At 39.2% G+C, this 115343-nt stretch carries 107 protein-coding genes (1 of these 107 running past the window's edge); 103 read left to right on the top strand and 4 right to left on the bottom strand.

Annotated features, from left to right (window positions below):
• The 14 genes from LKD20_RS04315 to ftsH all read left to right on the top strand — a co-directional run.
• Positions 1-1252: the 3' portion of an ABC-F family ATP-binding cassette domain-containing protein gene (locus LKD20_RS04315; RefSeq protein WP_105086147.1), read on the top strand. Its footprint begins 305 nt before the window's first position; the window shows 1252 of its 1557 coding nt (coding positions 306-1557); its start codon lies off the left edge, out of view; its stop codon occupies positions 1250-1252.
• Between the two features lie 8 nt (positions 1253-1260).
• A complete protein-coding gene (folE, locus tag LKD20_RS04310; RefSeq protein ID WP_005387220.1) occupies positions 1261-1830 on the top strand; it encodes a GTP cyclohydrolase I in 570 nt (189 codons plus the stop codon).
• Positions 1823-2659 carry a dihydropteroate synthase gene (gene folP / locus LKD20_RS04305; protein ID WP_105086148.1) on the top strand — a complete coding sequence of 279 codons (837 nt, stop codon included), beginning with the start codon at positions 1823-1825 and terminating at the stop codon, positions 2657-2659. Before folE ends, folP begins: the two co-directional genes overlap by 8 nt.
• Positions 2659-3021: a dihydroneopterin aldolase gene (gene folB, locus LKD20_RS04300; RefSeq protein ID WP_005387223.1), complete on the top strand. Its 363-nt coding sequence runs from the start codon at positions 2659-2661 to the stop codon at positions 3019-3021. The genes folP and folB overlap by 1 nt, the downstream gene beginning before the upstream one ends.
• The gene (gene folK / locus LKD20_RS04295; RefSeq protein WP_227721009.1) at positions 3021-3494 is read left to right on the top strand and encodes a 2-amino-4-hydroxy-6-hydroxymethyldihydropteridine diphosphokinase; all 474 of its coding nucleotides are present in this window, start codon (positions 3021-3023) and stop codon (positions 3492-3494) included. The genes folB and folK overlap by 1 nt, the downstream gene beginning before the upstream one ends.
• 126 nt (positions 3495-3620) lie before the next feature.
• Positions 3621-4427 (top strand): hypothetical protein, encoded by an 807-nt coding sequence (locus LKD20_RS04290; protein ID WP_024066856.1) that lies wholly within the window; start codon positions 3621-3623, stop codon positions 4425-4427.
• A gap of 10 nt (positions 4428-4437) precedes the next feature.
• A complete protein-coding gene (locus LKD20_RS04285) occupies positions 4438-4674 on the top strand; it encodes a GlsB/YeaQ/YmgE family stress response membrane protein (protein ID WP_005387228.1) in 237 nt (78 codons plus the stop codon).
• A 232-nt stretch (positions 4675-4906) separates the two neighbouring features.
• Positions 4907-5854, top strand: coding sequence for an L-lactate dehydrogenase (locus LKD20_RS04280; RefSeq protein WP_227721008.1), 948 nt, complete (start codon positions 4907-4909; stop codon positions 5852-5854).
• 164 nt (positions 5855-6018) lie between these two features.
• Complete coding sequence (locus LKD20_RS04275) at positions 6019-6351, top strand: FtsB family cell division protein (RefSeq protein WP_227721007.1); 333 nt, start codon at positions 6019-6021, stop codon at positions 6349-6351.
• Between the two features lie 69 nt (positions 6352-6420).
• Positions 6421-6822: a S1 RNA-binding domain-containing protein gene (locus LKD20_RS04270; protein WP_105090280.1), complete on the top strand. Its 402-nt coding sequence runs from the start codon at positions 6421-6423 to the stop codon at positions 6820-6822.
• A gap of 94 nt (positions 6823-6916) precedes the next feature.
• Entirely contained in the window at positions 6917-7813 is an 897-nt protein-coding gene (locus LKD20_RS04265) for a Ppx/GppA phosphatase family protein (RefSeq protein WP_227721006.1), read from the top strand.
• On the top strand, positions 7782-8780 hold the full coding sequence (gene tilS / locus LKD20_RS04260; protein WP_105094748.1) for a tRNA lysidine(34) synthetase TilS: 999 nt from the start codon (positions 7782-7784) through the stop codon (positions 8778-8780). The genes LKD20_RS04265 and tilS overlap by 32 nt, the downstream gene beginning before the upstream one ends.
• A gap of 23 nt (positions 8781-8803) precedes the next feature.
• Positions 8804-9349 carry a hypoxanthine phosphoribosyltransferase gene (hpt, locus tag LKD20_RS04255; RefSeq protein ID WP_005387234.1) on the top strand — a complete coding sequence of 182 codons (546 nt, stop codon included), beginning with the start codon at positions 8804-8806 and terminating at the stop codon, positions 9347-9349.
• Between the two features lie 88 nt (positions 9350-9437).
• Positions 9438-11366 (top strand): ATP-dependent zinc metalloprotease FtsH, encoded by a 1929-nt coding sequence (gene ftsH, locus LKD20_RS04250; RefSeq protein WP_227721005.1) that lies wholly within the window; start codon positions 9438-9440, stop codon positions 11364-11366.
• Positions 11367-11417: 51 nt separating this feature from the next.
• On the opposite strand, the gene LKD20_RS04245 is transcribed toward ftsH, so the two are convergent.
• Positions 11418-12761, bottom strand: a complete 1344-nt coding sequence (locus LKD20_RS04245; RefSeq protein ID WP_227721004.1) for a threonine/serine exporter family protein — start codon at positions 12759-12761, stop codon at positions 11418-11420.
• Positions 12762-12932: 171 nt separating this feature from the next.
• Here LKD20_RS04245 and LKD20_RS04240 point away from each other — a divergent pair, with 171 nt between their 5' ends.
• From LKD20_RS04240 to LKD20_RS03940, 61 genes are all read left to right on the top strand, one after another.
• The gene (locus LKD20_RS04240) at positions 12933-13907 is read left to right on the top strand and encodes a biotin--[acetyl-CoA-carboxylase] ligase (RefSeq protein WP_227721003.1); all 975 of its coding nucleotides are present in this window, start codon (positions 12933-12935) and stop codon (positions 13905-13907) included.
• 9 nt (positions 13908-13916) lie between these two features.
• Positions 13917-14684 (top strand): type III pantothenate kinase, encoded by a 768-nt coding sequence (locus LKD20_RS04235; RefSeq protein WP_227721002.1) that lies wholly within the window; start codon positions 13917-13919, stop codon positions 14682-14684.
• A gap of 94 nt (positions 14685-14778) precedes the next feature.
• Positions 14779-15765 (top strand): tRNA dihydrouridine synthase DusB, encoded by a 987-nt coding sequence (dusB, locus tag LKD20_RS04230; RefSeq protein ID WP_227721001.1) that lies wholly within the window; start codon positions 14779-14781, stop codon positions 15763-15765.
• 126 nt (positions 15766-15891) lie between these two features.
• The gene (gene greA, locus LKD20_RS04225; protein WP_105086162.1) at positions 15892-16365 is read left to right on the top strand and encodes a transcription elongation factor GreA; all 474 of its coding nucleotides are present in this window, start codon (positions 15892-15894) and stop codon (positions 16363-16365) included.
• A 29-nt stretch (positions 16366-16394) separates the two neighbouring features.
• Positions 16395-17918, top strand: a complete 1524-nt coding sequence (gene lysS, locus LKD20_RS04220; protein WP_227721000.1) for a lysine--tRNA ligase — start codon at positions 16395-16397, stop codon at positions 17916-17918.
• Between the two features lie 131 nt (positions 17919-18049).
• Positions 18050-20224 (top strand): ornithine decarboxylase, encoded by a 2175-nt coding sequence (gene speC / locus LKD20_RS04215; RefSeq protein WP_227720999.1) that lies wholly within the window; start codon positions 18050-18052, stop codon positions 20222-20224.
• Between the two features lie 140 nt (positions 20225-20364).
• Positions 20365-21654, top strand: coding sequence for a guanine deaminase (gene guaD / locus LKD20_RS04210; RefSeq protein WP_227720998.1), 1290 nt, complete (start codon positions 20365-20367; stop codon positions 21652-21654).
• 166 nt (positions 21655-21820) lie between these two features.
• Entirely contained in the window at positions 21821-22774 is a 954-nt protein-coding gene (locus tag LKD20_RS04205; RefSeq protein WP_227720997.1) for a cation diffusion facilitator family transporter, read from the top strand.
• A 124-nt stretch (positions 22775-22898) separates the two neighbouring features.
• A complete protein-coding gene (serS, locus tag LKD20_RS04200) occupies positions 22899-24179 on the top strand; it encodes a serine--tRNA ligase (RefSeq protein WP_227720996.1) in 1281 nt (426 codons plus the stop codon).
• Between the two features lie 13 nt (positions 24180-24192).
• Positions 24193-24837, top strand: coding sequence for a fructose-6-phosphate aldolase (fsa, locus tag LKD20_RS04195; RefSeq protein WP_227720995.1), 645 nt, complete (start codon positions 24193-24195; stop codon positions 24835-24837).
• A gap of 66 nt (positions 24838-24903) precedes the next feature.
• The gene (glpX, locus tag LKD20_RS04190; RefSeq protein ID WP_227720994.1) at positions 24904-25866 is read left to right on the top strand and encodes a class II fructose-bisphosphatase; all 963 of its coding nucleotides are present in this window, start codon (positions 24904-24906) and stop codon (positions 25864-25866) included.
• Positions 25867-26084: 218 nt separating this feature from the next.
• Positions 26085-27350 carry a UDP-N-acetylglucosamine 1-carboxyvinyltransferase gene (gene murA / locus LKD20_RS04185; protein WP_105086170.1) on the top strand — a complete coding sequence of 422 codons (1266 nt, stop codon included), beginning with the start codon at positions 26085-26087 and terminating at the stop codon, positions 27348-27350.
• The gene (locus LKD20_RS04180; RefSeq protein WP_227720993.1) at positions 27331-28716 is read left to right on the top strand and encodes a rod shape-determining protein; all 1386 of its coding nucleotides are present in this window, start codon (positions 27331-27333) and stop codon (positions 28714-28716) included. The genes murA and LKD20_RS04180 overlap by 20 nt, the downstream gene beginning before the upstream one ends.
• 217 nt (positions 28717-28933) lie before the next feature.
• Positions 28934-30277, top strand: coding sequence for a phosphodiester glycosidase family protein (locus LKD20_RS04175; RefSeq protein WP_227720992.1), 1344 nt, complete (start codon positions 28934-28936; stop codon positions 30275-30277).
• Positions 30278-30365: 88 nt separating this feature from the next.
• Positions 30366-30650 carry a biotin/lipoyl-containing protein gene (locus LKD20_RS04170; protein WP_005387253.1) on the top strand — a complete coding sequence of 95 codons (285 nt, stop codon included), beginning with the start codon at positions 30366-30368 and terminating at the stop codon, positions 30648-30650.
• A gap of 12 nt (positions 30651-30662) precedes the next feature.
• Positions 30663-32669, top strand: a complete 2007-nt coding sequence (locus tag LKD20_RS04165) for a SpoIVB peptidase S55 domain-containing protein (RefSeq protein WP_005387254.1) — start codon at positions 30663-30665, stop codon at positions 32667-32669.
• A 31-nt stretch (positions 32670-32700) separates the two neighbouring features.
• Positions 32701-33462 carry an MlaE family ABC transporter permease gene (locus LKD20_RS04160; protein ID WP_039969447.1) on the top strand — a complete coding sequence of 254 codons (762 nt, stop codon included), beginning with the start codon at positions 32701-32703 and terminating at the stop codon, positions 33460-33462.
• Positions 33463-33482: 20 nt separating this feature from the next.
• Positions 33483-34241, top strand: a complete 759-nt coding sequence (locus tag LKD20_RS04155) for an ABC transporter ATP-binding protein (protein WP_227720991.1) — start codon at positions 33483-33485, stop codon at positions 34239-34241.
• Positions 34241-35500 carry an MlaD family protein gene (locus LKD20_RS04150; RefSeq protein WP_227720990.1) on the top strand — a complete coding sequence of 420 codons (1260 nt, stop codon included), beginning with the start codon at positions 34241-34243 and terminating at the stop codon, positions 35498-35500. The genes LKD20_RS04155 and LKD20_RS04150 overlap by 1 nt, the downstream gene beginning before the upstream one ends.
• A 42-nt stretch (positions 35501-35542) precedes the next feature.
• Positions 35543-37003 (top strand): TolC family protein, encoded by a 1461-nt coding sequence (locus LKD20_RS04145; RefSeq protein ID WP_227720989.1) that lies wholly within the window; start codon positions 35543-35545, stop codon positions 37001-37003.
• Positions 37004-37254: 251 nt separating this feature from the next.
• Entirely contained in the window at positions 37255-41541 is a 4287-nt protein-coding gene (locus LKD20_RS04140) for a translocation/assembly module TamB domain-containing protein (protein ID WP_227720988.1), read from the top strand.
• Positions 41542-41718: 177 nt separating this feature from the next.
• Entirely contained in the window at positions 41719-43923 is a 2205-nt protein-coding gene (locus LKD20_RS04135; protein ID WP_227720987.1) for a BamA/OMP85 family outer membrane protein, read from the top strand.
• Between the two features lie 107 nt (positions 43924-44030).
• Positions 44031-44519 carry an OmpH/Skp family outer membrane protein gene (locus LKD20_RS04130; protein WP_060924949.1) on the top strand — a complete coding sequence of 163 codons (489 nt, stop codon included), beginning with the start codon at positions 44031-44033 and terminating at the stop codon, positions 44517-44519.
• Between the two features lie 29 nt (positions 44520-44548).
• A complete protein-coding gene (locus tag LKD20_RS04125) occupies positions 44549-45520 on the top strand; it encodes a coiled-coil domain-containing protein (RefSeq protein WP_227720986.1) in 972 nt (323 codons plus the stop codon).
• An 11-nt stretch (positions 45521-45531) separates the two neighbouring features.
• Entirely contained in the window at positions 45532-46062 is a 531-nt protein-coding gene (locus LKD20_RS04120) for an OmpH/Skp family outer membrane protein (RefSeq protein ID WP_227720985.1), read from the top strand.
• Between the two features lie 31 nt (positions 46063-46093).
• A complete protein-coding gene (lpxD, locus tag LKD20_RS04115) occupies positions 46094-47125 on the top strand; it encodes a UDP-3-O-(3-hydroxymyristoyl)glucosamine N-acyltransferase (protein WP_227720984.1) in 1032 nt (343 codons plus the stop codon).
• Positions 47126-47131: 6 nt separating this feature from the next.
• Positions 47132-48034, top strand: a complete 903-nt coding sequence (locus LKD20_RS04110) for a lysophospholipid acyltransferase family protein (RefSeq protein WP_039969450.1) — start codon at positions 47132-47134, stop codon at positions 48032-48034.
• 262 nt (positions 48035-48296) lie between these two features.
• The gene (lpxC, locus tag LKD20_RS04105) at positions 48297-49136 is read left to right on the top strand and encodes a UDP-3-O-acyl-N-acetylglucosamine deacetylase (protein WP_227720983.1); all 840 of its coding nucleotides are present in this window, start codon (positions 48297-48299) and stop codon (positions 49134-49136) included.
• Positions 49133-49558, top strand: a complete 426-nt coding sequence (gene fabZ, locus LKD20_RS04100; RefSeq protein WP_004695477.1) for a 3-hydroxyacyl-ACP dehydratase FabZ — start codon at positions 49133-49135, stop codon at positions 49556-49558. The genes lpxC and fabZ overlap by 4 nt, the downstream gene beginning before the upstream one ends.
• A gap of 19 nt (positions 49559-49577) precedes the next feature.
• Entirely contained in the window at positions 49578-50390 is an 813-nt protein-coding gene (gene lpxA / locus LKD20_RS04095; RefSeq protein ID WP_174683260.1) for an acyl-ACP--UDP-N-acetylglucosamine O-acyltransferase, read from the top strand.
• A 339-nt stretch (positions 50391-50729) separates the two neighbouring features.
• Positions 50730-51566, top strand: coding sequence for an LpxI family protein (locus LKD20_RS04090; protein ID WP_227720982.1), 837 nt, complete (start codon positions 50730-50732; stop codon positions 51564-51566).
• The gene (gene lpxB, locus LKD20_RS04085) at positions 51566-52708 is read left to right on the top strand and encodes a lipid-A-disaccharide synthase (protein WP_024064762.1); all 1143 of its coding nucleotides are present in this window, start codon (positions 51566-51568) and stop codon (positions 52706-52708) included. Before LKD20_RS04090 ends, lpxB begins: the two co-directional genes overlap by 1 nt.
• Entirely contained in the window at positions 52701-54431 is a 1731-nt protein-coding gene (locus tag LKD20_RS04080) for an ABC transporter ATP-binding protein (RefSeq protein WP_227720981.1), read from the top strand. Before lpxB ends, LKD20_RS04080 begins: the two co-directional genes overlap by 8 nt.
• A 2-nt stretch (positions 54432-54433) precedes the next feature.
• Entirely contained in the window at positions 54434-55738 is a 1305-nt protein-coding gene (locus tag LKD20_RS04075; RefSeq protein WP_227720980.1) for a 3-deoxy-D-manno-octulosonic acid transferase, read from the top strand.
• Positions 55739-55792: 54 nt separating this feature from the next.
• Positions 55793-56905 carry a tetraacyldisaccharide 4'-kinase gene (gene lpxK / locus LKD20_RS04070; protein WP_227720979.1) on the top strand — a complete coding sequence of 371 codons (1113 nt, stop codon included), beginning with the start codon at positions 55793-55795 and terminating at the stop codon, positions 56903-56905.
• A 44-nt stretch (positions 56906-56949) separates the two neighbouring features.
• Positions 56950-57681, top strand: coding sequence for a 3-deoxy-manno-octulosonate cytidylyltransferase (kdsB, locus tag LKD20_RS04065; RefSeq protein WP_227720978.1), 732 nt, complete (start codon positions 56950-56952; stop codon positions 57679-57681).
• On the top strand, positions 57682-58500 hold the full coding sequence (kdsA, locus tag LKD20_RS04060) for a 3-deoxy-8-phosphooctulonate synthase (protein WP_005387291.1): 819 nt from the start codon (positions 57682-57684) through the stop codon (positions 58498-58500).
• 12 nt (positions 58501-58512) lie between these two features.
• Entirely contained in the window at positions 58513-59484 is a 972-nt protein-coding gene (locus tag LKD20_RS04055) for a KpsF/GutQ family sugar-phosphate isomerase (RefSeq protein ID WP_060924938.1), read from the top strand.
• Complete coding sequence (locus tag LKD20_RS04050) at positions 59484-60005, top strand: KdsC family phosphatase (protein ID WP_227720977.1); 522 nt, start codon at positions 59484-59486, stop codon at positions 60003-60005. Before LKD20_RS04055 ends, LKD20_RS04050 begins: the two co-directional genes overlap by 1 nt.
• A gap of 13 nt (positions 60006-60018) precedes the next feature.
• Positions 60019-60951 carry a lysophospholipid acyltransferase family protein gene (locus LKD20_RS04045; protein WP_255621240.1) on the top strand — a complete coding sequence of 311 codons (933 nt, stop codon included), beginning with the start codon at positions 60019-60021 and terminating at the stop codon, positions 60949-60951.
• Entirely contained in the window at positions 60938-61474 is a 537-nt protein-coding gene (gene lptC / locus LKD20_RS04040; protein WP_005387299.1) for an LPS export ABC transporter periplasmic protein LptC, read from the top strand. Before LKD20_RS04045 ends, lptC begins: the two co-directional genes overlap by 14 nt.
• Positions 61475-61488: 14 nt before the next feature.
• A complete protein-coding gene (locus LKD20_RS04035; RefSeq protein ID WP_227720975.1) occupies positions 61489-62208 on the top strand; it encodes an LptA/OstA family protein in 720 nt (239 codons plus the stop codon).
• Positions 62209-62217: 9 nt separating this feature from the next.
• Positions 62218-62937: an LPS export ABC transporter ATP-binding protein gene (gene lptB, locus LKD20_RS04030; RefSeq protein WP_227720974.1), complete on the top strand. Its 720-nt coding sequence runs from the start codon at positions 62218-62220 to the stop codon at positions 62935-62937.
• 8 nt (positions 62938-62945) lie between these two features.
• Positions 62946-64037, top strand: coding sequence for an LptF/LptG family permease (locus LKD20_RS04025; RefSeq protein WP_024066128.1), 1092 nt, complete (start codon positions 62946-62948; stop codon positions 64035-64037).
• An 87-nt stretch (positions 64038-64124) separates the two neighbouring features.
• Positions 64125-65339 (top strand): DUF3084 domain-containing protein, encoded by a 1215-nt coding sequence (locus tag LKD20_RS04020; protein WP_227720973.1) that lies wholly within the window; start codon positions 64125-64127, stop codon positions 65337-65339.
• Positions 65340-65453: 114 nt separating this feature from the next.
• Complete coding sequence (locus tag LKD20_RS04015) at positions 65454-65981, top strand: RuvC family protein (RefSeq protein ID WP_227720972.1); 528 nt, start codon at positions 65454-65456, stop codon at positions 65979-65981.
• Positions 65971-66840: a YitT family protein gene (locus tag LKD20_RS04010; protein WP_105090307.1), complete on the top strand. Its 870-nt coding sequence runs from the start codon at positions 65971-65973 to the stop codon at positions 66838-66840. The genes LKD20_RS04015 and LKD20_RS04010 overlap by 11 nt, the downstream gene beginning before the upstream one ends.
• Before the next feature lie 9 nt (positions 66841-66849).
• On the top strand, positions 66850-67422 hold the full coding sequence (gene lepB / locus LKD20_RS04005; protein WP_008715769.1) for a signal peptidase I: 573 nt from the start codon (positions 66850-66852) through the stop codon (positions 67420-67422).
• Positions 67423-68034: 612 nt separating this feature from the next.
• Positions 68035-69297 carry an S-layer homology domain-containing protein gene (locus LKD20_RS04000; RefSeq protein WP_227720971.1) on the top strand — a complete coding sequence of 421 codons (1263 nt, stop codon included), beginning with the start codon at positions 68035-68037 and terminating at the stop codon, positions 69295-69297.
• 609 nt (positions 69298-69906) lie between these two features.
• Positions 69907-71142 carry a putative porin gene (locus LKD20_RS03995; RefSeq protein ID WP_227720970.1) on the top strand — a complete coding sequence of 412 codons (1236 nt, stop codon included), beginning with the start codon at positions 69907-69909 and terminating at the stop codon, positions 71140-71142.
• Positions 71143-71430: 288 nt separating this feature from the next.
• Positions 71431-72243, top strand: coding sequence for a Cof-type HAD-IIB family hydrolase (locus LKD20_RS03990; protein ID WP_227720969.1), 813 nt, complete (start codon positions 71431-71433; stop codon positions 72241-72243).
• Positions 72244-72255: 12 nt separating this feature from the next.
• The gene (gene rapZ / locus LKD20_RS03985; protein WP_005387318.1) at positions 72256-73170 is read left to right on the top strand and encodes an RNase adapter RapZ; all 915 of its coding nucleotides are present in this window, start codon (positions 72256-72258) and stop codon (positions 73168-73170) included.
• A gap of 12 nt (positions 73171-73182) precedes the next feature.
• Positions 73183-74532, top strand: coding sequence for a gluconeogenesis factor YvcK family protein (locus LKD20_RS03980; protein WP_005387319.1), 1350 nt, complete (start codon positions 73183-73185; stop codon positions 74530-74532).
• Positions 74533-74547: 15 nt separating this feature from the next.
• The gene (gene whiA, locus LKD20_RS03975) at positions 74548-75495 is read left to right on the top strand and encodes a DNA-binding protein WhiA (protein WP_005387320.1); all 948 of its coding nucleotides are present in this window, start codon (positions 74548-74550) and stop codon (positions 75493-75495) included.
• A 12-nt stretch (positions 75496-75507) separates the two neighbouring features.
• On the top strand, positions 75508-78795 hold the full coding sequence (locus LKD20_RS03970; RefSeq protein ID WP_227720968.1) for an ATPase: 3288 nt from the start codon (positions 75508-75510) through the stop codon (positions 78793-78795).
• 353 nt (positions 78796-79148) lie between these two features.
• Positions 79149-80099: an aspartate carbamoyltransferase catalytic subunit gene (locus LKD20_RS03965; protein ID WP_105086209.1), complete on the top strand. Its 951-nt coding sequence runs from the start codon at positions 79149-79151 to the stop codon at positions 80097-80099.
• Entirely contained in the window at positions 80083-81369 is a 1287-nt protein-coding gene (locus LKD20_RS03960) for a dihydroorotase (protein ID WP_227720967.1), read from the top strand. The genes LKD20_RS03965 and LKD20_RS03960 overlap by 17 nt, the downstream gene beginning before the upstream one ends.
• On the top strand, positions 81369-82436 hold the full coding sequence (gene carA, locus LKD20_RS03955) for a glutamine-hydrolyzing carbamoyl-phosphate synthase small subunit (RefSeq protein ID WP_005387324.1): 1068 nt from the start codon (positions 81369-81371) through the stop codon (positions 82434-82436). Before LKD20_RS03960 ends, carA begins: the two co-directional genes overlap by 1 nt.
• A 1-nt stretch (position 82437) precedes the next feature.
• Positions 82438-85638: a carbamoyl-phosphate synthase large subunit gene (carB, locus tag LKD20_RS03950; RefSeq protein WP_227720966.1), complete on the top strand. Its 3201-nt coding sequence runs from the start codon at positions 82438-82440 to the stop codon at positions 85636-85638.
• A gap of 5 nt (positions 85639-85643) precedes the next feature.
• Positions 85644-86411 carry a dihydroorotate dehydrogenase electron transfer subunit gene (locus tag LKD20_RS03945; RefSeq protein ID WP_227720965.1) on the top strand — a complete coding sequence of 256 codons (768 nt, stop codon included), beginning with the start codon at positions 85644-85646 and terminating at the stop codon, positions 86409-86411.
• On the top strand, positions 86411-87361 hold the full coding sequence (locus LKD20_RS03940; RefSeq protein ID WP_227720964.1) for a dihydroorotate dehydrogenase: 951 nt from the start codon (positions 86411-86413) through the stop codon (positions 87359-87361). Before LKD20_RS03945 ends, LKD20_RS03940 begins: the two co-directional genes overlap by 1 nt.
• A 146-nt stretch (positions 87362-87507) precedes the next feature.
• Here the strand turns inward: LKD20_RS03940 and LKD20_RS03935 are convergent, their stop codons facing one another.
• Positions 87508-88398 (bottom strand): LysR family transcriptional regulator, encoded by an 891-nt coding sequence (locus tag LKD20_RS03935; RefSeq protein ID WP_005387328.1) that lies wholly within the window; start codon positions 88396-88398, stop codon positions 87508-87510.
• Between the two features lie 196 nt (positions 88399-88594).
• Between LKD20_RS03935 and LKD20_RS03930 the strand changes: the two genes are divergently transcribed.
• Positions 88595-88783, top strand: a complete 189-nt coding sequence (locus LKD20_RS03930; RefSeq protein WP_227720963.1) for a hypothetical protein — start codon at positions 88595-88597, stop codon at positions 88781-88783.
• Positions 88784-88806: 23 nt separating this feature from the next.
• On the opposite strand, the gene LKD20_RS03925 is transcribed toward LKD20_RS03930, so the two are convergent.
• A complete protein-coding gene (locus LKD20_RS03925; RefSeq protein ID WP_227720962.1) occupies positions 88807-89460 on the bottom strand; it encodes a YigZ family protein in 654 nt (217 codons plus the stop codon).
• A gap of 337 nt (positions 89461-89797) precedes the next feature.
• Between LKD20_RS03925 and LKD20_RS03920 the strand changes: the two genes are divergently transcribed.
• Positions 89798-91972, top strand: coding sequence for a heavy metal translocating P-type ATPase (locus LKD20_RS03920; RefSeq protein ID WP_227721014.1), 2175 nt, complete (start codon positions 89798-89800; stop codon positions 91970-91972).
• A gap of 193 nt (positions 91973-92165) precedes the next feature.
• A complete protein-coding gene (locus tag LKD20_RS03915; RefSeq protein ID WP_227720961.1) occupies positions 92166-92693 on the top strand; it encodes an ECF transporter S component in 528 nt (175 codons plus the stop codon).
• A 168-nt stretch (positions 92694-92861) separates the two neighbouring features.
• On the opposite strand, the gene LKD20_RS03910 is transcribed toward LKD20_RS03915, so the two are convergent.
• Entirely contained in the window at positions 92862-94187 is a 1326-nt protein-coding gene (locus LKD20_RS03910; RefSeq protein ID WP_005387333.1) for an FAD-containing oxidoreductase, read from the bottom strand.
• Positions 94188-94470: 283 nt separating this feature from the next.
• Here LKD20_RS03910 and ylxM point away from each other — a divergent pair, with 283 nt between their 5' ends.
• The 25 genes from ylxM to LKD20_RS03785 all read left to right on the top strand — a co-directional run bounded on the left by ylxM (position 94471) and on the right by LKD20_RS03785 (position 114676).
• Positions 94471-94806: a YlxM family DNA-binding protein gene (gene ylxM, locus LKD20_RS03905; protein ID WP_005387334.1), complete on the top strand. Its 336-nt coding sequence runs from the start codon at positions 94471-94473 to the stop codon at positions 94804-94806.
• Complete coding sequence (gene ffh / locus LKD20_RS03900) at positions 94796-96148, top strand: signal recognition particle protein (RefSeq protein WP_005387335.1); 1353 nt, start codon at positions 94796-94798, stop codon at positions 96146-96148. The genes ylxM and ffh overlap by 11 nt, the downstream gene beginning before the upstream one ends.
• A 59-nt stretch (positions 96149-96207) precedes the next feature.
• On the top strand, positions 96208-96471 hold the full coding sequence (gene rpsP, locus LKD20_RS03895) for a 30S ribosomal protein S16 (RefSeq protein ID WP_004695565.1): 264 nt from the start codon (positions 96208-96210) through the stop codon (positions 96469-96471).
• Between the two features lie 21 nt (positions 96472-96492).
• Positions 96493-96720 carry a KH domain-containing protein gene (locus LKD20_RS03890; protein ID WP_005387337.1) on the top strand — a complete coding sequence of 76 codons (228 nt, stop codon included), beginning with the start codon at positions 96493-96495 and terminating at the stop codon, positions 96718-96720.
• Positions 96721-96734: 14 nt separating this feature from the next.
• Positions 96735-97142: a YlqD family protein gene (locus LKD20_RS03885; protein WP_005387339.1), complete on the top strand. Its 408-nt coding sequence runs from the start codon at positions 96735-96737 to the stop codon at positions 97140-97142.
• Entirely contained in the window at positions 97142-97639 is a 498-nt protein-coding gene (rimM, locus tag LKD20_RS03880) for a ribosome maturation factor RimM (RefSeq protein ID WP_005387340.1), read from the top strand. Before LKD20_RS03885 ends, rimM begins: the two co-directional genes overlap by 1 nt.
• Before the next feature lie 119 nt (positions 97640-97758).
• Entirely contained in the window at positions 97759-98589 is an 831-nt protein-coding gene (gene trmD / locus LKD20_RS03875; RefSeq protein ID WP_005387341.1) for a tRNA (guanosine(37)-N1)-methyltransferase TrmD, read from the top strand.
• Complete coding sequence (locus tag LKD20_RS03870) at positions 98586-99239, top strand: NAD(P)H-binding protein (RefSeq protein WP_005387342.1); 654 nt, start codon at positions 98586-98588, stop codon at positions 99237-99239. The genes trmD and LKD20_RS03870 overlap by 4 nt, the downstream gene beginning before the upstream one ends.
• A gap of 76 nt (positions 99240-99315) precedes the next feature.
• Positions 99316-100386 (top strand): hypothetical protein, encoded by a 1071-nt coding sequence (locus tag LKD20_RS03865; protein ID WP_005387343.1) that lies wholly within the window; start codon positions 99316-99318, stop codon positions 100384-100386.
• Between the two features lie 10 nt (positions 100387-100396).
• The gene (locus LKD20_RS03860) at positions 100397-100828 is read left to right on the top strand and encodes a DUF350 domain-containing protein (protein ID WP_004695577.1); all 432 of its coding nucleotides are present in this window, start codon (positions 100397-100399) and stop codon (positions 100826-100828) included.
• Between the two features lie 11 nt (positions 100829-100839).
• Positions 100840-101400 carry a hypothetical protein gene (locus LKD20_RS03855; protein ID WP_005387344.1) on the top strand — a complete coding sequence of 187 codons (561 nt, stop codon included), beginning with the start codon at positions 100840-100842 and terminating at the stop codon, positions 101398-101400.
• 14 nt (positions 101401-101414) lie between these two features.
• The gene (locus LKD20_RS03850) at positions 101415-102716 is read left to right on the top strand and encodes a glutathionylspermidine synthase family protein (protein ID WP_227720960.1); all 1302 of its coding nucleotides are present in this window, start codon (positions 101415-101417) and stop codon (positions 102714-102716) included.
• A 40-nt stretch (positions 102717-102756) separates the two neighbouring features.
• Positions 102757-103329, top strand: coding sequence for an RNA methyltransferase (locus tag LKD20_RS03845; protein WP_227720959.1), 573 nt, complete (start codon positions 102757-102759; stop codon positions 103327-103329).
• A gap of 9 nt (positions 103330-103338) precedes the next feature.
• Positions 103339-104076, top strand: a complete 738-nt coding sequence (locus tag LKD20_RS03840) for a YebC/PmpR family DNA-binding transcriptional regulator (protein WP_005387348.1) — start codon at positions 103339-103341, stop codon at positions 104074-104076.
• 202 nt (positions 104077-104278) lie between these two features.
• Complete coding sequence (gene ruvC, locus LKD20_RS03835; protein WP_005387349.1) at positions 104279-104773, top strand: crossover junction endodeoxyribonuclease RuvC; 495 nt, start codon at positions 104279-104281, stop codon at positions 104771-104773.
• A complete protein-coding gene (gene ruvA, locus LKD20_RS03830; protein WP_119206519.1) occupies positions 104773-105381 on the top strand; it encodes a Holliday junction branch migration protein RuvA in 609 nt (202 codons plus the stop codon). The genes ruvC and ruvA overlap by 1 nt, the downstream gene beginning before the upstream one ends.
• 2 nt (positions 105382-105383) lie before the next feature.
• Positions 105384-106388, top strand: a complete 1005-nt coding sequence (gene ruvB / locus LKD20_RS03825) for a Holliday junction branch migration DNA helicase RuvB (RefSeq protein WP_005387352.1) — start codon at positions 105384-105386, stop codon at positions 106386-106388.
• Between the two features lie 2 nt (positions 106389-106390).
• Complete coding sequence (locus LKD20_RS03820; protein WP_227720958.1) at positions 106391-107995, top strand: SpoIID/LytB domain-containing protein; 1605 nt, start codon at positions 106391-106393, stop codon at positions 107993-107995.
• 11 nt (positions 107996-108006) lie between these two features.
• Positions 108007-109032, top strand: a complete 1026-nt coding sequence (gene queA / locus LKD20_RS03815; RefSeq protein ID WP_227720957.1) for a tRNA preQ1(34) S-adenosylmethionine ribosyltransferase-isomerase QueA — start codon at positions 108007-108009, stop codon at positions 109030-109032.
• 8 nt (positions 109033-109040) lie between these two features.
• Complete coding sequence (gene tgt / locus LKD20_RS03810) at positions 109041-110156, top strand: tRNA guanosine(34) transglycosylase Tgt (protein WP_227720956.1); 1116 nt, start codon at positions 109041-109043, stop codon at positions 110154-110156.
• Between the two features lie 77 nt (positions 110157-110233).
• Positions 110234-110524, top strand: coding sequence for a preprotein translocase subunit YajC (gene yajC, locus LKD20_RS03805; protein ID WP_005387358.1), 291 nt, complete (start codon positions 110234-110236; stop codon positions 110522-110524).
• Positions 110524-111090: a 5-formyltetrahydrofolate cyclo-ligase gene (locus LKD20_RS03800; RefSeq protein WP_227720955.1), complete on the top strand. Its 567-nt coding sequence runs from the start codon at positions 110524-110526 to the stop codon at positions 111088-111090. The genes yajC and LKD20_RS03800 overlap by 1 nt, the downstream gene beginning before the upstream one ends.
• A gap of 21 nt (positions 111091-111111) precedes the next feature.
• Positions 111112-112386, top strand: coding sequence for a protein translocase subunit SecD (gene secD / locus LKD20_RS03795; protein WP_005387360.1), 1275 nt, complete (start codon positions 111112-111114; stop codon positions 112384-112386).
• A complete protein-coding gene (secF, locus tag LKD20_RS03790; RefSeq protein ID WP_005387361.1) occupies positions 112383-113279 on the top strand; it encodes a protein translocase subunit SecF in 897 nt (298 codons plus the stop codon). Before secD ends, secF begins: the two co-directional genes overlap by 4 nt.
• Positions 113280-113500: 221 nt before the next feature.
• Complete coding sequence (locus LKD20_RS03785; RefSeq protein WP_227720954.1) at positions 113501-114676, top strand: MFS transporter; 1176 nt, start codon at positions 113501-113503, stop codon at positions 114674-114676.
• The last annotated feature ends 667 nt before the right edge of the window (positions 114677-115343 follow it).

Here is a 115343-nt window from a genome sequence, read left to right as displayed (position 1 = left end):
CGATGCGTACAATCGCATGGGTGATGTGTCTGAAGATGAAATGAATAAGCTTCTCGAGCAAGTAGGGGAGTGGCAAGAAATTCTAGAGCAGCGTGGCTTCTATGAAATTGATGCGGTTATTGAGCGTACAGCTGCAGGTTTGGGCCTTATGGATATTGGACTTGACCGAGATGTTACGGAGCTCAGCGGTGGCCAGCGTACAAAGGTTTTACTTACAAAACTTTTACTAGAAAAACCGACGATTTTGCTCTTGGACGAACCGACAAATTATCTTGATGTAGAGCATATCCAATGGTTGCAAAACTATTTACAAAACTACGAAAATGCGTTCATCTTGATTTCTCATGATATGGAGTTTTTAAATTCCGTAGTCAACGTGATTTATCATATCGAGCAAGCAGTTTTAACGCGTTATACTGGCGACTATCATCAGTTCCAAGCGGCTTATGAAGTGAAAAAAGCGCAAGCAGCTAAGGCTTATGAGCGTCAACAACAAGAAATTGAGCGCATGGAAGACTTTATCCAACGCAATAAGGCTCGTGTAGCAACGCGTGGTATGGCAAATTCTCGAGCTAAACGGTTAGAGAAAATGGAGATTTTGGAAAAGCCAAAAGAGTACATTAAACCAAGTTTTGGTTTTAAAGAAGGCCGTACGCCAAGTCGTTTTATTGTAGAGGCCTTTGGTTTGGAATTAGGCTATGATGAACCGTTGACTCGACCAGTAGACTTTCAAATTGAAAGAAATAAAAAAATCGCTATTCGTGGCGTTAATGGTCTAGGTAAAACGACATTATTGAAAACAATTTTAGGGTTATTAAAACCGGTGAGTGGTGAGTTGGTAAAAGGTGATTTCTTACAAATTGGGTATTTTGCTCAAGAAGATACACCATCCAATTCTGAAACTGCCTTAGATTATATTTGGAATGAATATCCGGCAATGACTAATGCAGAAGTACGTGCAGCGCTTGCTCGTTGTGGCCTTACTAACGAGCATATTACATCGCAAATGCGCGTGTTATCTGGTGGTGAGAATGCAAAGGTTCGCTTATGTAAACTGATGCAAAATAAGTACAATGTACTCGTATTAGACGAACCAACGAATCACTTGGACATTTATGCAAAAGAAGAACTGAGTCGTGCTTTGCGTGAGTTCAAAGGAACTATCGTTTTAGTAAGTCATGAACCTGAATTTTATAAAGATTGGGTTACGGATATTTGGAATATTGAGGATTGGACGACGAAAATCGTTTAGGAGGACCGATGAATCAACGTGCAAAGGACGGGATAAAGCAATTTTTAGCGGCTTTATCTGTTGATACTGAGGCGCCAGAGCTAGAGAAAACACCAAGTCGTGTAACAGAATTATATAGTGAATTATTCAGTGGCGTAGGATTAGATACAAAGTCAGCCTGGGGTGAAACATTTAGTACTGATTATAAGGGTCTTGTAGCGGTTACAGGAATTCCTTTTTACTCTATGTGTGAGCACCACTTGTTGCCATTCTTTGGAACCGTGGATATTGTGTACCAACCTAAGGATGGGTGTGTGGCAGGGCTTAGCAAGTTTCAAGATATTGTTAATATTCTTAGCCGGAGGCCGCAACTACAAGAGCGGTTAGCATCAGAATTAGCAGATGCAATTATGAATGATTTATCTGCTCATGGTGTATTCGTACGCATTACATCGACTCAGTTGTGTATGCTTATCAAAGGGACCATGCAGCAAGATTCAAAGGTTATTACATTAGAAAGCCGTGGTGTACTAGCAGAGACTGGCACATTACGAGATGAAGCGTTGGCAATGTTAGGTGGAGGACAGGCAAATGTTTAAACGTAGAAATTACACATGGAATGATGGCAAAAGTTTATCTTTGTGCGATCGTACCCTTATTATGGGGATACTAAATGGTACGCCTGACTCTTTCTCTGATGGTGGTAAATTCAATACTCCAGAAGCGGCAGCAGCACATGTAACGCAAATGATTGAAGATGGTGCTGATATCATTGATTTAGGCGTAGAATCTACGCGCCCTGGTTGCACACCATTGACAGCAGATGAAGAAATTGAACGCTTAGCCCAATTGATAGACCCTGTACTACATGCATCTACAGTACCTGTATCTATCGATACCTATCATGCTAAAACTGCTGATTATGCACTTTCAAAGGGCGCTCATATTTTAAATGATATTTGGGGCTTACACTATGATCCTGATATGGCAGCAATAGCCGCAAAATACAAGGTACCTGTAATCATCATGCACAATAGTAATGATACAAACTATGGTGACATCATTGAAGATATGAAGGCATACTTCTTCTTTGCTGTAGATAAAGCCTTAAAGGTTGGTGTAACACCACAACAAATTTGGCTTGATCCAGGTATCGGATTTTTTGGTAAAACAGAAGAACAAAATATTGAAGTTATGCAACGTTTAGGCGAATTAACGGCTTATGAATACCCTATTTTACTTGCGCCTAGCCGTAAGGGTTTTATCGGTTCTATGTTGGGCGGTTTACCTCCAGAAGAACGCGATGAAGGCACGGTAGCGGCTTGTATTACGGGTGTATTCCAAGGTGTTGATATGGTGCGTGTTCATAATGTGAAAATGCACAAACGCGCCTTGGCCGTAGCAGATGGCCTATTACGAGGTGAATAATGGATAAAATCGTTTTAAAAAACATGGCATTTTATGGATACCATGGCAATTTGACATCTGAACAAGAGCAAGGACAGCGCTTTTTTGTAGATGTTGAAATTACTACGGATCTTACAAAGGCCGGTCAAAGTGACCAGTTAGAGGATTCTATCAATTATGTAGAAGTATATGAGCTTGTAGAATCTGTTATGACTGGAGAAAAACATAATTTATTAGAGCGTTTAGGTGCACTTATTGCCGACTCTTTATACCAACATTATCAAGGTATTGTTGGCTTATCTGTAACGGTGCGCAAACCATCTGTACCTATTGCTGGTATCCTAGATTATGTTGAGGTTGTCACTACAAGAGGTCAAATTTGATGTATACCTATTACATCAGTGTAGGTTCAAATATAGGTGATAAAAGAGGCTATATTAATTCCGCTTTTCACCTATTACAAGGGCATGAGACCGTTTCAGAGGTTATTAGTTCTTCTTTGATAGAAACGGAACCTTGGGGATATACAGATCAGGCGTCATTTATTAATGGCATGTGGTCTTGTAAAAGTACTTTGAATCCTCATGAAATGTTAAGTGTACTTCAGTCCTTAGAACAAGAGGCTGGTCGTGAACGACTTATTCACTGGGGACCACGTACATTAGATTTAGATATTATTTTGGCTTTTGATGAGGTCGGTTCTATGATTTCCATTTGTGATGAAACTCTAACTATACCGCATCCTTATTTTTGGGATAGAACCTTTGTCTTAGAACCTTTACATGAGTTGTTACCAACTTTTACCTATAAGGGTATGTCAATTAGCGAGCGATTAGCTACATTAAGTTTGGCATAGAAATCCACAAAGATATTAAAAATAAAATTTACAGTTATACCTAGAATTGGGATTATATTAATAGGGACTTACTGTAATGGCAATATATTATTACGTTTTATGCTTGGGGATTCATAGGGAGTATAAATGAATATAAAACGTATCGGTTTGTGCATACTAGCATTAATAGTAGTGGGGCTGTCCTATTGGCTTGCAGTAGGTGGCAATTACGACAGTAAAACAGTACGCATAGACCCAGAAGAGCATACATTAGTAAATTCTAGTGATGCCATCATTTCAAAACGAATATTAGCGATGAAGTCCATCGACTCACAAGTGTACTTTCTAGGTTATGAAGGGTATGGTATTTATAATTTAGCTGATAATACACTTCGGTTGATGCCTATTACCTTTCGTGGTCAACATATAGAGCCACCGAAGACCGAGAATTACCAACGTGGTTTACGGGAGATTACTATGGTAAAAACTTTCTCTGATTTTAGTGGGCCAGAACAATCCATACTCAAGGATTTGTTGGAATCTACAGATAGAGGAGCTCATTATTATGGGGACTTTTACCATTCAGGTTATGAGTCATCCCTCATTGACATGAAGGACCAGTATTTTATAACGAATACGGTACGAGCTTTAAAGCGTATAAATCATACATTGTATGTATATGATGCGTCAGGGTTTATTATCATTGATTTAGATAGTCGCCGTATTCAAGGGTTCTTTAATAATCGTCTAGGTGGAGAAGGACCCAAAGGAGTACCTGATAGCTTGCGTGGCCATTATGGTTCAGACTTCACGATGATATATGCATTGTCCAAGTTAGATCCAAAGGATTTAGAGATTTTATGGTCAATGCGAAAACAATATTTAGAAAAGTCACCGCAAGTGATGGAGAATAAGGATTTATTCCCGCTTAATCTTGATGAGATGACTTTATAGGAGGTATATTATGCTTTGGTCAATTATTGTAGGCGGATTCATTGGTTTTGTAGCTGGTCGTATTACTAAAAAGGCGCAAAGCATGGGGATTATTCTTCGTGTTATTGCTGGTTTAGTAGGGGCTTCTGTAGGTCAAGCTTTGCTTGGTACTTGGGGCCCAAGTCTTGCAGGCATGGCATTAATTCCGTCCATCGTTGGTGCAGTTATAGTGATTGCTGTAGTAAGCTTCTTTACTGGACGAGACTAACTATATAATAGAAGGACTATTATAGGATTTCCTATAATAGTCTTTTTTTATCGCTATAAATCTATTTTCTTATATACCTATGAGAAAATAGGTATATAATAGTTTATGTATTTTACAAGCAATATGTTTTAATATAACTTAACATTGTCGATTCATATAATGGCAATCGCTGGTTTAAGTGGAATTGTATTAGAAGATGTATATCTTTTAGTGCGAATCGTAGGAGGCCCTTATGAAGTTACGTAAAGTAGGTATTATTGGCACTGGACATGTAGGTTCTCATGTAGCATTTTCTCTTGCTCTACAAGGTGAAGTAGATGAACTATATATGATGGATATTGACGAGAAAAAAGCTAAAGCACAAGCAATGGATATAAATGATGCTGTTAGCTATATTCCTCATAAAGTAACAGCTACTGCAGGTCCTATTGAAGATTGTGGGGATTGTGATATTCTCGTATTTAGCGCTGGTCCTTTACCAAATTTATATCAAGATCGTTTAGAAAGTCTTGGTGATACAGTAGAGGTTTTAAAGGATGTTATTCCTCGAATTAAAAAGTCTGGCTTTGATGGTTTTATTATCTCTATTTCTAATCCTGCTGATGTTGTTGCTACTTATTTATGTAAACATTTAAATTGGAATCCAAAACATATTATTTCCAGTGGTACAGCTTTAGATTCAGCGCGATTACAAAAAGAATTGGCGCGCATTTTTAATATTAGTAACCGTACAATTACAGCCTATTGTTTAGGTGAACATGGCGGTAGTGCTATGGTGCCATGGTCTCATGTTTATGTACAAGGAAAGCCGTTAGTACAATTACAACAAGAATTGCCTCATAGATTCCCTACACTTGATCATACTCAAGTGCTAGATGATGTAAAAATTGGTGGTTACCATGTATTGGCTGGTAAAGGTTCTACTGAATTTGGTATTGCCAGTGCAACCACAGAATTAATTCGCGCTGTATTCCATGATGAAAAGAAAGTATTACCATGTTCTTGCTATCTAGATGGACAATATGGTGAAGAAGGAATTTTTGCATCGACTCCAGCAGTTATTGGCAAAGATGGTATCGAAGATGTATTTGAATTGAAGCTTGCTGAAGATGAATTAGCTTTATTTAAAAAGTCTTGTGCAGTAATTCGTGAATATGCTCATAAAGCAGAGTCTTTATAAGGCCATAGTAGCTGTTACTAATAAATCTATCTCTGATAAGACCTTTTTAACTATATGATAGATATAAGGTAAACTATAGATAATTTTATTTAGTCCCTAACGAGGTTCTGTGATATAATTAAAAAATGACAGTATACAGATGATGAATATTTTTGGGGGATATTATGATTCAAGACACTATGGAAGTACAACGTCCAAAAAAGCCTCGCAAACGGGTTAGACCTAATCGCAAAGCGCAGGATCAACGTATTATCCTCATGTGGATCAAGCGAATTGGTATAGGGATTATGGTGCTGCTATTATTAGGGCAAGCCTATCGCTTGGTGGCTGTATATCAAGAAAAACAACATATTGAGCAACAATTGCAAGAATTAAAACAGCGAAATGAAGAATTAGAACAGGAAAAGGCTAAGTTACAAGATCCAAAGACCATTGAGGGGGTGGCTCGTGAGGAGCTCGGCCTTGTAAAACCTGGTGAAGTACCTTATGTAAAATAGGTTTGACTGTAGTAATTTAGATTCGCATTAGTTTGTAGTTTGAGGTTTCCGCATTAATTAGGAGGTTGCATGGCAATCGAAGTTGGTAACATTATTGATGGTACCGTATCTGGTATTACAAAATTCGGTGTATTTGTTGATTTAGGAGAGAAGCAAACCGGTCTAGTTCATATTTCTGAAGTAGCTCATGGGTATGTCGAAGATATTAATACCGTATTAAAGGTTGAAGATCCAGTAAAGGTTAAGGTTTTATCTATTGAAGGCAATAAAATCGGCCTTTCTATTCGTCAAACACAACCTAAAGAGACACCAAGTGAAGAGCGACGTCCTCGTCGTGTTCAATCTAAACAAAGCACAGAGGCTTTTGAAGCAAAGATGAAATCATTCTTGCGCGATAGCAATGAACGCTTACACGATTTAAAACGCAATACAGAAGGTAAACGCGGAGGCCGAGGCGGTCGTCGAGATTAATAGTGAGAGATGGCATTGAGCCATCTCTTTACTTATGTATAGGCCTTAACAGTATAATAGTGTTAGAGGCATACTAATTATGTAAGGAGCAATTATGAAGTTAGCTATTATTGATATTGGATCAAATTCAGTACGCTTATTATTGGCTACTTATGAAAATAATATATGGCACTATGAGCCGAAACAGTTGTGGACTACTCGTTTAGGCCAACGTAATTCAGATGGTACATTGCGCACTGAATCGATGGAAGCGTCCTATCAAGCTTTTACAGAAATAAAAAAACTAGCAGACCAATATGGGGTGGAATGCTGCTTTGATTTTGCAACGAGCGCTGTTCGTGAAGCATCTAATGGCCTTGAATTTATGGACCGCATTAGCGAACATTGTCCGATGGAATGGCGTATTCTCACGGGCGATGAAGAGGCTATTTATGGCTTTAATGGTGCCTTAGGAGATCAGTTGAATGATGGTCGTCACTATACAACTATCGATATCGGTGGCGGTAGTACAGAGCTAGCATTAGGCAATAAGGACGGCGTTTACTGGAGCCGATCTTATCCTGTAGGGGCTGTACGCCTTCAATCTATGTCTGATGAAGGTCCTCAACGAGTATGGGAAGAAACTCGATTCCTTTGGGATCCCATGATGATTCAAGGTGAATTTGGTGAATTCATTGGTATCGGTGGTACGCTAACGACGCTAGCGGCCATTGATTTAGGCCTTGAAAACTATGATGGTACGAAGGTACAAGGTCATAAATTAAGTCGTGAAACAGTAGAGGGCATCATTCTAAACTTACGTTACATGAGTCGCGATGAGCGATTACACGTAAAAGGTTTACCTGCAGGACGTGCCGATATCATCGTAGCTGGTGCAGAAATTTTAACGTCCTTTATGGATGCTTATGAGGTTCCTCATGTATTTGTGAGCGACCAAGATGGTATGGAGGCGATGGCTCGTGAATGTGAAAGAACTTATTCGAACCATTAATCACACCTTAAAATCACATAATCTATTTCCTGAAAATAGTCGAATTCTAGTAGCTTGCTCTGGTGGCCCCGATTCAATGGCTCTATTGTATTTGTTACAAGATATTGCTACGCATCGTCATACAACGTACAAAATAGGTGTAGCCATTGTGGATCACTGTATTCGCCCTGAAAGTAAGGAGGAGGTCTTGTGGCTCCAACATCAAGTGGAAGAATTAGGTCTGCCATTTTATTCCGCTACCTTTGATGTACCGCGCCTAAGTAAGGAACATAAAAAATCTGAAGAAACTATAGGCCGCCAAGTACGTTATCAATGGTTAAATGAAATTGCCCAGTCTGAGGGGTATGATTATATTTCAGTAGCTCACCACAAAGATGATCAAGCAGAATCGATTTTGGCACATATCATTAGGGGTTCTGGTCTAAATGGTTTAACTGGCATGTCTGTAGTACAATCTGAATATGCTATTCCTGTAGTTAGACCGCTGTTAGACGTAACAAAAGAAGACCTACTAGCCTATATAGGGACAAAACATATTTCGTATTGTGTAGATTCTACGAATGAGGATGTACGATACCAACGAAATAGGATTCGTCATCGCATTATACCTGAATTGGAAGCCGTTAACCCTGCTGTGGTAGATGCCATAGTTCGACTAGGAAGTTCTGTAAATGAAGATGTAATGGTTATCTCTGATTTAACGTCTAGAACCTTTGATAAATTAGTGTCGATTGGTGATGACGAGGTGAGAATCTCTCGCCGTGCCTTGAGACAGGAGCCACTGGCAATACAGCGGAGATTATGGCAGCGTTTAGTAAGTACCATTGACTCTGATCTAACGCTTACATCAGCTCATCAAGAGCAATTACTGGACATTGTTAACACAGGGGAAAAGAAAACTTTCACTATAAAAAGTATAAAAGTAATCGCTCAATGTGATACAATAAAGGTATATTGCAAACATTAATATGAATCGTGGAGGTCATATAGATGCATCAAGACGCAAAAGAGATTTTATATACAGCAGAACAATTACAGGCTCGTGTAGCCGAGTTAGGTAAAGCAATTAGCGAAGACTATAAAAATGAATCTGTAGTGCTCGTAGGGGTGTTAAAGGGAGCCATCGTTTTCTTTACAGACTTAGCTCGCGCTATTGATGATAGCGTAGATGTAAGTTTTGATTTTATTTCTTGCTCTAGCTATGGTAGTGGCACAACTAGTACAGGGGTAGTTCGAATTCTAAAAGATTTGGATCGCTCTGTAGAGGGTAAACATGTACTCGTTGTAGAGGATATCGTTGATACTGGTACGACATTGCATTACTTGCTAGAAAATTTACATGCTCGTGGCGCTAAAAGCGTACGTCTTGCAGCGTTATTAAATAAACCTGAGCGCCGTAAAATGGACGTAGAAGTTGACTATGTAGGTTTTATCATTCCTGATTACTTCGTTATCGGTTATGGTTTAGACTACGCTGAAAAATATCGTCACTTACCATATATCGGTATTTTAAAGGAAGAAATGTATCAAAATTAAAAATATGATATAATATATGAGTGCATCTCTTAATGAGATGTACTCAATTCGTTTATACAAGTAAATTATTATTGAAAGGGGTAATCTTTTGGGTCGATTTACAAAAAATATCGTCCTTTACTTACTTATCATTGCCGCTTTCGTTATCGCCATTGACGCTTTCTCTGGTCAAAGTGCGAATAAATCTGAATTAAGTTACACAGGATTTATTCAACAAGTACAACAGAAAAAGGTTGAGTCCGTAACGATTACCAATGATCATGGTATTAAAGGTAAACTAAAAAATGGAACAGAATTCAATTCTTATGCGCCAAGTGATGAAACATTAATCAAAACATTACAAGATAATGGCGTAGAAATTACAGCAGCCCCACCTGAGCAACCAGCTTGGTGGATGAGCCTTTTAGGTTCTGCTATTCCTATTATCATCTTGGTAGTGTTGTTCTTCTTCATTATGCAACAAACACAAGGTGGCGGTGGCCGAGTGATGAACTTTGGTAAAAGCCGTGCTAAATTGATGGGTGAAGGTAATGTAAAGGTTAGCTTCAAAGATGTAGCAGGTGCGGAAGAAGCAAAACAAGAATTAGAAGAAGTAGTAGAATTCTTGAAGGATCCAGGCAAATTTACAGCTATCGGTGCTAAAATTCCGAAAGGCGTATTATTAGCGGGACCTCCAGGTACAGGTAAAACATTGCTTGCTAAAGCTGTTGCTGGTGAAGCAGGTGTACCATTCTTTACGATTTCCGGTTCTGATTTCGTAGAAATGTTCGTAGGTGTTGGTGCATCTCGTGTACGTGATCTTTTTACACAAGCGAAAAAGAATGCGCCATGTATTATCTTCATCGACGAAATTGATGCGGTTGGTCGCCAACGTGGCGCAGGTCTTGGTGGTGGTCACGATGAACGTGAACAAACATTGAACCAATTGCTCGTTGAAATGGATGGCTTCGGTGCCAACGAAGGTATTATTACCATCGCAGCTACAAACCGCCCAGATATTCTTGACCCAGCGCTATTGCGCCCAGGTCGTTTTGACCGTCAAGTTATCGTAGGTCGTCCAGACTTACGCGGTCGTGAAGCCATCTTGAAAGTACATGCTCGTAACAAGCCATTAGCTGACGATGTAGACTTAAAAACAATTGCTAAGAAAACTCCAGGCTTTACTGGTGCCGACTTAAGTAACTTGTTAAACGAAGCGGCTCTATTAGCGGCTCGTCTTAACAAAAAAGTAATCACTATGGCTGAAGTTGAAGAAGCTAGTGAAAAGGTTAGCATGGGTCCTGAACGCCGCAGTCACATTGTGAGTGATAAGGATCGCAAGTTAACAGCGTACCATGAATCTGGTCATGCCATTGTGGCACATTTGTTGCCTCATGCAGATCCTGTTCATAAGGTAACAATCATTCCTCGTGGCGCAGCAGGTGGTTACACTATGATGCTTCCTACAGAGGAACAAAACTACAAAACAAAATCTCAATTATTAGCGGATATTCGCGTAGCTCTTGGTGGTCGTGTGGCAGAGGCCTTGATTTTGGATGAAATCAGTACAGGTGCTTCTGGTGACCTTCAAAGTGTAACGAATACAGCACGCGCCATGGTAACGCGTTGGGGCATGAGCGATGAGCTTGGTCCTATCGTATTTGGTGAACAACAAGAACAAGTATTCTTGGGTAAAAACCTTGGCCATGAACGCAACTACAGTGAAGAAATTGCTGCAAAAATCGATGCTGAAATTCATCGCATTGTTGAAGAAGCTTATAAAGATGTAACAAAACTTCTTAGCGATAACGAGAAATTCTTACATGATATGGCAAATGCTTTATTAGAGGAAGAAACAATCGATGCGAAAGCAGTAGATAATCTTTACAAATATGGTACAACGAAAGCCCCTGAAATAGAGGAACCTAAAGCTACGTTAGAAGCGGTAGGTATTGTAGTGCCAGAGGTTGTAGATGCTAATGAGCACACTTCTACAGTGGAAGCGCCTAGTGAAACACCTTCTAACGAAATTAAATAATGGATACTGTCCAAATAAAAAGAGCTGATCTCCTTGGAGACCAGCTCTTTTTTATTGTCCATCATGGATGTGACGGGTTGCTAAATATTCTTGTATGCGACGTTCCTTAAGTGATTTTAAGTATTTCTGTGCTAATACATGCGGTATGGCCACACCGACAGCGATGCCAACGATGGTTAAAATACCTGTTACGCCATTCTGCACCATATAAACAAGTCCAGATTCATTGAGTGCATTGATGTGAAGAATATCGAATAGAAAACGATAATATAGAATCCCTGGCATTAATGCGATAGCAGACGGAACGATAATGATCGTACTAGATGTTTTAAGCCAGGTAGAAACTTTTACATAAATAATGCTCATCACGGCGGCCCCTACAAAGGTGGCCCCAGCAATAGAGAATCCCAATTCAACAGCTAGTAAATTGCGAATAAAGACACATAATACACCGCCAATACCGATTGAGAGCAAGAGGCGTACAGGAGCATTAAATAAAACAGCGAATGACGCAGCGGCCATAAAAGAACCTATAATCTGTTCAATGGATAGTACATGAGGTTTAATGTCTACAAAACTAAATGCAGGCATTGGATTAAAGTATAAGGCCATGGCCATACCTAAGGTCATACTACCTACGATGAGAATTGTTCTAATGGCTCGTGTAATACCCGATAAGATATGATTGTTTATTGTATCAATGACGGCATTAATAAGCGGTACGCCTGGAATCATAAATAAGGTACAGCATACAAGAACATAAACTAATGAATCCTGTTCAATATGTGAATAGAAACCGTAGGCAGAAACCATAGCGGCAAATCCACCTAATGCAATACCTACATACTCATTACAGCCTAAACGCACGGATAGAGTACGTGTGAAATAGCCGATTAGAGAACAAATAATTGTTACTATAAAAGCTATCATATCACCACTATATAGAAAGGCGAGCCCTGCAGAACCTAGGGCACATGCAATACCTTTTATCCAATCAGGATATACAGGTATAGTAGAATCTAATTTTGAAATGAGCTGTTCATAGGTTGTGAGCGAGTAATGTCGTTCGAAGGCGCGCCATGTGAGTTTAGATACGGCATTGATCATGGCCATATTGGGAACATGAACTGGTGTTTTTCTAAAAACTGTTATGGAACGTTCTTTATGCAATAGATTCACCATGATGGTAGTATATGAAATATGAATATTTAAGTAATTATGAGGAATACCCATAAATGTGGCAGCTTTTAACATCTCTTCAATAATCCGATTTGTATCAGCACCACATTCCATAAGCAACTTGCCTATGTTTAATAGGACATCAAGTTTTCTGTGAATATGGATAAATGGGTTCTCTAGAACTTCATTTTTTTCTTCTAATGTAAATTGTTGCATATATCTCCCCAGATAATGATAGACCATACTATTGTTATCTTTTACATAAGGTATAACTTAATACTACATGTATTATACCATTAATTATTTTAAATAATCCTTGCATTTTATAGGGTACACTTGTACAATCGAATTGTAAACCTAGGTTGACAAAGAAAGGGGCTCTAAACTATGCGTGATGAAGTATTAGAATTCTTGAGACAAAACCAAGGTAGTTTCGTATCGGGACAAGATATGTCGGAAGCGTGTCATGTTTCGCGCACAGCTATTTGGAAGCATATCAAAGCATTACGTCAAAAAGGCTACAAAATAGAATCTTATACCAAGAGGGGGTATCGATTATTGGAGGAACCTGATTTGTTGAGTCCATTAGCAATGAAGCAAATCTTAAAAACAGATGTATTTGGTAAACGGTATGTCTATATGGACACTACCGAATCTACAAACCTAGAAGCTCGTCGCTTAGCACAACAAGGTGCAGAAGAAGGCACGGTTGTTGTTACAGAGGAACAGGCTGCTGGTCGCGGTCGTTTGTCTCGTGGATGGTATTCTCCATTCGGAAAAGGTCTATGGTTTAGTCTCATTTTACGCCCTGACTTTGCACCAGTAGAAGCACCGAAGTGTACATTGATGGCTGCCGTGGCATTAACAAAGGCATTTCATAAAATGGGCCTTACAGATGCAGGTATTAAATGGCCAAATGATATCCTTGTAAATGGTCGTAAATTAGTTGGTATTTTGACAGAAATGTCCGGCTCTATGGAGGAAATTTCCTATATTGTTATGGGCATAGGTGTCAATGTAAAGACTAAACAAGAAGAACTTCCAGAAGAATTGAAGTTAATTGCTACGTCATTAACAATGGAAGGCATTGATATTGAACGGACAGAAGCTTTTAAAATTATTTTGGAATCCTTAGAACATCAATATTATGAAGTCCTCGATAGTGGCTTTGAGGAAACATTAAATGAATGGCGCCAATTATCGGTAACCCTTGGCGAAGAAATTGAAGTGAGAGCACCAGGAAATACCTATGAAGGGGTAGCTACAGATATTGATGAAGATGGTAACTTACTAGTAAGAATCCCTGATGGGACAGTTAAACGTATTGTGGCAGGGGACGTGTCAATTCGTCCGCGCAAATAGGAGGCATTCATGTTATTAGTAATTGATGTGGGGAACACCAATATTGTTCTCGGTGTATACGACAAGACAGAGCTTGTAGGTCACTGGCGTATTTCCACGGATCGCGTTCGGACCACTGATGAATATGGCATGTTGATGATGAATTTATTCTTCCACGATCGCAAGGTTGATGTGAAAGATATTAAAGATATTATCATTTCTTCAGTTGTGCCACCGTTGATGCCTACATTAGAACGGGTATGTTTACGTTATTTTAATGTAAATCCTCTCATTGTTGGACCTGGTACTAAGACTGGTATCGCTATTAAGTATGATAATCCTCGTGAAGTAGGGGCTGACCGTATCGTAAATGCTGTGGCTGCACATGAACAATATAAAGGTGATTTAATCATTATCGACTTTGGTACGGCTACAACCTATTGTGCAGTTCAAGGTAATGGCGATTATATGGGCGGTGTAATTACTCCAGGTGTTACAATTTCTGCGGAGGCTTTATTCCAACGAGCTGCTAAATTGCCACGTATCGATGTCAGAGATCCTGGTCAAGTGATTTGTCGCAACACCGTATCTTCTATGCAATCTGGTATGTTTTATGGTTACGTAGGCCAAGTAGAAGGTCTAGTATCTCGTATGAAAGCTGAAATGGGCGGACAAGTAACCGTTGTGGCTACAGGTGGTTTAGCACAGCTTATCAGCAGCGCTACAGACTGCATTGACCATGTAGAGCCTATGCTTACATTAGAAGGCTTACGCCTTATTTACGAAAGAAATAAATAATGCTACTATAATATAGTTACGTATAGGTAACAAAGTAGTGTACATTCGGGTACAGCTTATGCTGTACCCTTTTTGTTAGGGGATATAGAATTATATGAACAATAAACAATGGCAAATAGGATCCGTCAAAATTGATGGTCAAGCCATATTAGCGCCAATGGCTGGGGTTAGCGATATTGCCTATCGTTTACTGGCCAAAGAATATGGCGCTGCCTTGGTATGTACCGAAATGGTAAGTGCTATGGGCATTAAATATAAAAATGAGCGCACTCATGAATTGTTGCGCCTTGAAGATCTGGAACGTCCTGTTTCTATGCAAATCTTCGGTTCTAATCCAGAGGCGATTGCCATCGGTGCAAAGGTTGTAGCTGATGCGGGTGCAGATATTGTAGATATCAATATGGGTTGTCCTGTTAAAAAAGTTGTTTCCTCAGGGGATGGCTCTGCACTTATGAAAAATCCTGATTTGGCGGCACGCGTAGCAGAGGCGGCAGTTAAGGCTGTCGATGTACCTGTAACGGTGAAAATGCGCATTGGTTGGGATAGTGAATCCATCAATGTAGTAGACTTTGCAAAGCGCATTGAATCTACGGGAGTCGCAGCTATTGCTGTACATGGTCGTACAAAGGAACAGATGTACAGTGGCCATGCGGACTGGTCCTATATTAAGGCTGTAAAGGAGGCTGTGTCTGTACCTGTAATTGGCAATGGTGATATCGTGGAACCAGAGGATGCGAAGCGCATGCTCGATGAAACAGGATGTGATGCTGTAATGGTAGGGCGTGGTGCACAGGGCAATCCTTGGATCTTCGGTCGCATTCACCATTATTTAGAGACCGGTGAAGTGTTACCGGCGCCAACTGATATTGAACGTCTCGATATGTTGTTAAAGCATTTTGATCTATTGTGTCAATATAAGGGGGAGAGTATGGCCGTTAAGGAAATACGAACTCATGCAGGCTGGTATATGAAGGGACTCCCTGAATCTGCATATTGGCGCAATCGTGTGAATACAATTCATACCGTAACAAGCTTTCACAATGAGCTAGAATCATATCGTAAAATACTGTCTGAAATGTAGTCAGATTGACAAATGTACAGTATTTTTATATAATGGTTGAGATAATTTAGAAATAAAAGATAAGGTGTCATCTTACTATGGCACTTTTTTCTTATTTTATTTATATGTAGAAAGAGTGGGGTACCCATGGCAGACGTAAAAGAAACATTACTTACCGCCGAAGGTTTAAAGAAATTAGAAGAAGAATTAACGTATTATAAATCTGTACGTCGTATTGAAGTGTCTGAACGTATTAAGACTGCTATTGAATATGGCGATATCAGTGAAAACTCTGAATATGACGATGCAAAAAATGAACAAGCTTTCATCGAAGGTCATATTGTAGAGCTTGAAAATAAAATTAACACTGCGAAAATCATCGACGAATCCGTAAAAGGTGATGTTGTATCCGTAGGTAGCAAAGTAACTGTATTAGATACAATGTACAATGATGAATTAGAATATGTTATCGTTGGTTCCTCTGAAGCGGATCCATTTAACAATCGTATCTCTAACGAATCTCCTGTAGGTAAAGCTATTTTGGGCAAACGTAAAGGTGATGAAGTAGAAGTTTCCACACCAGATGGTCCTGTTACATTCAAAGTGTTAGCAATCCAATAATTTACATTTACTGACGAAGAGGCGATAACATGAGTGAAGAAATTAAAAATGTACAAGAAGAGCTGAATGAGCAAATGCAAATTCGCCGCGACAAATTGGCTGAATACGAAGCGGATGGTATCTATCCATTTGGTCAACGTTTTGTTGTAAAAGATAATGCAAAAGACATTAAAGATGACTTCTTCTTGAAATATGACGGTCAACCTGTAGTTATTGCAGGCCGTTTGATGACAATCCGTTCCCATGGTAAAACAGCATTTGCGAATATGCGTGATAAATCCGGCGATATTCAAGTATATTTCCGCAAAGATGTATTGGGTGAAGATGCTTATAAATACGTAAAAATGCTTGATATCGGTGATATTATCGGTGTTGAAGGTCACGTATTTAAAACTCATACAGGAGAAGTTACAATTAAAGTTAACAAATTAACTTTGTTATCTAAATCTTTACGTCCATTACCAGAAAAATGGCATGGTTTAAAGGATACAGAACTTCGTTACCGTCAACGTTATGTTGATTTAATTGTAAATCCTGAAGTGCGTGATACATTTGTAAAACGCTCTCAAATCGTTGCTAAGATTCGCGAATACATGATGCGTGATGGCTTTATGGAAGTAGAAACACCAATGATGCATGCTATCCCTGGTGGTGCTGCTGCACGTCCATTCATCACTCACCACAATGCGCTTGATATCGATATTTACATGCGTATTGCACCAGAATTGTACCTCAAACGCTTGATCGTTGGTGGTATGGACCGCGTATTCGAAATGAACCGTTGTTTCCGTAACGAAGGTATCGATAATCGTCATAACCCAGAATTCACTACTATTGAATCCTACCAAGCTTATGGCGATGTAGAAGATGCAATTCGCTTAACAGAAAACCTTGTGTCCTACTGTGCTCAAGAAGTTCTCGGTACACAAGAAATTACATACCAAGGTACAGAAATCAATTTGACTCCACCTTGGAATCGTATCACAATGGCTGAAGGTGTAAAAAAATACACTGGTGAAGACTTTGATGCAGTTACTACTGTAGAAGAAGCTCGTGCTATTGCAGATCGCTTAAATGTAGAATACACAGAAAATGATGGTATTGGTAAAATCTTAAATCTTTGCTTCGAAGATTATGTAGAAGAAAACTTGATTCAACCAACTATCGTATATGGTCATCCAAAAGAAATTTCTCCACTTGCTAAAGCAAGTCGTGAAAATCCATTGGCTACAGAACGTTTTGAAGCATTCATTTATGGCCGTGAGTTGGCAAATGGCTTCTCCGAGTTAAATGACCCAATCGACCAAAAACAACGTTTCTTGAATCAATTGAAAGAACGTGAAGCTGGTGATGATGAAGCTCACCGTATGGATGAAGACTTCGTTACAGCTCTTGAATACGGTTTACCTCCAACAGCTGGTTTAGGTGTTGGTATCGACCGTCTTGTTATGTTCTTAACAGACTCTGCATCCATCCGCGATGTATTGTTGTTCCCATTGATGAAACCAGAAGCTCCTAAGCATATTGAAGCTGAAGAAGAAGCAGCTGAATAATCTAAAACTAAAAGGCTCCCTATTCTTTGAGTAGGGAGCCTTTTTATTCGTTATATGTTTTATACTATGTTTTATTCCATATGTGTTGATTATATATCGAGTGTGATACATAGTTACGAAAGGAGGAGGCTGTGAAACATTTGAAGGTTGCCTTATCTGATTCCGTACAATCCCAAATTAGCTCTATAGAGGGTCGTATATGTGTTCCTGTTTGTGATACAGATTTTATAGATGTCGGTGCCGTTGTCATTGGCGATTGTGACTTAGAACTTATCAATAATAATCAAATTCATACCTTTGGTATACCTGTTATTCTCCTAAGATTTGATGAATCTAAGGATATATCCTTTTATAAGGATCGTATAGCATCTATTATAGAGTTTTCCTCTACCAATATGGACGACTGCAAATCAGAGATAGAAAAGCTTGTAGCAAGCTATGAAAATTCCATTTTACCACCATTTTTCAAGGCTTTATCTGATTATGTAGGGAATCAAAATTCGCAATTTGATTGCCCAGGACATCAAGGCGGTCAGTTTTTCTATAAACATCCTACAGGTCGCGCTTTCTACAATTTCTTTGGAGAGAATATTTTTAGAGCAGACCTTTGTAATGCGGATGTAAAGTTAGGAGATCTTTTAATTCACGAAGGCTATGCTTATGATGCGCAAGCGCATGCAGCTAAAGTCTATAATGCTGATAAGACCTATTTTGTGTTAAATGGTACATCTTCAGCGAATAAGGTAGTACTTAATGCTCTGTTAACACCGGGCGATATTATCTTATATGATCGGAATAATCATAAATCCATCTGCCATGGTGGTCTTGTTATGTCTGGTGCTACCCCTATATATCTTGAGACAGCGCGCAATCCTTTTGGGTCCATTGGCGGTATTTTAGATCATTGTTTTGATGAAAGTTATATTCGATCTTTGATTGCAGAAAAATCGCCTGAAAAAGCTCGAGCCAAACGTCCTATCCGGCTAGCCGTCATTCAATTAGGCACCTATGATGGTACAATTTATAATGCACGCCAAGTATTAGATAAAATTGGTCATCTTTGTGATTATATTTTCTTTGACTCTGCTTGGGTCGGATATGAACAGTTTATTCCTATGATGAAAGATTGTAGTCCCCTATTATTAGAGTTAGGTCCAAATGATCCTGGGATTTTAGTAACCCAATCGGTACATAAGCAACAAGCAGGTTTTTCTCAAACCTCTCAAATTCATAAGAAGGATAGTCATATAAAGGGGCAAGACCGTTATGTAGATCATAAACGTTTTAACAACTCCTTTATGATGCACGCGTCAACCTCGCCATTTTACCCCTTATTTGCCTCTCTCGATGTAAATGCTAAAATCCATGAAGGTGAGTTGGGACAAAACCTGTGGCGTGAGTGTGTTGAAGTTGCTATTGATGCTCGTAAAGCTGTGTTGAAGCAATGCAAATATCTCCGTCCATTAGTACCACCGATAGTGCATGGCAAAAAATGGGAAGACGGAAATACACAGGTCATGGCGGAAGATGTAAATTATTTTGCCTTTGAACCAGAAGCGAAATGGCATTCATTTAAGGGCTATGGTAAGGGGCAGTATTTTATCGATCCTTGTAAATTCCAGTTGATTACACCAGGAATTAATGTAGAGACCGGAGAATATGAAGCGTTTGGTATTCCTGCTAATATTCTTGCTAATTATTTACGGGAAAATCGAATCATTCCTGAAAAATGTGATTTAAATACGATCTTATTTCTTATGACACCAGCAGAATCTAAGCATAAGATGGATGCACTCGTGGAGGAACTCGTTCGCTTTGAAAATCTCATAGACCGAGATGCACCGATGAAAGAAGTGTTGCCATCTATTTACTATAGTCATATAGAGAAATATAAAGGTTATAGTATTCGTCAGCTATGTCAAGAAATGCATGATTTTTATAAGTCTAGAAATGTAAGCCTCTTACAACAACGGCTATTTTCTCGTGAATATTTCCCAGACTATGTCATGAATCCACAAGAGGCAAACTTTGAGTTCCAACGTAACAAGGGGGAATTAGTACCGCTACGCGAGGCAGAAGGTCGCATTGCTCTTGAAGGAGCTCTACCGTACCCACCTGGTGTATTATGCGTGCAACCTGGAGAGCGTTGGTCTAAGACTGCTTGTGACTACTTCTTAGCCTTAGAGGAAGGCATCAATCAGTTGCCTGGCTTTGCGCCAGAAATACAAGGTGTATACATTACTGAACAATCGAATGGGCATAAACAAGCATATGGCTATGTATTGAAAAAAGAATATGAGATGTAAATTATGACTGTGGCGTTCATCATTCACTTTGCTATTTAAATAGCATATACTATGAATCATATAGCATAGTCTATTAAAGAAAAAACTAGCGTGTTATATGAGCTTAGCATTTTAGGGCTCTAATTACGCGAGGAGGTTATATGAATTCGACAGTTATTTTAAAAGGGAATATCTTATATACATCGCGTCCTTCAGAATTTATATCGATTCAACATGGCTATATCATTGCCGTAGATGGTGTAGTTGTATATTGTGGTGAAAGTATTCCACCAGCCTATGCAGATTGTGAGGTTACTGATTATGGTGATAATCTCATTATTCCAGGCTTTGTAGATACACATGCACATGCTCCACAGTATTGTAATCGTGGCCTTGGGATGGATAAAGAACTTTTACCTTGGTTAGAAACCTATACATTTCCTGAGGAGGCAAAGTTTAGTAATCTAGATTATGCACGGCTAGTATATGGTGCCTTTGTACAAGACTTATGGCGCAATGGGACTACTAGAAGCATATTGTTCGGCACTATCCATAAAGAGAGCACATTAGTGTTGATGGAACTTTTACAAAAAGCTGGATTATCTGCCTATGTAGGCAAGGTCAATATGGACCGCAATAGTCCAGATTTCTTGATTGAAGAAACAAGTCAATCCTTAGCGGATACGAAAGACTGGTTAGAGGCATCGGCTCAATTTGGTCCATTGGTAAAACCTATTATTACCCCTCGTTTTGTACCATCTTGTACGAGCGAATTAATGGATGGTCTTGGCACATTATCAGAAGAGTACAAAGTACCAGTTCAATCCCATTTATCTGAAAATCACGGTGAAATTGATTGGGTAGGAGCATTACATCCTGAGTCACCAAATTATACAGATGTGTATTATGAACATAAATTGATGGGGCGGACGCCAACGGTAATGGCTCATTGCATTCATTTAAGTGATATCGAGATGGATCGTATGGCTGAAACACAAACTATGGTATCGCATTGCCCATATTCCAATGTAAATCTATCAAGTGGTATTGCACCGATTCGTAAGCTAATGAAACGGAATATACCGATTGGTTTAGGTTCTGATATCTCAGGCGGTCATATTGTATCAATGGCGAAGGTTCTTACAGAAGCAATTGGATTATCTAAGATGAAATGGGTGGAAGTGGATTCAAATTATGCGCCCCTCACATTAAGTGAAGCCTTCTATATGGCTACAAAGGGTGGAGGTAAGTTCTTTGGTAAGGTTGGTAGCTTTGAAAAAGGCTGTGAACTAGATGCCCTTATCATTGATGATACATCACTATTTGACCCGAATGAACGCACCTTAGAGGAGAGGTTAGAGCGTTGGTTATATGTTGGTGATGATCGACATATCGTTGAGCGCTATGTAGCGGGACAGGTATTACTGAATCCTCAAGGTTTTCAAGGTTAATAGTTAACCTGTATTAAAGCTGGCAATAAAAAAGAATTTACATAGTATCCATAGCAGGTAGTTTGTATATCATGCAAGCTACCTGTTTTATTTTGACCTCATGTTGCGCATCAATGCCCGTGGTGTATAATAAAAAGATGTATAAATTAAGAAAGTGGGGGACTTGATGGATATATTAGGGGCAAGGCGCTCTATAGAACAGAAGTTACTTATGCAATCCGTAGGGCTAATGGCCCTTGTAGCAGTAAGTGGTACTATAATGGGGATTGTTACAGGATCTAGCGCGGTCTTATTAGATGGGGTATTTTCCTTTGTCGATGTTGTAATTAAGATCATGATGCTCATGACGGCAAAGTTAATAGCCCGTGAAACGAGTAAGCGCTTTCAATTTGGCTATTGGCAGTTTGAACCTTTAGTACTCGCCGTAGAAGGATTCTTTATATTACTAATTGTAATTTACGCTCTATCTAGTGGCATTACAGACCTTATATCAGGTGGCCGTCATGTAGATTTTGGACCAGCCATTTATTATGCCATCTTCTTCACCGTTGCTGATACAATCTATTACTTGTATGTACGACGAATTAATAAAAGCTTACAGTCCAACTTAATTAAATTTGATAATGTGAGTTGGTATGTTGACGCGTTACTTGAAGCAGCTATCTTGATTAGCTTTGTAGTGGCTATTATGTTAGAAGGAACTGCATATGCTGATTGGGCAGCGTATATTGACCCGATTGTTCTCATCGTATTAGCCGTACAGATGATACCATCCGCGTTCCGCATTATTATCCCATCCGTAAAACAAGTATTGGGATGGGCACCGACTTCATTACATAATGAAGTGCAAGAAATTATGGATCGCTTTATGGAAAAGTACAATTTCAAAGATTATGTTTCTAGTGTACAAGTATATGGCAACACTCGAATTATTGAGATTGATATTTTAGTTCGTAAGAATTTTCCGTATCAAACGATTGCTGAAATCGATGCAATTCGCAATGAAATTGACCAAGAAATCGGAGGGAATCCAACTGAAAAATGGGTAACCATTTCTTTCACAGGTACCCGAAAATGGATGGCAAAGGATTATTTACTAGAAGAAGACGATGATGAATAGTATAAAAATTAATTAGAAATCTAGTAGATGGCTTATAATTTAATGATAAATACACCAATATATGGTATACTTAAACGTATTGAATATATTGTTCGTAGCATAGTTGGAAGATGAGGTTTATAGTATGTTAGACTTGAAATTTGTCCGTGAAAATATTGATTTAGTGCAACAAAACTTAGATAATCGTCACACGAAAGGCGATTTGGAAACCTTTGTATCCGCTTATGATGAACGTCGTCAGTTGATTGGTAAAGTAGAGGAGTTAAAAGCTCTTCGTAATTCCGTAACTGAAGAAATTAGCCAATTAAAACGCAATAAAGAAAATGCGGATGATAAAATCGCAGAAATGAAAAAAGTAGGCGATGATATTGCAGAGCTTGATAATCGTATTCGCGATGTAGAAGCTAAATTACGTGATGCGGCTTTGATGTTGCCAAATATGTGCGATGCATCTGTTCCTGTTGGTGCTGATGAAGATGAAAATGTGGAACAACGTAAATGGGGCGAACCACGTCAATTTGACTTTGAGGTACAAGCTCATTGGGATTTAGGTGAAAATCTTGATATCCTTGATTTCAATCGGGCTGGTAAAATGAGTGGTGCTCGTTTCACAGTATATAAAGGTTTAGGTGCTCGTTTAGAACGTGCTCTTATTAACTTCATGGTTGATCTTCATGTAGATAAACAAGGCTACACTGAAATGATGACTCCATATATGGTAACTCGTGAAACTTTGACAGGTACTGGTCAATTACCTAAGTTTGCTGAAGATATGTACCATGTAGAGGATACTGAATACTTCTTGATCCCTACAGCAGAGGTTACATTGACTAATTATCATAGCGGTGAAATCTTGAGCGAAGAAGAATTGCCTAAATACTACACTGCATTTACAGCGTGCTTCCGTGCTGAAGCTGGTTCTGCAGGTCGTGATACACGTGGCCTTATCCGTCAACATCAATTCAACAAAGTTGAAATGGTTAAATTAGCTAAACCTGAAGATTCTTATGCAGAATTAGAAAAGTTAACTGATAATGCAGAAGAAGTATTACGTTTATTGGAATTACCATTCCGTGTAATTACACTTTGCACAGGTGATATTGGCTTTGGTTCTGCTAAAACATATGACGTAGAGGTATGGATGCCAGCTCAAGGCAAGTACAGAGAAATCTCTTCTTGCTCCAATATGACTGATTTCCAAGCTCGTCGTGCAAATATTAAATTCCGTCGTGGACCTAAAGGTAAACCAGAATTCCTTCATACATTAAATGGCTCTGGTCTTGCTGTAGGTCGTACAGTAGCAGCTATCTTGGAAAATTACCAACAAGCTGATGGTTCCGTTGTAATTCCTAAGGTACTTGTTCCTTACATGGGTGGCGTAGAAGTAATCAAGGCAGCAAAATAAGAGGGGGCATTTGATGAAGTTCTTTATTGATACCGCAGAATTTGATGAGATTAAAGAAGCGTATGCTTTTGGCTTTATCGATGGTGTTACTACTAACCCATCCCTTATCGTGAAAGCTAAACGCGATTTAAAACAAGTTATTTCTGAAATTGCAAATCTTGTAGAAGGTCCTGTAAGTGCAGAGGTTATTGCTTCAGATGCAGAAGGCATGATCGCTGAAGCTCATGAGCTTGTAAAATTAGGCTCCAATGTAGTTATTAAAGTGCCTATGACTCCAGAAGGTCTTAAAGCTGTTGCGGTTTTAAGCAAAGAAGGTATTAAAACTAATGTAACGTTAATCTTCTCTGCCAATCAAGCCTTGTTAGCAGCTCGTGCTGGCGCTACCTATGTGAGCCCATTTGTTGGTCGTATTGATGATATCAGCATGGACGGCCTTACATTGATTCAAGATATTGCAGATATATTTGCTATTCATGGCATTGAAACTGAAATTATTGCGGCTAGTGTGAGAACGCCATTGCATATTATTCATTGTGCTAAAGCTGGTGCTCATATTGCAACAGTACCATTCAAAGTACTTATGCAAGCCATGAAACATCCATTGACGGATGCAGGGCTTGAAAAATTTATGGCAGATTGGAAACAAGCTAATCAATAAGTTAAGTATTCGGCTCAATGTAAGAGTCATATTACAATACACACAGGACTTATAAGGAGGCCTATTATGGATCGTACATTATCTTTGGAATTTGCTCGTGTCGTTGAAGCGGCTGCTTTGCGCAGTGGTCGTTTACTTGGTCGCGGTCAGAAGGATGCAGCGGATGGTCTTGCTGTAGATGCAATGCGTCAAGCATTTGACTCTGTTCGTATTTCTGGTACTGTAGTTATCGGCGAAGGCGAAATTGATGAAGCGCCTATGCTTTACATTGGTGAACATGTAGGTGCTGGTGGCCCAGAAGTAGATATCGCAGTTGACCCAATTGAAGGCACAAACTTGATTGCAAAAGGCCAAAATGGTGCGATTGCAGTTATGGCTATTGCTGAAAAAGGTGGCTTGTTACATGCACCAGATATGTACATGGAAAAACTTTGCGTTGGTCCTCGTGGTGCAGGTGCCATCGATATTACTAAATCTTTAACTGAAAATATTAAAAATGTAGCGGCAAAAATGAATCGCAATGTCGATGAAATTACACTTGTTATGCTTGATCGTGAACGTCATCATGGTTTGATGAAAGAAGCCCGTGATCTTGGTGCACGTATTATGTTAATTTCTGATGGTGATGTTAACCCAGCTATGGAATGTTGTATTGAAGGTTCTGGGGTACACATGGTTGTTGGTACTGGTGGTGCACCAGAAGGCGTATTGGCTGCAGCTGCTTTGAAATGTGTAGGTGGGGATATGCAAGCACGCTTGAAACCAGAAACAGAAGAAGAAATTCGTCGTTGTCATGAAATGGGCATTACCGATGTAAATCAAGTACTTACATTGGATGATCTAGTTCGTACAGATGATGTTATCTTCGCAGCTACTGCTATTACTCGCGGTAACTTATTGAATGCTATTCAATACTTCCCAGGTGGTGCGCGTACACATACTATCGTAATGCGCTCTAAAACTGGTACTGTTCGTTTCTTAGATACAGTGCATATGGATGACAAGTTAAAATCCTTAAAAGTAAAATAATAAGAAGCCCCTCTATATGAATGGGACCCCAAAATATATCATTATTTTGGGGTGAACTATTCAAAAAAATGAGGGGCTTTTTTTCTCAGTATTTTCTCACAGTCTCTTGATGAGATATATCGAAAAATAGTATAATAATATTCAGTATATGACGTTATAAATACAACGTCTTGTAGTTCATACAAGATGATCGATATAAAAGTGTAGGAGGAATTCTGTTGGAAAAGCTAATCATTCAAGGTGGCAATCGGTTGGAAGGCCGTGTACGTGTTAGTAGTGCTAAAAATGCGGTACTCCCTATTATTGCCGGTACTTTACTAGCATCAACGCCTAGTAAATTACTTGAAATTCCAAATTTGGAAGATGTAGGTACGATTTGCCAAGTTATCGAGTCTTTGGGGGTTAAAATCACTCGTAATAAAGCAGATGATGAAATTATTTTCGATGCATCTACATTAACTGCTACGGAAGCTCCTTATGAGCTTGTACGCAAAATGCGTGCATCTTTCCTTGTAATGGGTCCACTTTTGGCGCGCAAAGGGGAGGCTAAAATCTCCATGCCAGGTGGTTGTGCAATTGGTGCACGTCCTATCGACCTTCACCTAAAAGCTTTTGAAGCGTTAGGTGCTAAAATTGAAATTACTGAAGATTATGTATATGCACATGCTCCAGAAGGCCTTAAAGGTACTCAAATTTACTTGGATTTCCCAAGTGTAGGGGCTACAGAAAATGTAATTATGGCGGCTTCTATGGCGGAAGGTAAAACTGTTATCGAAAATGCTGCGGAAGAACCTGAAATCGTTGATTTAGCGACATTCTTAAATGCAATGGGCGCTAATATTCGCGGTGCTGGTACCAATGTAATTCGCATTGAAGGGGTGCCTCAATTACATGGTGCGATTCATACGGTTATTCCTGACCGTATCGAAGCTGGTACATATTTGATTGCCGCAGCTATGGCTGGTGGCGACGTATTTGTAGAAAATGCATTGCCAGAACATTTGAAACCAGTAGTAGCTAAGTTGAAAGAAGCTGGCGTTACTGTAGAGGAAGAAATTGATGGTATTCGTGTTATCAGCACTGGCAAAGGCATTAAAGCTGTTGATATCAAAACATTGCCATACCCAGGCTTCCCAACAGATATGCAAGCTCAATTTATGGCGCTTACTACAATTGCTGAAGGCACAAGTACAGTAACAGAAACTGTATTTGAAAACCGCTTCATGCACGTTGCAGAACTTCGCAAAATGGGTGCCCATATCGATATCGACAATCGTCAAGCGATTGTAGAAGGTATGCCACGCTTACATGGTGCTGTAGTTAATGCTACAGACTTGCGTGCAGGTGCGGCTCTTGTTTGTGCTGCGTTGACTGCAGAAGGTAGAACAGAAGTTGGTCGTTTACATCATATCGATCGTGGTTATGATGATTTCGTAGGTAAATTGCAAAGGTTAGGTGCTGATATTGTTCGGGTTGACGAATAAAAGTACAGAGCCAAAACAGAATAAAAAGAAACGAAGCCGGCGCTCAAAAGGGCCGGCTTTATACAACGAGCAACAAAACTTAGGTGCTGCTAAGGTTGAAAATGCTAAAACTAGCACTAATCGAAAGCCATTGCGTAGGACAAAACGCAAGTCCACAAAGCTTTCTGAGGGCGTAGCAAAGCAAGCTAGCCATTTAGCTTCCAATATGCGTGAAGCCATGGTTAGAGTCACGAAGATGCGCCGTGTGGAACGTCGTAATCGTGAGACTGTAGCTATTGCAAAAACTACACCAGCTATGACCTTGAAGCGCCTAGTTCGTCCTGAGCAGGTGGGCGATTTAATGGGACGATTAAATCGTTCATTAAACTTTGACTTGGGCATCGACTTAGGAACTGCGAATATTCTTATTTTCGCTAAAGGTAAGGGCTTAGTCTTAGATGAGCCAGCTTATATTGCGAAAGATGATAAAACAGGGGATATTCTTGCCTTAGGCGAAGCTGCACGTACTATGATAGGACGTACACCTAAAGGCATATCTGTTATTCGCCCTGTTCAAGCAGGTGTTATTGCAGATTATGATATGACCGAATTTATGTTAAAGTATTTTATTCGTTCAGTCGTGCCTGCTTCTAGATTGATGAAAACGCGTATTATCGTATGTGTACCATCTGGGATTACACCTGTTGAAAAACGGGCCATTTTAGAAGCTTTGCTTAGAACTGGGGCCAAGAAGACTGTCTTGATAGAGGAACCATTGGCGGCAGCTATGGGGACAGGTCTCAATGATGCAGACCAAGTTGGGGCCATGGTTGTCGATGTTGGTGGCGGTACTACGGATATTGCAGTTCTTTGTGATACGGGTGTTGTTGTAAGTGAATCCCTTCGCATTGGGGGAGATTCCTTCAATGAATCTATTATCCGTTACATCCGTCGTAAGAAGAGACTTGTTATTGGACCTTTAACAGCAGAAAAGATTAAGATTTCTGTCGGGACTGTAGATCGTCGTGCTAAGGAGCGAACTATAGAGGTTAGAGGGCGTGATGCAAGCTCTGGACTACCTAAGATGGTTGCTGTTAATTCCTTAGAAATTCAACGTGCCTTAGAGGCGCAAGTGATGAATATTCTAGAAGGAATTAAATCTATTTTAGAAAAAACGCCACCAGAACTTGTAGCGGCTATTAATGATCACGGCATCATTCTTACCGGTGGCGGTGCTCTCATCGATGGGTTAGATCGTGTTATTACACGTTCTGTAGGTATTGCATCGTATTTGGTAGAGTCTCCACGATATGCTGTTATCAAAGGGGTTGCTAAAGCTCTTGATGAAATGTCACAATTGCGTGATACCTTGGATGAATTACAATAAAATATTGTATTGACATACTATGTAAATTGACGAAGTTGCTATTTATAGTTAGGCCATTGATGATTGGAATAACTGTAGATAGTAACTTCGTTTTTTAGTGCCCTCTTTTTGTAATTCTCATCTTTATGATGTATACTATAGTAAAAGTATATTGCATAAAATTGATGTATAAAAATAAACCTTATTAATATGGTTTGTCGCTATAGAGGAATTGTATATGAAACGATATTTATATATGACTTTTGCTGTTTTAGGTTTTCTAGGCAGTACCATACCTTATGCTGAGGCTGGGAATTTAACAGGCGTACGTGTATCTAATCATGAAGGCACAAGTCGAATTGTATTGGATGTATCTGAAATGCCTGTATCTTGGACTAAGTCTTATAATGAGTCCACACATGCCCTTACACTTAACCTTGGTGGTACTACAAATGGATTGACGGGTCCTATAGCGCAAAATAATACAAAAACAGGTGTTTTAAAAGGCATTGGCTTACAACCTGTTAATGGATCTTTGCAAGTAACATTGACGGCTAACAAGGATGTACAACATCATGAATTTACATTGGAGAAGCCATCGCGTATTGTAGTTGATTTGTTTTCTAGCTATGCTCAACAAACAACAAAGGATGTAAATAAATCTGTTACGTATAGCAAGATTAATAACACTGTAGCAGAAGGAAAAATCCAAGCCTTTGCATTATCTGTGGACAATGATTCATCTATGGTGGTCGCTCATGTTTCGGAAGGTAAACCCTTATCATCTGTAGTTCAATCGCATACTGCTATAATTGGCGCAAAGGTAAAAGGTGGTAGTTTTGATCCCCCTTATTCGGTAGCAAGTGATGGAACTATTGATTTAGAGCGTATTTCTAACCGTGGCACCTTGCGATATACACCAAATCGTGGATATTTTATTGAAGAAAAAAGACCTTTACTACAGGCTAAAACACAGAAGGATACATTCCTGATTACCTCTGTTAATACAAGTCGTAAAGAAAATGCTTTGACTCTATATACATCAGCGTATGGGGCATCTACAAAGACTAATGACTTTGGATACGAAGTGACTGTTGCTAATGGCAAGGTGGTTAGTGGTCAAAAAGGGAATTCTAAAATTGGAGAAAACCAATACGTATTATCTGGTCATGGAGAATCTAGGGATGCGTTACGTAAATTAAAGGTGGGCACACCGATTACGATTCAAAATAGACCGGAGTTGGCACAAGTGAATACCACTGGTGGAGCAGCTTTACAAGCAGGTACTATGGTTTTGAAAAATGGTAACTATGTTGGTGCTGATGGGACCCATAATAAAGCTCGTAGTTTTATAGGAACTACTAAAGATCATAATTTGGTGGTTCTTACTGTTGATAAAGCTGGGCTTCAATCCGTAGGGGTTACACAACAAGAAGGGGCTCAACTATTATCCAAACTAGGCGTCGTGGATGGTGCTGAATTATCGAATCAAGGTAGTGTTGATTTAGTAGTCAATGATACATACGTTCATAAAGCGACTTCAAATCCTACGACCTATGAGGATATTGTAATTATAAAATGAATTCGTTGCATACAATTTTGTTTGAAATATTAGTAATAATTTAGTATACTATAAATATATAACTAATTTTGTAAAAGGAGGGATCGTTATGAAAAGAGTAGTGTTGGCATTAGCTGCTTTAGGCATTTTAAGTGTTAGCTCTGTAATGGCGGCCCCTGTATCATACCAAAGTGTATTAACAGGTAAAGTTGCTTCTACAGTTTCTGTTGGCTCTGCTGTAACAGAAGGTCAAACATTGGTAACTGTAGAGACATTGGCTGGCCCTATGGCTGCTGCTAAATCTACTGTAACTGGTACTGTAACGGCGGTTAATGTTACAGTGGGCTCAGACGTTTCTCGTGATCAAATCGTTGTCACAGTAGAAAGTAAATAAAGGAGAGAAGGAATGAAGTTTTCTCATTCTTGGCGTCGGTATAGAAAAGCGATACTGGCGCTTTTCTTCTGTACTTCACTTACAGCTGCACAGGCTGTTGATTTCATGCCTGTCAATGATGTAACTACAGGTATGGAAGGCATTGCAAAAACTGTAATTGTAGGAGATACCATTTCTACCTTTGATGTAAAGGTACTTGGTGTCATGAAGGATAAGGGACCATCTGGTCATCTTATTTTAGCGAAGTTCTCTGGTCCTGTTATGGAAAAAACAGGCGGCATCGCTCATGGCATGAGTGGTAGTCCTGTATATATAAATGGTAAGCTCGTTGGTGCTGTTGCTTATGGCTGGGGCTTTGCAGATGGTACGATTGGGATGATTACCCCTATCGAGGATATGGTGAAATTATGGAATATTCCATATGAGAAGAACTTATCCAAACCATGGGATGATAAACAATTGATCCCTCTTGGCACGCCACTTATGGCTTATGGCTTTGATGCAGCATCCATGGATTACTTCAAATCCAAGTTGCCACAATATAAATATGAAACATATGATACGGCTAGTGCTAGTGGTGATGAAATTGCTAAACCTCTAGAAGCCGGTGGTTCTGTAGCAGCATTACTAGTTGATGGTGACCTAAAACTGGGGGCCATTGGTACTGTTACCTATGTAGATGGGGAAAAGATTGTTGCCTTTGGTCATCCATTCTTAAAACATGGCTCCTCAAACTACTTCATGCATAATGCAAGCATCTTTACAGTAGTTAAAAGTTATGATGCTGCTTTCAAATTGGGCTCTATGGGCAAGGAAGTTGGCTCTGTAACTGAAGATAGAGGTGCTGGTATTGCAGGTGTTTCTGGTGTGATTTCTCCAGGGATCCCTATGCGATTCCATTTGAAAGACCTTGATATGGGGCGTGATAAAACTAGCTCTGTTAAGGTTATTGAAGATAGTGAGATGACACCGACTTTAGCGGCTACATCTCTATATAACATGTTGAATAAAACGTTGGATCGTAGTGGCGCTGGTACGGCTACCATTTCTTATACAATCACACCAAGAGGTAAAGAGCATAAACCGTTGACGCGAACTAATATGTTCTATAGCTCTGACTCTATCTCTGAGAAGGCTGTTGATGAGTTCTATAATGTTATCGACGTTCTTATGAATAACCGATTCATTAATTATGAAATTTCTGACATCTCTGTAGAAACTGAGGTGACACAAGATAAGAAAACAGCTAAGCTTGTTGATGCCTCTGCATCTTCAACCATTGTTTCCCCTGGTGATACAATCGTTGTAGATGTAACGTTGGAGCCGTTCCGCGGTGAGAAGGTCGTTAAACAAATCTTCTTTAAGGTTCCTGAGGATCAAGCTGTTGGCAAGTATACCTTAGAGGTGCGTGGGGGCGGTGAAATCCCATTACCTTATGTATTAGAAAAGCAAAAATATAATTTAACTGATGAAATTTTACGTCGCTTAAAAGTTCATAAAGATTTTAATGAACTTTATGATGAAATTCAAAAGACTGATACAAATAATCAAATCGTTGTAGAGTTTTTAGAAGATGGCATTAGTCTTGTTGATGAAGATGGTTCCCAATCTGTTAAAAAAGCTAAACTTAAAGATGTGGAATCAAAACCTATGCCAGGGGATGTAAAGAAAAAAACAGGTCAAGAAGATTTGAGTTCTAGTAAGGACGATGATAATCAAATAGAAAAAACTGCTATTGATACGGAATACATCGTTCAAGGTGATGGTCAATTTACAATTCATGTTATGAAACCAGCCGATCGCGATAAAGCATTAGCTAAACGCGTAAAAGAAGTTAAAAATCAAAGCAAGATGGAACATAAATTAGAATTGGAAGACCAATCCAAAAAGGATAAATCCAGTAAAAAAGATGTGAAAAAGTCTGATAAACAAGATGTGAAAAAATCTGATAAACAAGACCAAAAAACACCTGATAAAAAGGATGAATCTAAAGTAAATGATACTAATGCAGCTGAATAAGCTGAAAATGTAAGGGGAAAGGGCTAAACTGTTGAATTGGCTAGAATCGATAGGACGAGCTGTAATGAACGGCCTATCACAGATGGGGAGTGCTACATTATTGGTGTGGCACACAATTAGACAACTGAAAATGATTAATCTGTGGCATGTGTTTCAGCAGATGGCTCACTTAGGCGTAGATTCGTTGCCGATTATCAGTTTAACGTTACTCTTTGCTGGTGCAGTTATGACCTTACAGATTACAGATGTATTGATTACATATGGTGCACAAAGCACTGTAGGTGGTCTTATGGCTGTTGCTATGGGACGTGAATTAGGTCCCATCTTAGTAGGGGTAGTACTAGCTGGCCGTGTTGGCGCTGCCATCACGGCTGAAATTGGTACAATGAAGGTAACCGAACAAATCGATGCGCTTCGTGTTATGGCTGTCGATCCTATTGGTTATCTTGTGGTACCTCGTGTAGTAGCATGTATGATTATGGTGCCTATATTGGCGTTTTATGGTGTAGTAATTGGCATTGCAGGTGGTTACTTTGTGGCTACTGCAATTAAGGGTTTAGCGCCAAGTACCTATTTAGATTCTATTCAAATGTTTTCTACTATTTCAGACTTCACATTAGGCTTAGTTAAGTCCAGTGTGTTTGGTGCTGTTATTGCATTGGTAGGCTCCTATAAGGGGATGGAAACTAAAATGGGCGCAGAAGCCGTAGGCTTTTCCACAACTAGTTCTGTAGTAACTAGTATTATTTTAGTATTTGTATTAAATTACTTTTTATCTACCTTGTTATATTAGTAGATACGCTAGAGGGATTTATGATAGAACTACGCGATGTTGTAGTTGCCTATGAGTCACGTGTGATTTTAGACTCCATTAATCTCACCATTGATGATGGGGAGACGTTAGTCATATTAGGTGGTAGTGGCAGTGGTAAAAGTACATTGCTTCGATTATTAATTGGCTTGCAGCGCCCTACATCGGGACAGATTATTGTAGATGGCACAGATATTACAACATTATCTGAAGATGAATTTAATACAGTACGAAGAAAAATGGGGATGGTATTCCAATACTCTGCTCTGTTTGATTCTATGTCGGTAGGCGAAAACGTGGCCTTTGGCTTACGTCAACATACGGACTTAGGCGACGATGAGATACGACGCATTGTAGCAGAGCGACTAGATTGGGTCGGTTTGAAAGGGTATGAATCCTATATGCCTAACGAATTGTCAGGCGGTATGAAAAAGCGCGTTAGCTTAGCTCGCGCCATAGCGCTAGACCCAAGCTTAATCCTCTATGATGAACCTTCATCCGGCTTGGATCCTATTACATCTGGTACGATTAGTATGCTCATTAAGGGGATGCAACAACGGCTTGGTTGTACTTCTATTGTAGTAACACATGATATGCAATCCGCGTTTTACGTGGCAAATCGCATAGCTTTACTTGATAAGGGGAAATTTGTGGAAATTTCTGATACAATAGACTTTAAGAATTCTACAAATAAAAAGGTACAACAGTTTATTCATGGTGAAGCAGAACCAATTAATGTATCTGCGATGGGAGATGTGTAATGAAGTGGACGACGGAGGCCAAGGTAGGGGCTTTCACAATAATAGGTATAGCTCTATTTATTGCGGGAATACTTTTTGTAGGTCGCATTGATATATGGGCTAAGCCACAAATGACGATTATTGGCGATTTTGCTCAAGTTAATGGCCTAAAAAATGGCAATCAAGTTAAATATTCAGGTGTGGCCATCGGTAATGTCTCTGATATCGAGATTACTCCGCATGGTGTTGTAGTAAAAATGAAGCTTGATGAAAAAACACAAATTCCAAGTGATTCTACGTTCACATTGGGATCAGATGGTTTTTTAGGTGATAAATTTATTCAAATTTCACCAGGTCAATCTAAGGTGTTTTTACAAGATGGTGACTCTGTTAAGGGCGAAGGTGCAGACGCTATGGATAAAGCGATGCAAAGTGCTCAAAAGTTAATGGATGGTACCGAAAAAATGTTGCAATCTATCAATAATATTATTGGTGATCCAGCAACGCAAAATGCACTTAAACATTCCTTGCAATCTACTGCGACGATGGCTGATAATGCTGTAGCGATTACACAAAATATGGCTGATGTAACGGCACAGCTAAATCAAGCTGCTCAACAATTTAATGCAGATGGTAATGCAGGCAATGATATGCGTGCTATTTTGACTAACTTAAAACAAACTACGGATCGTGTAGATAATATGGCTCGTTCTATGGAGTCTACTGTAACTGATCCTAAAGCACAGGAAAATATTAAGGAAACATTACATAATACGGCACAGATTTCAGCTCGCATCAACAAATTGATGGGTGGTAAAGCATATCAAACTGATGCAAGTGGAAATGTAGTAGATGGAAATAATGTTGAAAAAAAGTCATCTACTAAAGTTGAGCCTTCTGTAGATTTGTTATATAACACAACAGATGATGAATTCCGCATCAATGGTCGTGTTCGTGCTTATAATGATAAAGGTATGGCTGAGCTTGGCCTTTCCAATATCGGCGATGGCACTAAATTCGATTTAAATGCAGGTCGATTCATTAGCTCTAAATGGCTAGTACGGGGCGGTATTTTTGAAAGTGAATTAGGACTTGGCGTTGACTATAATTTACGTGGTCCAGTTTCATTATCCGCAGCGGTATATGACCTTAACAATCGCAAATATCGTATTCGTAGTGATATACGTTTACATAAAGATACTTATGGGGTTATTCAAATGACCAGACCGTTCGGTTCCACGAATGGTGGTACCTACTTTGGTATCAAACAAGTATTTTAAAGACTAATACATTCACTTTAGGTGAGTATGGAGGTACATATTATGAATAAAAAGGTTTTATCCTTAGGTGTAATGCTCTCCTTAGCTACTACAGGTGCAATGGCTGCTGATGTAGTTACAACTTCCGTTAATAATGGAGACCAATTAAGCAAATATCAAAAAGAAGCGATTCAATTAACACAAAAGCAATTAGCCGAAAAATCTGTTCAAGATAGTAAAACATATGAGAGCAAATTGGACCTCGATGAGACTCGTACCATAGAGTTGGCGTTGGCGAATAACCGTACAGCAAAACAAACTAAATGGGGCTATGAAGCTGCTAAATCTGCAGTGAGCCAAGTAGCAGCAGGCAAGAACCCTAGTGTAAGCTATGGTTGGTCTGCTCAAAAAACAGGCGGTGACACTGGCCGTGGTAAATCTGGTAGTCATAACTTCTCCATTAGTGCTCCTGTATTTAATCCTCAACTCGATGCAAGTATTGATTCTGCACGTTATACTCGTGAAGGCACTGGCGCTAGCTATGAAGAAGCATTGCAACAAGCAAAATATGATGCTATTAGTGGCTACTATACATTGATCATGAATCGTAATCTTGTTGATGTGGCTCAACAAGCTGTTAAAGATTACCAAGGTCATGTAACAAATGTGCAAGCTCAATATAATGTTGGTTTGGTAGCAAGTTCTGATGTATTGGCTGCTAAAACAAATCTTGCTGATTCTGAAACAAATCTTGTAAAAGCACAAAATTCTGCAAATTTAGCAGAGGCTAGCTTGAATCAAGTCATTGCATATCCTGTACAAACAGCTATTAATACAGCAGAACATGACTTACAATATAAACCTTACAATGTTACATTGGAACAAGCTAAGGCATATGCGTTGCTTCACCGTTCTGCCCTTGTAAAATCTGCGCTTGATGTAAAATCTGCAGAAGAGGCTGTAAAATCTGCTAAATCTGGCTACTTGCCAACGGTAGCTGTAAAAGCTGGTCGTGGTTACGCCGATCCAGATGGTTACTTCGGAACAAGCACAAAATCCTGGAGTGTAGGTGCTATTGCATCTTGGAGCTTATGGGATGGTGGTGCAACACAAAATGCAATTAAAAAAGCAAATGCACAACTTGAACAAGCGAAAGAGGCTAATTTAGCTACTGTTGATGCTGTATTATTAGCAGTACAAAAAGCATACTTGAACTTGCGTTCTGCAGAGCAAACAATTCAAAGCACTCAAACTGCAGTTGCTCAAGGTCAAGAAAGCTTCCGTATTGCTACACTTCGCTATCGTGCGGGGGTTGGTACAAACCTTGATGTACTCGATGCGGAAACTAAATTAACAGATGCTCGTAATAACTATGTACAAGCTCTTTACAATTACAATATTAGCATTGCAGCTCTTGAACAATTGACAGGTGTTCCATTGAATACTCCAGTTGGACAAGGCGCAGAAATTATTGCAAACAGTGGTGCAGCTGAACAATTAGCACAACTTGGTGGCAATCAATAACATAAAAAAGACGACTTGGGTCGTCTTTTTTTATGTGAAATATTTGATATACATAGATTCATCATATATTCTTATTTCTTTGTTAAGGTAATGGTTAAACGGATTCTCTATGTAGTTATTGTAGAAAATGATTAGCAAAAAATTATATTAGTTTTATAAAATTTACCCTTAAAATACTATAGTTATTACTGTGTGTGTGGTAAGATTAGTATATATATTTATTTTATTCATAATGTGTATGGGAGATCATTATGACCCGTAAAAAGTGGTGTCTCATAGGGGCTGCAATTTTAGGATTTTCTGCAGTTGGTGTTAGTATAAACCCTATAGCTAAGACCTATGTAGCACCTATGGTTAAAGAACAAGTAAATAATACCATAAACGGATCTGTGGACTATGATTCTCTTCGTATCAATTGGAATGGTGATGTAGTTTTATCTGATGTGGTGATTAAAGATCGGGATGGTCACTTAGTAGGGACGGCACAAGATGTAGCTGTTGGGGTTAAACTATCTGCATTACCAAGTATAATTGGGGGTAATACATCAGGGGCAACAGCTATATCGACTGTTACTGTAGAGGCACCTGATCTTCATATATGGCAATTGAACGATGGATCTTGGAGTATAGAAAAATTAGTAAAACCATCTGATCCGAATAAATCGGGTGGTTTTGATGGTGATATTACCATTAATAATGGCCATGTAGCGCTACGTACTAAAGATGGCATTAAACGCAATGTTGAAAACCTTGATGGTACCGTTGCTCTTAATATGAGTGGTATGTCCAAAGGGGCTTTTACTGCTGATGTAGATGGTTCATCTGTCCTTGTAAATGGCAAAATAGATATGGATGATGTGTCTAATTTTGATGTGTTTGTACAAGCTGATGAAATTGATACTGCTGGTATTATGAGCTTTGTTCCGTTGCGCAAAGATCTTGTTGTAACGAAGGGGAAATTACAAGATTTACATCTCAATATTAAAAGTGAAGATGGACAATATGTTATGAGTGGCAATGTAGGCTTTAAAGGTTTAACAGGCACTTTTAAGCGAGGCAATACGATGTATACCATTACTGATGGTGAAGGTCGTATTATGCTCAATCATGACCAAATTGTTATTAGCCATAGCTCTTGGCGAATCAATGATCAAGCGGCGAAGCTTAATGGTCTTATTACACTGGGGAAAGACGAAGAATATCTAAACCTTAATGTTGTAGCAGATAAGGTAAATCTAGAAGCCATTACCGATGTGGGGGTTACTGGCATTGTCGGTGGTCGTGCTCATATTGGCGGCACTACTGTAGCGCCGCGGGTGGATGCCACCATAGGTAGTGATGGTATTTCTTATAAAGGGTACCATGTGGACCGCGTGCAGGGAAATGTAGTATACGATAATGGATTGGTTCGCATCGATGATGCTCAATTATCTATTGGCTCTGGTAATGCTAAAGTTAAAGGTCAATACGTCGTAGATACAGGTGATTTTGACGCTGTTGCTAATGTTCATACCTTATCGTTGGATACTTTCACACAAGATTTGACGATGCCTATTACGGGAACTATTGATGGAGAAATCCACGTTTTGGGTAAGAATAATCAAGTTACAGATCTTGTAGGCGCTGTTCAGGGCCATCAGATTGGGGTCCGTGGTGTAGTGTTGGATTCTGTAAAAGCGGATCTAACCCATAGTGACAATCTTACCAATATAACTATGGTTGGAAATATGGGAACTGGATCCTTTAGTGGATATGGTTCTATTCAAAATGGTCAAGTGGATGCCACAATTTCTGGTAATGCGTTACCGTTAACATCACTTAGTTCAATCATAGGTGACGATGTTGCTGGTACTGTTAGCACATCTATTAATGTAAAAGGCGCCTTAGATAATCCTAATGTGACTGGTACTGTATGGGGGCAAGAGGTTCTCTATAAGGGTGCTCATTTTAATGATATTCATAGTGATATTACTTTAGACAATCATGTTCTAACCATTACCAATGGTCATATTGGTGACGGTAGTGGTGGCTATGATATTACCGGTTGGTATAATATCAATACTGACGCCCTAGATTTAAATGCTAAAGCTCGTGCTGTACGTATTGAAAATCTAATTCGTCCTGTAACCGATATTCCTATTACAGGATGGTTTGAAACTGATAACCATATAACTGGGACTGTAGCCAATCCTATTGTAGAAGGCCGAGCTCATTTATGGGATGGGTCTGCATATGGCAAACTTATAACTAACGCTTTTGCAAAGTATAACTATAAAAATGAAAGATTAGAATTTTATCGCTTTGATATTGAAGGTTATGGTGCGACCATTACTGGTGGCGGTACTGTATCAAAAGAAGCTATTAATATTGATTTTGAAGGTAAGAAAATCGATATGGGTAGATTGCTCATCAATACCGACTATAAGGTGGATGGTTTACTAGCAGGCCGTGGCACTATAACGGGTTCCATGGATAACCCTCAGTTTAATGGCTATATTTTATCAGATGCTTTATCCATTAATGGACAGCTATTGACGGATATTCATGGCCATGTTTATGCCGATAAGTCTGTTGTAAATGTACAAGATTTTTCGTTTGCTGAATCGAATGGTGGTCGTTATGTTGCTAAAGGTGGCATGAAGCTTGACGATAGCAAACAATTATTTGGCGTTTTAGATGTTACCAATGGTAGTGTAAAGAATTTGTTGGCATTACTAGATCGAGCCGATGAGCACCTCGATGGTCAATTGAATGGTTCCGTTGAACTTGGAGGTACGAAGGACAATCCAAGTGTTATTGTAAATGGTAAAATTAACGATGTTACTATTGATGATAAGGTTGTCGGTGATGCAACAATTGATGCTAGCCTAGCTAATCGTAAGTTTAAAATTACCACTTTAAAACTACCTGTTGGTGAGGGCCTCATTGCTATGGGTGGTACTTTGGATCTCGATGGGCAAGCTGATTTACAAGTAGCCTTAAAGGATGTCGACATAGTGCCATTCTTACCACTTGTAGGTAAGGATATTCAAGCAACAGGCTGGGTAACAGGTGTTGTGAATGTTACTGGAGAAACTAAAAATCCTAAGGTGGAATTATCTGGTGCAGTAGAGTCCGGTTCGTTCAATGGAATTGGTATTGATGAAGGCTTTGCGTTGGCTACAATGCAAGATCATGTCATTCAAATCCAACGTATTCAAGGCGCTAAAGGAGGCTATAAGCTCAGTATTTATGGTAAAATTCCATTGGCGGCTCTTTATACATCTGGTTATTTAGAAGCTAGTGATGCTAAATCTATGGATGTAACAATTGACTTTAACGAAGCAGATATGGCTGTTATTCCTCTTGTTACTACTAGTGTTAAAGATGCAACGGGGCCGTTAAAGGGTGCAATTAGGCTTACAGGGACTATAGACCAACCTGAGGCATACGGCACAGTATCTGTACGTAATGGTACTATGAAATTGGCCAATGTAGATAATGAAATTACTGGTATTGACGGAGATTTAATCTTCTCTGGACAACAAGGGGATTTCCAATCTCGTATCAATATGGGGAAAGGTAGTGCTGGTTTAGCTGCTAAGGTAAATTGGTCTGGTCATGAGCTTACCAACTATAAGGCTGCCGTTCAACTTGATGGACTCGATGTTCGTAGCGAATATGTGAGAGGCCCATTAAATGGTGAACTTTACATTGCGGAACGTGATGGATTACCTACCTTGATAGGTAATTTGGACCTAGAAAACATCCAATTTAAGATTCCTCTTTCCTTGCAGTCTAGTGAAAGTAGCACCAACATGGGTGTAGATGTTAATATTCATGCTGGCAAGGGCGTACGCTTATATGATCGAACTCTATATAACATGTTTATCGGTGGTGATGTTCATTTCGGTGGCACATTACAAAACCCAACTGCTAGTGGCCAGTTCGATGTTAAATCTGGTACGTTCAAATACTTAAGTCATGTATTTAATATTACGAAGGGGAATGCACACTTTGTAGGTGGTTCCTATTTACCAAACTTACAATTAGAGGCTGAAACGAATGTAAGCAACTACAATATTATGCTTGGTGTAAAAGGGACTGTAGACCATATGGATCTTACTTTGTCGTCTAATCCTAGTTTGTCTAGAAAGCAAATTATTTCCATGTTAACCTTTGGTCGTGGTGCAGATTCAAATAGTAGTACATTGACAAATGATGATGTGAATGCTGTTGCTACAGCAGGTTTACAAATGTTTGCCTTTGGCTATGTGCAAGATGCATTGCAAAATACATTAGGTTTAGATCGGATTAATATTACGACAGGTTCCATTGATCCTGATGAACCAACTAATAGGGCAACAGCAGGTAATTACAACATTGAAATTGGCAAGTATATTGTGCCAAAGGTAATGCTTACTTATTCTCAAGGTATCAATAATAAACAAAATAAATATGGTGTTGAGTATTCTGTAAAACGAAACCTCAAGTTTACTGCATGGCGTACATCGCAAGGAAACAATTATTTAGGTGGTCGTTGGACAAGAAGCTTCTAAGTTTATGGCTAGAGTGTGCAAATCCCATGGGTATGCACATTCTAGTCATATTAATTTCATAAAATTTGTTTAATATAGTACTCATTCCCAGTATTTTATGCTATAATAATAAAGATTTATTAGTCTTTATAAAACAAGATGTAAACTTTTTATGGGGATGAGTTCTAGGAGGAATTTATGTTTAAACCAAAAGCCTATAAAAGTATGCTTGCAGCATCTGTGTTGACTGCTGTCATGGGGACAGGCAGTGTATTTGCTGCAGAGGTACAAGCTGGCTATACTCCAGATTTAAATAACACAACAACAACTAGTGCAGCAACTACTAATGATGCTACTACTACACAAGCTGTTTACAATGCTGATGCAGCTACACCTGCAACAACACAAGATGAAACTGATGCAGCTATCTTAGCAGCTCGTGGTGATACAACTGTATCTAGCGATGGTACTGTAGTTAGAGGTTCTGACGGAACTGTTACAGTCAATAATGCTGCTTTGAAAACAGATGACAAACAAGTAAAAATGGTGTCTAAAACTACTGGTGGTACTGACCTTGATAAGGCTGCTGAAAATGGCCAAACTCAAGCTGTTACAACTGTAGAAGCTCAATATGTTACATCTGCTAATGCTGAGTCTATTAATCCATATGTAGGTAAATTGATTACTGGTTTATCTATCTCTGGTGTAACAGCTGAACAACAAGCACAATTATTGCCTATCTTGACAGAAAAAATCGGCGATGCTGTATCTGTTGATGGCGTATTTAAAGACGTAACTAACCTTGGTAATACTGGTTACTTCTCTGAAGTAAACCCTGTATTTACAACAGTACCTGAAGGCGTTAAATTGGACTTTGCTGTTACAGTAAATCCGATTACTACTGGCGTGGCATTCGAAGGTAATACAGTTTATACTTCTGAAGTATTGACTAAATTCATGGATCTTCAACCAGGTCAAGTTCTTAACTCTGTATACGTAGGCCAAAAGGTTCAAGGTATCAACGCAGCATACGCTCGTGATGGCTACATGTTGGCACACGTTGATGGTATTCGCGTAGATGACCAAGGCGTGCTTCATGTTCATATCGTAGAAGGTATTGTTGAAGATATCGTTCCTGCTGGTAACAAGAAAACTCGCGATAAAGTTATTACTCGCGAATTCGTTCAAAAGAAAGGTAAACCTTTCAATAAATTCTTGGTACGCCGTTCTGTAGAACGCGTATACAACCTAGGCTTCTTTGATGATGTAAATGTTCGCATGTTGCCAGGTGATCAAGACCCTAACAATGTAATCATTGAAATCGATGTTTTGGAACATAAAACAGGTACTATTACATTAGGTGCTGGTTACTCTAAATCTGATGGTTTGATGGGTATCATTGAATTTGGTGAAGATAACTTCCGCGGTACTGGTGATAAATTCAAAGTTCACTGGGAAATCGGTGGTAAGAAAAAATACAAAAACTACCAAATCTCTTACTTGAAACCTTGGATTGATAGCAAAGGTACATCCTTGGGCTTCTCCTTCTTCAACCGTGAAGATGAATACACAGATTATAACGAAGATGGTAATGAAGTAGCTGAATATAACAAGAAATCCCGTGGTTTCAACATTTCCTTCGGTCGTCAAACAGGGGAATATACACGTGATTACTTGACATTGGAATCTCGTAAAGACACTTATAAGTGGGATAGCGATGATAGCTCTGGTTATCGCTATGATACTGATGCTATTTCCAATACAACTGGTAGTGGCAATGATTGGAATAATACTAATCCAAGTACTGGTGGTAGTTGGAATTTTGCGTCTAATAATTATGTGAAAAATAACTTTGGCCGTATCAATTCCATTACATGGCAAAAGGTATACGATTCCCGTGATAATATTTATGAACCTACACGTGGTCGTCGTATTTCTTATACAGCACAATGGGCTGGTCATGGCTTAGGCGGTGACTTCGACTTCTACAAATTCACAGCTGAAGCACGTATGTATAAAAAACTAGTTGCTAAGAATGTATTGGCATTCCGCGCGCGTGGTGGTTTTATCCAAGGTGATGCTCCTTATAGCCAATTGTTCACATTGGGTGGTGCAGACTCCTTACGTGGTTACGAAGATGATCAATTCCGTGGCAAGTATATGTACAATGCTACATTGGAATTCCGCTTCCCAATCGTTAAAAAGGTTAGTGGTGTACTGTTCACTGATATCGGTGATGCGTGGGATGCACCAAATGTTACATGGTACAACAGCAAGAAAACATTCAACTATGGCGTTGGTGCTGGTGTTCGTATTACTACACCTATTGGTCCAGTTAAACTTGATTATGGCGTGGGTAAACATAAAAATAAATTCCACTTCAGCTTCGGCACACAATTCTAATATAGTAAATGTATATGGTGGAGGCCTCTTTTTTAAAGAGGCTTTCACCAATATCTCTATATGGCATCCTTTGATGTAGTAATTTAAAGAAATGAGGGCACTCTATTATGATGCGAATGATGAACAACAAGGCGAATGTGAAAATTTTCTCCATCGTCATTGCTGCTATTTTTATTATCGGTATTGGTGCATTGGCATATACTCAAATGGCTACGCCAACTGGTAGTAGTGGTAACAGCACAATTGGTGTTATCGATACATCTCGTATGATGTCTCAAGATAATCCAATTTATATCTCTGCAGCTCAAGAATATATGAGCTATCAAAGCCAATTACAACAAGAAACACAAGCAAAAATTGATGCAGCACAAGATGATGCGACTAAACAAAAATTAGCTGAAGAAGCACGTCAAAACTTGGCAAAAAAAGATCAAGAAATTGCTAAATCCGTTCAAGATAAGGCGATGGAAGCAGCAAAAGCTGTGGGTGATGCAAAAGGTCTTAGCGTTGTAATGACTAAAGACACTGTATTATATGGTGGTGTAGATATTACAGATCAAGTATTGAAAAAATTAGCTAATGATGCGAAAAAATAAGCTGTAGTTCTATGTAAGGGAGAACGACAATGAACGGGAATAAACGATATATCGGATTTGCCATATTTCTCGTTGTTGCATTATGTGCTGTGGTTTGGGCCTATGGATTTGTGACGAATCGTCAGCAGAGTCCTGATGGGGTATCAATAGGTGTTGTACGTATTGATGATGTATTAGAGTTTAATCCTTCTTATGAGGATTATAAACAAGCTAAAAATGAATTGGACCTTTTACAACGTCAGTATGAACTTGAACAACAAGCTCTAAATGCCAAGTCAGAGACACAAGAGGAACAGTTGAAATCTCTTGCATTAGATTCAACTTTGTCAGATGCTCTTACGGTGGAATTACAAACTCGTATTGCAACAAAAGAAAATGAATTGAATCAGCAATTAAATGCAAAGCGGAACGAACTTATGCAAAAATATTTGGCTGAGTTAAAAGTTAGCTCTAATGAATATGATTTAGAAATCGTTAATCTACAGTTAGATCTTTATGCTTATGATGCTCGTGTATACATTAATGATGCACAAAAAGAAGCAGCTATGGCAGAGAAGGCTAAGAAAGAGGAACGATTGAAGGAGTTATTAGCTAAGAGAAAACCATCTAATCTAGATGTGGACTCTATTAAGGCTAAAGTACAAGCAGAACTTGCTCCTATGCAACAAAAAGGGCAAGAAGAGCTTAACCAATATGCAGCATCTTTACAAAAGGAATTGGCTGCAAAACGGGATACTATGGTACAACAACAAGCACAATCTATTATTGCTAATAATAACTTACCTGTTGCTCAGGACTGGAATGATTCTTGGGCTAAAAAGCTTTCAGATAAAGAAGCTGAAGTGAGTGCACTTCATGAGGCCATTTTAGAAGATGTTCGTATGCGTGTAGCAATTATTGCAGAGGAACAACATTTAGATTTAGTCATCGTCGATGATGGTGGTAATATTAAGGGGCTTGATATTACTGATGCTGTAAAAGCGTCCTATCGAGTTCAATAAGGAGTTATATTATGAATAAACGTATTAAATCTTTAGTATTAGGTGCATCCTTAGTGGCTTCTATGGCTGTTTTAGGTGGTTGTGGCTCTAATAATATTGGTTATGTTGATAGCGTGAAAGTAGCAAACAGCACTGAAAAAGGTATTGAAATCACTAAAGAAATCAATGCTAAAAAAGCTGAACTAGATGCTAAAATTGCTGCTGCTGATGAAGCATCTAAACAAAATGTATTTAACCAAGCTAATCAAGAATTAAATGCCTTTGCAAATGCAAAAGCTCAAGAATATCGTCAATATCAAGAACAAAAAGTTGGTGAACTTGTAAAAGAGAAAAAACTTGATGTAGTTATTGAAAAAGGTGCTGTTGTAGGTGGCGGTTCTGATGTAACTGACGACTTGATCGCTAAAATGGGTAAAGCTTCTGATGACCAAATTAAGGAAGCTGAAAATGCAGCTAAAGCGCAAGAACAACAAGATGCGCAACAAAATGCTCAACAATCTGGTCAAGCTACAGCAGTTAATACTGAAGAAAGTGCACAATAATTAAGAATTATCACAGGGGGAGGAGTTTACCTTGGAAAAAACTTTACAGGAACTCGCAACATTAGTAGGCGGTCGTGTTGTAGGTGATGGCTCTATTGTTATTACTGAAACACGTAGCTTTGAACAAGCAGTAAAACAATCCATAACTTTTGCAGTAGGTGAATATGTTGAACATATTGCGTTATGCCAAGCGGGTGCTGTGATCGTTGAATCTGAAGTGAAAGATGCACCGATGGCACAAATCGTAGTCGATAATGCAAAAGCAGCATTTGCACAAGTATTAGAACTCTTCCATCCACCTGTTGTTGTTCCTAGAGAAGTGCATAGCACAGCTATTATTGGTAACAATGTAACAATTGGCAAAAATGTTGCTATTGGTGCCTATTGTGTTATTAATGATAATGCAGTCATTGGTGATGATGTAACAATTCGTCCATATGTTTATATTGGGCACAATGTGCGTATTGGTGAAGGTTCTGATATTTACGCTGGCGCTATTGTTCATGAAAATTGTATTTTAGGCAAACGCGTTGTATTACGTGCTAAAGCAGTAATTGGTGGCGAAGGCTTCGGTTTTGCTACAGAAAATGGTGTACATACACATATACCACAAGTTGGTAATGTTATTCTTGAAGATGATGTTGAAGTTGGTTCTTGTACAACTATCGACAATGCTACAATGGGCTCTACTTTAGTACGTCGTGGTACGAAGATTGACAATCTTGTTCATCTTGGTCACAATGTTGAGATTGGTGAAGATTGCTTCCTAATCGCTCAGGTTGGTATTGCCGGAAGTACTAAATGTGGTAATCATGTTATCTTTGCTGGACAAACTGGTTGTACTGGTCATATTACGATTGGTGATAATGTACAATTTGCTGGTAAAACTGGTATTACAGGTAATGTACCATCCAACTCTATTATGGCAGGCTATCCAATGAGACCTCATAAAGAATGGTTAAAATTGGCTGCTTATGAAAATCGTTTGCCAGATATGGTGAAAACTGTAAAACAATTACAAAAAGAAATTGACGCTTTGAAAGCACAGCTTAAGGAGAGCTAATAATCCATGTATAGGTTTATGAAAATCTTTAGTGCCTTTATTTGCTTATTACCTAAAGGTTTGCAATATGCTATTGGTACATTGCTTGGTGAAATTGCGTGGCTAGCGGTGCCGCCTAAACGCAAGCGCCTAGCAATCGGCCAAATTCTATTCTGTAATATTACAGATGATCCAAAAGAAGCTCGACGTATTGCGAAAGCTAGTACTACACGCTTTGGTCGCATGATTATTGATGTATTACGCTATCCAGAGATTAAGGATGGCGCATACAAAGATATGGTGGAGTTTATTAATCGAGAGTACTTAGATGATGCCTTGGAAAATGGTCGAGGTGCAATCTTAGCCGCTGTTCACAGTGGTAACTGGGAACTCCTTGGCGGTGTTCTTGCTTCGGAAGGGTATCCGTTGATTTCTGTGGCAATGAAACAGAATGGTGATGCGGACAAGTTTATCAATGAATATCGTCGTATCATGCACCAACATGTAACCTATAAAACTGGTGTACGAGAAATGATCAATGAACTTAAAAAAGGTGCTTTTTTAGGCCTTATTATGGATCAGGATCCTGGTGATGATGGTGTACTTGTTCCATTCTTTGGTTATGAAACTTTAACGGCAGCAGGTCCAGCTGTATTAGCTCGTATGCAAGACGTACCAATCATTTTTGTGACTATACATTATAGTCCGTTTTCTGAAAAATATGAGATTGAGGTACATCCACCAATTTATGTGGAACGTACAGACGATAAAAAGCGTGATATAGCGGTTACCACAACTCTTTTAAATGAGTTTATTGAAGATTATATTCGTCGATATCCTGAAGATTGGTTCTGGCTTCACAATCGTTGGAAGTGGACACGTCGTTTCTATGGCGAACAAATTGAAACACCTCCAGATGTATTTCACTAGTTAATAAATATAAAGAGATTTTACATGCCTACTTATGTAGTATTGATTTAAATACCGCATAAATTAAGCATCGTAAAGTCTCTTTTATTTTTATGGTGCATAATACAGTATTTATAATTAAATTTATATAAATTTAATTATGTGAAAAATGCTTTCAAAATCACTGAATATATGGTAAATTTCTTGTATCACCTATGCAAATAGGGTATAATACATATTGGTGTATAGTAAACGTGAATTCAGATTATGAAAGGACTTTCTTATGAGTAAGCCACAACAAACAATTAAACAGGCTGTTTCATATCAAGGGATTGGCCTTCATAGCGGTGAACCAGTAAATATGGTTTTTAAACCTGCACCTGAAAATACAGGAATTGTGTTTGTCCGCACGGACATTGAAGGTCATCCTTCTGTGCGAGCACACATTGATAATGTGACGAACACTATGCGCGCTACTACATTGGAAAATGGTGAAGCGAAGGTTTTCACTGTAGAACATGTGATGGCTGCGTTCAGTGCTATGAATATTGATAACTGTTATATCGAGATGGATTCTCCTGAACCTCCTGTAGGTGATGGCAGTAGTGCAGTTTTTATAGGTCTCATAGAAGAGGCAGGCATTCAAGAACAAACAGCGCCACGTCATGTATATAAAGTGACACGATCTCACGCTATATATGATGGTGATCGCTTTGTAGTTATTTTGCCATATGACGGCTATCGAATTACATTTACATCGATTAACAGCCATCCGTTACTTGGCACGCAACATTGTGATTTTGAAGTTTCGCCAGAATACTTTAAAGAACACATCAGTGCTGCTAGAACTATCGGATTTATGAAGGAATTAGAACAATTACAGGCTATGGGCCTAGCAAAAGGTGGTAACCTAGATAATGCATTAGTCTATGATGATGAGAGATGTTTGTCTGTACCTCGCTTTGACGATGAATTAGTTCGTCACAAGGCGTTAGATGTAATAGGCGACTTATTCTTATTGGGACCAATTGAAGGTCATGTAATTGCTTTGAAATCGAGTCATGAATTAAATTCAAGATTGGCTCGTAGTATAATGGAAGAAATAAGGGAGACACAGCCATGATTCTTAATCACGAAGACATTTTAGAAATTTTACCTCATCGTTATCCTATGCTTTTGGTAGATCGCATCGTTGAGTTAGAACCTATGAAACGTGCTGTGGGCATTAAAAACGCTACATTCAACGAATTGTTCTTCCAAGGACACTTCCCAGGCAATCCAGTAATGCCAGGTGTATTATTGACTGAGGCTATTGCTCAAGTTGGTGGTATTGCATTACTATATCCTGAAGAAAATCGCGGTCTTACACCTATGTTTACAGGTATTGATAAAGTACGTTTCCGTCACCCTGTAAAACCTGGTGATCAAGTGCGCATGGAAGTGGATATTGTTAAAATCAAAGGTAAAATGGGTAAGGTTGAAGGCCGTGCCTATGTTGGCGACAAATTGTGCGCTAGCGGTGAATACATGTTTGCCCTTGTATAATAATTGAGGAGTGATTGTAGTGATAGTTGTAGGCATGGAAAATGCAGAATCCAACATCCATAGTACAGCCATAGTCCATCCAAATGCTAAATTGGGCAAAGATGTAATCGTAGGTCCTGGCGCCGTAATCGGCGAACACGTCGAGATTGGCGATGGCACACAAATCGGTGCACATGTTGTAATTGGTGGTTGGACAACCATTGGTAAGCGTTGTGAGATTTATCCTAACGCATCTATTGGGTTGGAACCGCAAGATTTAAAATTTAAAGGCGAAAAAAGCTATTGTAATATTGGCGATGAAACGGTTATCCGTGAATTCGTAACTATTAGCCGCGCTACTGGAGAAGGTGAAGAAACACGTGTAGGTAATAATTGCTTGCTTCAAGCATGTACACATGTGGCTCATAACTGTATCGTTGGCAATAATGTAATTATGAGTAACTGTGCAGGACTTGCTGGTCACGCTATCGTTGAAGATCGCGTGGTTATTGGTGGCCTTGCAGGTATCCATCAATTTGTTAAAATTGGTCGTAATGCAATGGTTGGCGGTATGGCGAAGGTGGTTCAAGATATTCCACCATATGTCATTGCTGATGGTCAACCAGCACGTGTTATTGGCCTTAACTCTGTTGGATTGTCTCGTGCGGGCATTTCAGAAGAGGTACGCCGAGATTTAAAACAAGCATTCCGTATTATTTATCGTTCTGGCTTTAGTTTATCTAAGGCTATTGAAGAAATGGAAATGCAACTTGATTCTTCTGTAGAAATTGAAAATTTATTACGCTTCTTACGCAATGCCGATCGTGGTATTATGCGTACACGTCGCGACTAATTCAAAAGACCTCGTACTATGTACGAGGTCTTTTTATGTACTTTATAAATATCATGCTTTCAATGGGATATGAAATCTATAACATTAGGTCATAAATATAAAATATTTTGATAAAATATTTGAAGTTTTTTTACGTTCATAAGACGTAAAAAGAGGAATGAAAAAATTCTACTAAAATGTTGAAGAAATAGGCATAAAACATGGTGTTTTAATGGTAAAAAGTGCCTATTTATAGTACAATATATTGTATATGATTATGTCTTTTTTGAGGCATTAAGTATTGTAAATTTGTAATCACTCATTGATATATAGGCCGTAGGTCATCTAGGAGGTATAGTCTTGGCAAAGGTAGGATTGATTGCAGGCATTGGTGTTTTGCCTGTAGAATTCATGCGCGCTGCTCATGTATTAGGTCATGAGGTAGTGGTTATCGGTGTAGTTCCAGATGTAGACCCGGCTTTAAAGGCTGAGGCCGATGTTTTCTATGATATTGGTGTTGCCAAATTAGGTAAGATTTTTAAAACCTTGAAAAAAGAAGGCGTTGAAGAATTAACTATGTTAGGTAAAGTGACTAAGGAAATTCTCTTCAAAGGTCTTACATTCCCTGATTTAAAAACCTTAGGTGTTCTTAAACGCCTTAAAAATCGTAAAGATGACACTATCATGCTCGCCATCGTAGATGAAATCGAACGAGAAGGGTTTAAAGTGTTAGATCAAACTGTATACCTTAAACCATTTATGCCAAAGGTGGGGGTGCTTTCAAAAACACAGCCTACTGATGAACAATGGGCAGATATTTGCTTCGGTTTTGAACTAGCTAAGCAAATGGGTGGACTTGATATTGGTCAAACCGTAGTTGTAAAACACAAAGCGGCTATGGCTATTGAAGCTATTGAGGGCACTGATAAGTGCATTTTGCGCGGTGGTGAATTAGGCCGTGGCGATGCAGTTGTGGTTAAAACGGAAAAGCCAAATCAAGATGTTCGTTTTGATGTTCCTGCTGTAGGGATAAAAACATTAATGTCCATGATTGATAGTGGGTGTAAAGTCCTTGCTGTAGAGGCTGAAAAGACTATTTTTGTTCAACAACAAGATGTACTAGATTTGGCAAACTGTCATGGTATTGTTATCTGTGCTGTTGACCAAGAGTTTGTAGATTCCAGAAAGGATGCATAATGAAAGTCATGTTTTCTGCCGGTGAAGCATCCGGTGATACTCATGCAGCCAGTGTTGCTAATGCACTGAAAGAAATAGATCCTTCGGTTGACATGTTTGGTATGGGCGGTACCTTGATGGAACGCGCTGGTGTTCGCATCGTATATGATATTAAAAATTTAGGCGTTATTGGGATTGTAGAGATTGTAAAATCACTCCCGAAATTCTTTAAACTTCGCACCTACTTAAAACGTGTCATGATGAAGGAAAAACCAGATATTCTAGTTTGTGTAGATTACCCTGGTTTTAATATGAAACTTGCAGCTGTAGCTCATGAATTGGGAATTCCCGTTCTCTATTACATTGCTCCTACGATTTGGGCATGGCATAGTAGCCGTGGCAATACAATTCGTAAGTATGTCACTAAGGTGGCATCCATATTCCCCTTTGAAGCAGAAGCGTATCGCAAATATAAATGCGATGTAGACTTTGTAGGCCATCCACTATTGGATATCGTACATCCTACGATGAGCAAAGAAGCGGCTGAGGAATACTTTGGAGCTCGTAAAGATGCTAAAAAAGTATTGCTCATGCCAGGTAGCCGTAAGCAAGAGGTACTATCCTTGCTAGATACGATGTTAAAAAGTGGCGAGCAATTGATGGCGAACCATGAGGATATTCAATTCTTCTTGCCTCGCGCACATACCATCGATCGTAGTGAATTAGAAACTTTCATCGATGCTCACAAAGTGCCGGTGACAATTACAGAAGACCATACATATGATTTGATGCAGATTTGTGATGTATGTCTCGCCGCATCAGGTACAGCTACATTAGAAACAGCTATGATGGAGTTACCAACTATTTTATTGTATCGAGTATCTCCAATTACATATGGCATTGGTAAGATGGTCGTCAATGTGACGCATGTAGGTTTGCCAAACATTGTAGCTGGCAAAGAAGTAATTCCTGAGTTATTACAAGATGCAGTGACACCTGAGGCTATTGTATCTCTTGTGGAACCTCTTCTGACTGATGTGGAACGCAATGAAGCGATGCGTAGCGAATTGCGTGAAGTACATCATAAATTAGGTGAACCAGGTGCTGTAAAGCGCGTAGCAGAACTGGTATATAACCTCGGTAAGGAGAAATGTAATGAATAGTTATTCTAGGCTCTTATATTTTGTAAAGCCTTATTATAAGCGCATGATTTTTGCAGTGTTCTGCATGATCGTCGCAGCTGCGGCATACTTGGTAGTGCCTTGGCTTATTAAAAATGTAGTAGACCAAGTATTAGATGATAAGAATATGTTTATGTTGAACCTCATTGTAGGGGCTATCATTCTTATATTCTTAATACGTGGCTTTGCTACGTATGGTCAAACCTATAATATGTCCTACATTGGACAACGTGTCATCATCGATGTACGGGAGGCCATTTTTAATCATCTACAAAAATTAAGCTTATCTTATTTTGATCGCCGTAAGACTGGCGTTATCATGAGTAATCTTACCAATGACGTTGCTGCACTTCAGACTGCTGTAGTTGATAATTTGATTTCTTTTATTACGGAATCGGTAACATTGATAGGTTCTCTCGTGTCTATGCTTCTAATTGATTGGAAATTGACACTTGTTACCTTTATTACAGTTCCTGTAGTGCTAGTCATTATTAATGTATTCGGTAAAAAGCTTCGTGTAGCAGGTCATGATGTACAAGGCCGTGTGGCTGACATTACAGCACTTTTACAAGAGGTCATCAGCGCTATTCGAGTAGTAAAATCATTCGCTCGTGAAGATTTTGAACGGAAGCGTTTTGAAGATGAAAATGATCGCAACTTTAAAGCTGTTATTAAAGCTACTAAGTTGACTAGCTTGTTAAGTCCAATGGTTGAGTTTTCTGCGGCCATTGCAGTGGCAGTCATCCTTTGGTATGGTGGCTATTCTGTAGTAACAGGGACTATTACAGCAGGTTCTTTGATTGCGTTCTTAATTTATGCAATCAACTTGTCAAACCCAGTTAAACGCTTGAGCCAAGTGTACGGCAATATTCAAAAAGCATTGGCTGCAGCTGATCGTGTATTTGAAATCTTGGATACTAAAACTGACGTTGTGGAAAAATCTGATGCTATTACGTTGCCATCTATTAATGGCAATGTAGAATTTAAAGATGTTTCATTCTCTTATGATGGTGAAAAAACAGCGCTCGAAAACTTTACTTTGTCTGTTAAGGCGGGTGAAAGCGTAGCTCTTGTTGGTCCATCTGGGGCTGGTAAAACGACTCTAGCAAATTTGTTACCTCGCTTCTACGATGTAACGGGGGGCGCTATCACGATTGATGGTTATGATGTAAAAGATGTTACATTTAAATCGTTACGTGAACAAATCGGGCTTGTACCACAAGAAACTGTGTTGTTTAATGCCACAATTAAAGAGAATATCTTGTATGGTCGATTAGATGCTACTGATGAAGAAGTATATGAAGCTGCTAAGGCTGCTAATGTTCTTGAATTCGTAGAAAAGATGCCTGATGGTCTCGATACAGTAGTGGGCGAGCGAGGAAGCTCCTTATCTGGCGGCCAACGTCAACGTGTGGCTATCGCACGTGCTATTTTGAAAGACCCTCGTATTCTAATTCTAGATGAAGCGACATCTGCATTAGATACAGAGAGTGAAAAGCTTGTACAAGAGGCGTTAGATCGTCTTATGAAAGGGCGTACTGCATTTGTTATTGCCCATCGATTGAGCACAGTTCAAAATGCTCATCAAATTGTTGTACTCAATCAAGGCCACTTGGTAGAGCAGGGGACTCACCAAGAGCTATTAGCTGTTGATGGCGGATTGTACAATCATCTCTATTCCGTTCAATTCTCCAACAAAGGATAATCATGTACTGGATATATAATGTATTGCTCATATTTTATTGGATTGGCTTGATTCCGGTTATTCTATACCGCCTTGCCTTTGAAGATGGATTTTATGAGCGTATCAAACAGAGTGCAGGCTATATGCCAGCCTCGCTACTAAAGAAAATTGAAGGACGTCGTGCTATTTGGATTCATGCTGCTTCTGTAGGGGAAATTGTAGCAACTAGTCCATTAGTAAAGGAAGTAAAAAAGGAATTTCCTGAAGCGGTTGTTGTGGTGTCTGTTGTAACTGCAACAGGCCATGCAATGGCCCATCGTATCATTCCAGAGGCAGAAGGAATTATTTTCTTCCCTCTAGATTTACCGTATTTGACGCGTAAGATTTTGCATATTATTAAACCGATTGCTATCTTGCTTGTAGAAACAGAAATTTGGCCTAACTTCTTGCGTATCGCTCAATCAGAAAATATTCCTGTTATGATGGTTAATGGTCGTATTTCTGATCGTAGTATGAAACGCTATAAATATATTAGTGCGTTCACGAAAGAAATGTTGCGTTCCATTGAGCGTTTCTGTATGCAATCAAAATTCGATGCAGCTCATATTGAAGTATTAGGTGCACAAACATCTGATATTACCGTAACAGGTAATATGAAATATGACCAAACGTATGCTACTGTATCAGCTGAAGAAAAACAATCACTTCTTGAAGAGTTTGGCTTTGGTAATAATCATCCAATCATCATTGCTGGTAGTACACATAAGGGTGAGGAAGAAACAATCTTTGAGACCTTTAAACAAGTCTTACAAGAATATCCTCAAGCTCGCTTGTTAATTGCACCTCGTGAGATATATCGCGGTCATGATGTTCAAACGTTAGCGAAACATTATGAATTGAATGCTATTTGTCGTAGTGATATGACAGAGCCAGTTCATGAAGGGATACCAGTAGTTGTTTTAGATACTATTGGTGAACTAGGTCGTTTATATAGCTTAGGGGATATTATTTTTGTAGGCGGCTCTCTTGTGAAGACTGGAGGCCATAATATTCTCGAGCCGGCAGCACATGGTAAACCAATTCTTGTAGGGCCATATATGTTTAATTTCAAAGAGATTTTCGCATTATTGAACTCTCGTCATGCTTGTGAACAAGTTAAGAATGGCAAAGAGTTAACCGCTATGGTATTGCGCTTATGTAAAGACAAAGATTTGGCAACGGAAATGGGACAAAATTGTCTTGATATTATCCGTGAAAATCGCGGTGCAACACAACGTAATACACAAGAGTTACGTCAACTCTTTAAAAAACACCATATTGTTCCATAAGATCGATATGATTTATTATATTCATCTATGATTACATAATAGGAGGAGTCACCTATGAGCGGGGAAGCATTATTCAAATCCATTGTTAGTGGTGAAAATCAATCCATATTAGGTGATATGGCTCGTTCTAGCTTGGGCTTTCTAAGTAAAGGTTACGAAAAGGCTGTATCCATACGAAATGCTCGCTTTGATGCGGGCAAAGGTGTTACTAAAGTTACCGTGCCTGTTATCAGTGTTGGTAATATTACTGCCGGTGGTACTGGCAAAACGCCAATGGTGAGATTTATATGTGATGTACTCGCCCGAAAAGGACTTCATCCTACCGTGCTTAGCCGTGGCTATCGAGCTGAGGACAATAAGAAAAATATCATTATTTCCAAAGACGGTACGATGTTAGTAGAGCCATCTATCAGTGGTGATGAAGCATGGCTATTGGCTAAAGTATTGCAAAAATCTAATGTAATTATCGGCCGCGAACGGGCTATATCAGCAGAAATTGCTATTAATGAACTCGGTGCAGACTGTCTTGTTATGGATGATGGTTTTCAACATCGTGCATTAGCTCGAGATATTGATATCGTTCTTATTGATGCATCTAATCCATTTGGTTATGACCATGTATTGCCTCGCGGTTTATTGCGCGAGCCTCTTAGTGGGTTAGAGCGAGCTAATATTATTGTTCTCACAAAGGTTGATCAAGTGGCGCCTGGTGTTGTTTCCGGAATTCGTAAGCGTTTAGCGCATATGTTACCTAATACACCTGTATATGAAACAATCCACAAGCCTCAATGTATGTATACCTTAGAAGAGTGGGCTAATGGAGAACCTGGTTCTTCTATCGATGCATATCAAGAGCATCGTATTATGGCTGTTAGTGGTATTGGGAATCCTCAATCCTTTACACAAACGATGACAGACATTGGGTACAATGTTGTTCATACAATGCCTTTTGGTGATCATCATAATTTTGAAAATGATGATGTTGTAGATATTTGGAAAGAGGCATTTGCTCATCAAGCGGATGCTATTTGTATCACTGAAAAAGATGCGGTGAAGTTAAGTCAATTGCATGCAATTGAAGACTTAAAAATACCGATTCTAGTGCTATCTATTGGAATTGAATTTGTCGCTGAAAAGCAAGAATTCATAGAAAATTTAGAGATTTAGTGTATAATAATAAGATACACGAATGACAGAAATGGGGTTTTATTGTGAAGTTTGGATGCGTTATTCCTGCTCGTTATGGTTCTACAAGATTACCAGGGAAACCATTAGCGGATATTGCGGGCAAACCAATGATTGAACGGGTTTATGCAAGGGTATCACAAGCGACAAAAACAGAATGTACTATTGTTGCTACAGATGATGACCGTGTTTATTCTGCAGTTCAAAACTTTGGGGGAGCTGTTATGATGACAGATCCTAATCACCCTACTGGAACTGACCGATTAGCAGAGGTTGCTAGTCATTATACAGACTTAGATGTCATTATTAATGTTCAAGGTGATGAACCTATGATTGAGCCAAAGCTCATTGATAACTTGGCCCAACTTTTTGAAGAAGATCCAAACTTACAGATGGCAACTGTTGCGACTCCTTTATTAGAGGATGAATACGATGAGCCATCTGCAGTAAAGGTTATTTTAAATAATCGCAATGATGCGATGTATTTTTCTCGGTCCTTAATCCCGTATCCACGTCATGATTTTGTACGTGCTCCACTAAAACATATTGGTATCTATGCATATCGTAGAGATTTCTTGCTAAATTATGCAAAGATGGAACCAACACCAGCAGAGCAAACAGAATCATTAGAGCAATTGCGCGCTCTTGAAAATGGCTATACTATTCGTGTTATTCTTACAGATAAACGATTTATCGGTGTTGATACACCGGAAGACTTAGCTCGTGTAAATGCAATCTACGAGCAAAAGGAGAAATAAATGAAAACAGTTCAAATTAAAGATATTACAGTTGGTGGCGGCAAAGGTCTTTTTGTCCTTGCTGGGCCATGTGTTATTGAAGATTATGATCGCACATTGGCTATTGGTAAACGCGCAAAAGAAATTTGTGAACGCTTAGGTATTCCATATATCTTCAAAGCTTCTTTTGATAAGGCCAATCGCTCTAGCTACGGCTCTTTCCGCGGACCTGGCCTTGAAGAAGGTCTAAAAATCCTTGCTTCTATTAAAAAGGAACTCAATGTACCGGTGGTAAGTGATATTCACTCCATTGAACAAATTGAACCGGCTGCAGAAGTATTGGATGTTTTACAAATTCCAGCATTCTTATGTCGTCAAACTGACCTTGTATACGGCGCCGCTAAAACTGGTAAATGCGTAAATGTAAAAAAAGGTCAATTTATGGCACCTAAGGATATGGAAAATGTCCTAAATAAAATGAAAGAAACAGGCAATGAAAATCTTATGCTTACAGAACGTGGATTTAGCTTTGGCTATAATAATCTCGTTGTGGATATGAGATCTTTCCCTATTATGCGTTCCTTTGACTATCCTGTAGTCTTTGATGCTACACATAGTGTTCAATTACCAGGTGGTGCAGGTACAAAATCCAGTGGTAATCGCGAGTTCGTACCAAACTTGGCTCGCGCTGCTGTTGCCAGTGGTGTAGATGGTCTGTTCTTTGAAGTACATGATAATCCAGAGGAAGCATTATCCGATGGACCAAACATGTTATACTTAGATAATTTTGAAGCTTTGCTAAAAGATTTAGTAGCTATTGATAAAATCGTAAAAGGTTAGGGGCGGTTATTTGTGACTATTTTAGAACAAGCGGCACAGGTGCTTCATGAGGAAGCACGTGCTATTGAAGAATTAAGTTCTCGTTTGGATCACAATTTTGTAAATGCTGTAAATATGATTTTGGCTTGTAAGGGCCGTGTAGTATGTACAGGGATGGGTAAATCTGGCCATATTGGTCGTAAAATTGCGGCTACTTTGGCTAGTACTGGTACACCAGCACTTTTCATGCATCCTGGTGAAGGTGTGCATGGCGATCTAGGTATGATTACAGAAGATGATGTAGTATTAGCATTCTCCAATAGTGGTGAAACAGGCGAAATCATCAGTATCTTGCCATCCTTACGTCGCATTGGTGCTAAATTAATCTGCGTTGTAGGGAAACCAGAGTCTACACTAGCTAAGAATTCTGATATTGTATTACTAGCTGAAGTAGAACGTGAAGCTTGCCCATTAGGATTGGCGCCGACTACAAGTACTACAGTTGCATTGGCACTTGGTGATGCATTAGCAGTTTGCTTATTAGAACGCCATCACTTTACACCGGAAAACTTTGCCGTATTTCATCCGGGTGGTTCTCTTGGTCGCAAATTATTGTTGACCGTAGAAAACATTATGCATGGTGGTGAAGATAATCCAACGGTATTCAAAGGTGCAACCGTTCGAGATGCTCTCTTTGTGATGACAGAAAAAGGATTGGGAGCGACCAATGTTATTGATGAAGAAGGTCATTTGTTAGGCCTTGTTACTGATGGGGATGTTCGTCGTGGTCTAGATTCTGGCAGTAATTTCCTAGAATGGCCTGTAGAGGATATGATGACATCTATGCCTCGTACGATTACAAAGGATAAATTAGCGGCGGAAGCTCTTCATTTAATGGAGAAAAATCAACCGCGCCCTATTACTGTATTACCAGTTGTAGATACAGATAATAAATGTCTAGGCATTGTTCATATTACGGATTTATTGCGTAGAGGCATTGTATAATGAATATTCAATGGATTGTTCTTGATGTTGATGGCGTACTATCTGATGGAACTCTAATCTATACATCGAGTGGAGAAGAGCTTAAGTCTTTTTCTGTGAAAGATGGCCTAGGATTAACGGCAGCTCGAAAAGCAGGACTTAAGCTTGCAATCATTACAGCACGGATATCTCCTATGGTAGAGCGACGTGCTAAAGAGCTTCATTTTGATGCACTGCTTATGGGGCATGCCAATAAAACAGAAGCATTAAGAAATCTTTGTAAAGAGCATCAAATCAATTTAGAGGAAATTGCCTATATGGGGGATGACTTAAATGATTTAGGGGCTCTTCAAATTGTAGGACTACCGATGGCACCCAATAATGCGGTACCGGAGGTCAAACAATTAGCTAAATTTATATCTACCGTCAATGGAGGCCACGGTGCCGTTAGAGAGGCTGTAGAATATATCTTGAAGAAACAAGGACTATGGGAAACTGTTGTAGCAGATTATGCACGAGAGGCCCATGCTCATGGACAATAAGGAGGTGGGCAGAATGAATAACGAATGGCAATACCATTTAGTTAAAGGTATTAGCTGGCTTGTTTGCCGACTGCCATACAAGCTCATTTTGCTCATAGGCGCTAGTTTAGGGCCAGTATATGGTCTCATAGCGAAGAAGCAAAAACTTAGAGGTATTAAAAATATCAAAATTGGCATGAACATGAATGATCAAGAGGCAGAACAACTCATTGATAAGTTGTTCAAAAACCTTGGCCGTAGTGTTATGGAAGTATTGTACATGCCAAACCTTACAAAATCCTTTATCGATGAACATATTGAAATGCGTGGTGTCGAATATTTAGAAGAAGCCATCGCAGAAGATAAAGGTGTTATTGTTCTTACTGGACATGTAGGGAATTGGGAATGGATGGGCGCTGCTATGGCGGCTCATGGATACCCATCTACTACAATTGTTAAGAAACAACCAAATGCTCAATTTACACGTCTTATGAATGAGTATCGTGAGATGGTAGGACTTGATGTATTTGCAAGTGGTGGGAACGAAATCGTTTCTGCTGCTAAAGCATTAAAAAAGAAAAAATTACTTGGTTTTTTAGCTGACCAAGATGGTTATATTAATGGTTTACCTGTTCCGTTTTTGGGGCAGGACTCTTCAGCGGTCATAGGACCAGCTACATTTGCAAAAAAATTTGGCTCTCCAGTAGTTCCAATTTTTGCATCTCGTAAGCCTGAAGGTGGTCATATTGTACATATTTTACCAGCCTTACATTATGTTGATACAGGTGATGAAGATGTAGATATGTACCGTTTGACTGAAGAATGTGTACGCGTTACGGAAGAATTTATTAAGGAACATCCAGATGAGTGGCTATGGTTCCAACATCGTTGGATGACTAAGATGGATCAAATTATTGATTATGATAAGAAGGTAGCTGCACGGGAGAGGGCACATGAAAAACAATAAAAAATTAATTGCCATTGTGGCCGCTATAGTGTTGGCTCTGATTGGTCTTATCGTATATATTATGAAAGACTCTGGTGATGTTAGTACCACTCAAAATCAGAATGGACAACTTGTTAACTTCCAAGGAGCTGACTTACAAGAGGAAAAAGATGGCAAGCTAGTGTGGGCTTTATCAGCTGAAAAGATTGAATATGACCCACGTACAAAAGCTATTGTCCTGACTAATTTAAAAGGTCTTTTCTATCAAGATGATGTTACGACAACAATTACAGCACCTCATGCCGTATTGACAGGCGATCGTAATTCCCTCGATATTGATCAAGGCGTTACCGCCACTAATACTGATGGTGCTGAGTTTAAAACCGATGCACTTCATTTTGATAATAAAACAAAAACGTTGACATCTAAATCTGCTTTTACTTATAACAGTAAAGATATAACATTAACTGGTGATAAACTTGAAGGCAACATGTCCTTGAAGAAAATTAAAGCTATTGGTAATGCGAAGTTAACGAAGAAGTAATGCGAGGAAATATAATGAATAAGAAAAAACAGATTGGTATGGCTATCTTAGCTATGCTTATGACTGCATCTGTTACAGCTTGGGCCGCAAATGATCCTTTGACTATTAGCGCGGATACATTATCTTATGATGGCAATACAGGGCGTGCTGATGCAAATGGTAATGTGGTAATTACACAAGCTGATAAAACAATGACTGGTGCTAATGGTTGGTACAACACAAAAACTCAAGAAGCAAACCTTGATGGTGGCGTATCCATGATTGGTTCTGATATGGCTATGTCTGCTCAATCAGTGCATAGCTACAATAACAATAAGTTCATTGCTGATGGTGGTGTTCATTTACAACGTAGTGATCGTCAAATTTTCGGTGATAAAGTTGAATACAATACAGATACAGAATATGGCCTTGTATCTGGTAACGCTCGCTTGATTGCAGAAGGTACTACATTGACAGGTAATCAAGTAGAAGGTTGGCTAAAAGAAATTCGTGCAGTGGCACAAGGGGATGTAACATTCTCTAACCCAGAGCGAAACGTATCTGGCTCTGCAGATCGAGCTACATACACACAAACACCAAACCAAAATGATGGTGTTGTACTCTTATCTGGCTCTGCTCATGCCGTTCAAAACGGCAATGTGCTCAATGCACCAGAGCTTAGAATTCGTCTAGCTGATGATTCTGCTGAAACATTAGGTGGCCGTAGTACACTCATCATTGTTCCGAATAAATAAGGATAGTATATGTATATAGAAACCAAAAACTTAGTTAAAACCTTTAGCGGGAGAAACGTAGTGGATGGGGTAAGTCTACGCGTTGATAAAGGGCAAGTTGTAGGTCTATTAGGTCCTAATGGGGCCGGTAAAACTACGTCATTTTATATGATTGTAGGTATTGAAAGACCAAGCTCGGGCATCATTACCGTTGATGGCAAGGATATTACCAATATTCCTATGTATAAACGGGCTGCTGAAGGTATTGGATACCTACCACAAGAGGCATCAATCTTTAGATCTATGTCTGTAGAGGACAATATTCGTGCTATGTTACAGACTACGACGAAAACACCTGATGAGATTGAAGCAATTGTGGAGTCGTTAATTGAAGAATTCCATATCGGTCATGTACGCGATCGCATGGGGATGCAATTATCTGGTGGTGAACGTCGTCGTGTAGAAATTGCTCGTTGTCTTGCACTAGAACCTAACTTCATCCTTTTGGACGAACCCTTTGCTGGTGTCGATCCAATTGCAGTAGCGGACATTCAACAAATTATCTTACATGTAAAAAATCGAGGTATAGGTATTTTGATTACGGACCACAATGTACGTGAAACATTGGGGATTGTAGATAAAGCTTATATTTTGAGTAGTGGCAAAATCCTCCTAGAGGGTACCCCTGATGAAATCGCAAACGATCCAATCGCTCGCGAACATTACTTAGGGGATAACTTTAAATTATAGGAGGGACTATGAGATTATTAGATAAATATATTTTAAAAGCTTTCGTAGGCCCATTCCTATTTGGGGTATTTGCTTTTACCAGTATTTTTATTGGTACAGGTACATTATTTAGAATTGCACAATACATTACTGAATATGGGGCGCCATTGTTGCTTGTTATGAAAGCCTTTGTATTGGCTTTACCTAGTATCGTTATCTTAACATTCCCTATGTCAGTGCTTTTGGCTTCTCTTATGACTTTTAGCCGTTTGAGTAGCACTAGTGAAATCGTAGTTATGCGTGCCGGTGGCCTTAGCTTCTTGCGTTTGGCGATGCCTGTATATATCATTGCTCTTTTGATTTCTATTGGAGCGGTAGCATTTAATGAATTTGTGGTACCTCGTACAAATCATATGTATCAAACTATTGTACGAGAAGAAATCATGAAAAATGCAACGCCTCAAACACAAAATCACATTGTGTTGAAATCGATGAATGGTGAAGAGTTAGGTACATTAATGTATGCGAAGAGCTACAATGCTGAGACTAAACAGTTGTCTATGATTACGGTGCAACAGTTTGGAGAAGGCGGCAAATTGCAACAAGTTGAAAATGCTGACACTGCTATCTGGAATGGTCAGTATTGGGTAATGCAAAATGGTATTATCTATGATCTATCTGCTGGAGACGGTGTAGAGCGGACTATGAAGTTCAAGGAGCAATCCTTGCCAATTAAATCTGCACCAAAGGATATTCAACAAGATCAACGTAAACCAGAAGAATTAACAATCAAAGAATTACGTCATCAAATTAAAGCGTATAAGGCGGCGTATACGAATGCAAATAAACTAGAAATGGAAATGTACCAACGTTTTACAATTCCATTAGCTAGCTTTGTATTTGCTCTTGTAGGTGCTCCATTAGGCCTTCAAAAACAACGCTCTAGCTCATCTATTGGCTTTGGTATCAGTATTTTAATCATCTTTATCTACTATGGTGTGATGACATTTGCTGGTGCATTAGGTAAAGGTGGTGCATTGCCGACTGTATTTGCCGCATTAATTCCAGATACATTAGGTATCATTGCCGGTTTATATTTAAATTGGCGTGTATCCAAGTAACTTAGCGTATAAAGAAATAAATTTGACTTACGAAATATCGTATTTTTGAACAAAATAATTGTGTAATCTTAGGAAAGGAGGGACTCGATGTTAGTAGGTGTTAAAATATTAATTATTATCGCCCTTATGGGTGGACTTATTGCCTACATGGGGGATAAGTTAGGCACCAAAGTTGGTAAGCGTCGCATGTCCCTCTTTGGATTAAGGCCTAAGCATACATCGATTATTGTTACTATCGTAACAGGTTTATTAGTTGCAGCTGCTACAGTAGGGGTATTAACTATTACCTCTCAAAGTGTAAGAACAGCACTCTTTGGGATGGATCAGTTGCGAGCAGATATGAAGCAACTCAATGATGAGGTGGCTGCTAAGACGCAAGAGCTTATTCGTGGTCAAGCATTGCTTGAGCAAAATAAGCAAGAATTAGCAGAACGCATGGCTGAAATAGAGCAAATTCGCAGTGAGGTTGAAGCAACAAAAGCGGAATTAGCTAGTGCGCAAGCTGCTAAAGATGCGACTGCAGCTGAGTTAGCAACACTTCAAGCCTCATATGATGAAGTATCTAAAAAGTTAGCTGATTTAGAGGCTACAAGAGCCAAGATGGAAGCTCATATTAAGGATTTACAGACAACGCAGGAACAGTTGCAAAATGGCATTATTCATTTGCGTGAAGGTACAATTCTTTTCCAAGTTGATCAATTATTGGCGCAAGCTGTTGTTCGACCTGGTTTAAGTGAAGAAGATAGCAATGCAGCCATCAAAAATATTATTGATGATACAAATAAATTGGTATTACGTCGTCTTGGTATAGAAGATCAAGGTCAGGCTGTTGTATATGTAGATCGTCAGAATATTGAGGTAGCTACACAAAAGCTTAATAGTGCAAAGACTCCAATGGTGGTTCAAGTGGTTGCTGCTGGAAATATTATTGCTGGTGAACCAGCGGTAGCAGTTATCCAAGTTTACCCACAACAATTTATTTATAAAAATGGGGAAGTAATTCATTCTGCTCTAATGGATGGTGGACCTAACGCTCAATCTGCTATGCTTCAATTCTTAAAGCAAGTAAATGAAAAGGCAAGAGAGAAAGGTATTATTCCAGACTCCTTATCTGGTGATATCGGAACGATACCAGGGGATGATTTGTTTACGGCTATTCGTCGTATTGCTACAATACATGGCAAGGTTCATGTGGAAGCGTATGTTGATGGTGATACATATTCATCTGGTCCTGTACATCTTAAGTTACGTATTACTCAAATGCCTGTTTTTAATGATAAGGCTAAAATGCCAGCTTATTAAATTGAATAGTAATTTGGTTTATATACTTTAAACGAAGGTCTTATGTAAATTTTTACATAAGACCTTCGTTTTGTGTTAAAATATAAATGCTGTATTAGAAATGAGGATAGTAATATGACTGATACTACGTACATTTTGGCTGTAGATCCAGGCAATGAAAAAACAGGTGTAGCAATTGTGACACCTTCTGGTACTATGGTATGTCGTAAAATTATTATGACAAAACAGTTCAATGGTGAAATTGAACGTATATTAACTGAATATTATGGTATTGTTCATATGGTATGTGGAAATGGTACAAATCATAAATATTTATATCCATCTCTCCAACAAATTGGACGAAATCACAGAATTACTACTAGTTTAATTGATGAATCGCATAGTACTGAGGAAGCTCGAAAATTATATTGGCAATATAATTCACCTACAGGGTGGCGTAAGATTATCCCTACATCTATGCAATTTCCACCAGAGCCTGTAGATGATTTGACTGCTTTTGTTATTGGTTTACGTTATACAAAACAGTTAAACCAAACTGCTAATGATATACAAAGTGATATGATGGACTCTAGTGAGTTGGAAGAAAAGAGACTACATGCTATGGAGCAGTTGTACGGTAAAGGAGAAGTGCATGAAAAATGAAGCTTCAACGCATAAGTGGTCAAATTTTATTATGCGTTGCTTAATGATGATCTTAGGGGCTCTAATTTATACTATAGGCTTAGATTTATTTTTAGTACCGAATAGTATCATCGATGGTGGTGTAGTTGGTATTTCCTTGATGGCTGCAGAGCTTTCCGGAATTTCTTTTAGTATTTTCGTCGTACTCTTTAACTTGCCTTTCTTATATATTGGCTATAGAGCTAATGGCAAAAACTTTACTTTCTCTACACTATTTTCTATCGTATGGATGGCAATTTTCTCTACCTTTGCTCATGATTTTACACCTATCACAACAGATCCATTCTTAGGTTCTATCTTTGGTGGTATCATTTTAGGTATTGGGGTAGGCCTCATAATACGTAATGGTGGTTCTTTAGATGGCTCTGAAATTGTGGCAATCATCTTTGATAGACGTTCCACTTTCTCCGTTGGTGAAATCGTAATGGCCATGAATCTCATTATTCTTGGTGCCGCAGGTTTTGTATATAGTTGGAATAGTGCTATGTATTCCTTAATCGCTTATTTCATTGCTTATAAGATGATCGATATTACAATTACAGGCCTTGATGAATCTAAAGGGGTAATGATTATTACAGATGCAGAGAACTCTAAGAATCTTGCAGATGCATTAAATGCGAACCTTAATCGTGGTGTTACAATTATGTATGGTGAAGGGGGCTATTTAAAGCAACCTAAGCATGTTTTATATTCTGTAGTAACAAGACTTGAAATTATGAGGTTAAAAAATACTGTTTATGAAGTAGATCCATCGGCATTTATTACGATTCAAGATGTACATGATGTATTTGGTGGTAGATTTACAAAGAACGGTCATTAAGGGGTTAATATGAGTAATAAAATAGTAAAAGAAATATTAGATTGGATTTATGCCATTGTATTGGCATTAATTATTGCCATGGTAATTCATATTTTCTTGATTCAACCAACACGTGTATCTGGTGAATCAATGGAGGATACATTACACAATGGCCAATATTTAATTGTAACGAAATGGCATCATATTATGAATGAAATGCCAAATTATGGTCAAATTGTAATCATTGATAGTCGTGTTAATCGCGCACGTACTTGGGTAGATGATGTAGAAGAACCATTGATGAACTATGCATCAGTTTTTAATAAAGCTGCTCAAACTAATGATGTATGGGTTAAGCGCGTTATCGGTCGTCCTGGTGATGTATTAGAGTTTAAAGATGGTCATGTATGGCGTAATGGTGAACAATTACAAGAACCATATACTAAAGATACAATAATGAATTATACACGTTCTACACCGGTTACTGTTCCAGAAGGTCATGTATTTGTGATGGGGGATAACCGAAATCATTCTAGTGATAGTCGTTTCATTGGCCCTGTTCCAGTTGATCACGTCCTAGGTTTTGTATCCTATGCAATTTAATGCTTCTAAAAGCCTCTCTATAGTAGTAATTACTATAGAGAGGCTTTTTGTATTTAAATAATGGGGTATTTATAGCTTAATATTATTAATTACATATTTTAAGAGATAATATATGATGAATGGCATTGATAAGGTTATTACTAATAGAAATTAGAGAGACAAAATAAAGGTATTAATAATAGAAAAGAGGAATATAATTATATTTTAGGCCTATATATTAGTATTAAATATTAAATAATATGATATTCATTATTTTTAATAATTAAAAGTTGTAGGTTTATTATCTAAAATACATGAATTTTAGATAAATAAAATGAAATTGCGCAAAATTTAATTTTGAAAAATGCAGTAAAAATCTATGTTTATAGGTTTATTTTTATTCATGAAAGAAATTTCATCAAATTAAGTTGTATAAAATGCTTTACAAAAAATTTGGACGGTGATATATTCTAATCACAGTAAGGCACCACTAATAAAGAGGTGACGCTGTGATAGATAATATAGTCGAGGAAACGTGGACACTCCTAATATATCTTTCATAGTTATACCACTTATACAGTGAATGTCTTCTGATACTATAAATTCTTATTTATAAGAAAGAAGGAATTCATTATGAAAAAACAATTCGCAACAATTTTTGCAGCAACAGCAGTATTAGGTGTAACAACAGCATTCGCTGCAAACCCATTCTCCGATGTAACTCCAGATAGCTGGGCATATCAAGCAGTATCTCAATTAGCACAATCTGGTATCGTTAATGGTTACCCAGATGGTACTTTCAAAGGCCAAAACAATATCACTCGTTATGAAATGGCTCAAATGGTAGCTAAAGCAATGGCTAACCAAGATCGTGCTAATGCAGAACAACAAGCAATGATTAACCGCTTAGCAGATGAATTCTCCAACGAGTTGAACAGCTTGGGCGTACGCGTATCTCGTTTGGAAGATCGCGTAGGTAATGTAAAAGTTACTGGTGATGCTCGTATCCGTTACCAAGGTTCTGAAGATAAAGGCGTTTATAAAACAAACAGCAAATCCTTAACAGATGGCCGTGCACGTGTTCAATTCAATGGTAAAGTAAATGATAAAACTGAAGCTGTTGTTCGTGTAAAAGGTAATTACGAATTCGGTGACTCCACAAAAGGTGCTGATGCGACAATCGATCGTGCTTATGTAGATCACAAATTTGGTAATAGCGTATCTGCTAAAGGTGGTCGTTTCCAACAAACAATTGGTGGCGGTTTAATGTACGATGATACATTTGATGGTGCTCAATTGAACGTAGGTAATGATAAAGTTCAAGTACAAGGTGCTTATGGTTACATGATGGCAGGTGCTGCTGATGGTAATTCCAAATCCGATAACCCTTCCGTAGCTTATGTAGGTGTTAAAGGGAAAGTTGGTCAAGAATCCACAGTTGGTGGTTTCTACTCTAAATTGTCTAGCGGTAACTTGAACCATAATGGTTCCACAGTAAACTCTGATAGCCAAAATGTATACGGCTTCAATGCAGATTTCCGTAAAGATAAAGTTTGGGTTGGTGGTGAATGGTTAAAAGCTTCCAACGTAAATGACTCCCAAGCTTGGACAGCAGGTGTTGGTTATGGTAATTACGACATCGCTAAAAAAGGTACATGGGATGTGAAAGGTCAATACTTTAACCAAAAAGCTAATGCTCCTATCGTAAGCTCTACTTGGGATCAAGCATATGACTTAACAAATACTTCTAATGGTTACAAAGGTTACATGGCTAGCGTAAACTATGCAGTACAAGATAATGTAGGCTTATCTGCTGGTTATGGTTTCAACTCTAAAGACCAAAAAGGTAACGATCTTTCCGATTTCTACCGTGCAGAATTAAACTACAAATTCTAATTCCCTCACAAACAAAAAAAAGACTTCTTCGGAAGTCTTTTTTTGTTGTATATAAATAATAATATTTTCTTTTGTATATAATAGTATATATATAGTAAAATAAATCAATATATAATAAAATTTAAAAATTAATTTGACTAGTACATATATGGATCTATTACACAATATATTGTATGAGGTATTTATGAACCATTTATACAATAAATTGCTAATCGCTAATTAATGAATGATTAATTGATTAGTATAACTTAATAACATGTATGAGAATTAATCTCATTATATATAAAAATGGATAAAATTTATATTTTTAGTGAAAAAAAATAGATCTTATAAAAGCAGATAATATCTAAATTTGAGAGCATTTTAAAATATAAAATTTTTATAATGAGAATGTAATTGAGAAAAAAGGGTTTACACGAAAATTTGGTTATGCTAATATCACCCTACAAGAAGTAACAAACACATGAAACGAAGAACTTCGATGTAGAATGTGGCGAGGAAACGTGGACACTCCCAGAAATTCTTAATCTGAATAACAGAGTAGAATGTGAATGTTATGACTTGTAACATTTTATATTTCTATTTTTTTCAGAAAGAAGGAATTCAACTATGAAAAAACAATTCGCAGCAATCTTCGCAGCAACAGCAGTTTTGGGTGTAACTACTGCATTCGCAGCTAACCCATTCTCCGACGTAACTCCAGATTCTTGGGCATACCAAGCAGTTTCCCAATTGGCAAACGCTGGTATCGTTAACGGTTACCCAGATGGCACTTTCAAAGGCCAAAACAACATCACTCGTTACGAAATGGCTCAAATGGTAGCTAAAGCTATGGCTAACCAAGACCGCGCTAACGCTGAACAACAAGCTATGATCAACCGTTTGGCTGATGAATTCTCCAACGAATTGAACAACTTGGGCGTTCGTGTAGCTCGCTTGGAAGACCGCGTAGGTAACGTAAAAGTTACTGGTGATGCTCGTCTTCGTTACAAAGATGCTGAACATGATAAATCCAAATTCGACGCTCGTGCACGTGTACAATTCAATGCAAAAGTAAACGATCGCACTGACGCTGTAGTTCGTTTGACTTCTGGCAACTTCGAATTAGGTAACTCTGAAAATGGTGGTAATGCAAACGCTACAATCGACCGCGCTTATGTAAACCACAAATTCGGTGAACGCGTATCCGTTAAAGCTGGTCGTTTCGGCCAAGTTATCGGTGGTGGTTTAGCATTTGATGGTACTTTCGACGGTGCTCAATTCAATGCTGGTAACGACAAAGTTAACTTCCAAGCAGCTTACGGTTATATGGTATCCGGTGACAATGGCAAAATCGCTGGTGCAACTACTAACAAATTAACTAAAGATGCTAACGTAACTAATACTTACCTTGGCTTGAACGGTAAAGTAGGTAAACACACTACAGTTGGTGGCTTCTACGATCGTGTTAACCAAGACAGCACTAATGGTTATAAAAATATCTATGGCTTCAACGCTGATGCTAACTTCGACAAAGTTTGGGTTGGTGGCGAATGGTTGAAAGACTCCCACGTTGATGAATCTCAAGCTTGGACTGCAGGTCTTGGCTTTGGCGACTACAACATCGCTAAAAAAGGTTCTTGGGATGTTAAAGGCCAATACTTCAACGCTAAAGCTAACGCTCCTATCGTTGATACTACTTACAACCACATCTACACTACAGATGCTAAAGGTTGGATGGCTTCCGTTAACTATGCATTGCAAAACAACGTTGGCTTGTCCGCTAACTACGGTTTCGACTGGAAAACTCAAGACGGTGCTGATCTTAACGACTTCTACCGTGCAGACCTTAACTACAAATTCTAATTTGATAGTTAACCATATAAAAGGGACTCCTTCGGGAGTCTCTTTTTTTATGGTTAATATATAAAATTCTATAACAAATTGATATAGAATGCCTTTTATTATGCAATTTTGATAATTATAGATCGATTTATATACAAATTATACTTATCTTTAATTTGATCATTTATTAGCTTTATTACTGGGAGGTGTAAAATATTTTTGATAGAGGATTACTGTATATTTCTATCTATAAAAGTATTATAAATGGTATAATAAAGAGTATTAGATTTTCTTGTGAAGGAGGTAAGAATGGATCCTTCTTTTTCTCATATAAAAATGGTAGCCATCGATTGTGATGAGACGTTAGTTCGAAGTGATAATACAGTTTCTTCGTATACGGTTGATGTATTGCATCGCTTACAGCAAAAGGGAATTGGTATAACAATTGCTACTGGACGCATGTATCAAACGGCAAAACCAATTGGATTAGCATTACAACTTGGCAATGTTCCTATGATATTGTTCTCTGGTGGTTTAATCCAGGAGTTAGAAACGGGATATAAGCTATTTGAACAAACTGTTCCTATAGATGTAGTACATCGTGTTTTTCAACTCGGACAACAATATAGTTGGCATATACAATCGTATGTAGATGATCATTTACTGTGTCATCATAAAAATTGGCAATCTGATCGTTATGAACAGCAAACAGGGGCTGTAGCTGAGTTTTTAGGTGATACAATTTATACACTTTCTTCAGAACCTAATAAGCTCATTGCTATCGATACAGAGGAAGGAATCGATAGAATTATTGATATCTTGACCCCATTAGTTGGTAATCGTGTTACATTAGTGCGTAGTCAACGAGATTTCCTCGAAATCACTGCACCGAATGTATCAAAAGGGCGTGCATTAGCTCAATTAGCTCTAGATAATAATCTTAGCCTTGAAAATATAGTTTCCTTTGGAAATGCAGATAACGATATTTCTATGTTAAGTGAAACGGGATATTCGGTAGCTGTTTCAAATGCAACAGAACATGTAAAATCTGTGGCTAATGAATTATGTGGTCATCATAATGAAGATGGTGTAGCTCACTGGATAGAAAAGAATCTTTTATAATGGAGTAAAACTATGGAAGCATTTCGTTTATTAATTGTTACAGGCATGTCTGGTGCCGGCAAAACTCAAGTTCTACAAGCATTAGAGGATATGGGCTATCTATGTATTGATAATATTCCTCCTGTACTTATTCCTAAGCTAAGTGAAATTTGTCGACAAGGTGGAGAACGTACAAACCGTGTAGCTTTAGTCGTAGATATTCGCGGTGGTGAATTCTTTGAAGCTCTTTCATCATCTCTTGAAACATTAAGAGAAATGAAGGTAGATTATGAAATTGTCTTTATGGATGCTACAGATGAGACGTTAATTAGACGATATAAAGAAAGTCGTCGCAGCCATCCACTGGCTCCAGATGGGATGATCACTACAGGTTTGAAAGAAGAACGTCAGATATTAAATTCTGTACGACATAAAGCAGACTTCATTATTGATACAACGAATATGAAAACTGCGAGCCTTAAAGAGTATTTAAAAACACGATTTACTCAAGTTGATGAAGGCCATGGCATGTCTATTACAGTTGTAAGCTTTGGCTTTAAATATGGATTACCATTGGATGCGGATATGGTTTGGGATGTTCGATTCTTACCAAATCCATTCTACATTCCAGATTTCCGTCATAAAACAGGTCGTGTGAAAGCTGTAAATGAATATATTCATTCCTTTGAAGTTACAGAGGAATTTAAAAACCGTTATTTTGATACTATTGATTTTCTTGTGCCTAATTATGAACAAGAAGGGAAGTCTCAATTTATCGTTGCTGTAGGCTGTACAGGTGGTATGCATCGATCTGTGGCTATGGCAGAAGCATTATATTCCCATCTATTAGAAAAGGGGTATCGTGTTTCTGTAGAACATCGAGATATGATGAAAAATAATGTAGAAGAAGATTATAATCCTCATGAAATTAAAACACTTGGTAACTAGATAGGGGTTCTTATGTTGCGAAAAAGATGGTTTCGGTGGCTTATACCGGGCCTAAATATAAAACGTTGGCTTGCCCTATTTAGTTGTGGTGTAGGTCTTTTAATCATTGGCATATCATTGATGTTTAACTATCAATGGCTTGCCGTTCTTGAAGATGTTGTACTGGCCTTTTCTTATAATATGACGGGCTTTTACAATTATAATGTGCTCATTGCTGTGGGTGCAGTTATATTATCGATTGGCGCTGTTCTAATGCTAATTGGTACTAGTAAGGTTATTAAAACGATTATTCGTGCTGTATTGCCTAATCCTGATAGTAAGGTATCAGATATTATCTTCCAAAATATACGACTTGATAAAGGTCCTAAAATCGTTGTTATCGGCGGTGGTACAGGATTGTCTAATCTATTGCGTGGATTGAAAACACACACATCTAATTTATCAGCTATTGTTACAGTAGCTGACGATGGTGGTTCATCAGGTCGTTTACGGGAAGATTTTAAAATGATTGCCCCTGGTGACTTACGAAACTGCTTGGTCGCATTAGCAGAACAAGAAGGGGTTATGGAAAATCTTTTCCGCTACCGCTTTGAAGGGGAAAATGAGCTATCTGGTCATAGCTTTGGTAATCTCTTTATCACAGCACTTGCTCAAGTATATGATGGCGATGTGGAGGAAGCGCTTGAAGCGGCTAGTAAATTGTTGCGTGTACGAGGTCGTGTAATTCCGTCGTCTACTGAGTTCATTAAATTAGTAGCGGAGATGACCGATGGTACTATCGTAGAAGGTGAAAGTAATATTCCTAATTCTGGTAAACGCATTCGCCATATGTATAGTGAGCCAGCACAGCCAAAACCAGAAGGTGCTGCGTTACGTGCTATCGATGAAGCAGATGTTATCATCTTTGGACCAGGTAGCTTATATACAAGTATCATTCCGAATTTGTTAACTGATAAAATTGCATCTCATGTACGCGCTAGTAAGGCAAATAAAATTTACATTGCTAATGTTATGACTCAACCTGGCGAAACTACAGATTATACCTTAAGTGATCATGTGGAGGCTCTCATTGCACATGGTGGTGAAGGCATTGTAGATACTGTACTTGCTAATGATGGACCACTACCAATTCAAATGGTAGAACAATATAGTGCTGTAGGTTCAGAGCCTGTAGCATTAGATACTAAGAAGCTACAAGCAAAGGGAATACGTACGATTCGGGCTACATTGATAAGTCCTAAAAAGCCGGCTGTTCATGATCCTGAACGGTTAGGTAAAGTAATTATGGATATTGTGCATGCTATGCAATCAGATACTGAACCACATATCCTAGAATATTATCTCCAACGAGATGATCATTAATGAGAAGGGATACCTATGTCATTTGCTGAAGATGTAAAAAATGAATTATGCCAATATGAATCCTCTAGTGATGCAGATTTGGCCATGAAAATTGAAGCGTCTTGCTTATTGCGCATGGGTGGATCTATCATTCTGGGGATGAAGGGGGCTGTTGGTATTAGATTGGCTACTGCAAATAATGCAGTAGCTCGTCGCTTGTTAGGCATATTAAAAAAACAATATGAATTACCTACCAATGTATTAGTACGACAAGGACTAAATTTGCGCAAGAAAAATATGTATACTTTATCTGTAGAGCCATCTATAGAAGGGCGACAGGCGTTAGAAGATCTTGCTTTATGGCCTGTAACTGAACAAATTCCTCGTAGTTGGCTTAAATCTATGGAGGCACGACGTGCTTTTTTACGGGGGGCTTTTTTAGGCGGTGGCTCTGTTAATAAGCCACAAAGCGACTATCATCTCGAGTTTATGACGGGGAATGAGAATTTTGCAAAGGAAATTATACATGTATTGCGGTTATTTCATATTCATGCAGGTTTGACTGAGCGTAAGGAAGAGTACGTAGTATATCTTAAAGAAGGGGACGCTGTAACGAATTGCTTGCAAATTATGGGTGCTCAATCAGCACTGATGGAATTTGAAAACGTGCGCATAATGAAAACTGTGCGAAATCAAATTAATCGACAAGTAAACTGTGAGACTGCAAATTTGCAAAAGGTTGTAGATGCTGCAGTACGCCAGGTAAAGGCTATTCGAATTATCGATAGAGAAATTGGTATTGATGAGTTGCCTGAAAAGTTGCGAATTGTAGCAAGATTGAGATGGGACAATCCAGAAGCGAGTCTGAAAGAACTTGAAGAATTGATGGATGGCGAATTATCTAAGTCGGGTATTGGACATCGCTTAAAGAAAATCGAAGCATTAGCACTTACGTATGACCCTATGGGGCTTGAAGAAATATAGAGGTATTAATATATGTTTTCTTATAAATCAAAATATTGTGTAGCCGCAGCGATGGCCGCCATGGCTGCTCTTACAGGCCATGTAGAGGCTCGTGATATAGATTTACAATCAATTGGATATTTTCAGTTTTCTCCGTTGCCACCAAGTTTGGTGTCTCAAACGGATACATTGCTACTATCAGATAGCCCTGAATATGTAGGACCAGTAGGTGGTACGCTTAGTGCAGGTACAATTAATGGAAATGGTCGTATCTATTTTTACCATGTAAATGAAATGGATAAGCCCCATAAGATTGCTATCGTATTGGAGAATCAATCGGCGTATCCCAATACTGTTCATGTGATGAGACAGTTAAAATCTGTGGCTACACCAGATTATTTCGCTGCTGGTCGTGATTTATCCCGGAAGGACCTAGAGAATCCTTTAGATGAAAGTCCCAATGCGAGACCTTTATATTCGCTAAGTATTCCGCCACAAGAGCGCCAATTAATCTTTAGTGATTTGGAAAATACACCAGTATATCAAGATGCATTATTTACCGGTATCGTAGATATTAAAACAGAGGCACCAATCTTTGCTCGTGTTATGATGTTGCCTATGGGGATGGATGCCATTGATGCATCTCATTGGGCTAAAAATTTACCTATTGATGAAATTCAGTTGCGCGGTACCTATACTGGGTCTAAGCGTAATATGGAGGTTACTACACCATTTGATACGGCATTAGGTGGTGCTTTTGTAGAAATCGGTAATGACCGTGAAGATATGTTTATCAATGGTGTAGACGAAATGCAAAATAAAGCATTTGTTCGTGACCGTGGTAACTATGGTGTTTCATATACTTTAAAAATTCCTACAAAAGGTAATGAACCATTTAGATTGTATTTTAACCCTCTTGGTGGTCCCTATTCTGGTTCCTTTACGGTAAAAGCACTTCATCAACAAGGTGCCCGTAGAGGTCAAACCGATACGCGTACCTATCATATCGGTGGTGCTGATGGGATTACTGCACTAGGGGACGGTACTATATTAGATAGCCGTCTTATGGGTAATTATAATGCAGGCGATTTGTTAACATTAAACTTCATGCCGGCAGGTGCATCTAATTTGCCAATACGATTCTTATTGATTCCTGAATCTCTTGCAAATCCACAAAAACATCAGACTATTGCGGTCAATGTGCCAAAAGATGTAACAGACAGTTTGGGTCATCCAACTCAAAGTGGTACACAAATTCCTGTAGGTCCTATCAATGGTAAAGATAGCAATAAGGGTACTGTAGATACATCTAAATCTACTATGACTCCTGCAAAACAGGCAGAAACAATTGCTCACGAAGAAACAAAAAAATTGAGCGATAAAGCAGCTGCTGATGCTAAAAAAGAGGCACAACTTAAAAAAGCGAAAGAAGCTGAGGAAGCATTAGCTCGTAAAAAAGCGGAAGAAGCTAAATTAGCTGCCGAAAAAGCAGAAATAGCACGCAAGGCTGCAGAAGCTAAACATGCTGAAATTGAGCGTAAAATGGCTGAGAAAGCTGAAGCTGATCGTAAGGCTGCCGAGTTGAAGGCTGCTCAAGAGGCGCAAGCTGCTAAAGACAAAGCGGCCTTAGAAGCGAAAAAGGCTGAGGAAATGCGACAAGCAGAAGAGGCTAAACGCTTAGAGGCAGAAAGAAAAGCTGAGCTTGATCGAAAGGTAGCTGAAGCTCGTAAGGCTGAAGAAGAACGTAAAGCTGAAATGGCGCGTATTGAAGCTGCTAGAAAGGCGGAAGCCGATCGTTTAGAGGCAGCACGTAAAGCGGAGGAAGCTCGTGTAGTGGCTGAAGCAAAACGTCTTGAAGAAGAACGCAGAATTGAAGCGGCTCGTATTGAAGCAGCACGAAAGGCAGAAGAAGCTAGACAAGCCGCTGAAGCTAAGGCACGTTTTGAAGCACAACGGGCAGCAGAAAAGGCCGCTTTAGAAGCGAAAAAAGCTGAAGAAGAACGTTTAGCTGCTGAAGCAAAAGCACGTTTAGAAGCACAACGAAAAGCGGAACAAGAAGCATTGGAAGCACGCCGTGCCGAAGAAGCACGTAAAGCAGCCGAAGCAAAAGCAGCACTAGAAGCACAACGTGCAGCTGAACAGGCTGCGTTAGAAGCGAAACGTCAAGAAGATGCTCGTAAAGCGGCAGAAGCAAAAGCAGCCTTAGAAGCACAACGTATTGAAGCCGCAAGAAAAGCTGAAGAAGCACGTCGTGCAGAAGAAGCGAGAAAGGCTGAGGAGGCAAGAATCGAAGCAGCCCGTAAAGCAGAGGAAGCTCGTGTTGCAGCAGAGGCTAAACGTGCAGAAGAAGCGCGTAAGGCTGAAGAGGCAAGAATTGAAGCGGCCCGTAAAGCTGAAGAAGCTCGTATGGCTGAAGAAGCACGCCGTGCAGAAGAAGCACGTCGCTTAGAAGCAGCTAAACTTGAGGCACAACGCAAGGCTGAGCAAGAACGACTTGAAGCGGCTCGTAAAGCTGAAGAAGCTCGCGTTGCTGCTGAAGCAAAACGCCAGGAAGAATTGCGTAAAGCCGAGGAAGCTCGAATTGCAGCAGAAGCAAAACGAGCAGAAGAACTTCGTAAGGCCGAGGAAGCTCGAATTGCAGCGGAAGCAAAACGTGCAGAAGAGGTTCGTAGAGCAGAGGAAGCACGCCGCATAGAAGAGGCTAGACGAGCAGAAGAAGCACGAAAAGCCGAAGAAGTACGTATAGCTGCTGAGGCACGTAAGGCAGAGCAAGCTAGATTGGCTGCAGAACGTGCAGAGGCTGAACGCCAAGCAGCAGAGGCGAAACGCATTGCTGAAGAACGTTACCAAGCTCACTTAGAAGCGGAACGTAAGGCGGAAGAAGCACGTCAGCAAGCTCTTGCACAAGCCGAAGTTGAACGTAAAGCAAAAGAGCGAGCTGAAGCGATTCAACGTGTCAAAGAACAACAAGAAAATGCTCGTCGTCGCGCAGAACTTGCACGTCAACAAATTGAGGCAGAACGTAAGGCTGCACAAGCGGCTAAAACAGGACCTTCCTTCAGTGAACTCGATGATGTACATGAGGATACACCAAGTGTAACTATTCCAAATGCTGTATCTATTGATGAGTTGACTAAACCTAGACCGACTGCATCTCAAAATACACGTCGTCGTGACCAACGTCAACCACAACCAAATCAACAATCTGCACAGCAAAATCCAATGACTAATGATCAACAAGGTCAAGCTCCTTATAGTTCACAGCAAGGTCAACAAAATGATGATCAAAATCCACCAAAATTATATCCTATGGGGCAGTAATATTAGCTTATAATAATGAAAATTATTTGTATCTAATTATAGATTGATTATAAGGAAACAATTGGTGAAGTATAGAGAGGACAAGCCACTTTTGAGGGCTTGTCCTCTTTTTAAAATACTTATGAACTTTCGCTTTCACATTGACTTTCAAGGGCAGATTCAGTACAATAAATAAAGAAAATGCATCCATGGTACGAGAGACCATTGCATAGTACAAAACCTTTTAATTTAGTCCAGAGAGGCTGAGAAAGGAATATAGTTGAAGCGCCCCCATAAGGGCTTCTTTGTGCAAACTATTTGACCTTTTGCCCTGGGCAAAAGGTCTTTTTTGTTACGTGAGTTAGGAGGAAATCATGGGACAAGTTAGCCTAAAAGGCAAACATTTATTGGGTTTGCAAAATGTGTCACCTGAAGAAATCAAATTGATTTTAAATGTGGCAAAGAAAATGAAAAAAATCGTTCTTTCTGATGATAAGAAGGTTCCACTTTTAAAGGGGAAATCCATTATTAACCTCTTTATGGAGCCAAGTACTCGTACCCGTAGTTCCTTTGAATTGGCCGGCAAATATTTAGGGGCTGACGTTATCAATCTTTCTCCTAGCGGTTCTTCCATGGGTAAAGGTGAAAGCTTCCGTGATACTTTGCTAACATTATCCTATATGGGCACAGATGCTATTGTAATGCGTCATAGTGCTGAAGGGGCTCCTCTATATGCCACAAAAGCAGTAGATCCTATTATTATCAATGCTGGTGACGGCGCTCATGAACATCCAACACAAGCGTTATTAGATATGTACTCCATTTTGGAGAAAAAAGAATCTATTGAAGGTCTAAAAGTTGTTATCTTAGGCGATATTATGCATAGCCGTGTAGCAAGATCTAACATTTATGGCCTTACAAAAATGGGTGCTAAAGTACATTTGGCTGGTCCTCGTACTATGGTATATCCAGAGCTCGAAAAATTAGGTGTTACCGTACACCACGATATTCGTGAAGCAGTGGCTGATGCAGATGTGGTTAACGTACTTCGCATTCAATTAGAACGTATTCATTCTGCGTTGTATCCTACAAATAGAGAATATGCACGTATCTTTGGTATTAACAATGATGTATTGAAATTGGCTAAAGATGATGTAATGGTAATGCATCCAGGTCCTATGAATCGGGGCCTTGAAATTGCACCAGATGTAGCATATTCTGATCAATCCGTAATTCAAGAACAGGTACGTAATGGCGTAGCTGTACGTATGGCTGTATTGTACTTAACTATTATCGGAGGTGACGGTAGTGAGCTTGCTTATTAAAAATGGTACGGTAGTTAATCCGGCAAAAAAACAAAACGAAGTAGCAGACGTTCTCGTAAAAGATGGTAAAATTGCAGCCATCGGTCAAAACTTAAGTGCTGAAGGCGCTGAAGTATATGATGCAACAGGTCTTATCGTAGCACCTGGTCTTATCGATATTCACACACATTTGCGTGAACCAGGACAAGAAGCTAAAGAAGACTTCCACTCTGGTACACAAGCTGCTGCTGCTGGTGGTTTCACACGTGTTGTAACTATGGCTAATACAAATCCAGTTGTAGATAATGCTGCTCTTGTAAGAGGCTTACAAAAACAGGCTGAGCTTACAGGTGTTGTAAAAGTAGAATTTATTGGTGCCGTATCAAAAGGCCTTGAAGGTAAAGAACTTGCTGAAATGGGTGATATGGCAGAAGCTGGTGTAGTAGCCTTCTCCGATGATGGTCACTATGTAGAAAATGCTGCGTTTATGCGTCGTGCCTTAGAATACTCCTCTATGTTTAATAAAATGGTTATCGACCATGCAGAAGATATTACATTGACTAAAAATGGTCATATGCATGAAGGTATCGTTTCCTATGAATTAGGTATTATTGGTCGTCCTGCAGTAGCTGAAGATTTGGCTGTTGCTCGTGACATCTTGTTGTCTGAAATGACAGGTGGTCACATTCATATTGCTCACGTAAGTAGTAAAAATACTGTGGATATGGTTCGTCGTGCAAAAGCAAAAGGTCTTAATGTAACATGTGAAGTTACAAGCCAACATTTATCTTTCACAGATGAATATTTACGCGAATATAACCCAGCGTTCAAAATGGCTCCTCCAATTCGATCTGAAGATCATCGCCAAGCATTATTAGAAGGCTTGAAAGATGGCACAATCGATGCAATTATTACAGACCATGCACCACATGCGTATGAAGAAAAAGACCATGAGTTCTGCTGTGCACCAAATGGTTTCAGTGGTCTCGAAACATCTTTGGCAGCGGTTATTACTAATGCATATGGTCCAGATAAACTTAGTATTGATCAAGTTGTGTACTATATGAGTACACGTCCAGCTGAATTAATGCGCCTTGATGCAGGTGTTCTTGAGGTTGGTAAACCAGCAGATATTACTGTATTCTCTACAACAGAAGAGTGGACAGTAGATCGCAATAAATTCTATACAAAAGGCAAAGTCAGCCCATTTGATGGTATGACTGTTACAGGTAAGGCCAAACTCACAGTAGTTGATGGCAAAGTAGTTATGAAGGAGGGCGTAGTCTTATAATGAAAGGCAAGTTAGTTCTTGAAGATGGTTCCGTGTTTGAAGGTTCCTTATTAGGTGGCGCTCCAACAGTAGGCGAAGTTGTATTTAACACAGGTATGACAGGGTATCAAGAAATCTTGACTGATCCATCCTATGCGGATCAAATTATTACATTAACATATCCTTTGATCGGTAATTATGGTACATTGAATGCTATTACTCAAGGCCCTAAACCATATTGTAAAGGCTTTATCGTAGGAGAACTGTGTGATTTCCCATCTAACTGGCAAAATGAAGGCTTATTTAGCGAGTATCTTCGTTTACACGGCATCCCTTGCCTTTATGATGTAGATACACGTGCTATTACACGTGTACTTCGTAACCATGGCGTAATGAAAGGCGTACTTGTACGTTCTGATTACCCTATGGAAGATATTCAAAAATTATTTAAACAAGACTTGCCAACAGATCAAGTTATGCGTGTAACTACAAAATGGCAAGGTATGCGTGGCGATAAAAATGCAGAGTTCCATGTAGCTGTAATGGACTATGGTGTAAAGGAAAATATCCTTCGCTCTTTAGAAGCAGCTGGTTGTCGTCTAACAGTATTCCCTGCAGATGCTAAGGCTGAAGATGTATTGGCAGCCAATCCAGATGGTGTATTCTTATCTAACGGCCCTGGAGATCCTCAAGATCTTGGCTATGCTGTAGAAGAAGTAAAGAAATTATTCGGTAAAAAGCCTATCTTCGGCATTTGCATGGGCCATCAAGTATTGGCTCAAGCCTATGGTGGTACAACATTTAAATTAAAATTTGGTCACCGTGGCTCTAACCATCCAGTACAAGATTTACGTACAGGCCGCGTATATATTACATCTCAAAATCATGGCTATGCAGTAGATGATACTTCCTTGCCAGACTTTGTAGAAATTACACATCGCAGTGTAAATGATGGCACTGTAGAAGGTATGCGTCATAAAGAATTACCTATCTTCTCTGTACAATATCATCCAGAAGCGTCCCCAGGACCTACTGATAATCTATATTTATTTGATGAATTTGAAGACTTAATGAGAAAGGGAAAATAATATGACCACAGAAGCAAAAAAAGTACTTGTAATTGGTTCTGGTCCAATTATTATCGGCCAAGCTGCAGAGTTTGACTATGCTGGTACACAAGCATGCCGTTCCCTTCGTGAAGAAGGTTATAAAGTAGTATTGGTTAACTCCAATCCTGCTACAATTATGACTGATACAGATATTGCAGACCGCGTATATGTAGAACCGATTAGTCTTGAATTCGTAACAGAAGTAATTAAAAAAGAACGCCCTTGGGGCTTATTGGCTACACTGGGTGGCCAAGTAGGTCTTAATATGGCCGTACAATTGTCTGAAGCTGGCGTATTAGAAGAATACGGTGTAAAACTTCTAGGTACAACACTTGAAGCTATTAAACAAGCAGAAGACCGTGAACTCTTCAAAGAAGCGATGAAGGAAATCAATCAACCAGTTCCTGAATCCGATATCTTTAACGATCTTGAAGAAGCCGTAGCCTTTGCTAATCGCATTGGTTATCCTATCATCATCCGTCCTGCTTACACATTGGGCGGTACTGGTGGTGGTATTGCGCATAATGAAGATGAAATGTATGAAATTACACGCCGTGGTTTGAAACTTTCACCAATTCACCAGATCCTAGCAGAACGTTCTGTAGCAGGCTGGAAAGAAATCGAATACGAAGTAATGCGCGATAGTGCAGATAACTGTATCATCGTATGTAATATGGAAAATATTGATCCTGTAGGCGTACATACTGGTGACTCCATTGTTGTGGCACCAAGCCAAACATTAAACGATATTCAATACCAAATGCTTCGTACTGCTTCTGTAGAAATTATTCGTTATTTGAAAATCGAAGGTGGTTGTAACGTACAATACGCGTTGAATCCAAATAGCAATGAATATATCGTTATCGAAGTAAATCCTCGTGTATCCCGTTCCTCTGCATTAGCATCTAAAGCAACTGGCTATCCAATTGCGAAGGTAGCTGCAAAAATTGCAGTAGGCATGACATTGGATCAAATTACAAATGCTGTAACAGGTGAAACAAAAGCATGCTTCGAACCTACACTTGACTATGTAGTAACGAAATTCCCACGTTGGCCATTTGAAAAATTCAATTTGGCAGACCGCACATTGGGTACTCAAATGAAGGCTACTGGCGAAGTTATGGCTATCGATCGCTCCTTGGAAGGCTCCTTGCTTAAAGCAATTCGTTCCTTGGAAATTGGTTTAGACCATATTGAGCTAAAGAAAATCTCTCATGAGTCTATGGAACAATTGATTGAACGTTTACATTTAGTAGATGATGAACGTATCTATGTTGTAGCAGAAGCACTTCGCAAGGGCATTAGTGTAGAGAAAATTCACTACATTACAAAAATTGATACATTCTTTATTGAAAAAATCAAAAACATTGTTAATGTAGAAAAAGCATTGGCTGAACATGGCTTAACAGAGGATGTATTGCGCAAAGCAAAACGTTATTCCTTCACTGATTCTGTTATCGCCCGTTATGCTAATACAACTGTAGAAGAGGTTCGTGCAAAACGTAAAGAATGGAACATTCTTCCAACATATAAATATGTAGATACATGTGCTGCCGAATTCGAATCTAAAACACCGTACTACTACAGTGCTTATGCACAAGAAGACGAAGTTAAACCACTCGGTGAAAAATCCGTTGTCGTACTTGGTTCCGGTCCAATTCGTATCGGTCAAGGCGTAGAGTTTGACTACTGCTCCGTACATTCCTCTTGGGCACTTCGTAAAGCGGGTTACCAATCTATTATGATCAACAATAACCCAGAAACAGTGTCTACTGACTTTGATATTTCTGATTCCTTGTACTTCGAACCATTAACAGTGGACGATGTAATGGAAATCATCGAGAAAGAGAAACCAGCTGGTGTTATTGCTCAGTTTGGTGGTCAAACAGCGATTAACTTGGCAGGTCCATTGGCTAAGCGCGGTGTAAAAATCCTCGGTACATCCGTAGATAGCATCGATATGGCAGAAGACCGCGAACGCTTTGATGAATTATTGGCAAAACTTGGTATTCCACGTCCAGTAGGTGCGCTTGTAACCTCTGATGAAGAAGCACAAGCAGCAGCTAAAAACTTGAAATATCCATTGATTGTACGTCCTTCCTATGTATTGGGCGGCCGTGCTATGGAAATCGTATACAACGATAAAGAGCTCGATGTATACATGAAGGAAGCCGTAGTAGCCTCCAAGGAACATCCTGTTCTTATCGACCGTTATATGGTTGGTATGGAGGTAGAGGTTGATGCTATTTCCGATGGTACTGACGTATGTATTCCTGGTATTATGGAACAAATCGAACGTGCTGGTGTTCACTCTGGTGACTCCATGGCCGTTTACCCAGCTCAACATTTGAGCCAAGAATTGATTGATCAAATCGTTGACTATACACGTCGTATTGCAGTAGGCCTTAATGTTAAAGGTGTACTTAACATCCAATATATCGTGGCTGACGGCGAACTTAACGTAATCGAAGTTAACCCTCGTTCTAGCCGTACTGTACCATTCATTTCTAAGGTTACAGGCATCAATATGGTAGAATGTGCAACACGCATTGCTCTTGGTGAAAGCTTAAAAGATTTGGGCTTGCCACTCGGTCTTGTACCTAATAAACCATATGTAGCTGTAAAAGCACCTGTATTCTCCTTCTCCAAAATGGGCCTTGTAGAAATCGCTCTTGGACCTGAAATGAAATCTACTGGTGAAGTTATGGGTATTGGTCGTACTTATTCTGAAGCATTGTTTAAAGCTATCAATGGTGCCAATATGCGTATCCCAGAAGATGGTACAATTCTTATGACCGTAGCAGACCGCGATAAAGAGGAAGCTAGCCAATTGGCAAAAGGCTTCATCGAATTGGGCTATCACATCGAAGCAACTGGCGGTACTGGTAAATACTTCAAAGAACATGGCGTTGACTGCAAGGTAGTTAACAAAATCTCTGAAGGTGATGACAACTGTGCTGACCACATTCGTCAAGATAAAGTAGATCTTGTACTTAACACACTGACTGCAGGTAAACGCCCTGAACGTGAAGGCTTCCAATTGCGTCGTCTCGCTGTAGAAATGGGTACACCATGCTTAACAAGCCTCGATACAGCACGCGAAGTGTTGCGCGTTGTAGCAAATCGTAAAAATAATGCAAATTATACTGTAGAAGCGTTACAGGATTTTGAATTGGAGTAATAACCATGAGTGGATATGTAGAACAGGGCGAAGTCGTTCGCAATGAGCAAATAGGCTCTGATGTGTGGGTAATGGATATCCACGCACCAAAACAGGCAGCAGAAGCAAAGGTAGGACAGTTTTGTAATGTTCGCGTAGCGGACTCTACGGCACCATTATTGCGCCGTCCTATTAGCTATGCAGGCTTTGATGCACAAAAGGGGACGATTACCCTTTTATATCGTGTCATAGGTAAAGGGACTGAGATTATGACTCGCCTTGTTCCCGGCGATACTCTAGATTGTTTAGGTCCTTTGGGTAAACCATTTGTTACATCTAAGAATATGCTTCTTGTTGGCGGTGGTGTAGGTATTGCGCCCATGTTATGCATTGCATCCCATTTGAAAGAAGGGGAAGAAGCACAAGTTATTCTCGGCTTTAGAAATGAAAGCGAAACCTTCTGGGCAGCCTTATTTAAGGATACGTCTGTTAAAGTGCATATCACCACTGATGATGGTAGCGTAGGTGCGAAAGGGTTCCCTACAGCAATCATGCCTGAGCTGATTAATGGCAATACTTTCACATCTGTTATGACTTGCGGTCCTACACCGATGATGAAAGGTGTGGCACAAGTAGCTAAAGATCTCAACGTTCCTTGCCAAGTATCTCTTGAAGAACGTATGGGCTGTGGCACTGGTGGTTGTTTAGGTTGTGCTTGTGATGGTGCAGGTGGCAAACGTTACAAAGTTTGTAAAGATGGTCCTGTATTCCCAGCTGAGGAGGTGTTCTTTTAATGAGTGAACGCGATTTAAATAACACCGTTACGCCTAATCCAAAGCTTGCTGTTGATTACTGCGGTATTAAGATGAAAAATCCTATTATCGCTGCATCTGGTACCTTTGGTAATGGTCCTGAGTATGCTGGTTATTTAGACCTTAGCAATGAGGTAGGTGCTATTTCCGTAAAAGGTTTAACACCTAAAGGTCGTCACGGCAATCCTGGAACTCGTATTGCAGAAACACCATCTGGTGTACTAAACTGTATCGGCCTTGAAAATCCTGGGGCAGAACATTTTGTTACACATATTTTGCCGGATCTCAAAAAATATGACGTACCATTGCTTGCTAATATGTCTGCAGGTACAATTGATGAATTTGCATGGATGGCAGAGACCTTATCTGTAGACGGTATTACAGGCCTAGAGGTTAACGTATCTTGTCCAAATGTAGAACGTGAAGGTATGGCTTTTGGAGTGGATCCAAAGGTGGTTGAACAGGTAACGAAGGCCGTTCGTAAGGTCAGTGATAAACCTATTATCGTTAAGCTTTCACCAAATGTAACAGATATTGTGGAAATTGCAAAAGCCGTTGAAGCTGGCGGTGGTAATGGGGTAAGCCTTATCAATACATTGTTGGGTATGGCTATTGATATTCACCGACGTAAACCTTTATTGGGAAATACTTACGGTGGGCTATCTGGTCCAGCTGTAAAGCCTGTTGCACTTCGCATGGTACACCAAGTATATAAAGGGGTAAATATTCCTATTATTGGCCTTGGCGGTATTATGACTGGCACGGATGCTATCGAATTTATGATGGCTGGTGCTCAAGCCGTTCAAGTTGGCACTGCTACGATGGTAGATCCTACGGCGATTTCACGTATTGCCCGTGAAATGAGTGACTATGTAGAACAATATAATCTTAACAGCATTACTGATATAGTAGGTGCTGTCCATCAAGGATAGTAAAAAGAAGACCTAGTACATTATGTACTAGGTCTTTTTTATGTATGGTATTAATGTTCATAACTGTACAAAATCTTATACGATAAGTTATAAATACAATATCATAAGTTATAAATCCCATATCATATGAATTTCTATCACATAGTTTAAACATATGCTTTGTAGAAATCAATAAATTGCTGTGCTACAGGGGATAAGGCATGCCCTTTGAGAGTAATAAATGCTTTTTTAAAATCTCCTGAAAATTCTGGCAACTTGATACGGGCCATTTTACGATGGTTAATAAGCTCTTTTGCATCCATAGGAACTAAAGAAACAGTTCTACCAGAGGATGCCCATTCGATGGCAGAGCTCTTAGTTGTAGTGATGGCAACAGCATTCAGTTGATCCATGTCCGTTAAACTAGATTGCATAATCATTCGCACAGATCCACCAGAGAGGGATAAAGGACACTTTTTGATATCATCCCATGTGATGGTATCATGTTCACGATCTATCCAGAATACATCACGGCGGAAAATAGCGTATAAATGTTCCTCTTGAGTAAGAAGGATATCAAATTTATCAGTGTCTACCATTTGAATGTTTGCAATTCCCAGCTCTGCATTACCATTAATAAGTTGATTGACCACATTAGTCATTAGTCCTTCGTAGATTTCGAAGTGAACTGATGGGTATTTCATGGAAAAGGCTGGTAAGTATTGTTGTACGATTGGTGTGGAGCGCGATGCAGACGTAGCGATTCGCAATGTACCTTCAATACGTGAGTTCAACTGTTGTACTGCATTGTATGTTGATTCTTCAATGGAGCATAATTGTTGGGCTTTTTGATAAAAAATTTTGCCCGCATCAGTTAGTTGTAAGTTTGATCCTCGTTGGCCGCGCTTGATATTGATGAGTTGAGCTCCAAATTCAGCTTCTAAATACTTTAATTGTTTACTTAAAGCTGGTTGTGTAATATGAAGAATCTCTGCGGCCTGCGTCATATTGCCCGTTTGAACGAGGGTAATAAAATTGTGGTAGTAAGATGTATCCATAGAATCTCCCTATTATACACAAAATAAGATAAATAAAAATTATAACGAACTAAGTAACAGTAATTTCACATTTGATAAAATAGCGTATATACTATATTCATCAAGGAAAGAGAAAGAATAATGTGTTTAAAATAAACTTTCTATCCTTATCACAATTTTTAATATAATAACAGTGATTGAGAAAGTAGGTACTATCATGGGCGTAGTAAAAAGAACATTAAGTAAAGCAATTCGTAACTGGGAAGCACGTAGATTAATGACTGCACATAATGCAGGTGTTAGTCGTAAAAAACAACTTGAACGCGTATGGCCTCATCCATTAACTACAGAAAAACGTCATGAACTTGCTCAAGGCGTAAGTGGCTTAGTTCATAGCGAAAACTAATTACTATGTGTGTATCAGTTAGATTATTGTTCTAGCGGTAGCACCACTTCAATAGAATCTAATATAGTACAAGTAGCAGCTCCATGACTCATGTCTTGGAGCTCTTTTTGTATGCGCTCTACATCAGTAGGAGGTACTAAGATAGTAATATCTACATGTTCGCCAAAACTTGCTTCATAATGTAGTTTTTGATCTTGCACATATCTTTCTATAGCTCCATACATGGAATAGTCGATGGTAGCCTGCAACTGAGTTCGTGTTGTGTGTAGTTCTTTAGGGGCAAGATGTAAAGTTTCCGCAACGGAGTGTGAATATGCACGAATCAAACCACCTGCGCCTAGCTTAATACCTCCAAAATAGCGCGTTACTACGACAGCTACATTGGTAATACCTGTTTTTTTGAGTACTTCTAACATAGGTTTACCAGCGGTACCAGATGGTTCACCATTGTCAGAAGAGCGTTGTTGTTCTTGTTTTGGTCCTAATGCAAAGGCTGTACAATTATGGCGTGCATCCCAAAATTCTTTGTTGATACGTCCAATAAAAGCCTGCGCTTCCTCTTCTGTAGAACAAGGGCATATAGTTGTGATAAAACGCGACTTCTCCACAACATATTCATGGCGAAATTCCTTCGCTACTGAAGTAAATTCTACTATAGGGCTTATTGATTCACACATAGTTTCACCTCCTTTGGAATCAAAGTTTATGTTTATTCATCATCACTTTATTATAATCTATTTATGAATGTTGTGTATAGGTGGGGAGATGTTAAATCCCCTATAAAAAAGGAATAGTCCTCTAGATTTAGTAGGATATTGACGTAATGAGAATTTATGTTATTATAGAATAAACACGTATGAATGAATACTCATGTAAATGTGTTCATATAATAAACTATACGTGTTTATAAAATACTCTGTTACCGATGTATGATATGTCTACTATGAGTTTCTGACTTATATAGATATATAGAAACATATATTTTTGAAAATTCTAGTAGAAAGAAGTGATATGATGAGTAAGAAGAAACAAGAGTTTGATATTACAGGTATGCATTGTGCTGCTTGTGTAAAGCGCGTTGAAAACGTCGTTTCTAAGATCGATGGCATAGAATCTGTAAAGGTTAATCTACTCACTCGAAAGGGGAGTGTAGAATACAAAGATGGCTCTACTGTAGAGCCACAACAAATTATCGATGCTATTACGAATATTGGTTTTGGTGCTACGGAAGCAGATGAAACGAAGCAAGAAATAGAAAAGGTTAATTTAAAACCTCATATTACGCGTCTTATCATTGCTGCTTGTATGGCTGTACCGATGATGATTAACATGACATTACATCGCTTTGGTATTCAAGCCTTGCCAGTATGGGTAGAGTTCATTCTTGCTACCATTGCTCAGTTCGGCCCTGGCCTTATGTTCTATAAGAGTGCGTGGAGTGCGGTAAAGAATGGCGCCCTTACCATGGATGTTCTCGTTGTAATGGGTACGACTGTTGCTTATCTATTCAGTATTTATAATTGGCAGTTCCATCCAGAACTTGGGCCTCATGGCATTTACTTTGAAACCTCAGCTTGGCTCATTACATTCATTCTTCTTGGCAAACTTTTAGAAGAAATTGCCAAGGGGCGTACCTCTGAAGCACTTCAAAAATTGATTGCCTTGCAACCAGCAACAGCTCATGTATTGCGTGACGGTGAGTTCGTAGATATTCCTACATCTAAGGTTGTAGCAGGTGATATTTTACAAGTTCGTGCAGGCGAAAAAATTCCAGTAGATGGTACTATTACTGAAGGCTATTCTACTGTAGATGAAGCTATGCTTACCGGTGAAAGTTTGCCTGTAGAAAAACAAGTGGGATCTGATGTTATCGGTGCGACTATTAACTTGAGCGGTGCTTTCACAATGGAAGCAAAACGTATCGGCTCTGATACAATGCTGTCTCAAATCATCAAGGTCGTAGAGGAAGCTCAAACCTCTAAAGCAAGTATTCAACGTATTGCAGATATCGTAGCTCAATACTTCGTGCCTACTGTTATCGGCCTTTCTGTTTTGACCGGCCTCGTATGGTACTTCATTATGGGCGACTCTATTAATGTAGCTCTCATTAATGCTACAGCAGTGCTTGTTATCGCTTGTCCTTGTGCACTTGGTCTCGCTACACCAACATCTATCATGGTAGGCTCTGGCTTAGGCGCGGAGCATGGCGTCCTTATCAAGAGTGCAGAATATCTTGAAAAAGCTGGTAAACTCGATGCCATCGTTATGGATAAAACTGGCACACTTACACAAGGTGTTCTTGATGTAACGGCTTTCAAAAACTATAATGGTGATGAAAGTAGAAATATGTCCCTTATGATGGCTCTTGAAAGTGGTACATCGCATCCAATTGCAAAGGCCATGGTTTATTATGGCGAAGATCATGGTTATAAAGGTAAAGCTGTAGAACTAGAAAGCTTCGGTGATGTGCCTGGTAAAGGTTTGCAAGGCGCTTATCAAGGTGTGTCTGTACAACTTGGTCATAGCCGTTGGATGTCTGAATTAGGTTATGATCTAAGTGCCGTCCAAGATGATATTCTACACTATGAAGAACAAGGTGCTTCCGTGTCTGTTCTCGCTGTAGATGGTGTCATCAGTGCATTATGGGCTGTAGAGGATGAATTGCGTCCAGAAACTATTGAGGTGGTAAAAGAATTACAGTCTCAAGGTATCGATGTGTGGATGCTTACCGGTGATAATCGCCGTACAGCTCAATATATTGCTAAACAAGCAGGTATTACTCACGTTATTGCAGAAGTGTTGCCTCAAGATAAAGCTAGCAAAGTAAAAGAGTTACAAGATAAAGGTCTCGTAGTGGGCATGGTTGGTGATGGTATCAATGATGCACCAGCTCTTGTAACTGCAGATATTGGTTTTGCTATCGGTAGTGGTACAGATATTGCTGTAGAAGCAGCAGATATCGTTCTTGTAAGAAATGATTTACACACACTAGTACAAGCAGTACGCCTCAGCCGTAAGACTATGACTAATATTAAACAAAATCTATTCTGGGCATTGATCTTTAACTGCATTGGTATTCCATTGGCTGCTGTCGGCGCATTAAATCCTATGATTGCAGGTACAGCAATGGCATTTAGCTCTGTAACCGTTGTAAGTAACTCTTTACGTTTAAAACGAGCTAAGATTTAATTTTTAGATTATATCTTATAACATATAATATGTGATAGCGTTGATTTAAGTTTATAAAGCACCTATACCATGGTATAGGTGCTTTATTTTAAATCTGGCTATATATTTAATTCCTATGAAATTAGTGTTTTTAGACTGGTTGAGATTTGTTATACTAAATATAGTTATTCAGCTAAAAGAGAGGAGCTAGATTATGAAATTAAAGACGCATGATATTGTATATATCGGATTTATTGCTGCCTTATGTGCAGTAGCAACAACGATTCGCATCGAAATACCGGGTGGTGCCATGGTTCACTTAGGATCTGCTGCATTATTTACATCATCCATTCTTTTTGGTGGTTTATATGGTGGTTTGGGTGCGGCTATTGGTTCCGCATTATTTGATCTTTTTGGTGGACATACGCAATACATTGTATTCTCTTTCTTTATTAAAGGTATTGCAGGTCTTATTGTAGGTGGTATGACAGCAGGTTACTTGCCACCATCCATTACAAAACCGACAGCATCCTTTACACGTATTTTGAGTGCTTTAATTATTGGCACAATTTGGACTGCCTTTGGTTATTTCCTTGCATGGTGGTTTGTTCTTGAAAGTGCAGCAGTAGCGGCAAGTAAAATTCAATATTCTTTGATTACAAGTGCAGCTGGTATTGTGGTAGCTATCGTATTGACACCTAAATTGCAATCTGTAGTTCGTAGATTATTTACAAAGAACTAAATAGAGTAACTAATGATAAATTACTAAAAACTATATATTGCTAACTAATAACTAATAATCCAAAATTGATCATTAGGCATAAATAAAAGAGTCTCCCTTAACTTATGTATTCAAGTTAAAGGAGACTCTTTTATTTATTATATTAGATTATGTAGTTACTATTCTTACCTAGAAATTACAGAGATCATTTAAATTTTCTGCCATTGTAGGATGTGTGAAGATTTGGTTCTTGAAATATGTATACGGAATGTTGTTATCCATAGCTACTTTAATCATGTTAATCAATTCTTCGGCACTTTGGGAATAGAGTGTAGCACCGAGGATTAAATTGCTTTCCGCATCTACCACAATTTTGAAAGCCCCTTTAAGGTTGTCATTTACATGAGCCCTTGGCATAGTGGCTACAAGCATTTCCTTCGTTTTAACAGTGTAACCTTTATTAATAGCATCCTCTTCTGTAAGACCAACACGAGCGAGTGGAGGTGTTAAGAAGGTGGTGTAAGGAATGTTTTTGCGATCTTTTAATGTATAGTGACCATTACCTGTAAGTGCACCAAATACGATGCGGAAGTCATCGAGAGAAATGTAGGTAAATTGCGGACCACCGTTTACATCGCCTACAGCATATACACCTGGAACGGAGCTTTCACAAGTATCATTTACTACGATTGCACCGCGTTCATTAGTAGTAATATCCGTGTTTTCTAAACCAATATTTGTAGTATTCGGTCTGCGACCTGTAGCATAGAGAACAGCATCAAAGGTATAGTTTTGACCATCTGCAGTGATAACAGGTTTGTTGCCATCATTAGATACAGAGTTTAATGTTACATCATTAAGAATAGTGATGCCTTGCTCAGTCAAGTATTCATTAGCTAATTCTTGTACAATCGGTTCCTCCCGTTTTAAGATGCCAGATTCAATATTAAATACTGTTACCTTTGTACCTAGTTTAGCGTATAGGCTAGCGAATTCAAGGCCGATAGGGCCAGCACCAATGACGCCTAGTGTACTTGGTTGAGAGGATAATTGTTGAATTTCTGTGCTATTATAGAAGCCTGTTGCGGTGTCGATGCCATCAATATTAGGCTTAATCGCTACAGCACCAGTGTTAATAATAATTGTTTCACCACATAAGACGATTTTATCTTCCCCAGCGGTAACGGCGATTTCTTTATTACTAATGAATTCACCATGTCCAGTATATACATCGACATGTTCATTTGTGTCTAACATACCGAAGTTTTTATTGCGTAAACGAGATGTAACTACCTCGCGTTGGTTTAATACTTGCTCGTAAGATAAGCCTTTTGATGCGGCTATAATCATCGTTTTAGTTGGGATACATGCAATATTAATACATGTGCCACCATACATAAGTGGGTTTTCTTCAATCATAGCTACAGATTTGCCCATAGAGCCAAATTTAGCTGCTAATGTTTTACCGGCTTTGCCGAAACCTAGGACGATAAGGTCATATTGTTTGGTATTCATAAAATACCTCCTATCTTTTATATTGAAAATATTAGATATTTATATTATAGCACATTATAGTAGATATAAAAGTTAAAATATAAAAATTGTTATCAATTATAATATATGAAGTCTGTTATAGTAATATTTACAACTGATGAATGTCTTTATTAAGCGAAGTGAATCATATATCAGATGTAATATATAATTTAAATGATGTGTTAAGTATTTCTACTTGACACATCTTTTTTTATGCTGTAGTATATGTAAAGTAATATGACTTGACAGTGATGGAGGTGGCGAAATGGAAGAACGAGTACTTATAAGTTTGCTCTTAGATTTCTATGGGCCATTATTGACGGACAAGCAACGCATGTCCTTACAACTTCACCACGAAGACGATATGTCCCTTGGCGAGATTGCTGAGGAATTAGGTGTATCACGGCAGGCTGTACATGATAATTTACAGCGTGCTCGGCACATTTTAAACGATTACGAATCTAAATTACACTTGGTAGCACAATATGAACAGCGTGAAGGACTGCTTTCACAGTTGAAAGAAACCTTGCCTAAAGAGGTGTTAGCTGAAAGTAAGGTACAACAAGTATTGGCGCAAATGGAGGGATATTATGGCATTTGATAGCTTGTCAGAAAAACTGCAAGAAGCCTTTCAATCCTTAAAAGGGAAGGGCAAAATTACAGAAGAAGATGTCAATCTTGCGTTGCGTCAAGTACGTACGGCACTTTTAGAAGCGGACGTTAACTTTATGGTTGCGAAGGATTTTGTTAAGTCCATCAAGGAAAAGGCCCTTGGGGAAGAGGTATTCGGTTCTTTGAATCCAGCCCAAACGGTTATTAAGATCGTAAATGACGAATTAACAGCTCTCTTAGGCGGTACTCAAAGCCGTATCATGATTTCTAGCAAGCCTCCAACGATTATTATGCTCGTTGGTTTACAAGGTGCTGGTAAGACTACAACAGCTGGTAAATTGGCAGTATACCTTCGCAAACAAGGTAAGCATCCAATGCTCGTAGCTGCCGACGTATATCGTCCAGCTGCTATTACTCAATTGCAAGTTGTAGGTAAGCAAATCGATATCCCCGTATTTGCTGATGAAACACCTGGTGCTAATCCAGTAGACATTGCGCGTCGTGCCGTAGAGCAAAGTACGCATATGTTGAAAGATGTTGTTATCATCGATACAGCTGGTCGTTTGGCGATAGACGAAGTCCTCATGGACGAGTTATCCAATATTAAAGCCGCTGTTCGACCTCATGAAATTCTACTCGTTGTAGACTCCATGATCGGTCAAGATGCGGTAACAACAGCACAAACGTTTAATGAAAAATTAGGCGTTGATGGTGTTATCCTTACTAAACTCGATGGTGATGCGCGCGGTGGTGCTGCATTATCCATCAAAGCTGTAACAGGCTTGCCAATTAAGTTCACTGGTGTGAGCGAAAAAATGGATGGTTTCGATGTATTCTATCCAGACCGCATGGCTTCTCGTATTCTTGACTTGGGTGACTTTAAAACATTGATTGAAAATGTTCAAGGCGCTATCGATGAAGAAGAAGCTCGTGAAATGGCTAAGAAAATGGCGAAAAACAATTTCACCTTGGATGATTTCTTGAAACAGATGAATCAGGTGAGAAAGTTAGGGCCATTACAAAATATTATTGGTATGTTGCCAGGCATGGGACAAATTAAGGATCAATTGAAAGACCTTGATTTGAACAGTAAAGAGGTGCGCCGCATTGAGGCCATCATTACATCTATGACGGCAGCAGAGCGAGAAAATCCAAATATTCTTAATGGTTCTCGCCGCAAGCGTATTGCATTAGGCTCTGGTACTCAGGTACAAGATGTAAATCGCTTGTTGAAACAATTTGAGGAAGCGCGGAAGATGATGAAGCGCATGCAAGGTTTACGTGGCGGTAAGGGCGGCTTCCCAGGAATGCCTAAATTACCGTTTATGTAATACATGGGCAGGGGCGCTGAACCTGTCCACCCACATCAGTATAAGGAGGTGAATTTCACATGTTAAAAATTCGTTTGACTCGTTTAGGTGCTAAAAAAGCTCCTTTCTACCGTATCGTTGTTGCTGACGCACGTGCTCCACGTGAAGGTCGTCCTGTTGACACTATTGGTCAATATGATGCTACTAAACAACCAGCTATCGTTAATGTAGACGAAGAAAAAGCTTTGGCTTGGTTAGCTAAAGGTGCTCAGCCTACTGACACTGTTCGCTCCTTGTTCAAAAAACAAGGCGTTATGCAAAAATTTGCTGACGCTAAAAAGTAATTAATAGAGAGGCATACTGTGATGATAGAATTAATTTCATTAATTGCGAAATCATTAGTGAAGCAGCCTGATGCCGTATCTGTTACCATGGTCCAAAAGGGAAACATGGAGATTTACGAACTTCACGTAGCCCCAGAGGATATGGGCAAAGTCATCGGAAAGCAAGGACGAATTGCGAAGGCGATTCGCGCTGTGGTGAAAGCGGCGGCTATTAAAGAGAACAAAAAGATATCTGTTGATATTGTCTAAAAGGGAGTATTCCAATGGAAGAAATGACATTACGTGTCCCTGTAGCAGTAAAAGCAAAAGTAACAGAAGACTTGAAAGCGAAAATTGTATCCGATCTTGAAACTCGCCTTGATATGGTGAATAAAGATTTGGAAGCAATTGAGTTTCAAGCCCAACGTATTTTAGCTGATGCAGCTAAAGTTGATGCAACAAGTCTTACTGCTATTCGTCAACAAATCGACGAAGAAAAAAATAAACGCTTGGCTTTCAAAGAAGAAGTAACAGCTAAATTGAAAGACGCTCAAGGTTTAGCTTTGGGAACTGAAATTCCTCAAGGTACTTTAGAGCAAACAGTTACCGTTAAAATCGGGGATGATTTGGATGCCATGATGGGCGCTGAAATCCTATTAGAAGACGGTAAAATCGTTGCGTTTCGTCAATAATGAAACATAACGATTTCATCACAATAGGTGTTATCATCGCCCCGCACGGCGTGCGGGGTGATCTTCGTATTATGCCTCAAACCGATTTTCCAGAACGGTTTATGCATATGGATGCCTGTTACATCGATGGTAAAGAATACCACGTTGCATCCGCACGATTTCATAAGCAATTTGTACTAGCATCCTTTAAGGAAATTCCTGATCGTAACACGGCTGAATTATTCAGTAAGAAAGCAATTCAAGTCCGTCGTGAAGATTTGGTAGAATTGCCAGAAGGTCGCTACTACATTTTTGATATCATCGGTCTTGAGGTTCAAGACACTAAAGGTAACGTGCTTGGTACGGTTACTGATGTGTTGCAACCTGGTGCTAATGATGTCTATGTGGTTTCTAAAGATGGGGAACCAGATCAATTATTTGCAGCCATTGAAGAGGTCGTTAAAGACATCGATGTGGAGAATAAATTGATGATCGTAGATCCGCCTGAATGGATATAATCCTTTAGGCGGTTTTTTTTATCTACATATAGGTATATTATGATAAAAGTTATATAATATAGCTATATATAGATAATGCTAATGAGTTTATGTGAGTTAATAAGTACAGAGGACGGTCTATGCGTATCGATATCGTATCTTTATTTCCTGAGTTTTTTGATGCTTTTTTTAGTCATTCCATCATAAAACGGGCTATCGAAGCGGAACGCTTATCTATGGGCGTAATTAATCCTCGGGACTTTAGTCATAATAAACATGGTCAAGTAGATGATACGCCGTATGGTGGCGGTGCGGGTATGCTTATGATGGCACCGCCCATCTTTGAAGCGGTAGAATCTGTTATTGCTCAATATGATAGCGAAACTAATAGCGCCTATTCTACAGATGAGATGTGTGATGAAATGAGTCTCATTGGTAATCCTAGTGAAAGTATACGACGTCGAATTATTTTCATGGGACCTACAGGCCAGCCTTTCACACAGGAGAAGGCTCGTGAACTAGCTATGTACGATCAAATAGTCCTCATTTGTGGCCATTATGAAGGTGTTGACTACCGCGTAGAGGAACATTTAGTAGATGAAACGATTTCCATTGGTGACTATGTATTAACTGGTGGTGAATTGCCTGCTATGGTGGTAGCTGATGCGGTGGCTCGTATGATACCCGGTGTATTAGGCGCAGCTAGTGGTGCTCAAGAGGATTCCTTTTATGAGCCTTTATTAGAATGTCCACAATATACAAAGCCGCCAGAATTCAGAGGATGGGCTGTTCCTGATGTATTGCGTAGCGGTCATCACAAAAATATTGCTACCTGGCGACAAAAGGAAGCCTTAAAGCGGACACGATTATTGCGGCCCGATTTATTGGAACGACCTTTAACAAAAGAAGAAGTTAAACTTTTAAAAGAGATTATTGCTGAAGAGTCTGAAAGAAATACAGGTGAAGTATGAAAGCTTTAGTATTAGGTGCTACTGGTGCAGTAGGTCGCCATATTGTAGAATCATTGATTGATAATCATGAAATTCAAGAAATTCATGTATTTGTACGTCGTCAAGTTACGTATACATCTCCAAAGGTAACCGTTCATATTGTTAATTTTGATGAACCTCGTGAATGGGCACACTTAGTAACAGGAGATATTTTATTCTCTGCTATGGGCACAAATCGTAAACAAGCAGGCTCTAAAGAAGCACAATGGACAGTCGATTATACCTACCAGTACGAAATGGCTCGCATTGCAGCTCAAAATGGAGTAAAAAAATATGGATTAGTGTCCTCTTTAGGGGCGAACCCAAAATCGAAATTCTTTTATCTGTCTATGAAAGGACAATTGGAAGATGTCATCTTAGAACTTCCATTTGAAGCAATTGTTATTGCTCGTCCAGCTACCTTGATTCGAGAAGAACCTAAATTGGTAGAACGTATTAGCTGTGCTGTATTTGGGGTCATCAATAAAGCACGTGTATTAATGAGTCAAGAGCCTGTAAAAACTGCTGATGTAGCTAAGGTTCTTGTAACAGCTACCATGGGGCAACAATATGGTATTTCTATTATTGAAAATGAAACGATTCATGAACGTGCAGGCTATTTTAAAGCTTAATTTCATTAAATCCCGTTTAGGAGAGAGAGTAGTTTAGACGCATATATAGGTTATTGCTACTCTAACGAGGTTGTTTATGGAGTTTAATTGTTACGATGTCCTTGAGGTTCAGGGCAGCCGTTATGTAATAACTGAAAAAATTAAATATAATGAGATTATTCCAAAAGCTGATCAGGAACAAGTCTATAAGGCTAAGCCATCTATGCAAAAGTCTCCTGGTGATTATTGGCATGAATATGGCCTAGAGGCTATTGAGGGAACTGATAAAATATGGGTTACCATTGAGTACAATGACAATGTGTGGTGCACTGTATCTAGAACATCCTATCGTAAGCGTGTTCCGAAAGGATTTACATTACATCAAATCGGTTTAGAAAAGGTTGTAGCTGTAGATGGTGATAGTGGTGCGTCCGTAGGTGATCGAGCTGGGTATAAGGAATATCAATTGCCCTGTGAAGGTGGTGCTAGCGTATTCTTTGAAGAGAATTGGTTTAAAGGGGAGAAGATGTTCGCCGAAGGGGCACGTGTTCCTTTGAGGAATATTCGTCTCTGTAATGATGCAGAAGCTAATGCTATTAGTAAAAAGAAACGGAATCAACGGCTGAAAAAACGCTTTGAAGGAGTTGCTACTTCTATAGGGATCGGTGTATTATTTTTACTATTTCTGTTTTGGTCGGACAATGATTTGTCTTGGCATAGTATACGCGCTATGTTTGGAGTGCCTTATACGGCAAAAGAACATATGCATGACACATCTGCATATTATACAAAAACAGATTCGGATGGCGATTATGTATACACGTCTTCGTTGGACCCTGTTAGCACCGCATTAGATTTGATTGATTCTGTGAATGGTGATATTAAAAATGAGCGGGACAACTTAGAAGAGGGACATGAAGTTATTGTATTTTATTCTGGGGACTTGGTGTATATCATTACCAATACGGATGGACAAACTAAGGTTAAGGTATGTGAACAATCAAAATTGACACAAGAGGATTGGAAAATTATTGATCGTACATTAATCAGCTCTCATATACTCGATAACTATGCGACTATGGTTCGACTAGGGGATAATACGGGACGCGAACGGTTGTATCCTACCAGCAACTCTAATAACACATCCAATACAAAATTATATTATTAGGAGGCTTATTATGATTTATATACCAGATGTATTATTGACGATTTTTTATGCTTGTTTTGGGATTTTTCTAATGTTAACAGCTAATACTGTTATTGATTTCTTTGTACCCGGCAAATTCAGCGAAGAAATTAAACGTGGTAACTGTGCTGTAGCATGGCTCTCAGCGGGTTCATTTATCGGTATTGGTGAAATTTTGCGCGCTGTCATCATGTCTCCTGTAGTGACTACTGCTGATACATCTTTATTGCATGGTGTGGTGGCCAGTATCGTATATGCTATTTTAGGCATTATATTGTTTGTAACAGGCTATATGTTTATTAATTTATGGCATCGAAAATATAATTTATCTGAAGAGATTATGCGTGGTAATACTGCAGCGGGTATCCTCGTATTTGGTATCTTTGTAGGTCTTGCTCTCGTTGTTAGTGGTGCTGTGCACTAAGGGAGTGTCCTATGTATAAGCCAAGTAAGAAAACTCTATACATAACGAGTGCTTTTGCCGCTGTAGCGGGCCTCGTTGGTGTGTATTCATACTGGAATGACATTGCTTATGTTGTATGTGATAAAATCTATCCTGAAGCAAATGACGGGGAAGTTCGATTAAAGGATAATCAAGGTAATCGTTATTCTCTATTAAACCATGGAGATGGTAAAGAAACAGCTTTATATGATGATAACCGGTCTGTTACCTTTCACCGCGACACTAGTGGAAATTTAGTATGGGACGCTGGTTTAGCGGGGCTGTTACCTAGTATTGCAGCAGGCTACTATATTTTTCATGGATTTAATCCACCTACAGCGCGTATGGATGGAAGAACTATGACCTATCGTGTGGCAGCCCCTTTAAAACCCTATGAGGAGCCTAATGTATATACAACAACAGGTTCAAATACGCATAGTTCTTTAGGACGACGTACGTATAAAGACTATGAGAAGCGTAGAAGTCAAAAAGCCTCTTCTATAGGTCAAAAGTCTGGTTTTGGTAGTGCAGGTGTACGTTCTAGTAGTTCCTAATGGAGGCCGATATTATGAAATCGTATATAGATGAACTTGATACGAATATATTGCCCTTTGTAGATTATGAGGGCTATGATGATCGGTATCCTGCGCTTTCTACACAATCTTTTCCGGCTGATTTTTATGATGAAATTCGACATGCGTCGCGCATGTTATTTCAAATATTTTGTAAAGCCGCTAAGGTATTTCAACAGGCACCTGATGAGTTTGCTCTCAATATGGATATGCCCGAAAATTTGATTCCCTATTTACATCGTGGGAATCCATTGGGCTTACCTACATGGTTATCTCGATTTGACTTTGTCCTTGATGATAGAGGACAATTGCGCATGGTCGAGATTAATGCGGATACACCCTGCTTTCTAATTGAAAGCTATTATGCTAATGGTGTAGCGGCACGATATTTCGATAAAGTAGATCCTAATATAGATGCTTATAATGAACTTGAACGTTTTTTGAAACGCGTATATGAAGGAACATCTCGTAAAAAATATAGTGTGACTAATAAACAACATAATATGATGACGGATAATGAAACAGAACCCTTTGTTTTCGGGTGCTTTCATGATTATTTAGAGGACTATGGAACTACACAGTTTCTCTTACAGGCTATGAAATCAGCATGCCCAGAAGCAGATGTTCGATTCCTATCCTTTTATGATATGGTCATTGATGATGAGGGTATTCTATTATCTGACGGTGGTCATGCAGCCAACCTGTATCGTTTACATCCCATGGAACTATTGATTGATGAAACTACAGCAGATGGTGAACCACTAGGTGAAATGTTTTTAGATTTGTATAATGAATACCGCTTTAATCTATTTAATCCACCAGAGGCGATTATTTTACAGAATAAATCGTTTATGTCCTTAGTGTATGCTCTATACTTAACAAACCAATTTTTTACTGCCCCTGAGCGAGATATTATCGAGCGCTATTTGACGCCGTCCTATTTTGAAAGTGATTTCTCGAACCTTGATGATGGACTTTATATTCAAAAGGAAATTTGGGGCCGTGAAGGGCGAAATATTCAGGTTGTTCAAAAACGTGGAAATCAAGCTGAACTATACATGGAGAAATTTGTAGATAACTATGATGATATAGTTTGTCGGGACAGTAAAAAGGTTATGTATCAGGACTTTATTAAGCAGAAACACTTTACTCATACCGTAGATAGTGGTACGAAAGAAGGCTGTTTGACATTATCTTGCTTTATGCTTGGCGATCAAGCTTCTGCAGTCGGTTGTCGTTTTTCTCCAGAAGAGATTGCCGGTACTGAAGCTTATTTTGTACCGCTTTTAATCGATTAATTTTATTTTGTATTTTTTATTGTTGTGGAGATATAGGGCTTTGGCTAATTTATATATTGGACTTGTTCATTATCCAATTATGAACAAGCATAAAGAGGTCATTACGACGGCCATTACAAATTATGATATTCACGATATTGCACGAGCATCTATTACCTATGATGTATCTAAATATTTTGTGATTCACAATATACCTGCTCAGCGTGAGTTGGTGCGCACCATCATGGAACATTGGAAATCTGGATTTGGTTCTACTTACAATCCAGATCGCAAGGATGCTTTCACCGGCGTGGAGTTGGTTAACTCTATTGCAGTAGTAGTGCGAATGATTGAAGACCTAGAAGGTATGAAACCTATTGTGGCGACAACAGATGCGCGTACCTATGATAATACAATTTCCTATGCACGGATGCGTGAACATCTTGAAAATGAGGGGCGCCCTGTGTTAGTATTATTTGGTACCGGTTATGGTATGACAAAAGAAACGATGGAAAGCTTTGACTATATTTTAGAACCTATATATGGCCATGGTGAATACAATCATTTATCTGTGCGTAGTGCTGTATCGATTATCCTTGATCGGCTGCGGGGCGAAGCATGGTGGAATAAATAGGAGGCGTCTATGTCAGGACATTCAAAATGGGCAAATATTAAACATAAAAAAGGTAAAACCGATGCATTGAAGGCTAAATTGGCTACGAAAATCGGTCGTGAAATTACTGTAGCAGCACGTATGGGTGGTGCCGATCCAACAGGTAATATGCGTTTGAAATTGGCTTTACAAAAAGCTCGTGAAAACAATATTCCTAAGGATAATATTCAACGTGCTATCGATAAGGGCGTTGGCGCTACGGATATGAACGCATACGAAGAAATCGTATATGAAGGTTATGGTCCAGCAGGTGTAGCTGTTACTGTAGAGGTTATGACGGATAATCGTAACCGTGCGGCTGCTGATGTGCGTCACGCGTTCTCTAAACAAGGTGGTAATCTTGGTGAAAGCGGCTGTGTAGGCTGGATGTTCAAATCTAAAGGCGTTTTCGTTATCGATAAAGAAGGTCATGATGAAGATGAATTGACTATGCTTGCTCTTGAAGCAGGTGCAGAAGATCTTAAGTCTGAAGATGATGTATTTGAAATTTATACTACTCCTGAAGACTATGATGCTGTAGAGGCAGCTCTTGCTGATGCGGGCATTGAAACAGAAGTAGCTAAAATTACCATGATTCCAGATACAACTATTGAGTTGACTGGTGATGATGCTGTAAAAATGCAAAAAATGCTCGACGTATTGGATGATCTTGATGATGTACAAAACGTATATCACAATGGTATCTTGCCAGACGACGAAGAAGAATAATTATTATTATAAGGAGCACGTTAAAGGTGCTCCTTTTTTATGTATTTTTTAGGGAACTATTGGGAATATGAAAATTAATGAGTTTCTTATAAATTTTCTATGGAAATTCATGAACTTCGATGTGGTATTGTGCTATAATAAAATAGATTATGTAATGGAGGTAGGCGACAGCTTATCTCATTTTTAAACTAAGGGGGTTAAGGTGCGAATTATAGGTATTGACCCAGGCACGGCTATATGCGGTTATGGCATTATTGACGTGAAGGGGAGCAAATTAACACCTGTAGCCTATGGGGCTATTACAACTCCTAAGGAATTAACAGATTCACAGCGGTTGGAAATTTTATTTAATGACCTAAGTGATATTCTAGAGGAATTCAAGCCTGATAAGTTCGGGGTAGAAGAATTATTCTTCAACCGCAATGTAACGACGGCCATCAAGGTCGGTCAAGCACGTGGTGTTATCTTATTAGCGGCTGAACAACAGCGTATTCCTATTTACGAATATACACCGCTACAAATCAAGCAAGCCGTTACAGGTTACGGCAAGGCTGATAAGAATCAGGTCATTTATATGACAATGAATATTTTGGGGATTCGTGAGAAAATTAAGCCCGATGATACGGCAGATGCATTGGCTGTCGCTATTTGTACGGCTCATAGTTCTCACAATGATAGATTGAAGAGGTTGGTATAATGATAGGGTATGTACGGGGTATCGTAACACATCTCTTTAAAGAGTCTTGTTACGTAGATGTACATGGCGTAGGGTATCGTGTATATGTGCCGACCACTACGCGACAACAATTGATTGAAGGTCATGAGGCAACGCTATTCACGTATCTCAACGTACGTGAAGATGCGATGCAACTCTATGGCTTTTGGACGGAAGAGGAGTATGAGTTGTTTATTTTACTCATTTCTGTTTCTGGTATAGGGCCTAAGGTGGGGCTTGGCATTTTGTCTGGCATGACACCAGAGGCTTTCAAATTAGCTGTTATCAATGGCCAGGTACAGCAATTAACAAAGTTACCTGGTATTGGGAAGAAATCTGCAGAGCGACTTGTTCTTGAACTAAAGGATAAGTTAGCGAAGATGACACATATATCTGCAGAATCACCAGCAGCTATACAGCCGATTGGCGTTGCCGCTAGTGGTGCTACCGGTGAGGCTATTGAGGCTCTTGTGTCGCTAGGTTATTCAGAACGAGATGTGGCTGACATTGTAGAGTCTTTAGATGATGGTAAGCGCGATGTATCTGAGTTGATTAAGGTCAGCTTGATTGAGCTTGGGAAAGGACGATAAGGATGAACGAAGAAGTACGCCTTGTCGGAAATGGCGAGCACGAAGAAGATATGTGGCAATATAGCCTACGACCAAAGTTCTTTAACGAGTATGTAGGTCAAGAAGAGGCTAAAGGCAATCTAAATGTGTATATTCAAGCTGCAAAGCAGCGTGGTGAAGCATTAGACCATGTATTGCTGTATGGTCCACCAGGTCTTGGGAAGACTACACTGGCAGGTATTATTGCGAATGAATTGGGTGTTAATTTTCGCATAACCTCTGGTCCTGCCATTGAAAAGTCTGGCGACTTGGCTGCGATCTTAACGAATTTAGATGATCATGATGTATTATTTATCGATGAAATTCATCGCTTGTCTCGCAGTGTAGAGGAAGTATTGTACTCTGCTATGGAGGACTATGCAATTGATATTATCATCGGTAAGGGCCCAAGTGCTCGAACGGTGCGTATTGATTTGCCAAAGTTTACTTTGGTAGGTGCCACAACACGGGCGGGGGCTTTGGCGGCACCATTAAGGGACCGCTTTGGGATTATTAACCGGTTGGAATATTATAAACAACCGGAATTAGAGTTTATTGTGACTCGGGCGGCAGAAATACTCCATATTGGTATTGAGCCGACTGGGGCTAGCGAAATTGCACGACGTTCGAGGGGAACGCCGCGTATCGCAAATCGTCTACTTAAACGGGTACGTGATTTTGCACAAGTCATAGGTGATGGGGTTATCACTCAAAGTATTGCAGATGATGCGTTACAGCGTTTATATATTGACAAAGAAGGGCTCGATCGAATCGATCGACGTGTGTTGGAGTGTATTATTGAAAAGTATGATGGAGGTCCGGTAGGAATAGATACTATTGCGGCAGCTATCAGCGAAGAGAGAGATACCATCGAAGATGTGTATGAACCATATTTGATGCAATTAGGATTTTTAGGACGTACACCGCGTGGGAGGGTGGCTACTAAACTTGCCTATGAGCATTTAGGTATTTCACAGACAGGGAAATAACAATGAAAACGAAACGATTACAATTGATGATAATGGCAACTTTGTTTTTAGGTGTAAATATTGGCGGTGCATCTGTTGCACAAGGGGCTACATTGCAACATAAAAGTGCAGTAGTGACTAAAAAGCCAACGCCGAAATCAACAGTATCTACAACAAATGTATCGAAAGTAAATACGACGAAGCGGTCAACTTTTCGACCACTTGTAACTAAACCGGCTCCAAAGCCTGTGGCAAAAGTGACTGTAAAGTCAAATGCAACTAAGGCTGCAGCAACGGCTCAAAAAGTATCTACGCAAAAGCCTGTTGCAAAATCTACAGTTACTAGTGCCAAGGCTACAACGGTAAAGCCTGCTGCCTCTAAGGCTGTAAAAACTTCTGATGCCAATAGTATTAAAGCTAATACGGCTGCTATTACGCGTAATAAAGTAGGGTCTGTTGTTACACCTGCTACGGAGCGTGTAGAAAATGTACCAAATGTACGCGTGTTATTGGGTAGTCGCAGTTCCGATGCTACAGTTACATCTACTGCTAATATGGTTGTGTTAAATAGTGCTAATGGTCAAGTTAGCACAATCAGTGCAAACCGTGGAACCTCTGTTGGTATTCGAAGTGGTAAAATTGCTGTTAATGGCAAAGCTATTGATACGGTAGTTACATTAAAACCAGCTAATAGTGATGCACCATTCTTGTTTGAAGGCAAAGGCTATCGTGGAGGACTTACATTACGTGCTAATAATGGAAAGATGATGGTCATTAATTCTGTACCTCTTGAAGATTATCTTTACGGCGTAGTTCCGCAAGAAGTCGTTCCATCTTGGCCAGCAGCTGCACTAGAAGCACAAGCTGTAGCTGCTCGAACTTATGCTCTTCATACTATGGAAGAGAATAAAGGTAAACTGTATGATGTAAGTACGTCCACAGATCACCAAGTCTATAATGGGGTTAGTGGTGAAACGCAAGCTACCACAAATGCAGTTAATAAAACAAAGGGTATGGTTATGTTATATAATCAACGCCCTATTAATGCTTTATTCCATTCTGATGGTGGCGGTTATACTGAAGATAGCGTCAATGTTTGGGGTAGCGATGTACCGTATTTGAAAGGTGTAAAGGATTTTAGTACTGGCACATCTACATCGAACTGGATAGTGACTACTTCTCGTCAGGCCCTTGAAAGTAAGCTTAACGCAGCTAGTAAAGGGGTTGGTAAATTAAAGAGCATTCAATTGACACCTCTTGGCAAGCCAGGTCAACAAACATCTGACCGCGGTGTATCTGGCCGAATTAAGAGTGCTACTTTCATAGGTACCTCTGGCAAAACGACCATTGATGGAGATTCTTTACGCAGTATTTTAGGCTTGAAATCAACACTATTTGATTTTTATGTAAATTATAACCCAGCTAAAGGTACGGGTAAGGCGTATCATAATTTTACTGGTAGCAATGATACTGTCTATATTAAAGGCCACGGTTGGGGACATGGTCTTGGTATGTCTCAATGGGGCGCTGCAGAAATGGCTAAGCGTGCGACACCAGGGGATACAAATTATTACCAAACTATTTTGCGTCACTACTATAGTGGCATTACATTAAAGAAAATGTACTAATAAGGATTGCGATGAAAGTTACAGATTTTGATTATGAATTACCAGAGGAACTAATTGCTCAACATCCTGTAGATCCTCGTGATACAGCGAGACTGTTGACCTTAGACAAGGTTACAGGTGAGGTTGCGCATAAAGAGCATTTTTACGATTTGCTAGATGAACTTCACGAGGGGGATGTACTTGTATTTAATAATACAAAGGTTATTCCTGCGAGATTATATGGCCAACGTCAAGGCTCTGGTGGCAAGGTTGAGGTATTGCTCCTCACACCATGTGGTGAAAATCGCTGGGAATGCCTTGTTAAACCTGGTAAAAAATGTCCTATTGGTCAAGTTATCGAATTTGATGACCGATTAAGTGGGACCGTTATAGATAAAACTGAGTTTGGAGGTCGTATCATTGAATTCACTTGCGATGGTGTATTTGATGATGTGATACAAGAAATCGGTGAAATGCCATTACCTCCATATATTCATGAGAAGCTAGAAGATAAAGATCGTTATCAAACCGTTTATGCTAAGGAGAAAGGTTCAGCTGCAGCTCCAACAGCAGGGCTTCACTTTACACCTGAACTATTAGAAAAGATAAAAGCGAAAGGTGTAGAGCTAGAATTTGTTACTTTGCATGTTGGTCTTGGAACATTTAGACCTGTATCAGCAGAGACAATTGAGGACCATGAAATGCATAGTGAGTTCTTCGTGGTATCTCAAGATACAGCTGATCGTATTAATGCAGCTAAGCGAAACGGACGCCGTATTATTGCGGTAGGTACTACTTCTGTGCGTACCCTTGAGTCGGCTACCAATGATGATGGTGTCCTACAAGGCATTAGTGGATGGACACAAATCTTCATCTATCCTGGCTATAAATTTAAGATGATTGATGCGTTGGTAACGAATTTCCACTTGCCTCAATCTACATTATTAATGTTGATTAGTGCATTGGCTGGTCGTGAACATTGTTTAGCGGCCTACGAAGAAGCTGTACGCGAACGTTATCGTTTCTTTAGCTTTGGCGATGCTATGTTTATACGTTAGGAGGGACTATGCCGAGTATTACTTATGAATTACAAAAGACATGTCCTCACACGGGGGCTCGTGCTGGTTTATTGCATACGCCACATGGTACCTTCCAAACGCCTATGTTTATGCCTGTAGGTACACAAGCTACAGTTAAAACTATGACGCCTGAGGAATTAAAGGCGATGGGTTCTCAAGTCATCTTGAGCAACACGTACCATTTATTCCTTCGTCCTGGTCCTGAACTCGTAGAAGAAGCAGGTGGCTTACATAAATTTATGAACTGGGATCAAGCTATTTTAACTGATAGCGGTGGCTTCCAAGTATTTAGCTTAGGCGATATGCGTAAGATTACTGAGGAGGGTGTAACCTTTAGATCTCATATTGATGGGTCTAAACAGTTTTTATCTCCAGAGGTGGCAACAAAGGTACAAGAGCAATTAGGTTCTGATATTGCGATGGCCTTTGATGAATGTATTCCGTATCCTGCGGACCATGATTATGCGAAACGCTCAACAGCGCGTACCACACGTTGGGCTCATCGTTGCCAAGAGGCTCGTAAAGCCCATGACTGTCAAGGAATGTTTGGTATTGTCCAAGGTGGTATGTACAAAGACTTGCGCAAACAAAGTGCGGAAGAGCTTGTAGCTATGGACTTTGAAGGCTATAGTATTGGTGGCTTATCCGTTGGGGAACCTCATGATTTGATGAATGAAATCTTAGAATATACTACGCCACTATTGCCAACTAACAAGGCTCGTTATTTAATGGGCGTTGGTACGGCGGATTGCCTTGTAGAAGGCGTAGCACGTGGTATTGATATGTTCGACTGCGTATATCCTACACGAGTTGCTCGAAATGGGATGGCCATGACTTGGAATGGTCGCCTTAATATTCGAAATGCGCAGTTTGCTCATGATTGGGGCCCGTTAGAAGAAGGCTGCCAATGTTATACATGTAAAAATTATTCTCGTGCTTATATTCGTCACTTGTATAAGGCGGAAGAAATTTTGGCATTGCGTCTCGTAACATACCATAATCTTTACTTCTTGCTTGAGTTTATGCGTCAAATGAGACAAGCCATCTTAGAAGATCGGTTCCCACAATTTAGAATGCAATTTTGGGATAGCTTTAAAAAATAGTAATTAAGTCTAGTCAAATCTATATTAGGTGGCTATACTAGAAAAGAAAAACATATTTATTACACTAGGAGGATAAAATGGAAGATATTTTACAAGTGTTGCAAACTAGCTGGCCTATTTTGTTGATGGTCGTAATTTTTTATTTCTTATTGTGGCGTCCACAAAAGAAACAACAAAAAGAGCGCGCTAATTTGTTAGGCAGCTTGAAGAAAGGTCAAAAAATCGTTACTATCGGCGGTATTTATGGCGAAATCGTTGAACTTGACGATGAAAAAGTAAAGGTTCAAGTATCTGAAAAAGTAGAGTTAACATTTGCACGTTCTGCAATTGCTAACGTTCTTTCCAAGAAAAACAAGGAAGAAAAATAATGAATACAAAGGAAGCAGTGCGCCGGGCGTGCAAGGCCCAGCGCGCTGCTTTATCCGTTGCTGATTGTCATAGATGGACACCTATGTTGACGGAGCAAATCGTCAATACTCCTGAATATAAATCAGCTAATAGCATTATGGCCTATTTAGCGATGCCTAAGGAGGCCAATTTAGACGATGTTATTCGTCATGCTTTAGGACATGGTAAATCCGTATATGTTCCAGTATGTACAGATAAGACGACGATGATTGCCGTTCGTCTTAAGTCTCTAGAATCTATCACTCGGGGTGTGTTAAATATACGCATTCCCTCTGAGCCATACGAGGTTATTAATCCACATGACTTGGATTTGATTTTAGTGCCTGGTGCTGGCTTTGACCGTCAAGGCGGTCGCATGGGGATGGGGAATGGGTATTATGATCGATTTCTCAAGGAACTTTCACCACGTACATTTATGGGCGTATGCTGGTCAGTACAATTGTGGGATACACCAATCCCAATGGATGAACTGGACCAACGGATGAGCAAAATTGTAACGGAGCAAGGCGTTATACATTGCGTATAGTAGTAGAAGGGAGCAACTATTTTGAACGGTAAAGCTATTATCAAGTTTTTAGTAGTCATTGCTGCCATCATTGGATTATTTGCGTATTTTATTCAACCATTAGCAGGCTCTTTGAAACAAGGCCTAGACTTGCAAGGTGGTACGCACATCGTATTGGAAGCAGAAGACTCTGCGACTGGTACAGCTGACAATGATGCAGTGGAACGGGCGAAGCAAATCTTAGAGCGTCGTATTAATGAAATGGGTTTGTCTGAACCATTAGTACAACGTGAAGGTGCTCGTCGTATTATCATCGAATTGCCAGGTGTAAAAGATCCTGACGAAGCGATTAAACGTATCGGTAAGACAGCGGTCTTGGAATTTAAAAACGACCAAGGTCAAACTGTTATGACTGGTGATGATTTAAAAGATGCAAAAGAAGAGTTAGGTCAAAATAAACAACCACTCGTTGCTATTGAATTAAGCGATGAAGGGGCTAAGAAGTTTGCTGATTTAACATCTAAAAATATTGGTCGTCGTATTGCCATTACATTGGATGGTAAAGAATTGACTAATCCTGTAGTACAACAAGCTATTACAGGTGGTAAAGCAACAATTTCTGGTAGTCAAAGTTTAGAAGAAGCTAAAGACTTGGCTATTTTATTACGTTCTGGTGCATTGCCTGTTAAAATTAATGTATTGGAAGTGCGTACAGTTGGTCCTTCTTTGGGTCAAGACTCCAAGGATAAATCTGTTGTAGCCTTTAGTGCCGGTATTGCAATGATCATGATTTTCTTGGTTATTTTATATCGTTTTTCTGGTATCGTAGCTAATATTGCATTACTTGTATATGTTATGCTCTTATTGCTCGTATTAGGTAAAGGCTTTAATGCGACTATGACATTGCCAGGTATCGCTGGTATTATCTTATCCATGGGTGTTGCTGTAGATGCGAACATTCTTATCTTTGAACGTTTCAAAGAAGAGGTGTTCTCCGGTAAGTCCATGCGTGTAGCCATGGAAGCTGGTTTCAGTCGTGCTTTAGCAACAATTACAGATGCGAACGTATCCGTTATCATTACTGCTGCTATCTTGACAATCTTAGGCTCTGGCCCTGTAAAAGGTTTCGCTATCAGCTTAGGCGTAGGTGTTGTTGTAAGTATGTTCACAGCGATTACTGTGAGCCATTTCTTATTACGCTTACTTATTGACTGTAACTTTACGAACCATCCATTCTGGTTTGGTGCGAATATCTCTCCAAGCACAAGTGCTGACGCATTTGCACCAAAATCTTTGAAAGGAGGTAAACGCAAATGACATTAGACGTAATTAAGCATCATCGTTGGTGGTTTGCTATTTCCTCCACACTTGTTATTATCAGTTTGATTTCCATCTTTACTAAAGGCTTTAACTTTGGTATTGATTATACTGGTGGTACGATTGTTGAAGTTGTATTTGATCAACCTGTAGAGGTTAGTCAAGTTCGTGACGTATTAAAAGAATATAATCTTGAAAACGCACAAATTCAGCTTTCTGGCGATACTACTGGTGATACAGCGGGCGAAGACGTAATGATTCGTACACGTAATCTTGAGCCTAGTGAAAGTGCCGCTGTGATTGAATCTTTGACTAAATCTATCGGTAACAATACAGTTAAACGTATTGAAACTGTAGGTGCTGTAATTGGTTCTGAAGTTACAGAACATGCGTTGTTAAATCTTGTTATAGCGTTTGCGGCATTAGCATTATATATTTCTTATCGCTTTGAATATAAAGTTGCTATTTCTGCTCTCGTTGCAATTTTCCATGATTTGATTATGGTTCTTGGTGTATTCTCTTATTTCCAATTAGAAATTGATGCGTCTTTCTTGGCGGCTATTCTTACGGTTGTAGGTTACTCCATGAATGAATCTGTAGTTATCTTTGACCGTGTTCGTGAAAATACACATACACATAAACGTTCTGACACATTTGCAGATCTTGCGAATGCGTCTATTACACAAAGTATTCACCGTAGTTTCTATACATTGGCTACCGTTATGTTTGCCTGTGTATCCCTTTATTTATTCGGTGGGGACACTACGAAGAACTTTGCTCTTTGTATGATTATTGGTTTCGCTAGTGGTGCGTACTCCTCTATCTGCGTAGCTACATCCTTATGGGTTATGTGGAAGAGTCGCAACAAAAACGATATCCGCAATCAACAATAATATATAATGCTTTTACCTATTGTTGGTAAAAGTATAAGAACCTCTCTGTATTATATTCAGAGAGGTTCTTTTTATGTATCATCTACTAATAAATTATTACCATGGATAACTCATACATATATGTATAGGATATGTATATAGTAAGGTCTATACTTATTGAATTCTTTGTATATGGGGCGTAAAATAGCAAAGTAACACAATGTTGAAAAGGGGATAGATAAATGGATTCAAATCGATTATGGAGCCCTGCTTTTATAAACTATGGTATAAGCAGTGGCATTTTATATATGACACAATATGTTCTCGTAGCAGCCTTGCCAATAGTTATAACCTCTGAATTAAGTGGAAGTGATTTAGATGCGGGATTAGCGATGACCTATTTTCAAATAGGAACAATTGTATGTAGGCTCTTTACAGGTCGCTTGATTGATGGCTTTAACAAACGAGTTGTATTACTACTATCAACTGCTTTATTTTTCATCATTATGGGGCTCTTTAATTTTACAACCTCTTTAGAAGCCATCTTTGTATTGCGGGGGCTACATGGTGTTGTATTTGCTTTAGGCACAACTGTAATGGCGGCGTTGGCGGTATTGGTGTTACCTCCTAATCGAAAGGGGGAGGGCATCAATATGTTTGCTATCTTTTCGAATGTGGCAATGGTGTTGGGGCCTGCAATAGGCTTATATGCACTTGCTTCATATGGTAGTATAGCTCTCTATCTTTTCTTAACTATTATGACAGGGTTAGTCCTAGTATTGAGTAATAGTATTCCCTTATCAAAAGAATTAGCAATGCCTAAACCATCTACTCACAAAGGGTGGCATATATCTCAATTTATTGAAAAAAGAAGTTTGCCTTGGGCTTTAATGGGACTGTTTATTGGCTTTACCTATTCTGGTGTGTTAGTATTTATTCCCATTGAGTTAAATAGTATGGGTTCTGGTATTTGGGGCAGTGCATTTTTTGCTATCTTTGCTGTAATGATCATAATCAGTCGACCTCTAGTAGGAAAAGCATATGCTCGGTATGGCTCTAAATATATTATCTGCCCAGGCCTAGTACTCTTTATACTAGGACTATTAGCGTTAGGAATAGCTACTACGCCATTAACCATAATATTAACGGCCCCTTTGTTAGGTTTAGGTTATGGTGCAGCACAACCAGCATTTCAAGCGTTAGCCATTAAATCAGCACCAATAGAACGGGCTGGGGTATCGACAGCAACATATTTTTTAGCATTAGATATAAGTGTGGGGGCGGGATCTGTCATTCTTGCTCTGTTAGCTAGTGCTGTAGGATATCAGTATCTTTATATGTTTACAGCGGTGACAATGATTGTAGCGTTGGCTTTATATCATATATGGATAAAGAGGTATACGCCTCTAGAACTGTAAAACAAATATAGTGATATAGTAAAAGCTACTAACCGTATTAGACTATTAGACACAATATAATAATCAATCCTTAGAATGTATTTTATGGTATGTTCTAAGGATTTTTCTTTTATCAAACAGTTATAAGCTTATAGGTTTATAAGATAGTACTTAAAAATAATATGAATAAAGATAAAAGAGAAAATAGTGTTATAAAATTTAAATCCTTAAATTTGTCGAAATTAGAAGTAATTTTTGAAATGTGTAGTGAAAATAAAATGAAGTTGTAAAAATGGCCACTTTATGTGTTGACGATATTTTTATTTATGCTATACTTATACAAGTCGTTAGGACACAGCACAAACGACAAGCAAAAAACTTCTAAAAAAGTTTTGAAAAAGTGCTTGACGGAATGAGCTGAACTTGATAGAATAATCAAGTCGCCAGTTGATGAAACACTTCGAAAGAGGTCGTGGAAACTGGTACAGATCTTTGAAAACTGAACAATGATAGGTAATCAATCATATGATTGAACATATGCCAGAGTGCGGGTTTTGACATAGTCAAAACCAACCATAATTCAAAGTTACTTAAATGTAACGACAACAAATAATGAGCTATTCAAATAGCTTCAAGATATCTTGGAGAGTTTGATCCTGGCTCAGGACGAACGCTGGCGGCGTGCTTA

The organism is Veillonella fallax (assembly GCF_020687175.1).
Lineage (GTDB): Bacteria > Bacillota > Negativicutes > Veillonellales > Veillonellaceae > Veillonella > Veillonella fallax.
This window is presented reverse-complemented; position numbering and strand designations above follow the sequence as displayed.

Coding starts and splice junctions, on each gene's coding strand:
- folE (WP_005387220.1), top strand. CDS start 1,261: ATGAATCAACGTGCAAAGGACGGGATAAAGCAATTTTTAGCGGCTTTA.
- folP (WP_105086148.1), top strand. CDS start 1,823: ATGTTTAAACGTAGAAATTACACATGGAATGATGGCAAAAGTTTATCT.
- folB (WP_005387223.1), top strand. CDS start 2,659: ATGGATAAAATCGTTTTAAAAAACATGGCATTTTATGGATACCATGGC.
- folK (WP_227721009.1), top strand. CDS start 3,021: ATGTATACCTATTACATCAGTGTAGGTTCAAATATAGGTGATAAAAGA.
- LKD20_RS04290 (WP_024066856.1), top strand. CDS start 3,621: ATGAATATAAAACGTATCGGTTTGTGCATACTAGCATTAATAGTAGTG.
- LKD20_RS04285 (WP_005387228.1), top strand. CDS start 4,438: ATGCTTTGGTCAATTATTGTAGGCGGATTCATTGGTTTTGTAGCTGGT.
- LKD20_RS04280 (WP_227721008.1), top strand. CDS start 4,907: ATGAAGTTACGTAAAGTAGGTATTATTGGCACTGGACATGTAGGTTCT.
- LKD20_RS04275 (WP_227721007.1), top strand. CDS start 6,019: ATGATTCAAGACACTATGGAAGTACAACGTCCAAAAAAGCCTCGCAAA.
- LKD20_RS04270 (WP_105090280.1), top strand. CDS start 6,421: ATGGCAATCGAAGTTGGTAACATTATTGATGGTACCGTATCTGGTATT.
- LKD20_RS04265 (WP_227721006.1), top strand. CDS start 6,917: ATGAAGTTAGCTATTATTGATATTGGATCAAATTCAGTACGCTTATTA.
- hpt (WP_005387234.1), top strand. CDS start 8,804: ATGCATCAAGACGCAAAAGAGATTTTATATACAGCAGAACAATTACAG.
- LKD20_RS04245 (WP_227721004.1), bottom strand. CDS start 12,761: ATGCAACAATTTACATTAGAAGAAAAAAATGAAGTTCTAGAGAACCCA.
- LKD20_RS04240 (WP_227721003.1), top strand. CDS start 12,933: ATGCGTGATGAAGTATTAGAATTCTTGAGACAAAACCAAGGTAGTTTC.
- LKD20_RS04235 (WP_227721002.1), top strand. CDS start 13,917: ATGTTATTAGTAATTGATGTGGGGAACACCAATATTGTTCTCGGTGTA.
- dusB (WP_227721001.1), top strand. CDS start 14,779: ATGAACAATAAACAATGGCAAATAGGATCCGTCAAAATTGATGGTCAA.
- greA (WP_105086162.1), top strand. CDS start 15,892: ATGGCAGACGTAAAAGAAACATTACTTACCGCCGAAGGTTTAAAGAAA.
- lysS (WP_227721000.1), top strand. CDS start 16,395: ATGAGTGAAGAAATTAAAAATGTACAAGAAGAGCTGAATGAGCAAATG.
- guaD (WP_227720998.1), top strand. CDS start 20,365: ATGAATTCGACAGTTATTTTAAAAGGGAATATCTTATATACATCGCGT.
- LKD20_RS04205 (WP_227720997.1), top strand. CDS start 21,821: ATGGATATATTAGGGGCAAGGCGCTCTATAGAACAGAAGTTACTTATG.
- serS (WP_227720996.1), top strand. CDS start 22,899: ATGTTAGACTTGAAATTTGTCCGTGAAAATATTGATTTAGTGCAACAA.
- fsa (WP_227720995.1), top strand. CDS start 24,193: ATGAAGTTCTTTATTGATACCGCAGAATTTGATGAGATTAAAGAAGCG.
- glpX (WP_227720994.1), top strand. CDS start 24,904: ATGGATCGTACATTATCTTTGGAATTTGCTCGTGTCGTTGAAGCGGCT.
- LKD20_RS04175 (WP_227720992.1), top strand. CDS start 28,934: ATGAAACGATATTTATATATGACTTTTGCTGTTTTAGGTTTTCTAGGC.
- LKD20_RS04170 (WP_005387253.1), top strand. CDS start 30,366: ATGAAAAGAGTAGTGTTGGCATTAGCTGCTTTAGGCATTTTAAGTGTT.
- LKD20_RS04165 (WP_005387254.1), top strand. CDS start 30,663: ATGAAGTTTTCTCATTCTTGGCGTCGGTATAGAAAAGCGATACTGGCG.
- LKD20_RS04155 (WP_227720991.1), top strand. CDS start 33,483: ATGATAGAACTACGCGATGTTGTAGTTGCCTATGAGTCACGTGTGATT.
- LKD20_RS04150 (WP_227720990.1), top strand. CDS start 34,241: ATGAAGTGGACGACGGAGGCCAAGGTAGGGGCTTTCACAATAATAGGT.
- LKD20_RS04145 (WP_227720989.1), top strand. CDS start 35,543: ATGAATAAAAAGGTTTTATCCTTAGGTGTAATGCTCTCCTTAGCTACT.
- LKD20_RS04140 (WP_227720988.1), top strand. CDS start 37,255: ATGACCCGTAAAAAGTGGTGTCTCATAGGGGCTGCAATTTTAGGATTT.
- LKD20_RS04135 (WP_227720987.1), top strand. CDS start 41,719: ATGTTTAAACCAAAAGCCTATAAAAGTATGCTTGCAGCATCTGTGTTG.
- LKD20_RS04130 (WP_060924949.1), top strand. CDS start 44,031: ATGATGCGAATGATGAACAACAAGGCGAATGTGAAAATTTTCTCCATC.
- LKD20_RS04125 (WP_227720986.1), top strand. CDS start 44,549: ATGAACGGGAATAAACGATATATCGGATTTGCCATATTTCTCGTTGTT.
- LKD20_RS04120 (WP_227720985.1), top strand. CDS start 45,532: ATGAATAAACGTATTAAATCTTTAGTATTAGGTGCATCCTTAGTGGCT.
- LKD20_RS04110 (WP_039969450.1), top strand. CDS start 47,132: ATGTATAGGTTTATGAAAATCTTTAGTGCCTTTATTTGCTTATTACCT.
- lpxC (WP_227720983.1), top strand. CDS start 48,297: ATGAGTAAGCCACAACAAACAATTAAACAGGCTGTTTCATATCAAGGG.
- fabZ (WP_004695477.1), top strand. CDS start 49,133: ATGATTCTTAATCACGAAGACATTTTAGAAATTTTACCTCATCGTTAT.
- lpxB (WP_024064762.1), top strand. CDS start 51,566: ATGAAAGTCATGTTTTCTGCCGGTGAAGCATCCGGTGATACTCATGCA.
- LKD20_RS04080 (WP_227720981.1), top strand. CDS start 52,701: ATGAATAGTTATTCTAGGCTCTTATATTTTGTAAAGCCTTATTATAAG.
- LKD20_RS04075 (WP_227720980.1), top strand. CDS start 54,434: ATGTACTGGATATATAATGTATTGCTCATATTTTATTGGATTGGCTTG.
- lpxK (WP_227720979.1), top strand. CDS start 55,793: ATGAGCGGGGAAGCATTATTCAAATCCATTGTTAGTGGTGAAAATCAA.
- kdsA (WP_005387291.1), top strand. CDS start 57,682: ATGAAAACAGTTCAAATTAAAGATATTACAGTTGGTGGCGGCAAAGGT.
- LKD20_RS04050 (WP_227720977.1), top strand. CDS start 59,484: ATGAATATTCAATGGATTGTTCTTGATGTTGATGGCGTACTATCTGAT.
- LKD20_RS04045 (WP_255621240.1), top strand. CDS start 60,019: ATGAATAACGAATGGCAATACCATTTAGTTAAAGGTATTAGCTGGCTT.
- lptC (WP_005387299.1), top strand. CDS start 60,938: ATGAAAAACAATAAAAAATTAATTGCCATTGTGGCCGCTATAGTGTTG.
- LKD20_RS04035 (WP_227720975.1), top strand. CDS start 61,489: ATGAATAAGAAAAAACAGATTGGTATGGCTATCTTAGCTATGCTTATG.
- lptB (WP_227720974.1), top strand. CDS start 62,218: ATGTATATAGAAACCAAAAACTTAGTTAAAACCTTTAGCGGGAGAAAC.
- LKD20_RS04025 (WP_024066128.1), top strand. CDS start 62,946: ATGAGATTATTAGATAAATATATTTTAAAAGCTTTCGTAGGCCCATTC.
- LKD20_RS04020 (WP_227720973.1), top strand. CDS start 64,125: ATGTTAGTAGGTGTTAAAATATTAATTATTATCGCCCTTATGGGTGGA.
- LKD20_RS04015 (WP_227720972.1), top strand. CDS start 65,454: ATGACTGATACTACGTACATTTTGGCTGTAGATCCAGGCAATGAAAAA.
- LKD20_RS04010 (WP_105090307.1), top strand. CDS start 65,971: ATGAAAAATGAAGCTTCAACGCATAAGTGGTCAAATTTTATTATGCGT.
- lepB (WP_008715769.1), top strand. CDS start 66,850: ATGAGTAATAAAATAGTAAAAGAAATATTAGATTGGATTTATGCCATT.
- LKD20_RS04000 (WP_227720971.1), top strand. CDS start 68,035: ATGAAAAAACAATTCGCAACAATTTTTGCAGCAACAGCAGTATTAGGT.
- LKD20_RS03995 (WP_227720970.1), top strand. CDS start 69,907: ATGAAAAAACAATTCGCAGCAATCTTCGCAGCAACAGCAGTTTTGGGT.
- LKD20_RS03990 (WP_227720969.1), top strand. CDS start 71,431: ATGGATCCTTCTTTTTCTCATATAAAAATGGTAGCCATCGATTGTGAT.
- rapZ (WP_005387318.1), top strand. CDS start 72,256: ATGGAAGCATTTCGTTTATTAATTGTTACAGGCATGTCTGGTGCCGGC.
- LKD20_RS03980 (WP_005387319.1), top strand. CDS start 73,183: ATGTTGCGAAAAAGATGGTTTCGGTGGCTTATACCGGGCCTAAATATA.
- whiA (WP_005387320.1), top strand. CDS start 74,548: ATGTCATTTGCTGAAGATGTAAAAAATGAATTATGCCAATATGAATCC.
- LKD20_RS03970 (WP_227720968.1), top strand. CDS start 75,508: ATGTTTTCTTATAAATCAAAATATTGTGTAGCCGCAGCGATGGCCGCC.
- LKD20_RS03965 (WP_105086209.1), top strand. CDS start 79,149: ATGGGACAAGTTAGCCTAAAAGGCAAACATTTATTGGGTTTGCAAAAT.
- carA (WP_005387324.1), top strand. CDS start 81,369: ATGAAAGGCAAGTTAGTTCTTGAAGATGGTTCCGTGTTTGAAGGTTCC.
- carB (WP_227720966.1), top strand. CDS start 82,438: ATGACCACAGAAGCAAAAAAAGTACTTGTAATTGGTTCTGGTCCAATT.
- LKD20_RS03945 (WP_227720965.1), top strand. CDS start 85,644: ATGAGTGGATATGTAGAACAGGGCGAAGTCGTTCGCAATGAGCAAATA.
- LKD20_RS03940 (WP_227720964.1), top strand. CDS start 86,411: ATGAGTGAACGCGATTTAAATAACACCGTTACGCCTAATCCAAAGCTT.
- LKD20_RS03935 (WP_005387328.1), bottom strand. CDS start 88,398: ATGGATACATCTTACTACCACAATTTTATTACCCTCGTTCAAACGGGC.
- LKD20_RS03930 (WP_227720963.1), top strand. CDS start 88,595: ATGGGCGTAGTAAAAAGAACATTAAGTAAAGCAATTCGTAACTGGGAA.
- LKD20_RS03925 (WP_227720962.1), bottom strand. CDS start 89,460: ATGTGTGAATCAATAAGCCCTATAGTAGAATTTACTTCAGTAGCGAAG.
- LKD20_RS03920 (WP_227721014.1), top strand. CDS start 89,798: ATGAGTAAGAAGAAACAAGAGTTTGATATTACAGGTATGCATTGTGCT.
- LKD20_RS03915 (WP_227720961.1), top strand. CDS start 92,166: ATGAAATTAAAGACGCATGATATTGTATATATCGGATTTATTGCTGCC.
- LKD20_RS03910 (WP_005387333.1), bottom strand. CDS start 94,187: ATGAATACCAAACAATATGACCTTATCGTCCTAGGTTTCGGCAAAGCC.
- ylxM (WP_005387334.1), top strand. CDS start 94,471: ATGGAAGAACGAGTACTTATAAGTTTGCTCTTAGATTTCTATGGGCCA.
- ffh (WP_005387335.1), top strand. CDS start 94,796: ATGGCATTTGATAGCTTGTCAGAAAAACTGCAAGAAGCCTTTCAATCC.
- rpsP (WP_004695565.1), top strand. CDS start 96,208: ATGTTAAAAATTCGTTTGACTCGTTTAGGTGCTAAAAAAGCTCCTTTC.
- LKD20_RS03890 (WP_005387337.1), top strand. CDS start 96,493: ATGATAGAATTAATTTCATTAATTGCGAAATCATTAGTGAAGCAGCCT.
- LKD20_RS03885 (WP_005387339.1), top strand. CDS start 96,735: ATGGAAGAAATGACATTACGTGTCCCTGTAGCAGTAAAAGCAAAAGTA.
- rimM (WP_005387340.1), top strand. CDS start 97,142: ATGAAACATAACGATTTCATCACAATAGGTGTTATCATCGCCCCGCAC.
- trmD (WP_005387341.1), top strand. CDS start 97,759: ATGCGTATCGATATCGTATCTTTATTTCCTGAGTTTTTTGATGCTTTT.
- LKD20_RS03870 (WP_005387342.1), top strand. CDS start 98,586: ATGAAAGCTTTAGTATTAGGTGCTACTGGTGCAGTAGGTCGCCATATT.
- LKD20_RS03865 (WP_005387343.1), top strand. CDS start 99,316: ATGGAGTTTAATTGTTACGATGTCCTTGAGGTTCAGGGCAGCCGTTAT.
- LKD20_RS03860 (WP_004695577.1), top strand. CDS start 100,397: ATGATTTATATACCAGATGTATTATTGACGATTTTTTATGCTTGTTTT.
- LKD20_RS03855 (WP_005387344.1), top strand. CDS start 100,840: ATGTATAAGCCAAGTAAGAAAACTCTATACATAACGAGTGCTTTTGCC.
- LKD20_RS03850 (WP_227720960.1), top strand. CDS start 101,415: ATGAAATCGTATATAGATGAACTTGATACGAATATATTGCCCTTTGTA.
- LKD20_RS03840 (WP_005387348.1), top strand. CDS start 103,339: ATGTCAGGACATTCAAAATGGGCAAATATTAAACATAAAAAAGGTAAA.
- ruvA (WP_119206519.1), top strand. CDS start 104,773: ATGATAGGGTATGTACGGGGTATCGTAACACATCTCTTTAAAGAGTCT.
- ruvB (WP_005387352.1), top strand. CDS start 105,384: ATGAACGAAGAAGTACGCCTTGTCGGAAATGGCGAGCACGAAGAAGAT.
- LKD20_RS03820 (WP_227720958.1), top strand. CDS start 106,391: ATGAAAACGAAACGATTACAATTGATGATAATGGCAACTTTGTTTTTA.
- queA (WP_227720957.1), top strand. CDS start 108,007: ATGAAAGTTACAGATTTTGATTATGAATTACCAGAGGAACTAATTGCT.
- tgt (WP_227720956.1), top strand. CDS start 109,041: ATGCCGAGTATTACTTATGAATTACAAAAGACATGTCCTCACACGGGG.
- yajC (WP_005387358.1), top strand. CDS start 110,234: ATGGAAGATATTTTACAAGTGTTGCAAACTAGCTGGCCTATTTTGTTG.
- LKD20_RS03800 (WP_227720955.1), top strand. CDS start 110,524: ATGAATACAAAGGAAGCAGTGCGCCGGGCGTGCAAGGCCCAGCGCGCT.
- secF (WP_005387361.1), top strand. CDS start 112,383: ATGACATTAGACGTAATTAAGCATCATCGTTGGTGGTTTGCTATTTCC.
- LKD20_RS03785 (WP_227720954.1), top strand. CDS start 113,501: ATGGATTCAAATCGATTATGGAGCCCTGCTTTTATAAACTATGGTATA.